General features: G+C 72.3%; 100 protein-coding genes, 4 tRNA genes, 1 pseudogene and 1 riboswitch (2 of these 106 running past the window's edge). Of the genes and pseudogenes, 40 read left to right on the top strand and 65 right to left on the bottom strand.

The genetic code is table 11. The features are described from left to right. The 3 genes from ACFV1W_RS06040 to ACFV1W_RS06050 form a co-directional block, all read left to right on the top strand. Window positions 1-2,566, top strand: the 3' portion of a protein-coding gene (locus ACFV1W_RS06040; protein ID WP_380413538.1) for an RHS repeat-associated core domain-containing protein. The gene continues 1,295 nt to the left of window position 1, outside the view; the window shows 2,566 of its 3,861 coding nt (coding positions 1,296-3,861); its start codon lies off the left edge, out of view; it ends in the stop codon at window positions 2,564-2,566. A 5-nt stretch (window positions 2,567-2,571) separates the two neighbouring features. Next, window positions 2,572-3,012, top strand: coding sequence for an SUKH-3 domain-containing protein (locus tag ACFV1W_RS06045; protein ID WP_270145488.1), 441 nt, complete (start codon window positions 2,572-2,574; stop codon window positions 3,010-3,012). 92 nt (window positions 3,013-3,104) lie between these two features. Beyond that, window positions 3,105-3,992, top strand: a complete 888-nt coding sequence (locus ACFV1W_RS06050; RefSeq protein WP_380413540.1) for an LLM class flavin-dependent oxidoreductase — start codon at window positions 3,105-3,107, stop codon at window positions 3,990-3,992. 20 nt (window positions 3,993-4,012) lie between these two features. On the opposite strand, the gene ACFV1W_RS06055 is transcribed toward ACFV1W_RS06050, so the two are convergent. Further along, window positions 4,013-4,249, bottom strand: coding sequence for a hypothetical protein (locus ACFV1W_RS06055; protein ID WP_380413542.1), 237 nt, complete (start codon window positions 4,247-4,249; stop codon window positions 4,013-4,015). A 175-nt stretch (window positions 4,250-4,424) separates the two neighbouring features. Between ACFV1W_RS06055 and ACFV1W_RS06060 the strand changes: the two genes are divergently transcribed. Next, window positions 4,425-5,273 (top strand): HAD family hydrolase, encoded by an 849-nt coding sequence (locus tag ACFV1W_RS06060; protein ID WP_380413544.1) that lies wholly within the window; start codon window positions 4,425-4,427, stop codon window positions 5,271-5,273. A gap of 47 nt (window positions 5,274-5,320) precedes the next feature. Here the strand turns inward: ACFV1W_RS06060 and ACFV1W_RS06065 are convergent, their stop codons facing one another. From ACFV1W_RS06065 to sigJ, 10 genes are all read right to left on the bottom strand, one after another. Further along, window positions 5,321-7,129, bottom strand: a complete 1,809-nt coding sequence (locus ACFV1W_RS06065; RefSeq protein WP_380413545.1) for a GAF domain-containing sensor histidine kinase — start codon at window positions 7,127-7,129, stop codon at window positions 5,321-5,323. Window positions 7,130-7,154: 25 nt separating this feature from the next. Further along, on the bottom strand, window positions 7,155-10,661 hold the full coding sequence (gene cydD, locus ACFV1W_RS06070) for a thiol reductant ABC exporter subunit CydD (protein ID WP_380413547.1): 3,507 nt from the start codon (window positions 10,659-10,661) through the stop codon (window positions 7,155-7,157). A gap of 4 nt (window positions 10,662-10,665) precedes the next feature. Further along, window positions 10,666-11,721, bottom strand: coding sequence for a cytochrome d ubiquinol oxidase subunit II (cydB, locus tag ACFV1W_RS06075; protein WP_380413549.1), 1,056 nt, complete (start codon window positions 11,719-11,721; stop codon window positions 10,666-10,668). Window positions 11,722-11,757: 36 nt separating this feature from the next. Beyond that, on the bottom strand, window positions 11,758-13,302 hold the full coding sequence (locus tag ACFV1W_RS06080; RefSeq protein WP_380413551.1) for a cytochrome ubiquinol oxidase subunit I: 1,545 nt from the start codon (window positions 13,300-13,302) through the stop codon (window positions 11,758-11,760). A gap of 330 nt (window positions 13,303-13,632) precedes the next feature. After that, window positions 13,633-15,000, bottom strand: coding sequence for an oxygenase MpaB family protein (locus ACFV1W_RS06085; RefSeq protein WP_380413553.1), 1,368 nt, complete (start codon window positions 14,998-15,000; stop codon window positions 13,633-13,635). Then, window positions 14,993-15,604 carry a Uma2 family endonuclease gene (locus ACFV1W_RS06090; protein WP_380413555.1) on the bottom strand — a complete coding sequence of 204 codons (612 nt, stop codon included), beginning with the start codon at window positions 15,602-15,604 and terminating at the stop codon, window positions 14,993-14,995. The genes ACFV1W_RS06085 and ACFV1W_RS06090 overlap by 8 nt, the downstream gene beginning before the upstream one ends. A gap of 139 nt (window positions 15,605-15,743) precedes the next feature. Then, on the bottom strand, window positions 15,744-17,243 hold the full coding sequence (locus ACFV1W_RS06095) for a sensor histidine kinase (protein ID WP_380413557.1): 1,500 nt from the start codon (window positions 17,241-17,243) through the stop codon (window positions 15,744-15,746). Window positions 17,244-17,255: 12 nt separating this feature from the next. Next, complete coding sequence (locus ACFV1W_RS06100) at window positions 17,256-18,083, bottom strand: response regulator transcription factor (protein ID WP_380413559.1); 828 nt, start codon at window positions 18,081-18,083, stop codon at window positions 17,256-17,258. A gap of 179 nt (window positions 18,084-18,262) precedes the next feature. Beyond that, window positions 18,263-18,739 carry a carboxymuconolactone decarboxylase family protein gene (locus tag ACFV1W_RS06105; RefSeq protein WP_380413561.1) on the bottom strand — a complete coding sequence of 159 codons (477 nt, stop codon included), beginning with the start codon at window positions 18,737-18,739 and terminating at the stop codon, window positions 18,263-18,265. 110 nt (window positions 18,740-18,849) lie between these two features. Then, window positions 18,850-19,761, bottom strand: a complete 912-nt coding sequence (gene sigJ, locus ACFV1W_RS06110) for an RNA polymerase sigma factor SigJ (protein ID WP_380413563.1) — start codon at window positions 19,759-19,761, stop codon at window positions 18,850-18,852. A gap of 136 nt (window positions 19,762-19,897) precedes the next feature. Between sigJ and ACFV1W_RS06115 the strand changes: the two genes are divergently transcribed. Continuing rightward, entirely contained in the window at window positions 19,898-20,956 is a 1,059-nt protein-coding gene (locus ACFV1W_RS06115; RefSeq protein WP_380413565.1) for a nuclear transport factor 2 family protein, read from the top strand. Window positions 20,957-21,022: 66 nt separating this feature from the next. Here the strand turns inward: ACFV1W_RS06115 and ACFV1W_RS06120 are convergent, their stop codons facing one another. Beyond that, entirely contained in the window at window positions 21,023-21,808 is a 786-nt protein-coding gene (locus ACFV1W_RS06120; RefSeq protein WP_380413567.1) for a helix-turn-helix domain-containing protein, read from the bottom strand. Window positions 21,809-22,062: 254 nt separating this feature from the next. Here ACFV1W_RS06120 and ACFV1W_RS06125 point away from each other — a divergent pair, with 254 nt between their 5' ends. The 3 genes from ACFV1W_RS06125 to ACFV1W_RS06135 all read left to right on the top strand — a co-directional run bounded on the left by ACFV1W_RS06125 (window position 22,063) and on the right by ACFV1W_RS06135 (window position 24,598). Beyond that, window positions 22,063-22,572, top strand: coding sequence for an alpha/beta fold hydrolase (locus ACFV1W_RS06125; RefSeq protein ID WP_380413569.1), 510 nt, complete (start codon window positions 22,063-22,065; stop codon window positions 22,570-22,572). Between the two features lie 411 nt (window positions 22,573-22,983). Beyond that, the gene (locus ACFV1W_RS06130; protein WP_380413571.1) at window positions 22,984-23,823 is read left to right on the top strand and encodes an alpha/beta fold hydrolase; all 840 of its coding nucleotides are present in this window, start codon (window positions 22,984-22,986) and stop codon (window positions 23,821-23,823) included. Window positions 23,824-23,827: 4 nt separating this feature from the next. Beyond that, window positions 23,828-24,598 (top strand): MerR family DNA-binding transcriptional regulator, encoded by a 771-nt coding sequence (locus ACFV1W_RS06135; RefSeq protein ID WP_380413573.1) that lies wholly within the window; start codon window positions 23,828-23,830, stop codon window positions 24,596-24,598. Between the two features lie 161 nt (window positions 24,599-24,759). On the opposite strand, the gene ACFV1W_RS06140 is transcribed toward ACFV1W_RS06135, so the two are convergent. Both ACFV1W_RS06140 and ACFV1W_RS06145 read right to left on the bottom strand, forming a co-directional pair. Then, window positions 24,760-25,077, bottom strand: coding sequence for a hypothetical protein (locus ACFV1W_RS06140; RefSeq protein WP_380413575.1), 318 nt, complete (start codon window positions 25,075-25,077; stop codon window positions 24,760-24,762). Window positions 25,078-25,232: 155 nt separating this feature from the next. After that, complete coding sequence (locus tag ACFV1W_RS06145) at window positions 25,233-25,811, bottom strand: TetR/AcrR family transcriptional regulator (RefSeq protein WP_380413577.1); 579 nt, start codon at window positions 25,809-25,811, stop codon at window positions 25,233-25,235. Between the two features lie 91 nt (window positions 25,812-25,902). Here ACFV1W_RS06145 and ACFV1W_RS06150 point away from each other — a divergent pair, with 91 nt between their 5' ends. After that, window positions 25,903-26,349: an anthrone oxygenase family protein gene (locus ACFV1W_RS06150; protein WP_380413579.1), complete on the top strand. Its 447-nt coding sequence runs from the start codon at window positions 25,903-25,905 to the stop codon at window positions 26,347-26,349. Between the two features lie 16 nt (window positions 26,350-26,365). Here ACFV1W_RS06150 and ACFV1W_RS06155 read toward each other — a convergent pair whose 3' ends face one another. The 10 genes and pseudogenes from ACFV1W_RS06155 to hisC all read right to left on the bottom strand — a co-directional run bounded on the left by ACFV1W_RS06155 (window position 26,366) and on the right by hisC (window position 33,774). Continuing rightward, the gene (locus ACFV1W_RS06155) at window positions 26,366-26,788 is read right to left on the bottom strand and encodes a hypothetical protein (RefSeq protein ID WP_380413581.1); all 423 of its coding nucleotides are present in this window, start codon (window positions 26,786-26,788) and stop codon (window positions 26,366-26,368) included. A gap of 151 nt (window positions 26,789-26,939) precedes the next feature. Further along, window positions 26,940-27,167 carry a hypothetical protein gene (locus ACFV1W_RS06160; protein WP_380413715.1) on the bottom strand — a complete coding sequence of 76 codons (228 nt, stop codon included), beginning with the start codon at window positions 27,165-27,167 and terminating at the stop codon, window positions 26,940-26,942. A gap of 208 nt (window positions 27,168-27,375) precedes the next feature. Continuing rightward, a pseudogene (locus ACFV1W_RS06165) lies at window positions 27,376-27,651 on the bottom strand (methyltransferase domain-containing protein); the annotation flags it as partial. Further along, window positions 27,651-27,983: a hypothetical protein gene (locus tag ACFV1W_RS06170; RefSeq protein ID WP_380413582.1), complete on the bottom strand. Its 333-nt coding sequence runs from the start codon at window positions 27,981-27,983 to the stop codon at window positions 27,651-27,653. The pseudogene ACFV1W_RS06165 and the gene ACFV1W_RS06170, both read right to left, overlap by 1 nt. After that, complete coding sequence (locus tag ACFV1W_RS06175; RefSeq protein WP_380413584.1) at window positions 27,980-28,123, bottom strand: hypothetical protein; 144 nt, start codon at window positions 28,121-28,123, stop codon at window positions 27,980-27,982. The genes ACFV1W_RS06170 and ACFV1W_RS06175 overlap by 4 nt, the downstream gene beginning before the upstream one ends. A gap of 294 nt (window positions 28,124-28,417) precedes the next feature. Beyond that, window positions 28,418-29,014: a hypothetical protein gene (locus tag ACFV1W_RS06180; RefSeq protein WP_380413586.1), complete on the bottom strand. Its 597-nt coding sequence runs from the start codon at window positions 29,012-29,014 to the stop codon at window positions 28,418-28,420. 13 nt (window positions 29,015-29,027) lie between these two features. Beyond that, window positions 29,028-30,239 carry an ABC transporter permease gene (locus ACFV1W_RS06185; RefSeq protein ID WP_380413588.1) on the bottom strand — a complete coding sequence of 404 codons (1,212 nt, stop codon included), beginning with the start codon at window positions 30,237-30,239 and terminating at the stop codon, window positions 29,028-29,030. Further along, complete coding sequence (locus tag ACFV1W_RS06190) at window positions 30,236-31,039, bottom strand: ABC transporter ATP-binding protein (RefSeq protein ID WP_380413590.1); 804 nt, start codon at window positions 31,037-31,039, stop codon at window positions 30,236-30,238. The genes ACFV1W_RS06185 and ACFV1W_RS06190 overlap by 4 nt, the downstream gene beginning before the upstream one ends. 2 nt (window positions 31,040-31,041) lie before the next feature. Beyond that, complete coding sequence (locus tag ACFV1W_RS06195; protein WP_380413592.1) at window positions 31,042-32,403, bottom strand: efflux RND transporter periplasmic adaptor subunit; 1,362 nt, start codon at window positions 32,401-32,403, stop codon at window positions 31,042-31,044. A 285-nt stretch (window positions 32,404-32,688) separates the two neighbouring features. After that, on the bottom strand, window positions 32,689-33,774 hold the full coding sequence (gene hisC / locus ACFV1W_RS06200; protein WP_380413594.1) for a histidinol-phosphate transaminase: 1,086 nt from the start codon (window positions 33,772-33,774) through the stop codon (window positions 32,689-32,691). A gap of 359 nt (window positions 33,775-34,133) precedes the next feature. On the opposite strand from hisC, the gene ACFV1W_RS06205 reads away from it, so the two are divergent. The 3 genes from ACFV1W_RS06205 (at window position 34,134) to ACFV1W_RS06215 (ending at window position 37,983) form a co-directional block, all read left to right on the top strand. After that, window positions 34,134-35,291 (top strand): LacI family DNA-binding transcriptional regulator, encoded by a 1,158-nt coding sequence (locus ACFV1W_RS06205; protein ID WP_350523668.1) that lies wholly within the window; start codon window positions 34,134-34,136, stop codon window positions 35,289-35,291. A gap of 222 nt (window positions 35,292-35,513) precedes the next feature. Beyond that, a complete protein-coding gene (locus ACFV1W_RS06210) occupies window positions 35,514-36,845 on the top strand; it encodes a metallophosphoesterase (RefSeq protein WP_380413596.1) in 1,332 nt (443 codons plus the stop codon). A gap of 310 nt (window positions 36,846-37,155) precedes the next feature. Next, entirely contained in the window at window positions 37,156-37,983 is an 828-nt protein-coding gene (locus tag ACFV1W_RS06215; protein WP_380413598.1) for a hypothetical protein, read from the top strand. Window positions 37,984-38,158: 175 nt separating this feature from the next. On the opposite strand, the gene ACFV1W_RS06220 is transcribed toward ACFV1W_RS06215, so the two are convergent. Continuing rightward, window positions 38,159-39,055 carry a LysR family transcriptional regulator gene (locus tag ACFV1W_RS06220; RefSeq protein WP_380413600.1) on the bottom strand — a complete coding sequence of 299 codons (897 nt, stop codon included), beginning with the start codon at window positions 39,053-39,055 and terminating at the stop codon, window positions 38,159-38,161. Between the two features lie 144 nt (window positions 39,056-39,199). On the opposite strand from ACFV1W_RS06220, the gene ACFV1W_RS06225 reads away from it, so the two are divergent. Further along, entirely contained in the window at window positions 39,200-39,595 is a 396-nt protein-coding gene (locus tag ACFV1W_RS06225) for a VOC family protein (protein WP_380413602.1), read from the top strand. Window positions 39,596-39,647: 52 nt separating this feature from the next. Here ACFV1W_RS06225 and ACFV1W_RS06230 read toward each other — a convergent pair whose 3' ends face one another. Then, window positions 39,648-40,421, bottom strand: a complete 774-nt coding sequence (locus ACFV1W_RS06230; protein ID WP_380413604.1) for a hypothetical protein — start codon at window positions 40,419-40,421, stop codon at window positions 39,648-39,650. Window positions 40,422-40,509: 88 nt separating this feature from the next. Continuing rightward, window positions 40,510-40,767, bottom strand: a complete 258-nt coding sequence (locus ACFV1W_RS06235) for a hypothetical protein (RefSeq protein WP_380413606.1) — start codon at window positions 40,765-40,767, stop codon at window positions 40,510-40,512. A 255-nt stretch (window positions 40,768-41,022) separates the two neighbouring features. On the opposite strand from ACFV1W_RS06235, the gene ACFV1W_RS06240 reads away from it, so the two are divergent. After that, a complete protein-coding gene (locus ACFV1W_RS06240) occupies window positions 41,023-42,432 on the top strand; it encodes an IS21 family transposase (RefSeq protein ID WP_380413607.1) in 1,410 nt (469 codons plus the stop codon). Window positions 42,433-42,700: 268 nt separating this feature from the next. Here the strand turns inward: ACFV1W_RS06240 and thiC are convergent, their stop codons facing one another. From thiC to ACFV1W_RS06260, 4 genes are all read right to left on the bottom strand, one after another. Continuing rightward, the gene (thiC, locus tag ACFV1W_RS06245) at window positions 42,701-44,515 is read right to left on the bottom strand and encodes a phosphomethylpyrimidine synthase ThiC (RefSeq protein WP_380413609.1); all 1,815 of its coding nucleotides are present in this window, start codon (window positions 44,513-44,515) and stop codon (window positions 42,701-42,703) included. Continuing rightward, a riboswitch (TPP riboswitch) is annotated at window positions 44,510-44,644 on the bottom strand. It overlaps the preceding gene by 6 nt. A gap of 225 nt (window positions 44,645-44,869) precedes the next feature. Continuing rightward, complete coding sequence (locus ACFV1W_RS06250; RefSeq protein WP_030278197.1) at window positions 44,870-45,070, bottom strand: DUF5326 family protein; 201 nt, start codon at window positions 45,068-45,070, stop codon at window positions 44,870-44,872. Window positions 45,071-45,249: 179 nt separating this feature from the next. Beyond that, on the bottom strand, window positions 45,250-45,918 hold the full coding sequence (gene tenA, locus ACFV1W_RS06255) for a thiaminase II (protein WP_380413611.1): 669 nt from the start codon (window positions 45,916-45,918) through the stop codon (window positions 45,250-45,252). Between the two features lie 18 nt (window positions 45,919-45,936). Further along, window positions 45,937-46,254 carry a cupin domain-containing protein gene (locus tag ACFV1W_RS06260; protein ID WP_380413613.1) on the bottom strand — a complete coding sequence of 106 codons (318 nt, stop codon included), beginning with the start codon at window positions 46,252-46,254 and terminating at the stop codon, window positions 45,937-45,939. A 125-nt stretch (window positions 46,255-46,379) separates the two neighbouring features. Here ACFV1W_RS06260 and ACFV1W_RS06265 point away from each other — a divergent pair, with 125 nt between their 5' ends. After that, window positions 46,380-46,760 (top strand): phage holin family protein, encoded by a 381-nt coding sequence (locus tag ACFV1W_RS06265; protein ID WP_380413615.1) that lies wholly within the window; start codon window positions 46,380-46,382, stop codon window positions 46,758-46,760. Window positions 46,761-46,853: 93 nt separating this feature from the next. Here the strand turns inward: ACFV1W_RS06265 and ACFV1W_RS06270 are convergent, their stop codons facing one another. Further along, window positions 46,854-47,276 (bottom strand): SsgA family sporulation/cell division regulator, encoded by a 423-nt coding sequence (locus tag ACFV1W_RS06270; protein WP_380413616.1) that lies wholly within the window; start codon window positions 47,274-47,276, stop codon window positions 46,854-46,856. 199 nt (window positions 47,277-47,475) lie between these two features. On the opposite strand from ACFV1W_RS06270, the gene ACFV1W_RS06275 reads away from it, so the two are divergent. Beyond that, a complete protein-coding gene (locus ACFV1W_RS06275) occupies window positions 47,476-48,045 on the top strand; it encodes an NUDIX domain-containing protein (protein ID WP_380413618.1) in 570 nt (189 codons plus the stop codon). On the opposite strand, the gene ACFV1W_RS06280 is transcribed toward ACFV1W_RS06275, so the two are convergent. The 4 genes from ACFV1W_RS06280 to pdhA all read right to left on the bottom strand — a co-directional run bounded on the left by ACFV1W_RS06280 (window position 48,046) and on the right by pdhA (window position 53,340). Then, window positions 48,046-49,620 carry an FAD-binding oxidoreductase gene (locus ACFV1W_RS06280; RefSeq protein ID WP_380413620.1) on the bottom strand — a complete coding sequence of 525 codons (1,575 nt, stop codon included), beginning with the start codon at window positions 49,618-49,620 and terminating at the stop codon, window positions 48,046-48,048. Between the two features lie 233 nt (window positions 49,621-49,853). Beyond that, a complete protein-coding gene (locus ACFV1W_RS06285; protein WP_380413705.1) occupies window positions 49,854-51,200 on the bottom strand; it encodes a dihydrolipoamide acetyltransferase family protein in 1,347 nt (448 codons plus the stop codon). Between the two features lie 5 nt (window positions 51,201-51,205). Further along, entirely contained in the window at window positions 51,206-52,201 is a 996-nt protein-coding gene (locus tag ACFV1W_RS06290) for an alpha-ketoacid dehydrogenase subunit beta (RefSeq protein WP_380413622.1), read from the bottom strand. Continuing rightward, the gene (gene pdhA, locus ACFV1W_RS06295; RefSeq protein WP_380413623.1) at window positions 52,201-53,340 is read right to left on the bottom strand and encodes a pyruvate dehydrogenase (acetyl-transferring) E1 component subunit alpha; all 1,140 of its coding nucleotides are present in this window, start codon (window positions 53,338-53,340) and stop codon (window positions 52,201-52,203) included. The genes ACFV1W_RS06290 and pdhA overlap by 1 nt, the downstream gene beginning before the upstream one ends. Window positions 53,341-53,489: 149 nt before the next feature. Here pdhA and ACFV1W_RS06300 point away from each other — a divergent pair, with 149 nt between their 5' ends. Further along, a complete protein-coding gene (locus tag ACFV1W_RS06300) occupies window positions 53,490-53,951 on the top strand; it encodes an Lrp/AsnC family transcriptional regulator (protein ID WP_030278207.1) in 462 nt (153 codons plus the stop codon). 12 nt (window positions 53,952-53,963) lie between these two features. On the opposite strand, the gene ACFV1W_RS06305 is transcribed toward ACFV1W_RS06300, so the two are convergent. Beyond that, a complete protein-coding gene (locus ACFV1W_RS06305) occupies window positions 53,964-54,548 on the bottom strand; it encodes a TetR/AcrR family transcriptional regulator (RefSeq protein WP_380413625.1) in 585 nt (194 codons plus the stop codon). Window positions 54,549-54,675: 127 nt separating this feature from the next. Here ACFV1W_RS06305 and ACFV1W_RS06310 point away from each other — a divergent pair, with 127 nt between their 5' ends. The 3 genes from ACFV1W_RS06310 (at window position 54,676) to ACFV1W_RS06320 (ending at window position 59,484) form a co-directional block, all read left to right on the top strand. After that, window positions 54,676-55,941 (top strand): hypothetical protein, encoded by a 1,266-nt coding sequence (locus ACFV1W_RS06310; protein WP_380413627.1) that lies wholly within the window; start codon window positions 54,676-54,678, stop codon window positions 55,939-55,941. Window positions 55,942-56,110: 169 nt separating this feature from the next. Continuing rightward, a complete protein-coding gene (gene paaN / locus ACFV1W_RS06315; protein ID WP_380413629.1) occupies window positions 56,111-57,811 on the top strand; it encodes a phenylacetic acid degradation protein PaaN in 1,701 nt (566 codons plus the stop codon). A 176-nt stretch (window positions 57,812-57,987) separates the two neighbouring features. Beyond that, window positions 57,988-59,484 carry an FAD-dependent monooxygenase gene (locus tag ACFV1W_RS06320; RefSeq protein ID WP_380413630.1) on the top strand — a complete coding sequence of 499 codons (1,497 nt, stop codon included), beginning with the start codon at window positions 57,988-57,990 and terminating at the stop codon, window positions 59,482-59,484. Between the two features lie 74 nt (window positions 59,485-59,558). Here the strand turns inward: ACFV1W_RS06320 and ACFV1W_RS06325 are convergent, their stop codons facing one another. Then, window positions 59,559-60,125 (bottom strand): CGNR zinc finger domain-containing protein, encoded by a 567-nt coding sequence (locus tag ACFV1W_RS06325; RefSeq protein ID WP_380413632.1) that lies wholly within the window; start codon window positions 60,123-60,125, stop codon window positions 59,559-59,561. A gap of 260 nt (window positions 60,126-60,385) precedes the next feature. Between ACFV1W_RS06325 and ACFV1W_RS06330 the strand changes: the two genes are divergently transcribed. The 4 genes from ACFV1W_RS06330 to ACFV1W_RS06345 all read left to right on the top strand — a co-directional run bounded on the left by ACFV1W_RS06330 (window position 60,386) and on the right by ACFV1W_RS06345 (window position 65,436). Further along, the gene (locus tag ACFV1W_RS06330; RefSeq protein ID WP_380413633.1) at window positions 60,386-62,542 is read left to right on the top strand and encodes a protease pro-enzyme activation domain-containing protein; all 2,157 of its coding nucleotides are present in this window, start codon (window positions 60,386-60,388) and stop codon (window positions 62,540-62,542) included. Between the two features lie 301 nt (window positions 62,543-62,843). Continuing rightward, a complete protein-coding gene (locus tag ACFV1W_RS06335) occupies window positions 62,844-63,866 on the top strand; it encodes an XRE family transcriptional regulator (RefSeq protein ID WP_380413635.1) in 1,023 nt (340 codons plus the stop codon). A 175-nt stretch (window positions 63,867-64,041) separates the two neighbouring features. Further along, window positions 64,042-64,512: a VOC family protein gene (locus ACFV1W_RS06340; RefSeq protein ID WP_380413636.1), complete on the top strand. Its 471-nt coding sequence runs from the start codon at window positions 64,042-64,044 to the stop codon at window positions 64,510-64,512. A gap of 12 nt (window positions 64,513-64,524) precedes the next feature. Continuing rightward, the gene (locus ACFV1W_RS06345; RefSeq protein ID WP_380413638.1) at window positions 64,525-65,436 is read left to right on the top strand and encodes a pyridoxamine 5'-phosphate oxidase family protein; all 912 of its coding nucleotides are present in this window, start codon (window positions 64,525-64,527) and stop codon (window positions 65,434-65,436) included. Between the two features lie 7 nt (window positions 65,437-65,443). Here ACFV1W_RS06345 and ACFV1W_RS06350 read toward each other — a convergent pair whose 3' ends face one another. From ACFV1W_RS06350 to ACFV1W_RS06370, 5 genes are all read right to left on the bottom strand, one after another. Further along, the gene (locus ACFV1W_RS06350; RefSeq protein ID WP_380413639.1) at window positions 65,444-66,193 is read right to left on the bottom strand and encodes a TrmH family RNA methyltransferase; all 750 of its coding nucleotides are present in this window, start codon (window positions 66,191-66,193) and stop codon (window positions 65,444-65,446) included. Window positions 66,194-66,282: 89 nt separating this feature from the next. Further along, window positions 66,283-68,382: an FUSC family protein gene (locus ACFV1W_RS06355; protein ID WP_380413641.1), complete on the bottom strand. Its 2,100-nt coding sequence runs from the start codon at window positions 68,380-68,382 to the stop codon at window positions 66,283-66,285. 9 nt (window positions 68,383-68,391) lie between these two features. Then, a complete protein-coding gene (locus ACFV1W_RS06360; RefSeq protein ID WP_380413643.1) occupies window positions 68,392-69,627 on the bottom strand; it encodes an HTTM domain-containing protein in 1,236 nt (411 codons plus the stop codon). Further along, entirely contained in the window at window positions 69,624-70,283 is a 660-nt protein-coding gene (locus ACFV1W_RS06365) for a DUF5819 family protein (RefSeq protein ID WP_380413644.1), read from the bottom strand. The genes ACFV1W_RS06360 and ACFV1W_RS06365 overlap by 4 nt, the downstream gene beginning before the upstream one ends. Before the next feature lie 93 nt (window positions 70,284-70,376). Continuing rightward, on the bottom strand, window positions 70,377-71,561 hold the full coding sequence (locus tag ACFV1W_RS06370) for a rhodanese-like domain-containing protein (protein WP_380413646.1): 1,185 nt from the start codon (window positions 71,559-71,561) through the stop codon (window positions 70,377-70,379). Between the two features lie 278 nt (window positions 71,562-71,839). On the opposite strand from ACFV1W_RS06370, the gene ACFV1W_RS06375 reads away from it, so the two are divergent. After that, the gene (locus ACFV1W_RS06375) at window positions 71,840-74,632 is read left to right on the top strand and encodes a SpoIIE family protein phosphatase (RefSeq protein ID WP_380413648.1); all 2,793 of its coding nucleotides are present in this window, start codon (window positions 71,840-71,842) and stop codon (window positions 74,630-74,632) included. A gap of 55 nt (window positions 74,633-74,687) precedes the next feature. Here ACFV1W_RS06375 and ACFV1W_RS06380 read toward each other — a convergent pair whose 3' ends face one another. Beyond that, on the bottom strand, window positions 74,688-75,380 hold the full coding sequence (locus tag ACFV1W_RS06380; RefSeq protein WP_380413650.1) for a hypothetical protein: 693 nt from the start codon (window positions 75,378-75,380) through the stop codon (window positions 74,688-74,690). Between the two features lie 326 nt (window positions 75,381-75,706). After that, entirely contained in the window at window positions 75,707-77,536 is a 1,830-nt protein-coding gene (locus tag ACFV1W_RS06385) for a phosphatidylglycerol lysyltransferase domain-containing protein (protein ID WP_380413652.1), read from the bottom strand. A gap of 339 nt (window positions 77,537-77,875) precedes the next feature. Between ACFV1W_RS06385 and ACFV1W_RS06390 the strand changes: the two genes are divergently transcribed. Both ACFV1W_RS06390 and ACFV1W_RS06395 read left to right on the top strand, forming a co-directional pair. Continuing rightward, window positions 77,876-78,526 (top strand): response regulator, encoded by a 651-nt coding sequence (locus ACFV1W_RS06390; protein ID WP_380413707.1) that lies wholly within the window; start codon window positions 77,876-77,878, stop codon window positions 78,524-78,526. Continuing rightward, entirely contained in the window at window positions 78,523-79,674 is a 1,152-nt protein-coding gene (locus ACFV1W_RS06395; RefSeq protein ID WP_380413654.1) for a sensor histidine kinase, read from the top strand. The genes ACFV1W_RS06390 and ACFV1W_RS06395 overlap by 4 nt, the downstream gene beginning before the upstream one ends. A 75-nt stretch (window positions 79,675-79,749) precedes the next feature. On the opposite strand, the gene ACFV1W_RS06400 is transcribed toward ACFV1W_RS06395, so the two are convergent. After that, window positions 79,750-79,833: transfer RNA gene (locus tag ACFV1W_RS06400), tRNA-Leu, on the bottom strand. 449 nt (window positions 79,834-80,282) lie between these two features. On the opposite strand from ACFV1W_RS06400, the gene ACFV1W_RS06405 reads away from it, so the two are divergent. The 6 genes from ACFV1W_RS06405 to pknB all read left to right on the top strand — a co-directional run bounded on the left by ACFV1W_RS06405 (window position 80,283) and on the right by pknB (window position 88,828). Next, a complete protein-coding gene (locus tag ACFV1W_RS06405) occupies window positions 80,283-81,152 on the top strand; it encodes an FhaA domain-containing protein (protein ID WP_380413656.1) in 870 nt (289 codons plus the stop codon). A gap of 46 nt (window positions 81,153-81,198) precedes the next feature. Further along, window positions 81,199-81,747: an FHA domain-containing protein gene (locus ACFV1W_RS06410; protein WP_380413658.1), complete on the top strand. Its 549-nt coding sequence runs from the start codon at window positions 81,199-81,201 to the stop codon at window positions 81,745-81,747. Window positions 81,748-81,800: 53 nt separating this feature from the next. Next, window positions 81,801-83,453, top strand: a complete 1,653-nt coding sequence (locus ACFV1W_RS06415; protein ID WP_380413660.1) for a PP2C family protein-serine/threonine phosphatase — start codon at window positions 81,801-81,803, stop codon at window positions 83,451-83,453. Between the two features lie 139 nt (window positions 83,454-83,592). Beyond that, a complete protein-coding gene (locus tag ACFV1W_RS06420) occupies window positions 83,593-84,996 on the top strand; it encodes an FtsW/RodA/SpoVE family cell cycle protein (protein ID WP_380413709.1) in 1,404 nt (467 codons plus the stop codon). Further along, window positions 84,993-86,444, top strand: a complete 1,452-nt coding sequence (locus ACFV1W_RS06425; RefSeq protein WP_380413662.1) for a peptidoglycan D,D-transpeptidase FtsI family protein — start codon at window positions 84,993-84,995, stop codon at window positions 86,442-86,444. The genes ACFV1W_RS06420 and ACFV1W_RS06425 overlap by 4 nt, the downstream gene beginning before the upstream one ends. 266 nt (window positions 86,445-86,710) lie before the next feature. Next, window positions 86,711-88,828 (top strand): Stk1 family PASTA domain-containing Ser/Thr kinase, encoded by a 2,118-nt coding sequence (pknB, locus tag ACFV1W_RS06430; RefSeq protein WP_380413664.1) that lies wholly within the window; start codon window positions 86,711-86,713, stop codon window positions 88,826-88,828. 114 nt (window positions 88,829-88,942) lie between these two features. Here pknB and ACFV1W_RS06435 read toward each other — a convergent pair whose 3' ends face one another. From ACFV1W_RS06435 to ACFV1W_RS06455, 5 genes are all read right to left on the bottom strand, one after another. Continuing rightward, on the bottom strand, window positions 88,943-89,770 hold the full coding sequence (locus ACFV1W_RS06435; protein ID WP_380413666.1) for a class E sortase: 828 nt from the start codon (window positions 89,768-89,770) through the stop codon (window positions 88,943-88,945). Between the two features lie 37 nt (window positions 89,771-89,807). After that, window positions 89,808-90,920, bottom strand: coding sequence for a class E sortase (locus ACFV1W_RS06440; RefSeq protein WP_380413668.1), 1,113 nt, complete (start codon window positions 90,918-90,920; stop codon window positions 89,808-89,810). A gap of 5 nt (window positions 90,921-90,925) precedes the next feature. Then, on the bottom strand, window positions 90,926-91,588 hold the full coding sequence (locus ACFV1W_RS06445) for an aminodeoxychorismate/anthranilate synthase component II (RefSeq protein ID WP_380413670.1): 663 nt from the start codon (window positions 91,586-91,588) through the stop codon (window positions 90,926-90,928). Between the two features lie 55 nt (window positions 91,589-91,643). After that, on the bottom strand, window positions 91,644-91,823 hold the full coding sequence (locus ACFV1W_RS06450) for a hypothetical protein (RefSeq protein ID WP_030278236.1): 180 nt from the start codon (window positions 91,821-91,823) through the stop codon (window positions 91,644-91,646). Between the two features lie 87 nt (window positions 91,824-91,910). After that, entirely contained in the window at window positions 91,911-92,666 is a 756-nt protein-coding gene (locus ACFV1W_RS06455) for a DUF881 domain-containing protein (protein WP_380413672.1), read from the bottom strand. Between the two features lie 167 nt (window positions 92,667-92,833). Between ACFV1W_RS06455 and crgA the strand changes: the two genes are divergently transcribed. Beyond that, window positions 92,834-93,082 (top strand): cell division protein CrgA, encoded by a 249-nt coding sequence (crgA, locus tag ACFV1W_RS06460; RefSeq protein ID WP_030278238.1) that lies wholly within the window; start codon window positions 92,834-92,836, stop codon window positions 93,080-93,082. Window positions 93,083-93,443: 361 nt separating this feature from the next. On the opposite strand, the gene ACFV1W_RS06465 is transcribed toward crgA, so the two are convergent. After that, on the bottom strand, window positions 93,444-94,337 hold the full coding sequence (locus ACFV1W_RS06465; RefSeq protein ID WP_380413674.1) for a rhomboid family intramembrane serine protease: 894 nt from the start codon (window positions 94,335-94,337) through the stop codon (window positions 93,444-93,446). A 181-nt stretch (window positions 94,338-94,518) separates the two neighbouring features. On the opposite strand from ACFV1W_RS06465, the gene ACFV1W_RS06470 reads away from it, so the two are divergent. Then, complete coding sequence (locus tag ACFV1W_RS06470; protein WP_380413675.1) at window positions 94,519-95,172, top strand: DUF5324 family protein; 654 nt, start codon at window positions 94,519-94,521, stop codon at window positions 95,170-95,172. 60 nt (window positions 95,173-95,232) lie between these two features. On the opposite strand, the gene ACFV1W_RS06475 is transcribed toward ACFV1W_RS06470, so the two are convergent. From ACFV1W_RS06475 to dnaA, 13 genes are all read right to left on the bottom strand, one after another. Next, a tRNA-Ala gene (locus ACFV1W_RS06475) sits at window positions 95,233-95,305 on the bottom strand. Between the two features lie 168 nt (window positions 95,306-95,473). Further along, the gene (locus ACFV1W_RS06480) at window positions 95,474-95,602 is read right to left on the bottom strand and encodes a DLW-39 family protein (RefSeq protein WP_014137031.1); all 129 of its coding nucleotides are present in this window, start codon (window positions 95,600-95,602) and stop codon (window positions 95,474-95,476) included. A 306-nt stretch (window positions 95,603-95,908) separates the two neighbouring features. Further along, window positions 95,909-95,982 (bottom strand) — tRNA-Ile (locus ACFV1W_RS06485). Between the two features lie 89 nt (window positions 95,983-96,071). Continuing rightward, a tRNA-Ile gene (locus ACFV1W_RS06490) sits at window positions 96,072-96,148 on the bottom strand. 16 nt (window positions 96,149-96,164) lie between these two features. After that, entirely contained in the window at window positions 96,165-97,538 is a 1,374-nt protein-coding gene (locus tag ACFV1W_RS06495) for a class I SAM-dependent methyltransferase (protein WP_380413677.1), read from the bottom strand. A gap of 258 nt (window positions 97,539-97,796) precedes the next feature. Continuing rightward, the gene (locus tag ACFV1W_RS06500; RefSeq protein ID WP_380413679.1) at window positions 97,797-98,540 is read right to left on the bottom strand and encodes a DUF3566 domain-containing protein; all 744 of its coding nucleotides are present in this window, start codon (window positions 98,538-98,540) and stop codon (window positions 97,797-97,799) included. A 148-nt stretch (window positions 98,541-98,688) separates the two neighbouring features. Continuing rightward, a complete protein-coding gene (gene gyrA / locus ACFV1W_RS06505; RefSeq protein ID WP_380413711.1) occupies window positions 98,689-101,220 on the bottom strand; it encodes a DNA gyrase subunit A in 2,532 nt (843 codons plus the stop codon). Between the two features lie 131 nt (window positions 101,221-101,351). Continuing rightward, entirely contained in the window at window positions 101,352-103,370 is a 2,019-nt protein-coding gene (gene gyrB, locus ACFV1W_RS06510) for a DNA topoisomerase (ATP-hydrolyzing) subunit B (protein ID WP_380413681.1), read from the bottom strand. A 269-nt stretch (window positions 103,371-103,639) separates the two neighbouring features. Beyond that, window positions 103,640-104,179 carry a DUF721 domain-containing protein gene (locus ACFV1W_RS06515; protein WP_380413683.1) on the bottom strand — a complete coding sequence of 180 codons (540 nt, stop codon included), beginning with the start codon at window positions 104,177-104,179 and terminating at the stop codon, window positions 103,640-103,642. 158 nt (window positions 104,180-104,337) lie between these two features. Continuing rightward, on the bottom strand, window positions 104,338-105,471 hold the full coding sequence (gene recF / locus ACFV1W_RS06520) for a DNA replication/repair protein RecF (RefSeq protein ID WP_380413685.1): 1,134 nt from the start codon (window positions 105,469-105,471) through the stop codon (window positions 104,338-104,340). 53 nt (window positions 105,472-105,524) lie between these two features. Then, window positions 105,525-106,400, bottom strand: coding sequence for a phosphogluconate dehydrogenase (NAD(+)-dependent, decarboxylating) (gene gnd / locus ACFV1W_RS06525; protein WP_380413687.1), 876 nt, complete (start codon window positions 106,398-106,400; stop codon window positions 105,525-105,527). Between the two features lie 190 nt (window positions 106,401-106,590). After that, window positions 106,591-107,721, bottom strand: coding sequence for a DNA polymerase III subunit beta (dnaN, locus tag ACFV1W_RS06530; RefSeq protein WP_360242831.1), 1,131 nt, complete (start codon window positions 107,719-107,721; stop codon window positions 106,591-106,593). Window positions 107,722-108,673: 952 nt separating this feature from the next. Further along, window positions 108,674-110,467, bottom strand: a complete 1,794-nt coding sequence (dnaA, locus tag ACFV1W_RS06535) for a chromosomal replication initiator protein DnaA (RefSeq protein ID WP_380413689.1) — start codon at window positions 110,465-110,467, stop codon at window positions 108,674-108,676. A 352-nt stretch (window positions 110,468-110,819) separates the two neighbouring features. Here dnaA and rpmH point away from each other — a divergent pair, with 352 nt between their 5' ends. The 5 genes from rpmH to ACFV1W_RS06560 form a co-directional block, all read left to right on the top strand. After that, window positions 110,820-110,957, top strand: coding sequence for a 50S ribosomal protein L34 (gene rpmH, locus ACFV1W_RS06540; protein WP_030059672.1), 138 nt, complete (start codon window positions 110,820-110,822; stop codon window positions 110,955-110,957). A gap of 18 nt (window positions 110,958-110,975) precedes the next feature. Next, window positions 110,976-111,404, top strand: coding sequence for a ribonuclease P protein component (gene rnpA, locus ACFV1W_RS06545; protein WP_380413691.1), 429 nt, complete (start codon window positions 110,976-110,978; stop codon window positions 111,402-111,404). Continuing rightward, window positions 111,401-111,715 carry a membrane protein insertion efficiency factor YidD gene (gene yidD / locus ACFV1W_RS06550; RefSeq protein ID WP_188307180.1) on the top strand — a complete coding sequence of 105 codons (315 nt, stop codon included), beginning with the start codon at window positions 111,401-111,403 and terminating at the stop codon, window positions 111,713-111,715. Before rnpA ends, yidD begins: the two co-directional genes overlap by 4 nt. Window positions 111,716-111,718: 3 nt before the next feature. Next, window positions 111,719-112,873, top strand: a complete 1,155-nt coding sequence (gene yidC / locus ACFV1W_RS06555; protein ID WP_380413693.1) for a membrane protein insertase YidC — start codon at window positions 111,719-111,721, stop codon at window positions 112,871-112,873. An 83-nt stretch (window positions 112,874-112,956) separates the two neighbouring features. Then, a protein-coding gene (locus tag ACFV1W_RS06560) for a protein jag (protein ID WP_380413694.1) crosses the window boundary here: on the top strand, window positions 112,957-113,275 show its 5' portion. The gene runs 212 nt beyond the window's last position; the window shows 319 of its 531 coding nt (coding positions 1-319); its start codon is at window positions 112,957-112,959; its stop codon lies beyond the right edge, outside the window.

Raw genomic sequence — 113,275 nt, forward strand, 5'->3', positions numbered from 1 at the left:
CGGGGACCTCATATCCGTCACCCGCCCGGACGGCGAACAGACCACCGCCGTCTACCTCGACCAACTCAGCCTGCCAGTCCAGATCAGCGAGCCGGACGGGTCGGTGTGGCGCCACACCTATGACGAGGCCCGCCTCCGTACGTCCCTCAGGGACCCGACCGGCGCGGTTACTTCCTACGGCTATGACGAGCTCGGCCACCTTGCCTCGGTCACCAACACGCTCGGCAACACGGTGCGGGTGTCCTGCAACCCGGCAGGGCTTCCTGTCGAGGTCACCGATCCGACGGGCGCGACAACCCGCTTCGAGCACGACGCGTTCGGACGCACGGTTGCAGTCACCGATCCCATCGGGGGTGTGACGCGGATGACCTGGACGGTCGAGGGGCGCCTGAATACACGTACCGCCCCGGACGGGTCCACCGAGACGTGGACCTACGACGGCGAGGGCAACGTGCTGACCCACACCGATGCGCTGGGTCGGATCAGCACGTTCGAGTACACGCACTTCGAGACCCTCGCCGCCAGCACCGGGCCCGACGGTGCCCGCTACGCGTTCGACTACGACACGCACATGCAGTTGGTCGCCGTCACCAATGCCCTCGGCCAGGTCTGGAACTACACCTACGATGCGGCGGGGCGGCTGGTCGCGGAGAGCGACTTCAACGGGCGGTCCGTCACATACGAGCTGGACCAAGCCGATCAGATCGCCTCCCGCACCAACCCCATGGGTCAGCGGATCAGCTACACCTATGACCTGCTCGGCCGAATAGCGGCCAAGGACACGCCCGACGGCACCACCAGCTACTGCTATGACGCCGCAGGCCGCCTGATCCGGGCCGTCAGCCCGGATGCGGAAGTTGTGCGCACCTATGACCGACTGGGACATCTGCTCACCGAGTCGGTCAACGGACGCACCCTCACACACACGCGAGACATGCTGGGACGGCGGACGGAGCGCACGACGCCCGACGGGCATGTCAGCGCTTGGACATACGACGCCGCCGGGCGGCCGATGACCCTGGCCACCGCAGGCGGAAGGGTCAGCTTCTCCTATGACCCTGCCGGACGCGAGCAGCAGCGGATGTACGACGAGCATCTTGCCCTCGTCAACACCTGGGACGCGCGGCACCGCCTCACCGGCCAGGTCCTACACAACGGTGATGCGAATCCGGGGACGATCCTCCAGCAGCGGACCTATACCTACCGCGCGGACGGCAACCTCAGAGCGGTCGATGACCGGCTTTCCGGCTCCCGCACCTTCGATCTCGACGCAGCCGGCCGGGTCACCGGAGTCCGGGCCGAAGGCTGGAGCGAGAGCTATGCCTACGACCCGGCGGGGAACGTGACCGAGGCTGACTGGCCAGCCACCGGCAGCACCTGGGCCGCGGTCGGCGCCCGGACTTTCGAGGGCACGCAGCTCGTCACCGCCGGCCGTATCCGCTACGAGTACGACACCGCTGGACGCATCACCCTGCGGCAGAAGACCCGGCTGTCTAAGAAGCCGGACACCTGGCGCTACCGGTGGGACGCCGAGGGCCGTCTCACCCAGGTGACCACACCCGATGGCACGCGGTGGCGATACCTCTACGACCCCTTCGGACGTCGCATCACGAAGCACCGCATGGGCACCGATGGTGCCGCTGTCGAGGAGCGCATCGACTTCACCTGGGACGGTCCGGTACTCGCCGAACAGACCACGCATGCGCCCTACCTCCCGGGCCCGCACACCCTCAGCTGGGATCACGAGGAGCTTCACCCGCTCGCCCAGAGCGAGAAGATCACCACTTTCGCGACAGCCGACAGTCCGCAGGACCGGATCGACCGCCGGTTCTTCGCCATCGTGACCGACCTCGTTGGCACCCCGAAAGAGCTCGTCGACCCGAGCACGGAAGCCGTTGCGTGGCGTGCCACGCACACCCTGTGGGGACACACCACCTGGCCCGCAGACAGCGCCACCTACACCCCGCTGCGCTTTCCGGGCCAGTACTTCGATCCGGAGACCCGTCTCCACTACAACGTCAACCGGTACTACGATCCCGAAACCGCTCGCTACACCAGCCCGGACCCGCTTGGCCTGGCTCCGTCCCCGAATCCCGATGCGTACGTCCACAACCCGCACACCTGGGCCGATCCTCTGGGGCTGTCGACCCACCAACACGATGATCTCCTCCAGGCGGTGAAGCTGGAGGCCGACAAGGGGACGAAGGTGAGCCCCTCGAGGATGCGGCCGGTGGCTGCGGAAGGCCTCAAGCTGCCGAACGGACAGATCAAGACCAGCCCGAGCGTCAGGGGCGCCGCGCCCGTCCTGCATTCTGATGTCCAGGCGGTTCTGAACACGGTCCCCGCGGAAGCGCGCGGCGACGGGCACGGCAAGTGCGGACTTCCCGTACTCCTCTCGGACGCACTGAACAACAAGATCGATCCGACCGGGTCCACGGCAGCTGCGATGATCATCCGTAGCAATACAGAGCACCCGAAGCACGGCCACCCGATCGGGCCGTGCAAGAGCTGCCGAGCTCTCAGTGAGCACTACAAACTCGATTTCATTACGGACGACGGATTGTGAGTGAAATGCAGCGATTCTCGGACGAGACCGAACGCGTGCTGCGTGCTGCTGGCTGGCAGCCCGGACGGCAGGTCGATACCGGCTCGTGGCGTCGCCGGCTGGAGAGCGCCGGTCTCCCGATGCATGACGCGGCCGAGCAGTTCCTGTCGGAGTTCGGCGGGCTGCTGGTCGAGGTCGACGGTCCTGGGATCTCGCGTGCCCGCACGCCGTTCGAGCTGGACCCTGCACTCGCCGACGGCGAGGAGGACAGGTTCACCGACTGGAGCCAGGAGATCGGCGAAGCCATCGTGCCGGTCGGGGAACTGGACAACGGGCGGTACTTCCTCGGGATCTCCGATTCCGGAGAGATCCATCTCGTCGCGGACTGGCTCGCCTCCTTCGGCCCGGTCGGGGAGGCGCTGGACGGTCTCATCCTCGGAATCGCCCCGAAGATCGTCCGGGAGTAGCGGATGCGGTGGACCCCAGGCCAACCGCGAAGCGGGACCTGATCGTCTGCCGAACCATCGGCCGCTCCCATCCGCGACGTAGGGTCGGCGGCATGCGACTGAGTACGGTGATCCTCCCCATCCACCGGTGGAGCGAGGGACAGAAGATCTGGCGGCGGGCCGAGGACCTCGGGTTCCACGCCGCGTACACCTATGACCACCTGTCGTGGCGGTCGTTCCGCGACCAGCCCTGGTTCGGAGCCATCCCCACGCTGACTGCCGCAGCGTCAGCTACGGAGAGTATTTGCTTGGGTACACTGGTGACCTCGCCGAACTTCCGGCACCCGGTGACGCTGGCGAAGGAGCTGATCACGCTGGACGACGTGTCCGGCGGGCGGGTCACCCTCGGCATCGGGGCCGGTGGGGTCGGGTACGACGCGACGGCGATGGGCCAGGAGGCGTGGTCGCCGAAGGAGCGGGCGGCGCGGTTCGGGGAGTTCCTGCCGCTGCTGGACGAGCTGCTGCGCAGTGACGCGACGACGCGCGAGGGCACCTACTACTCGGCGGTCGAGGCGCGGAACGTCCCCGGCTGCGTGCAGACCCCGCGGGTGCCGTTCTACGTGGCCGCGACCGGCCCGCGCGGGCTGCGGCTCGCGGCCGAGTACGGGCAGGGCTGGGTCACCTACGGGGACCCGAAGGGGCCCGCGGACGTACCGGTGGAGCAGGCGCCCGCAGTCATCGCCCAGCAGATCGCGAAGCTGACGGCGGCCTGCGAGGCCACCGGCCGGGACGTGGCGACGCTGGAGAAGGTGCTGCTCCAGGGCTCGACGGCGGAGAAGCCGCTGCAGTCGGTGGACGCCTTCGTCGACTGGGCCGGGAGGTACCAGGAGCTGGGCATCACCGAGCTGGTGATCCACTGGCCGGTGCCGGACTCGATCTTCGCGAACGACCTCGCCGTCTTCGAGGAGATCGCCACGGAGGGCCTCGCCCAGCTCGGCTGAATCCCTGCCCGGCGTGGGCGTCACGGGTGCGGGCGGGTGCGCTGGGCCGGGAGGGCGGGGACCGGGTCGGGAGTGCGGCGGGCGAGCTCGGCGAGGGTGTGGAAGAGGACCTCGCCGAGCACGACCGGCTCCCGGGAGGCGGTGCGCACGGCTCGGGGCTCCGCGGCCGGGAGATCCGCGGCTCGGCGGTCCGCGGCCGGGGCGTCCGGGGAGGGGAGGGTCGGGGGCGGCTCGTCACGGAGCTGGCGAGTGGGCATGGCTCTTCCTGCCGACGGGGTGACCGGGAGGAGTCCTGCCCGCCGGGCCCGCAACGACACCCCGGACGGGAATGGATCGGCCGGAAACGGCGCGCGAAGGGCCGGAACCCGTCCGTACGGTCATCGCCCCGGCCCCGTCCGCGGCGGCACCCGGGTGTTCGGCCCGGCGGCGGCGATGGGCGAAGATGGACCGGTGACCGAAGCCCGTACCGCTCCCCGCCTGATCGCCACCGACCTGGACGGCACCCTGCTGTGCTCCGGCGGCACCGTCAGCGACCGCACCGCCGCGGCCCTGGCGGCGGCCGAGGCGGCCGGGGTGCAGGTGGTGTTCGTGACCGGGCGGCCGCCGCGCTGGATGCAGCAGCTGAGCCCGCACATCGGCGGTCACGGGGTGGCGATCTGCTCCAACGGCGGCGCGATCGTGGACGTGCGGCGCGGCGGCGAGCTGATCGAGTACTTCCCGATGCCGGCCGAGACCTCGCTGGCCGTGGTGGAAGCGCTGCGGACCGAGCTGCCCGGCACGGCGTTCGCCTTCGAGTACGCGGACGGCTGGGCCCGCGAGCCCGAGTACGAGGTGCTGATGTGGGGCGACGCCGAGGTCCGGGAGATCGCCCCGGCCGAGCGGCTGCTGGCGGACGGCGGCCCGGTGCGCGGCCTGTTCAAGCTGCTGGCCAAGCACCCGGACCTCGACCCCGACACCTTCCTGTCCGAGGCCCGGACGGCGGCCGGGCACCTGGCCGAGATCACCCGCTCCGCGCCGATCCCGCTGCTGGAGATCAGCGCGCCCGGCGTCACCAAGGCCAGCACGCTGGCCCGTTGGTGCGCCGAGCACGGGATCGACCGCAGCGAGGTGGTGGCCTTCGGCGACATGCCCAACGACCTGGAGATGCTGGCCTGGGCGGGCACCGCGTACGCCGTCGCCAACGCCCACCCGCAGGTGCTGGCGGCGGTGGCGCAGCACACGGTGAGCAACGAGGACGACGGCGTCGCGGCGGTGGTGGAGGAGCTCCTCCGGCTGCTCTGACCGGCGGGATCCGCCGGGCGCGCCCTGGCGAACGCGTCCGGGCCCGCTCACAGCCTCGCGGTCCACCGCACCACGGTCCCCTTCCGGTACGGACCGCTCTCGTGCCAGGCGGCCCCGCCGAGCGCCTCCGCCCGCCGGGTCAGGTTGAGCAGTCCGCTGCGCCGCCCGCCCTGCGGGATGCCGACGCCGTCGTCGGTGACGCTGAGCAGCACCCCGGGCCGGCCGCCCCGGTCCAGCGACTCGGGGTCGCCGCCGACGGGCCGGCCCTCGTCGCCCAGGTGGACGGTGGCGTCGATCTCCACGCCGACCCGGGAGGCCCGGGCGTGCCGGGCCGTGTTGGAGAGCATCTCCCGCAGTGCCGCGAGGAGTTGGCGACCGGTGTTCTCGCCGACCAGGCTCTCCACCGGCCCGACGAAGCTCACCGAGGGCTTGAAGCCGAGCGCCGCCGCGGCCTGGCTGGCCTCGCGCAGGACGCGGGTGCGCAGGGTGTCGGGCGCGTCGCCGTGGCTGTCGTGCTGGAGGGCGTAGATGGTGGTGCGCACCTCCTGGATGGTGGCGTCCAGTTCGTCCACCGCGTTGCCGATGCCGGCCTTCACCTCGGGGACGACGGCCCGGCGGGCCGCGCTCTCCAGCATCATCCCGGTGGCGAACAGCCGTTGGATCACCAGGTCGTGGAGGTCGCGGGCGATCCGGTCGCGGTCCTGGAAGACGGCCAGGCGCTGCTGGTCCCGCTGGCCCTCCGCGAGCCGCAGGGCGAGGGCGGCCTGCGAGGCGAAGGTCCCGGCGAGCTGTTTCTCGGAGTCGGTGAACGGCAGCGCGCCGCGCGCTCGCCAGACGCAGAGCCCGCCGAGCACCCGCCCGCGGGCGACCATCGGCACGGCCATGGACGGCCCGAAGCTGCGGGCGAGCCTCATCACCACGGTGGGGTCGCCGGACATGTCGTCCAGGTAGACGCTGTCCCCCTCCAGCAGCCGGGCGGCGAAGCTGTCCTTGGGCAGCAGCTCGCCGCGGACGAACTCGGCTGCCTCGCCGGAGGCGTGGGCGACCCGCATCTGGCAGTCCCCCTCGCCGACCGGCGCGGTGGGCAGCAGGATCATCCCGAGCGCCGCGTCCGCCAACTCCCTTACCTGCTCGGCTGCGACGGTCAGCGCGCCCTCGGCCTGCTCGGCGGCGAGCAGGGCGGTGGTGACGGCGGCGGCGCCGGCGATCCAGCGTTCGCGGCGGCGCCCCTCCTCGTACAACCGGGAGTTCTCGATGGCGACGCCGGCGGCCGCGGCGAGCGCGTGCACCACCTGCTCGTCCTCGGGGGTGAAGGCGCCGCCGCCCTTCTTCTCGGTGAGGTAGAGGTTGCCGAAGACCTCCTCGCGGATCCGGATCGGCACGCCCAGGAAGGTCCTCATCTGCGGGTGGTGCGAAGGGAATCCGGAGGAACGGGGGTCGGCGCCGAGCTCGGTCAGCCGCAGCGGTTCGGGTCGGTCGATCAGCGCGCCGAGGATGCCGCGGCCGGCGGGCAGTTCGCCGATCTCGGCGGCGGTCACGTCGTCGATGCCGACGTGGATGAAGTCGGCCAGGCCGTTCCCGCCGGGGGCGATCACGCCGAGGGCCGCGTACCGTGCGTCGACGAGCTCGGCGGCGCCGGTGGCGATCCGGTGCAGGGTGGCGTGCAGGTCGAGCCCGGCCCCGATGGAGACCACCGCCTCCAGCAGCCGCTGCATCCGGTCGGTGACCGCGGCGGCGGACTGCAGTCGCTCCGCGACCTCGGTGACCAGGGTGTCCAGGCCGAGCGAGGCGATCTCGGGCACCCGATGGGGTGTCGGCTCGGGAGCGGCCTCGGGAAGGTCCGGCGTGGGGTCCATGGAGAAAGCCTAGTTTGTACGGTTTTCAGCCGAAGGTCGGCGCAGCGGTCACGCCCACCGGTTCCAGCAGGCCGTCCGCCTCCCGTTCCCGCCGCCGCATCGCGGCCAGCCGTCCGTCCGGGTCGGCCACCAGCTCCGACCAGCGGCCGCGCTCGACGACCCGCCCGCCGTCCAGCACCAGCACCTCGTCCACGGTGCTGTCGTCCAGCCCGGCCAGCCGGTGGGTGATCAGCACGGTGGTGCGGCCCGCGGTGGCGGCCAGCAGGTCGGCGGTGAGCGCGTCGGCGGTGGGCAGGTCGAGGTGCTCGGCGGGCTCGTCCAGGACCAGGACGGGGAAGTCGGCGAGCAGCGCCCGGGCGAGCGCGAGGCGCTGGCGCTGCCCGCCGGAGAGACGGGCGCCGTGCTCCCCGACCATGGTGTCCAGGCCCTCGGGCAGGGTGTCCGTCCAGTCCAGCAGCCTGGCGGCGGCGAGCGCGGCGCGCAGCTCGTCGTCGGCGGCGCCCGGGCGGGCGAGCCGCAGGTTCTCCCGCAGCGAGCTGTCGAAGACGTGGGCGTCCTGGGCGCAGAGGCCGATCACCCGGCGGACGTCCTCGCCCGCGAGCATCCGACTGTCCACAGCCTGTGGACAGCCGGCGGCGAAGGCGACCGCCCCGGCGACCGGCTCCACGAAGCGCAGCAGCGCCTGGGCGAGCGTGGTCTTGCCGGAGCCGGAGGGGCCGACCACGGCGATCCGGCGGCCGGGCGCGAGGTCGAGGTCGACCCCGGACAGCGCGTCCACGCCCTGCCCGGGGTGCCGTACGGTCAGCCCGCGCACCGCGACGGGCAGCGGCTGCTCGGGCAGGGGCAGCGGGTCGGTGGGCTCCGCGACCGGTTCCGGGGCCTGGAGCACCTCGTCCAGCCGGGCCCGGGCGGCGCGGCCGCGCTGGCGGGCCTGGACGGCGAGCGGCATCCCGGTGACGGCCTCGAAGGCGGCCAGCGGGGTCAGCACCACGACGGCCAGGCAGACCGGCGCGAGCGAGCCGCTGCGCACCCCCTGGATGCCGACGGCCGCCGCGCCCGCCACGGTCAGCCCGGTGAGCAGTGCGATCAGCCCGGTGCCGAGCGCGGTGGTGGCGGCCGAACGGGCGGCGAGCCCGGTCAGCGTGGCGTCGGCGGTGCGGACGGCGGCCAGTCGGCGGGGCAGCGCGCCGGCCACGGTGAGCTCGGCGGTGCCGGTGAAGGCGTCCACCACGGAGGTGGCCAGCTGCCCGCGGGCGGGGGCCTGGCGCCGCTCGGCGCCGGCCGACCAGCGGGCGGCGAGTGCGGGTACCAGCACCCCGGCCAGCAGCAGTCCGAGGCCGAGCACCAGTCCGGCGGCGGGCAGGAAGGCGGCCATCGCGACCGCCGAGGCCAGCGCGACGATCGCGGCGACGGTGGCGGGAAGCCGCCAGCGCAGGTAGCGGTCCTGGATCGCGTCGACGTCGGCGACCAGCCGGGAGAGCAGGTCGCCGCGCCGGAAGGCGGGCAGTCCGGCCGGGGCGAGCACGGTCAGCCGGCGGTAGACGGCGGCCCGCAGGGTGCCGAGGGTGCGCAGCACGGCGTCGTGGGAGGCCAGCCGTTCGGCGTAGCGGAAGACGCTGCGGCCGATGCCGAAGGCCCGTACGGAGGTGACGGCCATCATCAGGTAGAGCACCGGGGGCATCTGGGAGGCCCGGGAGACGAGGTAGCCGGAGGTGGCCATCAGGGCGACGGCGCTGCCGAGGGCGAGCGCGCCGAGCAGGACGGACAGGGCCAGCCGGGGGGCGGCGGGTTCGGCCTCGGGCTCCTCGGGCGCGGCCGGGGCGGGGGTCGGCTTTCCGCCGTGGACCAGGGGGGCGACAGCTTCGGACGCCTCGGTGGCGGCGGGCCCGGCGAGGTGGACCCGCTGGTCCGCGACCGCCAGCAGGGCAGGCCGGTGGGCGACCACCAGCACGGTGCGCGCCGGGTCCTCGGCGAGGGTGCGGACGGCGTCCACGACGGCGGCCTCGGAGGCGCCGTCCAGGTTGGCGGTGGGTTCGTCCAGCAGCACCAGCGGCCGGTCGTCGGCGAGCAGCACCCGGGCGAGCGCGAGGCGCTGGCGCTGCCCGGCGGAGAGCCCGGCGCCGTCCTCCCCCAGTCCGGCGTCCAGGTCGGTGACGAAGTCGAGCGCGTGGGCGGCCCGCAGCGCCGTCCACAGCTGCTCGTCGGTGGCCGCGGGCCGGTAGAGCCGCAGGTTGTCGGCGACCGTCCCGGCGAACAGGTGCGGGTGCTGGGGCACCCAGGCGATCTGGCGCCGCCAGCTGCCGGGTTCCAGCTCGGCGAGGTCGTGGGTGCGGCCGCCGGCGGCGGTGATCCGGACGGTGCCGGCCCCGGGGGCCGCGAGGCCGAGCAGGACGGCCAGCAGGGTGGACTTGCCGGCCCCGCTGGGGCCGGTGAGGGCGGTGCTGGAGCCCGGGCGCAGGGTCAGTCCGGCGCCGTCCAGTGCGGGCAGGGCGCGACCGGGGTGCCGTACGGTCAGGCCCTCGGCGGTGATCACGGCGCCGGCGAGGTCGGGGGCCGGCACCGTACCCGCGGTCGGCAGCGGGGTCTCCAGCACCCGGAAGACCTCGTCGGCGGCGGTGAGCCCCTCGACGCTGGAGTGGTAGAGCGCGCCGACCTGGCGGATCGGGAAGTACACCTCCGGGGCGAGGATCAGTATCAGCAGCCCGGTCTCCAGGTCGAGCGAGCCGTCGACCAGCCGGAAGCCGATGGTGACCGCGACCAGCGCGACGGACAGGGTGGAGAGCAGTTCCAGCGCGAAGGAGGAGATGAAGGCGATCCGCAGGGTGCGCAGGGTGGCCCGGCGGTAGTCGGCGGTGATCCGGGCGATGGTGGCCGCCTGGCTGCGGGCCCTGTTGAAGACCTTGAGGGTGGGCAGGCCGGCCACCACGTCGAGGAAGTGGTGGGAGAGCCGGGCCAGGGTGCTCCACTGCCGGTCCATCCGGGACTGGGTGGCCATCCCGATCAGCACCATGAACAGCGGGATCAGCGGCAGCGTCCCGGCGATGATCGCGGCCGAGGCGGGGTCGGCGCCGACGATCCGCAGCAGCACGATCACCGGGACGACCACGGCCAGGGCGAGCTGCGGCAGGTAGCGGGCGAAGTAGTCGTCGAGGGCGTCGATGCCCCGGGTGGCGAGGGCGGTGAGTTCGCCGGTGCGCCGGCCCGCCAGGTAGGACGGGCCGAGCGCGGTGGCGTGGTCCAGCAGCCGGCGCCGCAGGGTGGACTTCACCCGGGCGACGGACCGGTGCGCGGTGAGTTCGGTGAGCCAGCCGACCAGCCCGCGGCCGACGGCGGTGAGGGCCAGCAGCACCAGCGGGGTGGTCAGTTCGCCGAGGCCCGCACCGCGCTGGAAGGCGCGGACCACGATCTCGGCGATCAGGCTCGCCTGGGCGACGACCAGGGCCGCGCCCGCCCCGCCGAGGAGCACGGATCCGGCGAGGAAGGCCCGGGTGGTGCGCGCGTACCCGAGGAGTCGGGGGTCGACCGGCTTCACGGCGTCAGTCCCGGTCGGCCGGAGCGGCGGGAACGGCCGGGGCGGCCGGGGCGGCGGGCTGGTGGCCGACGGGGATGTGCTGCACGCCGATCCGCTTGCGGAACACCCAGTACGTCCAGCCCTGGTAGAGCAGCACCAACGGGGTGAACACGGCGGCCACGACGGTCATCAGCTTGAGCGTGTACGGCGAGGAGGCCGCGTTGCCGACGGTCAGGCTCCAGGCCGGGTTGAGCGTGGACGGCATGACGTTCGGGAACAGCGCCAGGAAGAGCATCGCGACCGCGGCCACGACGGTCGCCCCGGAGAGGACGAACGCCCAGCCCTCACGGCCGAGTTGGTTGGCCGCCAGCGCCCCGGCCAGGGCCAGCGCCGCCACCACCAGGGCGACCAGGCTGCGGCCGTTGCCGCTGTCCGCCTGGGTCCAGACCAGGAAGGCGAGGGCGAGGACGGCGGCCGCCAGGCCGGCCCGGAGGGCGGCCCTACGGGCCCGCTCGCGGATCTCGCCGACGGTCTTGAGGGCGGCGAACACCGCGCCGTGGAAGGTGAACAGGGTGAGCGTCACCAGCCCGCCGAGCAGTGCGTACGGGTTGAGCAGGTCGGCGAGCCCGCCGACGTAGTTCTTGTGCGCGTCGATGTCCACGCCGCGGACGATGTCGGCGAAGGCCACGCCCCACAGGAAGGCCGGGACGAGGGAGGTCCAGAAGATGGCCTCCTCCCAGTTGCGCTGCCAGCGGGCGCCGTCCCGCTTGGCCCGGTACTCGAAGGCCACGCCGCGGACGATCAGGCAGACCAGGATGGCCAGCAGCGGGACGTAGAAGCCGCTGAAGAGGGTCGCGTACCAGTCCGGGAAGGCGGCGAAGGTGGCGCCGCCGGCGGTCAGCAGCCAGACCTCGTTGCCGTCCCAGACCGGGCCGATGGTGTTGATCAGCACCCGGCGCTCGGCGGTGTTCCGGGCGAGCGGCTTGGTGAGGATGCCGATCCCGAAGTCGAAGCCCTCCAGGAAGAAGTAGCCGATCCACAGGACCGCGATCAGCACGAACCAGACGTCGTGGAGTTGCATGACCCTGGGTCTCCTATCTTGGGTCGGTTCCGCGGATCAGTACGCGAAGGCGAGCGGCTTGTCGGCGTCCTCGTCCGCGGACGGGCCGCGCAGCGACGGGTCCACGGCCGGGGGTTGCTCGGTCACCACCGGGCCCGCCTTGGCGTACTTGACCAGCAGCCGGACCTCGACGACGGCGAGGACCGCGTACAGCGTGGTGAAGGTGGCCAGGGCACCGATCTGGGTGCCGACGCCGACGTTGGGGGACACCGCACTGGCGGTGGTCATCAGCCCGAAGACGGCCCAGGGCTGGCGGCCCATCTCGGTGAAGATCCAGCCGAAGCTGTTGGCGATCAGCGGGAAGCCCATGGTCAGGATGCCGATCCGCCAGCTCCACTTGGTGAGCAGCGGGCTCAGCTCCCGCTTCGGGGTGAGCATCAGCCGGGGCACCTCGGTGTCGCCGGTGCGGAACTCGGGGCGCAGCAGGAACTTCCTGCGGGTGGTCCAGAGGCCGATCAGACCGGCCACGAAGGAGGTCATCCCGAAACCGATCATGAACCGGAAGCCCCAGTACGTCACGAAGACGCTCGGGATGTAGTCCTTGGGGTTGCCGCCGTGGGCGGCGGCCTCGGCGGCGGCGGTGTCGTTGATGCCGGGGACGGACGAGCTGAAGTCGCTGTGGGCGAGGAAGGAGAGCACCCCGGGGACCTCCAGCGCGACCGAGTTGTGGCCCTTGCCGACGTCGCCGACCGCGAAGACCGAGAACGGCGCGGGCGCCTGGGTGTCCCACAGTGCTTCGGCCGCGGCCATCTTCATCGGCTGCTGCTCGAACATGACCTTGCCGAGGGTGTCGCCGCTGAGCGCGGTGCCGGCGCCGAAGACCACGGCGAGCACCAGGCCCAGCCGCAGCGAGGTGCGCATCACGGCGGTCTTCCTGGGGTCGACGCCCTCCGGCTTGCGCTTGGCCTTCCAGAGGTGGAAGGAGGCGATGCCGACCATGAAGGCGGCGCCGGTCAGGAAGGCGGCGGTCAGGGTGTGGAAGACCACGGTGAGCGTGGTGTCCTGGAACAGCACCTTGGTGATGTCGGTGAGCCGCGCCTTGCCCGTGGCCTTGTCGATCGCGTAGCCGGCCGGGTGCTGCATCCAGGAGTTGGCGGCCAGGATGAAGTAGGACGAGAGCACGGTGCCCAGCGAGACCATCCAGATGCAGGCGCAGTGGATCCTCTTCGGCAGCTTGTCCCAGCCGAAGATCCACAGGCCGATGAAGGTGGACTCGAAGAAGAAGGCGATCAGCGCCTCCATCGCGAGCGGGGCGCCGAAGACGTCACCGACGAAGCGGGAGTAGTCGGACCAGTTCATGCCGAACTGGAACTCCTGCACGATGCCGGTGACGACGCCCATCGCGATGTTGATGAGGAAGAGCTTTCCCCAGAACTTGGTCGCGTGGAAGTACTTCTCCTTGTTCGTACGCACCCAGGCGGTTTCCAGCCCGGCCACGATCGCGGCCAGGCTGATGGTGAGCGGTACGAAGAGGAAGTGGTAGACGGTGGTGATCCCGAATTGCCATCGCGCGATCGTTTCGTGAGCGATTGCCAGTTCCACGTCGCCCTCTCTCCGCCGGCCCTGCTTCCAGGGCTGTTTCGGACAAACTCCATCTCCGGTCGAGCACCGTTGCCGGACCACGTGGGCTTGTCCGCTTGTGAACGTGAACACGTTCACAAGCACAGTATCCACCATCCTTACGGGGGAACCGCAGGTGGGGTGGGGTTGACAGCGGGTGGCAGGGCGTGACGGTGCGCACAGTCTGCTTACCGATCGCCGGGCGTGGCAACGAACGACCCCGACGGGCGGCGCCCCGCTCTTGTCCGAACCGGCGCTTGACAGCCGCGCGCCCCGCTCGCGTCGGCGAGCGGGGCGTGGTAGCGCCCGTGGTTACGGGCGCCCGAGCAGCTGTGCCCCCGGGGCGGAGTCGGCGCGGGCGGTGAAGAACTCGGTGAAGCCGTGCAGGAACTCCTCCACCGTGATCCGGCCGTCCCCGTCCGTGTCCAACTGGCGGAAGCCGTGCGACAGCTCGGCCGGATGGACGCGCGGACCGCCGAACACCGCGCGGTACTCGTCGAACTCCAGGAAGCCGCTGCCGTCGGTGTCGGCCGCGGTGAACACCGCCCGCAGCGCGGGCAGCAGCCCCTGCTCCAGGTAGGCCTCGTCCCGGTCCAGACCCGCCAGGGTGGCCGCCGTGAACTCCTCCCGGCTGACCTTGACGTCCCGGTTGGCGTCCATCGCCGCGCGCAGCTGCTCCCACCAGCCGTCGAAGGCCCGGTACACCCTCGCCTCGGCCTCCTCGTCCAACTCCAGCTGCCAGCACACGTTGTGGGCCATCGCCCGCAGGTCGTGCACGGTGATGAAGCCGTCCCCGGTCTGGTCCAGCACCTCCCGGAAGAACCGGTCCACCCGGGAGCCGCGCCCGTCCTGCCGCTGCGGACGCAGCCGGCGCGGCGGCCGCTGCTGCTCGTCCGGGGAGCGGTGGCGCACCCGCTCCGGGAGGAGCGGGACGACGGCCCCGGCACCCCGGTGCAGCACCACCGACAGCAGCGCCCCGCGCCGGCTCCGGACCAGCCCGAGCCGCTCCCGCACCACCGGCGGCAGGTCCGCCACCGTCAGCTCCCGGATCACCCGGGCCACGGCCACCCGGACGACCCGCCAGCCGGCGTCCCCGAGGAACCGGAGCCGCCGGGGGCGGGGCGCCTCCCGCAGGATGTCGTCGAGCAGGTAGCGGGCCGACTCGGTGAACTCCAGCTTCTCCCGGGCGTACCGGGCGAAGTAGCCGGGCAAGTCGGCGGCCGTCTTCGGGAGTTCCTCCTCCGGCAGCTCGAAGGCGGTGATCGCCTCCCTGAACTCCTGGTAGGCGAGCTCCAGTTGAGCGCCGTCGTACGGATCACCGCCGAGCCGCCGCATCGCCTCCACGCACTCGAACAGCGTCAGCAGCACCCACACCCTGGTCGCCGCGTCCCGCGCGTCGTACGGACGGCCGTCCGGCATCGTCCCGCGGATCCGCTTGTGCGCCCGGTTCAGCCGCTCGACCTCCCGGCGCAGCGCGTCCGCGTCCTGGTAGAACAGCCGTCGCCCGCTCCCCAGGGTGTGCTCGATCCGCCGCCAGGGGTGCGCCCGGTAGGTGGAGTGCTCCTGCATCCCGGCCGCCACCACCGGGTCCGCGGCCTGCAGCACCAGGAGCCGCCAGGCGACCAGGGCGATCCGCCACTCGGACAGGTCGCGCCTGAAGGAGACGGTCCGGTCAGCCACGGAGCTCCCCGGTGATCTCGGGGCCGATCACGAAGCCCTTGGCCGGGCCCTCGGGGATCACGGCCTCCTTGCCGTACGGGATCCGCGTCGAGGAGGCGTAGACCCCGCGCTCGGGGTCAGGGCTGGTGAGGACGGTCACGGTGCCGCCGTCGTCGTAGTCGTCGATGATCACGTACACCGGGATGCCGGCGCGGGCGTACGCCCGGCGCTTGAGAACGCGGTCTCGTTTGCGCGCTTCGGCGCCCGGCGAGACGGTCTCGACCACCATCGGGACACCTGAGGCGAGCACCCCGACGCCCTCGGGGTGCTCGATCTCTTCGACGTCGTCCGGCGCCACGAAGACGTCCGGGATGAACACCTTGAGGTCGGCGATCACGTTGCCGTCCTGCGCAGGCCCGTAGCCGGAGCCCCTCAGATGGTCGTACAAGGCCCGACCCAGCCGCCTGTTCACGCTGAAATGGCGGGTGCCGCCAGTGGGTGACAACGTGATCGTCCCCTCGATGATCTCCGCCCGGAAGCCCTCGGGTACATCCATGGACTTCCATGCCTGCCATAGTTGCTGGTCCAGGTTCACGACGGTCTCCTCGACAACGAGCGCGCTCACGAGACACCTCTTTCCCGTCCAGTGTGATCAGCCCGTGCAAGGCCGCACAAGCAACGGCAGCACGGTCACACGCGACCGGAGGGCCGAGCGGGTGAACGGCTTCCGGTTCACCCGATCGAGGAGTTTCGGGCGGTATCCGTCAGCGCTGGCGCGGTAGTTCGACGCGGAAGGTGGCGCCGGCGCCCGGGGCGGTGTCGAGGGTGAGGGCGCCGCCGTGGGCGCGGGTGAGGGCGGTGGCGATGGCGAGGCCGAGTCCGCCGCCGCCGCCGTTGTCGCGGCTGCGGGAGGCGTCGACCCGGTAGAAGCGGTCGAAGACGCGTTGGGCCTGCTCCTCGGTGAGGCCGGGCCCGGAGTCGGCGACCTCCAGCAGGCAGACCCCGTCGGCGCCGCCGCCGACGCCGATCCGGACGGGGGTGCCGGGCGGGGTGTGCTTGACGGCGTTGCCGACCAGGTTGGTGACCACCTGCCGCAGCCGGGCCTCGTCGCCGAGGACGGGCGCCGCACCGGGCGCCCCGGTGCCCGCGGGGCCGGTGAGCGCGACCGGGCGGCTCGGGTCGAGGGCGGTGAGGTCGTGCAGGGCGTCGGCGGCGAGGGTGCGCAGGTCCATCGGGGCGAGGTCGAGCGGGCGCTCCTCGTCGAGCCGGGCGAGTACCAACAGGTCCTCGACCAGGGTGCCCATCCGGACCGCCTCGCTCTCGATCCGACTCATGGTCCGGGTGACGTCCGCCTCGGTGGGCAGCGCGCCCATCCGGTACAGCTCGGCGAAGCCGCGGATGCCGGCCAGCGGGGTGCGCAGCTCGTGCGAGGCGTCGGCGACGAAGCGCCGCATCCGGGCCTCGGACTCGGCACGGGCGGCGAAGGCCGCTTCGATCTGGGTGAGCATGCCGTTGAGCGCGATCGACAGCCGGCCGACCTCGGTGCCCGGGGAGAGCTCCGGCATGCGGTGGGACAGTTCGCCGGCGGCGATCCGCTCGGCCCCGGCCTCGATCCGCCGCAGCGGCCGCAGCCCGGCCCGGACGGCGAAGAAGCCCAGCGCGGTGATCAGCACCAGGACGCCGCCGCCGATGGCCAGGAAGGAGGTGCTCAGCCGGCCGGTGGTGGCGTCGACGTCCTCGCGGGAGACGGCGACCATGACGTAGGTCGGGATGCTGGCCGGCGAGGCGTACGCGCCGGCCCCGGCGGCCGGGGTGCGCGGGGCCTGGAGCGGCAGCACCAGGACCCGCCAGCTGTGGTGGCCGCGCTGGTCGGGCAGGTCGAAGGGGTTGTCCGGGGCGGTCTGGGTCGGGTCCAGTCCGGCCAGTTGCGGCGCCGGGTCGGTGTCCGAGAGGGGCTGGCGGAGGGAGCCCTGGACCTTGCCGTCCGAGGACAGCCACTGCACCAGGTACTGGCTGGGCAGGCTGATCCGCCGCCCGTTGACGACCGGTTTCCCGGCGCCCGGCGCCGCCGGCTGGACCGGGGACTTGCGGGACAGCGGCTGCCCGTAGCGCTGGAGCTGCTCGTCCAGCTGCTCCACCAGCTGGGCCCGTACGGTGCCGAGCACGAAGGTGTCGCTGACCGCGAGCCCGGTGGTGACCAGCGCGAGGGCGAGGACCAGCAGCCGGGCGCGCAGCGACAGCCGGGAGGTGAAGCGGTTGAGCACGAGCGGGTCCGGTCAGCCCTGCGGCGGGCGGCGCAGCGCGTAGCCGATGCCGCGCACGGTGTGGATCAGCTTGGGGCCGTGCGCCGGGCCGGAGTCGAGCTTGCGGCGCAGGTAGGAGATGTAGGACTCGACGATGGAGAGGTCGCCGCCGAAGTCGTAGGCCCAGACGTGGTCGAGGATCTGCGCCTTGGACACCACCCGGCCGACGTTGGCCATCAGGTAGTGCAGCAGCTTGAACTCGGTCGGGGAGAGCGCGACGGGGGTGCCGGCCCGGGTGACCTCGTGGGCGGCCGGGTCGAGGCTGAGGTCGGCGACGACCAGGCGGCCGTCCTCGGCCGGGCCGCCGGCCCGGCGCAGGATGGCCCGGATCCGGGCGATCAGCTCCTCCAGGCTGAACGGCTTGGTGACGTAGTCGTCCGCGCCCGCGGCCAGGCCCTGGACCTTGTCGCCGACGCCGTCCTTGGCGGTGAGGAACAGCACCGGCAGGTGGTCGCCGGGGTGTCCGTGCGCGGGCCCGGCGATCTGGCCCCGGCTGGTGCGCTCGCGCAGCTTCTCGACGACGGTGAAGCCGTCGAGGTCGGGCAGCATCACGTCGAGGACCACGAGGTCCGGCCGTTCGGCGGCGATCAGTTCCAGCGCCTCGGTCCCGCTCGCGGCGGAGGCCACCCGGAACCCGGAGAACCGCAGCGAGGCGGCGAGCAGCTCGCGGATGTTCGGCTCGTCGTCCACGACGAGGAGGAAGGCCTCGCCCTGGCCCCCGGCCACGGTGGAGCCGCCCGGTGTGGTGACAGTGCCTTGCACGGGGGTTTCGCCTCCCGGTCGGACGATGACGTTCAGCATGAGGCTAGCCCCCGGAGGCTATGCGGCATGGATGAATGTTGGATTAACACCTTATCGGTCGGTTTTCGGGCGACAAGCGCCCAGGGGTGCGGCTCGGTGGTGTGCGCACGGGTGCGCGGGAACGTCGAACGGCCGGGGAGCACGCTCCCCGGCCGCACCGCGTCGCAGCGCTCCGACGGTCAGTGCTGGGCGAACTGGCCCGGCCGGTAGTCGCCGGCGGGCTGGCGGATCATGACGTTGGCGCGGTTGAAGGCGTTGATCAGCGCGATGACGCAGACCAGCGCCGCGAGCTGCTCCTCGTCGTAGTACTTCGCCGCGTTCTCCCACGCCTCGTCCGTCACCCCGCCGCCGTCGGCCAGCCGGCTGCCCTGCTCGGCCAGCTCCAGGGCGGCCCGTTCGGCGTCGGTGAAGACGGTGGCCTCGCGCCAGGCCGCGACCAGGTTCAGCCGGGTCGCCTCCTCGCCCGCGTGCACGGCGTCCTTGAAGTGCATGTCGACGCAGAACCCGCAGCCGTTGATCTGACTGGCCCGCAGCCGCACCAGCTCCTGGGTCGCGTACGGCAGCGACGAGTCGGCGATCGGCTGGTTCGCGGCGATGACGTGCTTGAAGACCTTGCCCATGACCGGGCTGGCGAAGGCGTTCAGACGGGCTTCCATGGTGTGCTCCTCGGATCTCTGTGCTTCGTGGGTGTTCGTCGGTGTTCTCGGTTGCGTTCTCTTGGACAAGATGGCCGGGCGCCCTGTGACAGCCCCGGGTGTGGCCCCGGTCACCCCTGCCAGGGGCGGAGCTTCTCCGGGTTGCGCACCGCCCAGATGTGGGTGATCCGTTCCCCGGCGATCCGGAAGGCGATCACCGTGTCGGTGACACCGCCCTGCTGGACCACCAGGCCGGGCAGGCCGCTGACCGTGCACTCCCGCAGCGTCCGTCCGCCGACGAGCCGGGCGGACTCGGCGTACGCGCGGGCGATCCACTCGCTGCCCGTGAGCGGCTCCAGCAGGGCGCCGACCAGGCCGCCGCCGTCGGCGATCACGGTGGCCTCCGGGTCGAGGAGGTCCATCAGCGACCTGACGTCCTTCGCCTCCCAGGCCCGCTTGAACTCCCGGACGATCCCGGCCTGCACGCCCGTCGGCGGCACCGGGGCCTGCGCCGCCCGGATCCGGCGGCGGGCCGAGGAGGCCAGCTGGCGACAGGCCGCCGCCGACCGGCCGACCACCGCGGCCACCTCGGCGAACGGGTACTGGAAGACGTCGTGGAGGATGAACGCCACGCGCTCGGCCGGGGTCATCGACTCCAGGACGACGAGGAAGGCCATGTTGACCGACTCGTCGAGGGTGATCCGGTCCGCCGGGTCCGCGGCCGCGCTGTCGGGCCCCTCCCGGTGCTCGGGCAGCGGCTCGGGGAGCCACTCGCCCACGTAGCGCTCCCGCCGGGCCCGGGCGGAGCCGAGCTGGTTGAGGCAGATCCGGCTGGCTACCGTGGTCAGCCAGCCGCCGGGCGAGACGACGGCGTCCCGTTCCTCCGCGGGCATCGCGTACCAGCGGGCGTAGGTCTCCTGCACGACGTCCTCGGCGTCGGCGAGCGAGCCGAGCAGCCGGTACGCCACATTGGTCAGCCGGCGCCGCTCGCCGATGACCACGCTCAGATCCTGGTCCTGCTCCGGGTCCTGCTCCTGGTTCATGCTCCGCCTCCGGTCGGTCTCCTCCTCCTACGACAGGACAGCGCGCCGGAATGTGACGTCCGCCGGGCGCCTCACATTCCGGCGCACCGTCCTGTCGTAAGGAGCAGACGGAACCGAACGACAGGGAGGAACCACCGTGAACGACTTCCAGGCGATCGCCGATCTCGTCGAGATCCAGGCGCTGCAGGCCGAGTTCACCGACGCGGTGATGATGCGCGACGGCGACCGGCTCGCGGACCTGTTCACGCCGGACGGCGTGCTGCGGATGCCCAACGTCCCGATCGAGCTGGTCGGCAGGGAGCAGATCAACGCCGGGCGCAAGGAGCTCCAGGCCCGATGGGACTTCTTCGTGCAGAACACCCACCCGGGCTCGATCCGGATCGACGGCGACACCGCGACCGGACGCGCCCTCATGCACGAGATCGTCCGGTTGAAGGACGGTCTGGAGGGCCTCAACTACGCCGTCTACCACGATCGTTACCGGCGCACGGCGGACGGCTGGCGGTTCACCGAGCGGGTCTACGACGTCCGGTACGTCGACACCAGCCCGCTGGGCGGCTCGGCGCCGCGCCACGGGCAGGACCGCACCGCCTTCACCGCCCCGGCGGACGCGGAGCGCCTGGAGCGGACGGCCGCGGCACTGGCGGCGCGGGGCTTCACCGTCGAACTCCTCGACGGCGCCGCCGCCGCGCGCGCCCGCATCCGGGAGCTGGTCCCGGCGGACGCCGCCGTGTTCACCGCGGCCAGCGAGACGCTCCGGCTGTCCGGCATCGACGAGGACCTCAACACCGGTGGACGCTACCGGTCCGTCAAGTCCCGGGTGATGGCGATGGACCGGACCACCGAGGCGGACGACATCCGGCGCCTGCTGGCCGGCCCCGACGTCGCCGTGGGCAGCGTCGCCGCGGTCACCGAGACCGGCTCGCTGGTGATCGCCTCGGCCAGCGGCAGCCAGCTGCCCGGCAACGCCGGCGGGGCCGGCCAGGCGATCTGGGTCGTCGGCGCCCAGAAGGTGGTGCCCGATCTGCCCACCGCGATGCGGCGGTTGGAGGAGCACGTCCTCCCCCTGGAGGACACCCGCTCCCTGGCCGCCTACGGGCAGCCCAGCGCCGTCAACCAGCTCCTGGTGCTCAACGCGCCGACCCGCTTCTCCCGGGGCACCGTGCTGCTGCTGCGCGAGGCCATCGGGTACTGAACCGGCGCACGGGGACGCGGATGCGCGGGGAGTCGGCCGGGCCGGCTCCCCGCGCATCGCCGTACGTCAGCCCGATTCCGTGCCGGGCCCGGCGACCTGCGGCCCGGCGGGCTCCGGCTCCGCGCCCTCGGGCTCCGCACCCTCGGGCTTCGTGTGGAGCACCCGGCGCCCCTGCTCGGCGGCACGCGCGATGGCCTCGGAGATGAAGTCGAGGAAGCGGGCGATGTTCTCCAGCCGGACACCGGCGGGGGTCCCGGCACCGAGGACGCCGACGCCCTGGCGGGTGGTGTCGCCGAGCTGGGCGGTCGCCCGGGCACTGACCACCATCGACCGGTACCACATGTCGTCGTCCATGAAGTAGCGCTCGCGGCGGCGTTCGTCGCGCTCCCGGCGCACCATGCCCTGGCTCTCCAGGAACGCGATCGATTTGGAGATGGTCGCCGGGCTGACCTGGAGGCGCTCGACGAGTTCGGCGGCGGTGAGGCTGCCGTCGTCGGTGATGTAGAGGCAGGCCAGCACCCGCGCCATCATCTTGGGCATGCCGGACTGCATCATGACGGTGGTGAGCACCTCCTCGAAGGCGCGCACCGCCTCGGCGTCACGGCCGTGCGGCTGCGGTGAGGCGTTCGGGCCCTGGGCCGCGGGCTGCCGGCGGCGCTGGGCCCGGTGGCCGGTGGCGCGGTGGGCGAGGTCGGCGCGGTAGGCGGTGGGGCCGCCGTTGCGCATCACCTCGCGGGTGACGGTCGAGGTCGGCCGGTCGAGGCGCCGGGCGATCTCCGCGTAGGCGAGGCCGTCGGCCAGTCCCAGCGCGATCTGCTGGCGTTCCTGCTGGGTGAGTCTGCCGCCCGGCATCGCGGCCTCCTTCGTGCTCCGTGTTCGGTCCCTCGGCACAAGATAGCGTTCACTTCCAGTCCATTGCAATGGATGGAACCGTGGCCGTTGCATTCTCTGCATGGGCCGTTGCAATGATTTCCCATCATCTACCTGCAGTTAGGCGATTCTTGCGCAACAAGTTAGTTGCCAGACCTATAAACGCAACGTAGCTTTTCCGGCATGGGAAAGCGGCCGGCCGCAGGGGCCGGTCGCCGGAGAAGGGAGAGACGACGATGCAGGAGCGCACCGACACCGCCGCCGGGGTCCCCGCCTGGTCGGGCACGGTCCAGGTCGACGACACCGCGCTGGCCGTCACCGACACCGGCGGCAGCGGCACCGCCGTGGTCTACCTGAACGGCTCCTACGCCGACCGGTCGCACTGGCGCCGCGTGATCGCCGACCTCGGGGACGGCTGCCGCCACATCTCGTACGACGAGCGCGCCCGCGGCAAGTCCGCCCTCGCCTCCGACTACTCCTTCGAGGCCTGCCTGCGCGACCTGGACGCCGTGCTGAACGCCCGAGGGGTGCGGCGCGCGGTCCTGGTCGGCTGGTCGTACGGCGCGATGGTCGCCGTGCACTACGCCGACCGCCACCCCGAGCGGGTGCTGGGCGCGGTCTCCGTGGACGGCGCGATGCCCGTCGAGCCGCTCGACGAGGCCGCCCAGGCCAGGATCCGCGGCCTCTTCCGTCGCCTCAGCCCGCTGTTCCGGTGTGCCGGCGCCTCGGCCTGGCCGCCCGGATGAGCGCCGCCCGGCACGCCGAGATCAACCTCGAACTGATCGGCCTGTCCGCCCCCGCCCTCCTCCGCCCGGTCTTCGACCGGCTCACTGTCCCCGTTCACTACGTCCTCGGCACCGCGGCAACCTGGGCGCCGACGAGAGGACGATCGAGGGCCTGCGCACCGTCATCACCGGGATCGCCGCCGACAGCCCGAACATCCGGATCGCCGCCAAGGTCCCCAGCAACCACTCCAAGATCCTGCGCAAGGACCACCGGACCGTCGCCGCGACCATCCACGCGATCGCCACCACCCCTCCCCAGCAGGGCAGTTGATCACCACCGCGCGGTGTCACGGCACCGCCCGCCGATCCGGCGGAACCGATGCCGGAACCGGGGGTTGACCTTGACCCGAGGTCAACCCCGACGCTAGAGGCATGACCACGAACGCGAACGCGCGAAGGAACACCGCCCGCCCCGCCCGGACCACCATGCTGCCGGTCGAGGACACCGCCCTGGCCGTCACCGACACCGGAGGCAGCGGCCGCCCGGTGCTCTACCTCAACGGCTCCTACTGCACCCAGAAGGACTGGCGCCACGTCATCGCCGAACTCGGCGACGGCTACCGGCACATCACCTTCGACGAACGGGCCCGCGGCAAGTCCCGGAAGTCCGCCGACTACACCTTCGAGGCCTGCCTGCGCGACATCGACGCCGTCCTCGCCGCCACCGGCGCCCGCAACCCGGTCGTCGTCGGCTGGTCCTACGGCGCCGCCCTCGCCCTGCACTGGTCCACCCGCAACCCCGACCGCCTGGCCGGCGCCGTCATGGTCGACGGCGGATACCCCTGGGACTACCTCGCCACCGTCGAAGGCGGCCGCGAGGCCGGCAAGGAGCAGATCCGCAAGCTGTTCAAGCGGTTCGCCCCGCTGATGCCGCTTGTCCGCCCGTTCGGCATGGCCGCCCGGATGTCCGCCGCCGAGCACGCCGAGATCAACATCGAGCTCAACGAGATCGTCGCGGACAGCGCTCCCGTCTTCGACCTCGTCAGCTTCCCGATGCGCTACCTCGTCGCCACCGGCGCCAGCCTCGGCGGCACCGCCGAAGGCCTCGCCGCGATGCGCGCCACCCTCGATCCGGTCCTCGCCCGCAACCCCAACGTCCGGGTCAGCGCCACCGTCCCGAGCAAGCACACCACCATCGTCCGCAAGGACTTCCGCGCCATCGCCGCAGCCGTCCGGGAGGTTGCCTCCCTCCCGCACGGGCTGGTCAACTGACGCCATGACAGACGGAGTGACGATCAGCCAGGCCGCGGCCTTCGCCGGGGTCACGGTGAAGACCATCCGGCACTACCACAAGAACGGCCTGGTCGAGGAACCCGCGCGCGACCGCTCCGGCTACCGCCGCTACGGCAGCCCCGAACTCCTGAGGCTGGTCCAGGTGCGGACCTTGGCCGCGGCGGGCGTGCCGCTCGCCGAAATCGTCCCCATCCTCGACGCCGACCCCGAGGACTTCGCCACCGCCCTCGTCGACGTCGAGGAGAGCCTCACCGCCAGGATCGACGAACTGATCACCCGGCGTGAGACGCTGCGCCAACTCGCCACCGGAGACCGGGTTCTGCTGCCCGCCCGGGCCTGCGCCCTGCTCGACCGGATGCCCGGACTCGGCTTCGACGCGGACGACGTCAGGACGGCCCACGAGGGCCTGGTGCTGGTCCGGGCCCTGATGCCGGAGGGCTTCGACGACTACCTCACCCAGATCGAGCACGGCCTGGAGGACCCGCGGCACGTCGCCGTCGTGAAACTCACCTGGGGCGCCGGGAAGTGGGACCCGGACGACCCCAGGATCGAGGAACTCGCCGAGGAGGTCGCCGCCCACTTCGTCGCCGACCCCTCCCTGCTGCCCACCCTGGGCGGCCTCCGGACCCGCCAGGACGGCGACACCCGCCACGAACTCCTCACCCACCACGGCGAGGAGGAGCGGCCCGGCTGGACCCGGCTGACCGCACTGATCGAGGAGAAGCTGCGCGCCGCGGGCGTCGACGTCCCGTAGGGCCCCGCGGCTGCGCTACCCGTGGGCGGTGAGCGGCTTGCGGACGTGCTCCGCCGCTTCGGCCAGCGGGACGGATTCGGTCAGTCGGCCCGGCCGGCTTCCCGTGCTCCAGGATCCCCGGGAAAGGCGGCGCTCAACGTTCGTGCTGGGGGCCTCGGGCCTCAGGAGCAGTCGGAGCGGTAGGCGAAGGGCCAATCCGGGCAGTCAGGGCACTCGAACAGGTAGATGCCGCCCATGTCGCCGAGCATCAGACCGGGCGGGCACTGGACCCGCGTCCGCTCCTCGTACGGAAGGTCCCAGATCCCACCCTCCGCCGGGGTGTCCTCGACGGGCAGCCAGGTGCGCCAGCTCGCGCCGTCGAACTCGGCGCTGTTGACGGTCAGCAGGTGCGACATGGTGCGGTCGCAGGTCGGGCAGGCGGGCCAGTCCGGGTCCTGCGTCCAGGTCGGGTAGCCGCCGACCTTGATCCCGTCGGACATCTCTCCACATCGAGCGGACGCGGCGGAGTCGTACGAGTCATCGGGCGTCCTGCCTGCGGAGGGAACGAAGATCCACCCGTGTCTACCGGGGCCCCCTGCGAGACGCAAGGGGCCCGGTGGCGAAGCGGGTCGGCCCCGGCAGTGCCGGACGGGCGTCAGACGACGGCGAGCCGGTCCACCAGCAGTTCCACCCTCTGCTCGGCGTACTCCGGGGGGAGCCGTCCGGCCCGGGTGAGGGTGGCCAGCCCGTGCAGGGCGGCCCAGAAGGTCTCGGTGAAGACTCCCGGGTGGACGTCGTCGCCGGCGACCTCGGCGAGGCTCTCCAGCAGGGCGGCGAAGGCGTCCTTCAGGGGTTCCGGCGTGTCCTCCTGCGCGAAGGCGAGGCCGCCGTCGAGCCGGAACAGGGCGTCGTAGACCGCCGGGTTGCGCGCGGCGAAGTCGAGGTAGGTGCGGGCGAGTGCGGTGACCCGGGCGCGGGAGCCGTCCACGGCGGCGGTGGCGGCCCGGATCGCCGCCGCCATCTCGGTGGCGCCTTCGAGGGCGACCGCACCGATGATCTCGCGCTTGCCGCGGAAGTGGCTGTAGAGGACGGGTTGGCTGTACTCGATGCGCTCGGCGAGCCGCCGGGTGGTGACCGCGTCCCAGCCCTGCTGCTCGGCGAGTTCGCGGGCCGTCGCCACGATGAGGCGTTCGCGTTCCGCCCGTTCGCGCTGCTTGCGTTCTTGTACCGACATGATCCGACCCTAGCATCGCTAGACAAAAGAGCGACAGCAAGCCTAGTGTTGCCTCATCCGCTAGCAATGCTAGATGCCAGGGAGGGTCATCATGCTCAACGCACTTGAGGTCATCACCACCGTGGTCGTCGGGGTGATGGTGGGGGTGGAGTTCTCCGTCGCCTTCGTCATGAACCGGATCTTCAACGCGCTCCCCGAGGACAGCGACCAGCTCGCCCGCGCCCACGGCGGCCGGATGCTCGGCGCCGTGATGCCGTTCTGGTACATCGGCTCGCTCGTCCTCGCGGCGATCTGGGCCGTCGCCGGATGGCACCACCACGGAGCCGGTCTCGTCGTCACCGCCGGCGGGCTGCTGATCGTCAGCGTGGTCATGTCGGTGCTGCTGCTCGTCCCGATCAACAACCGGGGCAAGACGTGGACCCCGGAGAACCGGCCCACCGACTGGAAGGAGCAGATGAACCGCTGGGACCGCTACCACTACGTCCGCGTCGCCGTCATCATCGCCGCCTTCACCCTGCTGGTCGCGGCCCTCGCCTGAGCCCGGGAACAGCGGGTCACTGCTTCGGGAAAGCGGCGGTGACGGCCTTGGTGCGGGTGAGGACGGCGACCGGGAGGAGCGCGAGGGCGGAGAGGCCCTGGAGCACTGCGTACCAGGCCGGGCAGATGCCGGGGACGAGGTCGACGGCGATGACGGCGATCGGCATCACGGTGGAGAGGGTCCGGATGCGGTCGAAGGCCCTGTAGTCGCCCTCGGCGGCGCGGGTGGCCAGACGCAGGAGCACGGGAGCCAGGGCCGGGAAGACGACCCCGCGAATCCACATGAACGGGGTGGTCCCGTGGCCGGTGGAGGCCATGACCGCGACGGTCGCGAGGGTGATCAGCCCGATGGCGCCGAAGAGAGTGATGCACTTCTTCGCCGTGGAAAACGCCTGCCGGGCAGGGGAGTTGCCGAGGTTCGCCGTCGCAGTGATCGCCATGGTTCCGCCCTCCGTGTCGTGGTGGGAACGAATCTACGGAGGCCGCGAGCGACCCGACACCGGTCCAGCCCCACACCTGGGGTGGGGCTGGACCCACCCTGCTGTTCCTCAGCGTCGGCGGCCTCTTGCGGGTAGCAGGAGGCCGCCGGAATCAGAGCTCCCAGCGGAGCGACGTGCCGTCCGGAGCCGTGCAGCCCACGACCTGCCGACCGTCCGGGTCGGCTGCGAGCGTGAACCACTCCCGGCGGGGGCGGTTCTGGTCGAGCCAACTGCGGTGGGCGGCCTCGATGGCCTCCCAGAGGTCGCCCGGGCCGCTCCGGACGGCGGTGGTACCAAGGTGGAGGCCCGCCCAGAAGGAGAACCCGGGATCGTCCAGCACGCGCGGGCTGACCTCCGTCGTCCTGCCGGCCTGCGGCTCCGGTCTTTCCGGGACCGGTCCGTCTCCGGGACGCAGCGGCATGAAGGCGGCCGGGCGATGAAGGCCCGGCCGCCCGCCCGTCCGGCAGCTTCGTCAGCCGGGCCACCGCGCCGCCGATCGGGGCGACGATCAGGCCACCCGGCGCGCACTGGTCAAGCCAAGCCTGGGGGAGGCGACGGCTACCGCAGGTGGCGATGATCCGGTCGTACGGCGCTCCGCCCAAGTGCCCTTCCGCGCCATCGCCCCCGAGGACGGTCGGCTCGAAGCCCACCTCGGTCAGCCGGGCGCGGGCTACGGCCACCAGCTGCTCGCTACGGTCGAGGGTAGTGACGTGGGCCGCACCCGCGAGGTGGCAGAGCAGAGCGGCGTTGCAGCCCGTGCCCGTGCCGGTCTCCGACACCTGGTCCCCGCCTCTGACGTCCAGCGCGTCGAGCATGTCGGCCATCAGGCTCGGGAGGGTCGAGGAGGACGTCGGCACTCCGCGCTGTCCGTCCGGCGATGCGGCTTCCGCGCTACGTCGTCGACCTCGGTCACCAGCACCTGGTCCGCGTACACTTCGCGCAGCCACGCGTCGTCCGCCATGTCCTCGGAACGCCACGGCCGGTGGAGACCAGAGCCGTCCTCCCGGTAGAACACCGGAACGAAAGGATGCCGGGGCACATTGAGGAACGCCTCGACCACCCGCGAGGACAGCGCCGTGCTCCGTCTGTCGATCTCCGACGCCAGGACGATGCGGGCCTGCAGCAGTCGCCCGTGGCCGTGGAGGGCAGTCGTCATGCCCGGTCGGTCCCTTCAAGATGCTGCAGGTCGTGCTCGATCAGGTATTCGCCCTGGACGGCGAGGGTGCCCCGGTCCGTCAGGTAGAGGGTCGGGCACTCGCCCTCGTCGCAGGAACCCGCAAGCCGTGTCAGCTTCACGATGTCTCCTCGCTCGCCCGGTCTCCGGACGATGCTCCCGAGTCCCACCTGGCAGAGGCAAGGGGCTCACGTTTCCGGTACTGGAAACCGTCCAACTTCGAACAGACAGCCGATAGTTCGGCGGTGAATTGCTCATCGGCGCGGTCTTCGTCGCCCTCCTCGCCCTCGCGACGCCACCGTCGCCCTCGGCGTCATCGCGACCCTCAAGACGCAGCGCCCCGACGACGGCGACCGAACGCGTGCGGGCCCTCGCCTGGGAAGGCGAGGGCCCGCAGAGCGTCGAACGGTTCCGGGTCAGCCGCCGGACGGCTTCCGGGGTGAACCGCCGCCGAACCCGCTGCCACCGCCGCCGAAGCCACCGCCTGCGGAGCCTTCGACGAGCTGGCTGGCGTTGTACCCGCCGTTCGCGTCGGGCGTGCCGACGACGGTCACGCTCTGGCCGGGCTGGAGGTCGGCGACCTTGCCCTCCTTGTTGAGCTGGACCTTGGTCGAATCCCCCGTCGTCACCTTGACGGTGTTGCCGTTGGCGTCCGTGAGGTACACGGTCGAGCCGTCGACGGCCTTGACCGTGCCACGGGTGAAGCCACCCTGCCCCTGCCCCTGCCCTTGGCCCTGACCACCTCGGCGCCCACCGGCGCCCTGCCCGTAGCCGCCACCCGTCGCCGGTGCGCCGGCCGAAGCGGCCCGGGGCGAGGAGGACTTGCCGCTCGGAGTCCCCTGCCCCTGCTGGTACCAGACCCCGCCCGCGAACGCGCCCGTGGCGATCACGCCGCCCGCGAGCACCAGCGACAGCCAGGGCAGCTTCCGCCTCGGCGGCGCGGCCAGTTCCGCGCTCACGTCCCGCGAGTCCGGCGGGGTGGCCAGCAGGGCGACCTGTTCGTCGTGTTCCATCGAAGAAGTGCTCCTACTCGTGCCGGAGGGCGTCGATCGGCCGCAGGGAGGCGGCCCGGTTGGCGGGGTAGCTGCCGAAGAACAGTCCGATCGCGACGGCGATGCCGAACGCGCCGAGCACCGACTCGGGGATCACCACCGGCTTGATGCCGACGATGCTGAAGCGGGAGCCGACGATCCCGGCCGCCACGCCCAACCCCGCGCCGATCACCGACAGCAGCGTGGACTCGGTCAGGAACTGCCCCAGGATCACTGCCCGGGGGGCACCGAGCGCCTTGCGGATGCCGATCTCCCGCGTCCGCTCCGTGACCGTCACCAGCATGATGTTGGTGATCCCGATCCCGCCGACCAGCAGCGAGATGGCCGCGACCGCGCCGAGCAGCACGGTGAAGGTCTTCGTCGTGCTCTCCCTCGCCGTGAGCAGGGAAGCCTGGTTGGTGATCCGGAAGTCGGCCTTCGTCGGGTCTGCGATCGCGTGGGTGCCGAGCAGCACCCGGGTGATCTCCGACTGCGCCGCCGTCGTCGTGTCCGCGGAGGACGCCTGCACCAGGATCTGGTTGACCGCCCCGAAGCCCGTGAAGGCGTTCTGCACGGTCGGCAGCGGTGCGATCACCACGTCGTCGGGATCGGTGAACCCGCTGCCGCCCTTGGCCTGCAGCACGCCCACCACGGTGAACGGCGTCCCGCCGAGCACGATCTTCTTCCCGACCGGGTCCTCGGTGTCGAACAGCTGCTTGGCCGTCGTGGCGCCGAGCACTGCGACCTTGCGCGAACCGAGCACGTCGTCGTTGGTGAAGTACTCGCCGTGCGCGACCTTCTGGTTGGAGGTCTCGAAGTACGCGGGGTACGTCCCCACCACCGAGCCCGGGGTGTACGAGACGTTCCCGTACAGCGCCGTCGCGCTGGTGGTCACCACCGGCGCCACGGACTTGACCGCCGAGGAGTCGGCGTCGGTCGCCAGCGCCTTGGCGTCGGCGACGGTCAGCTTCTTCACCGAGGACACCGACCGCGAGCCCCCGGCCGCCGAACCGGCGCTGACCGTGAGCGAGTTGGTGCCGAGCGAGGTGATCGAGTCCTTCACCGCCTGCGAGGAGCCGTTGCCCACCGCCAGCAGCAGGATCACCGAGGCCACACCGATCAGCACCCCCAGCATGGTGAGCGCCGACCGCACCTTGTTGGCCGCGAGCCCACCCACCGCGAAGCGGAGCGTCTGCCAGAGGATCATGCCGGGACCCCCAGCCCGGCGAGCACGGGCGGAGGCCCGTCCACCGGCGCCTGCCGGACATCACTCACGATCTGCCCGTCGACGAGCCGCAGCACCCGCTTGGCGTGCCGGGCGACCTCGTCCTCGTGGGTGATCAGCACGACCGTGCGGCCGGTGGCGTTGAGCCCGTCGATCAGGCCCAGCACCTCCTCGGTGGAGCGGCTGTCCAGGTTGCCGGTGGGTTCGTCGGCGAGCAGCATGGCGGGTGCCGTGACCAGCGCCCGGGCCACCGCGACGCGCTGCTGCTGGCCGCCGGAGAGCTGGTTGGGCTTGTGCCCGGCGCGTTCGCCGAGGCCTACCAGCGACAGCGCGGCCATCGCCCGCCGCCGGCGCTCGGCGGCCCGTACGCCCGCGTAGGCGAGCGGCAGCTCGACCTGGGCGAGGGCGGTGGTGCGGGGGACCAGGTTGAAGGACTGGAAGACGAAGCCGATCTTGCGGTTGCGGACGAGGGCGAGCTGCTGCTCGTCCAGGTGGCCGACGTCGGTGCCGTCCAGCAGGTAACGGCCGGAGGTGGGGACGTCGAGGCAGCCGAGGATGTTCATCAGGGTGGACTTGCCGGAACCCGAACTGCCCATCACGGCAACGTAGTCGCCCTGCTCGATGTCCAGGTCGACGCCGGCCGGTTCGCCCGTCCCGGGCAGGGACGGGCCGCGCAGGGCGTGCACGGTGGCGTCGCCGTGCCCGTACGACTTGGTGAGCCGGCGGATCCGGATCACCGGTACGGGGTGCGCGGGGACGCGGTTGTCGATGACGTGCTGCATGCTCAGCCCTTACCGCCCCGGCCGCCGCCACCGCCGCCGCCACCGCCCGGGATGCCGACCGCGCCGCCGTTGCCGCCCCGGCCGCCGGCCCCGCCGCCGAAGCCCGGGAAGGAGCCGTTCGGGAAGCCGTTGTTGCCGCTGGTGGTGGGGAGTTCGACCTTGTCGCCCTCCTTGAGCCCGGAGACCACCTGCACGGTGCTGTCGCCCTCGACGCCCACGCCGACGTCCACCCGCTCGGTGGCGCCGCCCTCGTGCACCACCGTCGCGGTCCGCGAGGAGCCGGTGCCGGAGAGCGCCGAGGTCGGCAGCGAGAGCGCGTTGTCCGCCTCGCCGGTGATCACCTGGACGGTCGCACTGAGGCCGGTGCGCAGGGTGCTGGTGTCCCCGCTGAGCTGGAGGGTGGCCGCGTACTGGACGGCGGAGGAGCCGGCCGCGCCGCTCCCGCTGCTGGACGGCAGCGAACTGACCGACAGGACGGTCGCGTTGAGCTTGGTGTCGGACTGGGCGTTCAGGGTGACGGTCGCCGCCTCGCCCTTCTTCAGCTTGAGCGAGTCCAGCTCGGAGAAGTTGGCGGTGACCTGCATCCCGGTCGGGTTGGTCAGCACGATGAAGCCGCTCGGCGAGCCCGAACCGGCGCCCGTCCCGGTGGACTTGGCCGTGGAGGAGGAGCCCGAACCCGAGGACGGCGCCCCCACCGTGTCCCCGACCTTCGCCGAGACCGAGGCGACCGTCCCGTCCACCGAGGCGGTGAGCGTCGTACCGGCCAGCGCGGCCTGGGCGTTGGAGAGGTTGGTCTGCGCGATGGCGACCTGCTGCTGGGCCTGGGCGACGGCCGCGTCGTCGACCTTGGTGGTGGTGATGGTGGTGGTCTGCGGGGCGGGCGTACTGCTCCCGCCCGCCCCGCGACCGCCGCCGCTGCCGCCCTGCGGGGCCGTGGTGGCCCCGGGCAGCGGCTCGGTGGTGGTCGTGGTGACGCCGGCCTGCGCCTTGGCGAGGTTGGCGTTCGCCGTGGTGAGGGCCGACCGGGCGGCGTCCACCTGCTGCTGGGCCGCCGTGGTGTCGACGGTCGCCAGCACCTGCCCCTTCCTGACGGCGTCCCCGACCGCGACCTTGACGGAGGTGAGCCGCCCGCCGGTGGTGAAGTCCTGGGCGGCGTCGGTCGGCGAGACCAGGGTGCCGGTTCCGGACACGGTGGCCAGGACCGTCCCCTTGGCGACGGTCGCGGTACGCGTGGCCGGCTTGGCGGCCGCCGTGCCGCCGCTGCCGTTGACGGTGGCGTACACCAGGGCGGCACCGCCCAGGAGGGCCACGCCGAGCGCGGAGTTGACGAGGACGGCACCTCGCCGCCGTGGAAGCACCTTCATGGCGGACAGCTTCGCGGGGCGCTCTTGCGCTGCCCTGGGCGGCGGCTGGGAGAAGACTGACCGGCCGGATCCGGGCATTCCGCTCCAACCGCCCGCTCCGGAGGGGCGCCTTGGCCGGGCCGTGGGCGGTCGTTGGCCGAACTCCCAGCGGCCTCCCAGCGATCCCCAGCCATCCGGCAGGCCATCCTCAGACAGCTCACACCCACGGACGCGGCAGGGGCGCACCCCCGAGGAGTGCGCCCCTGTGGAAACAAGGACCGGCGAGGCGCCGGCACCGGCGGCCGATCAGCCGTCGATCTCCTTGCGGAAGGCCTCCGCCACCGACAGGAAGATCGTGTTGCCCTCGGCCTCGCCGATCGACACCCGCACGCCCTCCGGGAACGGCCGGACGATCACCCCGGCCGCGGCGCAGGCCGCGGCGAAGTCCGCCGAGCGCTCGCCGAGCCCGAGCCAGACGAAGTTGGCCTGCGAGTCGGGGACGTCCCAGCCCTGGGCGCGCAGCCCGGCGACGACCCGGTTGCGCTCCTCGACCAGCGCCTCGACCCGGACCAGCAGCGCCTCCTCCGCGCGCAGCGAGGCGACGGCGGCGTCCTGGGCGAGCTGGCTGACGCCGAACGGCACGGCGGTCTTGCGCAGGGCGGCCGCCACCGGCTCGTGGGCGATCGCGAAGCCGACCCGCAGGCCGGCCAGGCCGTACGCCTTGGAGAAGGTCCGCAGCACGCAGACGTTCGGGCGGTCGCGGTAGAGGTCGATGCCGTTGGGCACCTCGGGGTCGCGGATGAACTCGATGTAGGCCTCGTCGACGACCACCAGGACGTCGCCGGGGACGGCGTCGAGGAAGCGCTCCAGCTCGGCGCGGTGGACCACGTTGCCGGTGGGGTTGTTGGGGTTGCAGACGAAGATCAGCCGGGTGTTCGGGGTGACGGCGGCGAGCATCGCGTCCAGGTCGTGGTCGCCGTCGGCCTTGAGCGGGACCGGGACGGGCGTGGCACCGGCGATCTGGGTGATGATCGGGTAGGCCTCGAAGGAGCGCCAGGCGAAGATCACCTCATCGCCGGGGCCGGCCGTGGCGAGCACCAGCGACTGGGCGACGCCGACGGAGCCGGTGCCGAGGGCGATGTGCTCGGTGGGGACGCCGAAGCGCTCGGCCAGGACGGCGGTCAGCTCGCTGACGCCCATGTCGGGGTAGCGGTTGAACGAGCCGGCCGCCGCGACCGCCGCCTCCAGGACGCCGGGCAGCGGGTTGTTCGGGTTCTCGTTCGAGGACAGCTTGTAGGCGTCGGCGCCGGCCGGCTTGCCGGGCTTGTAGGTGGGGATGCCGTCCAGGCTCGGGCGCAGGCGCGGGCCCTGCGCTGAGGTACCACTGCTCACGGTCGTACTCCTTCGTGTTCTCTGCCGGTCCGCCCGCCCCGGCACGGTCGGGATCGCCGCCGCACCCCGGGCCCCGGCTCCGCCCCCGGGATCTCGGGACGCGCCTGCCGGACCACCCCGGTCGGGTGCCTTGCACGATACCGACCGCCCTCACCCGTAGGAGTGAGATGCCCGGACGGGTTACAGGCGCAGATCAGCCATTCTGCCCGGTTCCTTTGGCACATGTCAGAGGTAAGACGCCTGGTTTCAGAAGGGGATCGAAGGGGCGCACCCCGGCTCACTCTTGGAGAAACGTATCTCCGAAGGCTCCCGATGCGCCGGTCACAGACCCTTGTCAGGAGCCATACGATCGGTCCGCCATGACAGCAGCAGCCAACCAGAGCGGTCGGCGACCCACCACCTCACGGCGTCTGGAGCGGGCCGGCATCCGGGATGTGGCAGCAGCCGCCGGAGTGTCGATCACCACCGTCTCCGATGCGCTGAACGGGAAGGGCCGCCTGCCCGACGAGACCCGCAGCCGGGTGCGAGAGGTCGCCGAGCGCCTCGGCTACCGCCCCTCCGCGGCGGCCCGCACCCTGCGCACCGGACGGTCCGGCCTGATCGGGCTGACCGTCACGACCTACGGCGAAGAGCCCTTCACCTTCACCGAGTTCGCGTACTTCGCCGAGATGGCCCGGGCCGCCACCAGCGCCGCCCTGGGCCGTGGCTACGCGCTGGTGGTGCTGCCCGCCTCCTCCCGCCACGACGTCTGGGGCAACATCGCCCTGGACGGCACCGTGGTGATCGACCCGCCCGACCAGGACCCGCTGGTCAGCGAGCTGTACCGGTCCGGGGTGCCGGTGGTCAGCGACGGCAAGCCCGGCAACTGCCCGGTCACCGCCTGGGTCGACAACGACCACGAGGCGGCCGTGCTCGGCATCCTCGACCACCTCTCCGAGGCCGGCGCCCGCCGGATCGGCCTGCTCACCGGCACCAGCACCGACACCTACACCCGGCTCTCCACCGAGGCCTACCTCGGCTGGTGCACCAAGGTCGGCCAGGAGCCGGTGTACGAGGCCTACCCGGCGCACGACCCGGCGGCCGGCGCGGTCGCCGCCGACCGGCTGCTCGCCCGCCCCGACCGGCCGGACGCCGTGTACGGCCTGTTCGACCCCAACGGCACCGACCTGCTGGCCGCCGCCCGCCGCTACGGCCTGCGCGTGCCTGACGACCTGCTGCTGGTCTGCTGCAGCGAGAGCGACGTCTACGCGGCCACCGAGCCGCCCATCACCACTCTGTCGCTCAAGCCGCGCAAGATCGGCACCACCGTGGTCAACCTGCTCATCGACGCCATCGAGGGCGTCGACTCCGGGACGGGCGTGGACATCGCCCGGCTCTTTCCGCCGCGCTTCCGCACCGCCGGCAACGGCCCGCCGCCGGGCACCCTGATGCCGACCGAGCTGATCGTCCGCGCCTCCTCCCAGCGGCGGAGCCCGCGCACCACCGTCAGTCCGCCCCGTCCGCCGGGCGAGGTGTAGACCTCACGCGCACCGGCCGACGAGCGCCGGGAGGCCGGGAGGAGGCCGGGAGGCCGACGACCGGCGGGACCTTGACGACCGACGGGACGCCGGCCAGAGGCCGACGAGACCCTACCGAGCCGGGACAAAACGGACCTTGCGGCGCCGCCCGGCTGACGCTCCGGAGGATTGGATACCCACCAGGTGACGACGCCGGGAGAGTGGTCTTCCTATGATGGGCGAATGACACCCGAGGACCGCTTCCCCGGACCTGAGCACCCCCACTCAGGCCCCCGCCACCAGCCGGACCTCGACGTGCTGCCGTACGGCACCTACTACGAACCCGAGCCCGCCACCGGCTACCAGGGCGCGCCGTACGAAGCGGAGACCTACAGCGGCTACGGCGGCGCGCGCTACCTGGAGCAGCACTGGCCCGCCGACGGCCAGGGCCACACCGTGCACGCCCAGGGGCTCGGCACCGACCACGGGCCGGACCGGTCCCCGGTCTTCTCGCACCAGGGCCAGGGCGATTACGAGGGCGGTTACGAGGCCGCCGGGTACGAGGGCGGCTACGAGGCCCAGGAGCACGACGTCCACACCGGCCACGACGTCCAGGACCACCCCGGCTACGAGCCCACCCTCCCCGACCAGCCCTCCCCGGCCCTCCGGCTCCCCGACCGCGACGACCCGCCGACCATCGAGCTCGGCCCGCCGCTGCCCGACCCCGCCGCCCCGACCTATCCCTACCCGGCCCCCGGCCCCGGCGAGCCGCCCGGCCCGGTGTACGTGGTCGGCGACGTGCACGGCTACCTCGACGAGCTGCGCACCGAACTGCACCACCAGGGCCTGATCGACGCCGACGGCCACTGGTCGGCCGGCCGCGCCCGGATCTGGTTCCTCGGCGACTTCACCGACCGCGGCCCGGACGGCATCGGCGTCATCGACCTGGTCATGCAGCTCGCCGCCGAGGCGGCCGCGGCCGGCGGCTACTGCCGCGCCCTGATGGGCAATCACGAACTGCTCTTCCTCGGCGCCCACAAGTACGGCGACGAGCCCGTCCAGTCCACCGCCGGCACCGCCTCCTTCCTCGCCGCCTGGCGGCTCAACGGCGGCCAGCAGAACGACCTGGACCGGCTGGAGGCCCACCACATCAGCTGGCTGTCCCGGCTGCCCGCCATCGGGCTGGAGGACGGACACCTGCTGCTGCACTCCGACACCACCGCGTACCTGGAATACGGCGAGTCCATCCCCGACGTCAACGACGCGGTGCACAGCCTGCTCGCCGACGGCGGCGTGGACGAGTGGTGGGACTGCTTCCGCCGCTTCACCAAGCGCTTCGCCTTCCGCGGCGACGCCGGCCCGACGGCCGTCCACGAGCTGCTCGACACCTACGGCGGCTCCCGGATCGTGCACGGCCACAGCCCGATCCCGTACCTCACCGGCGCGGTGCACGCGGACGACGGGCAGCCGCCGCACATCCCGGGGCCGTACGTGTACGCGGACGACCTGGCGGTGGCGATGGACGGCGGGGTCACCATGGAGGGCCGGCTGCTGGTCGCCCGGCTGCCGATCTGACGCACCGTTCCGACGCACCGACCCGACGCACCGACCCGCCGTGATGATCTGACCGTCAATCAACGTCAGGGTTCAACGGAACATTTGTTCCCGGCGCCCGGACCCCCGCACGCGCGCCGTCCGGGGCGCGAAATTCCGGAAACCGACTGTCAGCGCGGCCACACCCGCCCCTACCATGAGGCACACCACACCCGGCCGCCCGTCCGGCGGCCCGCCTCCGCGCCCGTCCCGGCGTTCCGAGGGTGTCCCGCGTCCCCGATGCGGCCCCGCGCCCTCGATGCCGGCCGGCGTCCGCATGAACGGGGTCCCCATGTCCAACCCCCCGCCGCTGCACGCCGAGGACCGCCCGGAGTACGAGCGCCTCCTCGGCGAAGCCCTGCGCGACCGCACCGTCCTCACCGCCCTGCGCGCCCCGGGCGCGCTCACCGCCGACCAGCTGCGCGTCCTCGCCCTGCGCGACGCCGACGCCGTCAACGACGCGGCCGCCACCGAGTACGCCCACTACACCGCGCTGCGCGAGAGCCTGCGCGCCACACCCGCACCACCGGCCGACGTCGAACCGTACGCCCCCGGGCTCCTCAGCCAGCTGCGCTCCACCGACGGGGGCGCCGGGCTGTTCCCCGTCCTCATCGTGCTCACCCCGATCCTCGCCTGGTCCGCCGGGCTGGTCCTGCTGCTGGTCGGCTACGTGCTGCGCGCCGTCGACTCCGGCCTCCTGCTCGGCCACTCCATGGTCACCGCCGGCTGGGTCGCACTCGCCGCCGGGGTCGCCGCGATGGCCGTCGGCGTCGTCGGACTGCTGCTCACCGCCATACGCGACGGCGCCGCGGCCGTCCCGCCCGGCACCGACCCGGAGCTCGCCGCCGAACTCGCCGCCGCCCGGGCCGAATGGCGCACCGCCCTGCGCGAGCGCGGCCTGCTGCCGTACCTCCGCACCCACCTGCCGGGCGCGCCCGGCCGTTCGGCCCCCGGCTTCGCCGGCCCCGGGTACAGCCCGCCCGCCTTCACCAGCCCCGGCACCGGCGGCCTCACCGACGCCGACGGCCGCACCCCCCGGCCCGCGGCCTTCACCACACCGGACTTCACCGGGCCCGGCTACACCCCGCCCGACTTCACCGGACCGGACGACGTCCGCTGACGCCGTGGGCACTGTCCCGGGGGGCTGCCGCCGAGGCCCAACAGCTCCTCGTCCTCCTCCCCGCCGACCCCGAAACCGCCACCCACCGCACCCGACTGACCCGCCCGGCCGCCCCCGCCTCCGCGCCATCTCCTGACGGACCCGCCGCCCCCGGCCCCCGGCTCCGGACGCAGCGCTACGAACCCCCACCCCCAGCGGCCACGTCCGCCGCAGCCCGGATGAACTCCCGAACCCGCTCGGTACTGTTGGCCGGCAGCCAGATCGGACCCCGCTCGATCAGCGGGGCGTCGTGGATGGGGACGTAGGCGAGGTCCGGTCGGGGGTAGTACCGGCGGCAGAGTTCGCCGACGGGGAGGACGCCGCGCCCCATGGCGACCAGGCTGAGCATCTCGGAGAAGGTGGCACCGGCGGGGCCCTTGGTGACGGGCCGGCCGGAAGGGGTGCGGTCGGGGGTGCGGTCCCGCTTGAAGCCGATCGAGGTGACCGCCGGGTACTGCACCACCGGGTGGTCCGCGAGCACCTCCAGCGACACCGAGGCCTCGGCGGCCAGCGGGTGCCCGGCCGGGACGGCCAGGGCGCGCCGCTCGGTGAGCAGGACCGGGCCGAGCGCCATGCCGTCGAAGGGGTAGGAGGCGACCAGGACGTCGATCGAGCCGTCCTCCAGGCTGAAGCGGGAGTTGGAAAGGTGCGCCTCCCGCACGTCCACCCGGCAGTCCGGGTGCCGCTCGCCGAACAGCGCGACCGCCCTGAGCAGCACCGGGGCCGTCCACTCCCCGAGGAACGCGACCCGGAGCTCGCCGGTCACCCCCCGGCCGGCGTCCACCGCCCGGCGCAGCGCCTGCTCCATCGCGGCCACCACCGGGGCGAGGTCCTCGGCCAGCTGGCGCCCGACCGGGGTGAGCCGTACGAACCGGCTGGTGCGGTCGAACAGCGGTGCGCCGACCCGGCGCTCCAGCTTCCTGACGACCTGGCTCACCCGGCCGGTGGTGAGGCCCAGCCGCTCGGCGGTCCGGCCGAAGTGCAGCTCCTCGGCGAGCGCGAGGAAGACCTCTGTCTCCAGCCGCTCCAGCATGCCGCCCCCGTCCCTGCCGCCGCGCACCCGGCATCGTTTAATCCAGCTCAACGATCGTACGGGGATCCGGCATTGATGATCGCTTCCGTCCGGAGGATCGTGGAACCCGTCCAAGCGGAACCCACATCCCCGGAGCCGATCACCATGCGCGTCGTCGCCCTCGACCACCTGGTCCTCAACGTGGCCGACATCGAGCGGTCCCTGGCCTTCTACACCGGCCTCCTCGGCCTGGAACCGGTCCGGGTCGACGAGTGGCGGGCCGGCAAGGTCTCCTTCCCCTCCGTCCGGGTCAACTCCGCGACGATCATCGACCTGTTCGACCGCCCCCGGCACGAGTCCAACGTCGACCACATCTGCCTCACCGTGGAGCCCCTCGACTGGCAGGAGGTCGTCGACTCGGGCGTCTTCACCGTCCTCGACGGCCCCGGCCCCCGCTACGGCGCCCGCGGCACCGGCACCTCCCTCTACGTCCAGGATCCGGACGGCAACACCGTCGAACTCCGCTGGTACTCCCAGGACGCCGGCGAGCGCACGGATTGATCACCGGCCGGGCACAGGGTGACCGCCACGAGCCGAACGGCTCGACGAAGGTTCACCGGCGCGCCCGGCGTCCGGCCTGCCGGTCCAGCCGTTGGCGCGCCCCCCTGGCCGCGGTGAGTTGGCGCACCAGCTGGTGGAGCGAGATGACGCCGGTGAGCGGTGGCAGCCCGGAGACGACGACGGCGGGCAGCGTCCAGGGGACGTCGGCGACGCACAATCCGGCCGCGAGAGCGGAGAAGAGCACGACCACCACCCAGGAGTGGAACGGCTGGCGCCCGTGCTGGACCGAACGCAGGACCGACAGGCAACCCGCGAGCCACGGTCCGTAGACGACCACCGGCCACACCCGCGACAGTCCGCGCGGCACGCACGGGAAGGCCAGTTCCTGGAGGGGCCCGTAGGAGAACACCAGGCTCAGCACGCAGGCCGTGGTCACCGTCAGCGCCGTCAGCGCGCCGAAGGCGGAGCTGACCAGGTGGGGCCAGGACGGGCGGGGAAAGGGAGGGCGCCGGCGGTGCCGGGAAGTCGACGGGCCGACCGGTCCGCCCGTCGCACGGGGGCCGGACGGTTCCACCGGCGCTCGCTGAGGCGGCACGAACGGCGTCTCGTTCTCCCAGCCGACGGCTGACGCGACGACGGGCCTGAACGCCTGGGCGTCACCGGGCGCGGCGCCGAGGCCGTAGGCGAAACCGTCGTCGTACCACTCGCCCGCAGGGCGGGCCTCCTCGCGGCCCCGGTCCACGGACGCGGCCCACCCCTCGTGGTTCGCCTCGTCGTAGCCGCGGGCCCCGTACGCGCCGAGGCGTTCGGTCATCCGGTCGTACACGGCAGCCTCCCCATGCGATCGGCCGGCTTCGGATCGCTCCCGCGGCCGGCCCGGTCCGGCGCGGAGCAGCTCGGTGGTACCGACGGCGTCACGATTCCTCCGGGAAGAGCAGGGCGCCGATCCGCGCCGCGAAGTCGCTCTCCAGCTGGCCGATCTTCCGCACGAGGTCGGCCAGCGGGCGCGAGGTGTGCGACAGGACGACCCGCTCGCCGTTGCGCGACAGGTAGCCGGTGGACACGTCGCCCACGGCGTTCCGGCGGTCGGGGACGAAGAGCCACGTCCCGAGCGGGGCGATCGGCTCCCGCACCGGAGGCGACGGGGCGTAGGGCAGGCATGGTGAAGTCACGGGTTCATCAACGAGAAGCGGCGGGCGCGGTTTTACGGCGTACGGGCGTCCTTCCATATTCGATATCGGCGATGCTCTGCAAAATTACCCAGAGCGAAGAGCCGGGGGGTGAATATTTTCCCGCTCCGGGGCGCGCACACGAAGAGACGACACGAAGCGCCGGAGCACGGGTAATCCTATACTCAACACCGGCGCCGCTCGCCAAAATTCCCCAAGTAAAACAATTACAAGAGAAACGTTTCTGCTTTTCGCGCGATGCTATGTTTCCGACTTGCTCTTGGCATATTCATCGGCTTGCGCCGGGTCGAACGGACCCTGGGAGGCTTCTTGCTGTCCTGGAAGGAATACCTGGAAGCGGTAAGGTTGCATCGCCAAGGATGGTCGATAATCAGGATCTCCCGGCACCTCGGGCGTGATCGAAAAACCGTGAGGTCCTACCTCCGGGGAGAGCGGCTCCCCGGCACCAGAATTCCGCCTCGGGACGGATTCCTCCAGTTCCTGCCGTACTGCCGCCAGCGTCTCGCGGAGGACCCGCACCTGGCCGCCACCGTCCTCTTCGAGGAGATCGTCGACCTCGGCTACGAGGGTGGTTATTCGACCTTCACCGGGGCCCTGCGCAGACACCAGGCCCGGCCGCGCTGCCGCCAATGCCAGGACCTGGCCGCGGCCGCGAGCGGGCGGCCCGCTCCCGGACCGGGCGAAGGAGCCGTCGATTTCGACTGGCTGCGACTCCCCGAGCCGCCGCCGTCCTGGGGCTACGGCCACCGGGCGGGACTGCTGGTGGGCTCGCTCACCGGCCCCGGCGCGGGCGCAGGCCGCGGCCTCGGCCGCTGGGCGGTGGCGCTGGCGGAGGACCAGGAGCTGCCCCACCTCGTCGAAGCCGTCGACATCGTGCTGAGACGACTCGGTGGCACCGCCGGATGCTGGCGGTTCGGCCGGACGCCGACCGTGTGGTGCCCGCGGACCGACCGGATGACACCGGAGTTCCGGCAGGTGGCCGAGCACTACGGCGTGCGCGTCGAGTGCCGGCTGCCGGCCGACCAGCGCTCATACACCCGCCGGACCCTGGACGAGGCCGTCCGCTCGTGGTGGCGCGAGCTGCCGGAGGACACCGGCCTCCGGGACGCCTGGGACGGTCTGAGCCGGTGCGCCGCACGCCTGGACGCCCGGCGGGGGAGCACCGGCACCGCAGCTCTTCGGGAGCTGCCCGCCCCCTACCCGGTTCGGGTCCGCGCCCGCCGTACCGTCACCGCCCAGGGGCTGGTGCCCTTCCGAGGCAACTTCTACGCCCTGCCGGAGCACCTGGTCGACGCACCGGTGGAAGTCCGCCGACGCCTCGACCAGTCCCACCTGTCCATCGCCACCCCCGCCGGCGCCGTGATCGCCCGCTGCCCGCTCGCTCCGGCGGAGGCCGGGCTGACGGTCGTCGAGCACAGCAGTGCGATCACCGTGCTGGAGCGCCACCCGGCACCGGTGCCCGCCGACGCCCCGCTCTGCCAGCGGAACACGCCGCGTCCGCCGTCCCCGCAGGCCCTGGCCGAAGCCGACGCGCTACGCGCCCGGTTCGCCCTCCAGCGCACCCGTCGGACCGACGGGGAGGGCAAGGCCGCGGCACCCCGGGTGCCCGCCCCGCGGGAGCGTCCGACCGGCGGCGCCGGGAGCTGAGCAGTCCCCGCACGAGTCCGACCGGCCGCCGCACAGCGGGCGACCGGCCGCCGGCGGCCGGTCCGGTGAGCGGCCCTCCGACGAGGGCGCCACCGGAACAGACGAGGGCGCCACCGGAACACGCGGGCGGCCGTGCCGGGAACCACCCACCCGGCAACGGCCGCTCGCCGCGGAGCTTCCGGGAGCCCTCCGTCGAGCAGAGGATCGAGGGAGGCACGGCTGCGGCCGGGGAGCCGGGACCGGCTCCCCGGCCACGGCGTCCACGGGGTCAGTCGGCCAGCGGGAGGTAGACCCGGCTGCCCTGGGCCTTGAACTCCTCGGACATGGCCTGCATGCCGGCCTCGGCGTCGGCGTCGAACTCGCTGGTGACGGCCGTGGAGCCGTCGCCGTGCTCGTCCCGGATCTTCTGGGAGATCTTCATCGAGCAGAACTTCGGGCCGCACATCGAGCAGAAGTGGGCCGTCTTGGCGGGTTCGGCGGGGAGGGTCTCGTCGTGGAAGTCGCGGGCGGTCTCCGGGTCGAGGGCCAGGTTGAACTGGTCCTCCCAGCGGAACTCGAAGCGGGCGTCGGAGAGGGCGTCGTCCCAGGCCTGGGCGCCGGGGTGGCCCTTGGCGAGGTCGGCGGCGTGGGCGGCGATCTTGTAGGTGATCACGCCGGTCTTGACGTCGTCCCGGTTGGGCAGGCCCAGGTGCTCCTTGGGCGTGACGTAGCAGAGCATCGCGGTGCCCCACCAGGCGATCATCGCGGCGCCGATGCCCGAGGTGATGTGGTCGTAGCCGGGGGCGACGTCGGTGGTGAGGGGGCCGAGGGTGTAGAACGGCGCCTCGTCGCAGATCTCCTTCTGGAGATCCATGTTCTCCTTGATCTTGTGCATCGGGACGTGGCCCGGGCCCTCGATCATCACCTGGACGTCGCGCTCGCGGGCGATCCGGCCCAGCTCGCCGAGGGTCTGCAGTTCGGCGAACTGCGCCTCGTCGTTGGCGTCGGCGATGGAGCCGGGGCGCAGGCCGTCACCGAGCGAGAAGGTGACGTCGTAGGAGGCCAGGATGTCGCAGAGTTCCTCGAAGTTGGTGTAGAGGAAGTTCTCCTGGTGGTGCGCCAGGCACCACGCGGCCATGATGGAGCCGCCGCGCGAGACGATGCCGGTCTTGCGCCGCGCGGTGAGCGGGACGTACCGCAGCAGCACGCCCGCGTGGACGGTCATGTAGTCGACGCCCTGCTCGCACTGCTCGATGATGGTGTCCCGGTAGACCTCCCAGCTCAGCTCCTCGGCCTTGCCGTCGACCTTCTCCAGGGCCTGGTAGAGCGGCACGGTGCCGATCGGCACGGGGGAGTTGCGCAGGATCCACTCGCGGGTGGTGTGGATGTTGCGGCCGGTGGAGAGGTCCATGACGGTGTCGGCGCCCCAGCGGGTGGCCCAGGTCATCTTCTCCACCTCCTCCTCGATCGAGGAGGTGACGGCGGAGTTGCCGATGTTGGCGTTGATCTTCACCAGGAAGTTGGTGCCGATGATGGCCGGTTCCACCTCGGGGTGGTTCACGTTGACCGGGATGACGGCCCGGCCGCGGGCCACCTCCGCGCGCACGAACTCCGGCTCCAGGCCCTCGCGCAGCGCCACGAACTCCATCTCCGGCGTCACCACGCCCCGCTTGGCGTAGGCGAGTTGGGTGACGGCGGCGCCACCGCGGCCGCGCAGCGGGCGGCGCGGCCGGCCGGGGAAGACGGCGTCCAGGTTGCGCAGGTTGCCCCCGCGCGGCGAGGTGTGCTTGATCCCGTCGTCCTCGGGGCGCGCCTCGCGGCCGTCGTACTCCTCGACGTCGCCGCGCTGGCGGATCCAGGCGTCGCGCAGGGCGGGCAGGCCGCGCCGCACGTCGGGCTCGTAGGCGGGGTCGGTGTACGGGCCGGAGGTGTCGTACAGCGGGACGGTCCGGCCGTTGGTGAGCTGCACCTCGCGGTAGGGCACCCGCAGGTCCGGGCGGGACCCGTCGCGGTAGGCCTTGCGCCAGGCCGGGGTGGGGTAGCCGGTGCGCTCGCTGCTGGGGGCGCTCTGGGCAGACTGCGGCTGTGCTTCGAACGTGGTCATCTGACCTCTACTCCCTACGCCGGCATTACCCGGTCAGGTTCCTGCGGTCGACGCAGCCGTCGGTCCGTCCGTCGACGTCCCGGTCAGCGCCCTCTCAGCCCGGTGCTCCGAGCTCCCGCGTCGCAGGCGGTGTTGCCTGCACATGACGCCCAACACCGTAGCGAGCCGATCGCCGCAGGTCCAGACGGTCCCCGAACGGAACCGGCCAAGGAACCGGCCGAGGAACCGGCAGGGCACCGGCCGAGGAGCCGTCCGCGCGAAGCCGTCGGAGAGGCGGCGCAAAGGCCGAGGCCCGGCCCCCGCGGACGGGGTACCGGGCCTCCGGAGGTGCTCCGCGCGGCGCGCGGAGCGGGGTCAGCTCTTGGCGGCCTTCTTCACCAGGATCACCACGGCGGCCGCGATGCCGACGACCACCAGCAGCTTGATCACGATGCTCAGCAGGGCGCCGACCACGCCGAACACGAAGGCGATGACGTTCCAGGCCAGCACCAGGACCAGCACCGGGATGACGATGTTGCGCACCCAGGAGGGCAGCGACTTCCAGAGCTCAGCCATGTCGGTTCCTCTTCTCCCCTCGGGCCGGCTGCCGTCCGGTGCCGTATCCCGCTTGCTTTCGATGCTTCGATCGTACGGGGGCGCGAGCGGCGGAACGAGGGCCAACGGCCCGGAGAGAACCCCGAGATCACCCTTATCCGACCCCCCGGGACGACCCCCGAGAATCGGCGGGGCGCACGTCAGACCGGCCAGCGCTCCCCGCGCCAGGCGGCGTCCCAGAACATCCACTCGTAGCGCGAGGTGGTCCTGAAGTGTTCGACCACCCGGCGCCGTTCGGCCGCCGACAGCTCCTCGCCGAGCCGGTCGGTGAGCGCCAGCACCCGGCGCACCACGGACTGGAAGGCCTCGTCGCCGTAGGTGGCGATCCACCTGGCGTACAGCGGGTCGGGGGAGCCCTGCGCGAGCAGCGCCTCGCCGACCCGGGCGTAGATCCAGTAGCAGGGCAGCACCGCTCCGAGCGCCTCGGCGAAGGAGCCGCCGTAGACGGTGGCCAGCAGGTAGCTGGTGTAGGCCCGGGTGGTCGGCAGTACCGGTTCGGCGGCGGCCTCCTCGGCGGTGCCGCCGAAGGCGGTGAGGAACTCGGCGTGCATGCCCTGCTCGGCGGCCAGCGCGCCGACCGCGTCGTCGGCGAAGGCCCGGACGTCCTCCTCGCCAGGTGCCTTGGCGGCGCAGACGGCGAGCGCCCGGGCGTAGTCGCGCAGGTAGTGGGAGTCCTGGACGACGAAGTGGCGGAAGGCCTCGCGCGGCAGGGTGCCGTCGGTGAGGCCGCCGATGAAGGGGTGGGCGAGGATCTCGGCGTAGATCGGCTCGATCGACGCCCAGAGCTCGTCGGTGAGACTACGGGTCATACGGGCGACCCTAAGCGCTCAGTCCTCCGGCGGGGAGAACACGACCAGCACCCGCAGCTCCTCGGTGACGTGGTGGAACCGGTGCGGGGTGCCGGCCGGGACGTACACCACGCTGCCGCGACCGACGGTCGTCGTCTCGGCGCCGACGGTCAGCTCGGCGCGGCCGCTGATGACCTGGTAGATCTCGTCCTGGTCGTGCGCGGTCTGGGTGTCGGCGTCGCCGGGGGAGAGCGCGTACAGCCCGGCGGACATCCGCGGTTCGCGCAGGAACCGCAGGTAGGCACCGTCGTTGGCCGCCCGCTCCGCGTCCAGTTCGTCCAGCCGGAACACCTTCACCGCTGCCGTCCTCCTCCGTCCGTCCGTCGCTCCGTCGCGTCCACCACGCGGACCAGGGGCATTCAACACCAACTCGCCCGATGGGAGCTTCCCCCGGGGCGGGGTGCCTGTCAGGCTTGGGCGGCATGAAGGGTTTCGTCATCAAGACACTGATCAACGCGGCGGCCATCTGGGTCGCCGCCTGGATCGTCAGCGGCATCCAACTCGCCCAGGGCAACGCCGACTGGCAGCACAAGGCGCTCACGGTGCTCGGCGTGGCCGTGGTCTTCGGCCTCATCAACTGGCTGATCAAGCCGGTGGTGAAGCTGTTCTCGTTCCCGCTGTTCATCCTCACGCTGGGCCTGATCACCTTCGTGATCAACGCCCTGATGCTGCTGCTCACATCGTGGGCATCCAGCAGGCTGGAGCTGGACTTCCACGTGCTCAACTTCAGCGCGGCGCTTGTGGGTTCGCTGATCATAAGCGTCGTTGCCTGGGGCCTGCACCTGGCTCTGGACGACGACTGACCCGGTCGTGCGTCCCGTCGCGCACGACGACGCGGAAGGGGCCCGTGCCCGGGTGGTCCACCGGGTACCGGCCCCTTCGCCGTTCCCGGCCGATCAACCCGCGTCGCACCCCCTGAGGATGGCCGCGAGCTGGGCGTCGAGCTCCCGCCCGGCGAGCTCCTGCCCCATCGGCACCAGCCGGTCGGTGCGCGCCAGGAAGGCGATCAGCGGCGCCGCCGGGGCGTGCAGCACGGCGTCCCCGTTGGGGGTGTGCAACGCGATGCTGACCTCCGGGGGCTCCCCGCCGAGCGGTCGGATGTGCACGTCGCCCTCGCCGGACGGGCCGCCGAGGCCGTCCAGCAGCAGCTCGCGCGCGAACACCCAGACGACGGGGGCGTCGCCGGGCAGGTGGAAGGCGAAACGGACCGCGTACGGATCGCCGGCCTCGTACGCCAGGTCCGCCACGATGCCGAAGGACAGCTCGGGCGAGACCACGAGGTTCATCGCCAGGTGCCCCTGGACTGTGCTGTGCTGCATGGCGCCAGTACCTCTCTCCTGCCCGGCACCGGTGTGTGGACGAGGGTTCCACCACCGGCCGGGCATGCTGTCGACGGTTTCGTGCTGACGGGTCCGGAAGCCGAACGGTGGACTTCGGAGCGCCCCCGACCGGACGGGCGTTTCGACCTCCGCGCGGTGCGGGAGACTCCCGCACAACGCTCCAGCCCCGGAGGTCGCCATGGGCCCCGACAACCGAACCCCGCCACCGCGCCCGGTGGTCAAACGGACCGCGCGGGCGATCCTGCTGGAGCTGGACCCGGCCGACCCGTACGGCCCGGCCTCGATCGTGCTGATCCGGCGGGTCAGGCCCGGGGCGCCGCACCCGTACTGGATCACCCCCGGCGGCGGGGTCGAGCGGGACGACCGCACGGTGGTCGAGGCGCTGCACCGCGAGGTGGACGAGGAGCTCGGCGCCAAGATCGTGGACGTGGTGCCCGCCTTCGTCGACACGATCAGCCACACCCTCCCCCAGCCTCCGGCCGGGGGGACCCCCACCGACGACAGCACCCTGCTGCACCCGCACGGGGTCAAGGTGCAGCACTTCTTCGTCTGCCGACTGGCCTCCATGGACCTCAGCCGGCGGCACGGGCCCGAGGTGACGGACCCGAACGGCGAGTACGAGGTGGTCCGGCTGCCGTTCACCCGCGAGGGCGTGACGTCGGTGAACGTCGTCCCGCCCCGGCTGCGGGCGTACCTGGCGACCAACATCGAGGGCATCCGCGCGCTCCTCGCTCCCGATCTCGGCTGATCACCCGGCGGCCCGCTCGCCCACCAGGTCGTGCCGGATCCGCTCGGCCGGCAGGCCCATCCGCAGCAGCACCCCGACCCCGCGCCGGACCATCGCGGGCGGGCCGCTGAGCACCGCCTCCCGACCCTCCCACGGGCCGAACCGGCCCACCACCTCGGGCAGTTCGCCGGTCAGGGCGCCCTCGGCCGGGCCGGTGCCGGACAGCACGGGCCGTACCGTCAGCCAGGGCAGGCGGTCCGCCAGACCGCGCAGCGCGTCCAGCTCGTACAGCTCCGCGGCGCGGCGGGCCCCGTAGAACACCTCGACGCTGCGGCCGGGGCCGCCGTGCTCGGCCGCCTCCTCGACCAGGGCCCGGATCGGTGCGATGCCGGTGCCGCCGCCGAGACAGAGCAGGTCGGTGCCGGCGGCGTGGTCGACGGTCATCGCACCCGCCGCCGGGCCGAGCCGCAGCACGTCCCCGGGGGCGGCCCGGTGCACCAGCGCGTTGCTCACCCAGCCCGCCTGAACGGCCTTGACGTGGAAGGTCAGCAGTCCGTCCGGACGCGGCGCGGAGGCGAAGGAGTAGTGCCGCCAGACCCGCGGCCACCAGGGCGTCTCCAGGCTGCAGTACTGGCCGGCCCGGAACGGGTAGGCCTGGTCCGGGCGGACGGTGAGCACCGCGACGTCCCGGGTGCGGCGCTCGTGCCGCACCACCTCGCCCTGCCACCAGGGCGGCGAGGTGCGGGCGTCCTCCTCGGCGGCCTCGATCATGATGCCGGAGATCAGCCGGTAGGCGCGGCGCCAGGCCAGTTCGGTGTCGGCGCCCCAGCGGCTGCCCGCGTACCGGGCCAGCGCCTGCACCAGGCACTCCCCCACCGGGGCGTAGTGGCCGGTCAGGGTGCCGTAGCGGCGGTGGCCGCGGCCGAGCGCGCTCATCCGGGTGCGCAGCGCCGCCGGGTCCTCGGCGCCGCGGCCGGCGGCGAGCAGGGTGCGGAACAGCCGGTCGCGCTGGACGTCCATGGCTACGGGGAAGAGCGAGCGGACCTCGGGGTGCCGGAGGAAGAGCAGGGCGTAGAAGTGCGCGGTGGCCCGGTCGGCGACCGGCTCGACGATGGCGAGGCTGGCCCGGATCAGCTCGACGTCCCTTGCGGTGAGCGGGAGTTCGACCCCTTCGGCGCTCGAAAGGGCGACGGCGACGGGCGGGGCGACGGGCAGCGCGGCCGGAAGCTGCGGCGCGGAGGCCTGCGGCGCCCACGCGTCGCTCCGACCGTCCCCGGCGCCAGCCCAGTTGAGGCTAGGCGCGTCGGCGAAGAGGAGCTGGAAGGCGGACGCGGTACCGGTGGTCGAGGGCGGCTCCGGATGGCGGGGCACCGGGACGGCCGGTGGCTCGACGGGCCGCGGCGGAACCACCGGCGCCGGGGGCACCGGTGAGACCGCCGGCGCACCGGCCAAAGGCGCACCGGCCACCGACGCACCGGCCACCGCGGGTTCGGCCGCCGCCGGTCCGGGCTCGTGCGCCCTCGGCAGGCCCGGGACGGAGGCGGCCCCCGCCGAGCCGAGCCCGGTACGGATGAGGAGTGTTCTGCGGGTCTTCACCGCTGCGTTTCGAGTACCCAAGAGAATCGTTTCGCCTCCGGCCGGCCTGCGCCACCACCTGGCTTGTCTCTGCTGACGCCTAGGCAGCGTGGCACGCCCGAAAAGCTCATCCGACAAATCACGCGAAGCCCGGACACCCGGCCCGGAAACGCGCTACTCTCACTCGACCGGTGGTCGCCCTGAGTGCCGAGCAGCACACCCAGGGCGACCCAGCCCCGTTCGGTGCGGTGGGGTCACAGCTGCCGCAGCAGCATCCCCGGCTGCTCGACGCAGTCCGCCACGAACCGCAGGAACCCGCCGGCCGTCCCGCCGTCGCAGACCCGGTGGTCGAAGGTGAACGACAGCTGCGTCACCTCGCGAACCGCCAACTCGCCTCGGTGCACCCATGGTTTGGCCACGATCCGGCCGACCCCTAGCATCGCCGCCTCGGGGTGGTTGAGGATCGGGGTGGAGCCGTCCACACCGAACACCCCGTAGTTGTTCAACGTGAAGGTTCCGCCGGTCAGTTCGGTCGGCGTGAGCGAACCGCTGCGTGCCGCCTCGGTCAACCGGCCGAGCTCCTTGCCGAGTTGCTCGGTGCTGCGGGCGTGCGCATCCCGGACCACCGGGACGACCAGCCCGCGTTCGCCCTGTGCGGCGAAGCCCAGGTGCACCGCCGAGTGCCGGACGATGCCCGAACCGTCCTCGGTGACACTGGAGTTGAGTTCGGGGAAGCGCGCCAGTGCGACCGTGCAGATCCGGGCCAGCAGCGCCAGCACGCTCACCTTCGGGCCCGGTGTGGCGTTCAACTGGCGTCGCAGCGCCATCAGTTCGGTGGCGTCCACATCGACCCAGCAGGTCGCCGCGGGAATCTCCCGGTGGCTGCGGCCGAGCTTCTCGGCCACTGCCTTGCGCAGCCCCCGCAGCGGGACGACCTCGTCCTGCGCGACCGCCGCCGCCCCGGCGGACGCCGGAGCCACGGACGCCGGAGCGGCGACCTTGGCCGCGACCGCCCGCTCGACGTCCGCGCGCATGATCAGCCCGTCCGGCCCGCTGCCGGAGAGCGCGGTCAGGTCGACCCCCTGCTCCCGGGCCAGCCGCCGCACCAACGGTGAGATCACCGGCACCACGACCGGAGCAACCGGCGCGAACGGCTCAGCGGGAGCAGCAGGGGCAGCGGGAGCAACCGGAGCCGCCACCGCAACGGGAACAGGAGCGGGAGCGGGAGCAGCCGCTCCCACCCGACGCCGCCGCGCCCCCCTGCTCTCGGCGACCCCGTACCCGACCAACGGCCGCTCGACCTCGGCAGAAGCGGTAGCGGAAGAAGCAGCAGGGCCAACCCCCGTGTCCCCCGCCGAAGCCACCGCGACCGTCACCAACGGCGCGCCGACGGCGATCTCCTCGCCCTCCGCGCCGTACCGGGCGGTGACCACCCCGCCGTACGGGCAGGGCACCTCCACCACGGCCTTGGCCGTCTCCACCTCCACCACCGGCTGGTCGACCGCGACCACCTCGCCGACCTCGACCATCCAGCGCACCACCTCCGCCCCGGTGAGCCCCTCACCGAGGTCGGGCAGCCGGAACTCCCGTACGACGGGCATCATCCTCAGTCCTCCCACTGCAGCCGGGCGACCGCGTCCAGGATCCGGTCCACCCCGGGCAGGTGGTGGTGTTCGAGCATCGGCGGCGGGTAGGGGATGTCGAAGCCGGTGACCCGCAGCACGGGTGCCGCCAGGTGGTGGAAGCAGCGCTCGGTGACCCGGGCGGCGATCTCCGCGCCGGTGCCGCCGAATCCGCTGGCCTCGTGCACCACGACGGCCCGGCCGATCGAGCGGACCACCCGGGTGACCGTCTCGTCGTCGAAGGGCACCAGGGTGCGCAGGTCCAGCACGGCGAGGTCCCAGCCCTCGGCCCGCGCCGCCTCGGCCGCCTCCAGGCAGACCGGCAGCGAGGGGCCGTAGGTGATCAGCACCGCCGACGTGCCGGTGCGCCGCAGCACGGCCCGGCCGATCGGCTCGACCGGCGCCGCCGGATCGAACTCGGCCTTGCCCCAGTAGAGCCGCTTGGGCTCCAGGAAGACCACCGGGTCGTCGGAGGCGATCGAGGCGCGCAGCAGCCCGTACGCGTCGGCGACCGTGCCCGGGGTGACCACGTGCAGGCCGGGGGTGCTGGTGTAGTACGCCTCGGAGGCGTCGCTGTGGTGCTCGACGCCGCCGATGCCGCCGCCGTACGGGATGCGCACGGTGATCGGCAGCGGGAGCCTGCCCGCCGTGCGGTTGCGCATCTTGGCGACGTGGGAGAACAACTGCTCCAGCGCCGGGTAGGCGAAGGCGTCGAACTGCATCTCGACCACCGGGCGCAGCCCGTACATCGCCATGCCGATCGCGGTGCCGAGGATGCCGGCCTCGGCGAGCGGGGTGTCCAGGCAGCGGTCCGGGCCGAACTCGGCGGTGAGCCCGTCGGTGATCCGGAAGACGCCGCCGAGCGCGCCGACGTCCTCGCCGAGCACGTGGACCGTCGGGTCCTCCCGCAGGGAGTCCCGAAGGGCGGAGTTGAGCGCCTGCGCCATCGAGGCGGTACGGGAGGAGACTGCCGTCGACATCAGTGCTGCACCTCGGCCTCGGCGGCCAGCTCGGCGGACAACTGGGCTGCCTGCTCGCGCAGTTGGGGGGTGGGCTCGGCGTAGACATGGGCGAACAGCGCCATCGGGTCGAGCTCCGGGTCGGCGTGGAACTCGGCCCGCATCCGGGCCGCCAGCGCCTCCGCCTCGTCCGCCGCGTCCTGCACCAGGCCGTCGTCCAGCAGGTCCAGTTCGCGCAGCGCGCGGTCCATCAGCAGGATCGGGTCGTGCTCCCGCCAGGCGTCCACCTCGGGCTCGGTGCGGTAGCGGGTGGCGTCGTCGGCATTGGTGTGAGCCTCGATCCGGTAGGTCAGCGCCTCGACCAGGGTCGGGCCCCCGCCGGCCCGGGCCCGCTCGACGGCCTCGGTGAGCACGGAGTGCAGGGCGGGCGCGTCGTTGCCGTCCACCAGCCGGCCCGGCATGCCGTAGCCGACGGCCTTGTGGGCCAGGCTGGGCGCCGCGGACTGGGCGCTGAGCGGGACGGAGATCGCGTAGCCGTTGTTCTGCACCAGGAAGACCACCGGGGCCCGGAGCACGGCGGCGAAGTTCAGCGCCTCGTGGAAGTCGCCCTCGCTGGTGCCGCCGTCGCCGAGCATGGCCAGCGCGACCACCGGCTCGCCGCGCAGCCGGGCGGCGTGCGCCAGTCCGACGGCGTGCGGGGCCTGGGTGCCGAGCGGGGTGCAGAGCGGGGCGGTGCGGCTGGCACGCGGGTCGTAGCCGGTGTGGGCGTTGCCGCGAAGCAGGGTCAGCGCCTCCAGCGGGTCGACGCCCCGGGAGACCACGGCGAGGGTGTCGCGGTAGCTGGGGAACAGCCAGTCGCGCTCGCCGAGCACCAGCGCGGCGGCGACCTGGCAGGCCTCCTGCCCGGTGGAGGCCGGGTAAACGGCGAGGCGGCCCTGCTTGGTCAGGGTGGTCGCCTGCTGGTTGTAGCGCCGGCCGACGACGAGTCGCCGGTAGAGCTCGCGCAGCAGCGCCGGGTCGTGCTTCTCCAGCGCGGGGGTACCGAGCACCCGGACGGGGGAGACGTCCGGGAGGAGGGGGGCCGGATCGGTGCGCGGGGCGGTCGCTCCGGGCATCCAGCCGGGCACGCCCGTGTGGTGTCTGTGGTCGAGAACGGTCATCTCGGGGCACCTCCATGGGTGGCGGGGGCTCCCTACCGATTGTTCGGTCGTCTGTTCATCTTGACCAGAAGCGTGACAAGGTGGTGGACATTCGGCCTGAGCGGCGGTCGACTGGTGGCAGTGCGTCCAATCGGTGAGGGTGGGGGGTCATGTCGGCTGAACAGATGTCCAGACTCGACCGGGTCGACCGTTCGATCCTGCGGCTGCTGCAGCAGGACGGTCGCGCCTCCATCCGCTCGGTGGCCGAGCGGGTGCACGTGTCCCGGGCCAACGCGTACGCCCGGATATCCAGGATGGTCGAGGACGGCATCATCCGCGGCTTCACTGCCCGGGTGGACCACGAACGGGCAGGTCAGGGCGCTTCCGCGTACATCACCCTGAAGATCGTCCAGAATTCCTGGCGCACCGTGCGCGAGCAGCTGCTGGAGCTGCCCGGGGTGGCCCACATCGCCCTGGTCGGCGGGGACTTCGACGTCCTGCTGCTGGTGCACACCGCCGACAACCACGCCCTGCGGGAGCTGGTGCTCAACCGCATCCAGTCCATCCCGCAGGTACTCGGCACACGAACCATGCTGGTGTTCGAGGAGACCGACCAGGTCCCCCCGGACTGAGACGCCAGGGCGTCAGCGCGCCCGCAGCCCGTCGAAGGCCAGGTGCACCACCGCGTCCGCGACCCCGTCCGCCGCCTTCAGCCCCGGCCGGTACCACTCCACGATCGAGTTGATCATCCCGAACAGCAGCCGGGTGGCCAGCCGCGGCTCCACGTCCCCGCGCAGTGCGCCGTCCGCGACCGCCGCCCGCACCAGTTCCGCCACCTGGTGGTCGAAGTCCCGCCGCCGCTCCAGCGCCCACAGCTCGGTGGCCGTGTTGCCGCGCACCCGCAGCAGCAGCGTCACGTACGGCAGCTCGGCCAGCAGCACCTCCGCGGTGCGCCGCACCACGTGCTCCAGCCGCTCCACCGCCGGGCCCTCCACCGCGGCCGGCTCGGCCAGGATCGCGAACAGACCGTCCAGCGCCCGCCCCACGGCCAGCCGCAGCAGCTCCTCCTTGCCGCGGACGTGGTGGTAGATCGAGGACTTGGAGATCCCGGCCGCCCGGGAGAGGTCCTCCATGGAGGTGCCGTCGTAACCCCGCTCGTTGAACACGTCGACGGTCACCGCGAGCAGTGACTCGACGGTGTAGGCGGTGCGCGTGGTGTGATCGGCCATCCTCCGAGTATCCCCGGACGCCCCACGGGCCACTCGATCGGGTCCGTTGGTCCACACCTGCCGAAGGGGGCAGGCCCTAGAATCTGCGGACGATCGTCCACGTCCAGCAGGCTGGGGTCCACAGCTGATGAACGCAATACCGGCAGTCTCCTCCGACGTGCCCGAGCAGCGCAGCGAGGAGCCGGCGGACGTCCCGCACCCCTGGCAGGAGCGCGCTCGGACCCTGGCCGTCCGCTTCGGCCCGGCCGTCTGGTGCTACGCCGTGCTCAAGCTGATCGGCTTCACGGTCTTCATGAAGCTGCTCTCCTTCGCCGGCGACTACGCCAAGAAGCCGGCCCGGTTCGGCGGTGGCGCCCACCCCTGGGACGTCCTGGCCAGCTGGGACGGCTGGTGGTACCAGCAGGTCGCCCAGTTCGGCTACCACCCGGCCCTGGTCCCGATCCCGGGCGGCCAGCCCGGCTTCACCATCGAGCAGAACTCGGCCGCCTTCTTCCCGCTCTACCCGGGCCTGATGCGGCTGACCTCGGACGTCACCGGCCTCGGCCTGTACGGCGCCGGGATGCTGGTCTCGGTGCTGGCCTCGCTGTTCGCCGCCGCCGGGATCTACGCCGTGGTGGACAAGCTGTCCGGCCCCCGGGCGGGCGTGATCGCCGCCGGGATCTGGGCGATCGCCCCGGGCTCGGGCGCCGAGTGGGCGGTCTACTCGGACTCGCTGTTCGTCGCGCTGGCCGCCTGGGCGTGCTACCTCACCATGACCAGGCAGTGGGTCGCGGCCGGCGCGGTCGCCCTGGTCGCCGGGCTGAACCGGCCGACCGCGGCGGCGCTGATCGGCGCCGTCGGCCTGGCCGCTCTGGTCGAGCTGTACCGGCGGGACAGCGGGGTGCTGCGCCCGCTGGCCGCGATGCTGCTGGCCCCGCTGGGCCTGCTCGGCTACGTCGCCTGGGTGGGCTGGCGGACCGGCGAGTGGGGCGGCTACTTCCGCATCCAGCACGACGCCTGGCTGCACTACTTCGACTGGGGCCAGGGCACCTGGCAGGCGATCCGCGGGGTCCTGCTGGGCCGCAACGACTACCCCTTCGCCTTCCCGGTGCCGGACCTGCTGGCCACCCTGATCGTGTTCAGCCTGCCGGTGCTGATCGTGCTGCTGGTCCGGCTGCGCCCGCCGCTGGTGCTGACCGCCTACACGCTGGCCACGATCGTCTCGGTGCTCGGCAGCCTGGGCATCTTCGGCAACGTCTCGCGCTACCTGCTCCCGGCGTTCCCGCTGTTCGTCGCGCTCGCGGTGGGCATGCGCAAGCTCAGCTGGCCGGTGCTGGCGGCCGTGCTGGGCACCGGCGCGGTCGCCTCGGGCTGGTACGCCGGGTACGTGATCTTCGAGCTCGGCGTGCCGTAGACCGGCCCACCACCGTGGGAGCGGGGCGCGTCCGGACCGGGCGCGCCCCTTCGCGTTCCCGGGGAGTCCGCGGGAGCCCGTCGGAATCCGACCCCTGCACCCTCTTGAGCCGACCGATCGTTCGGTTACTCTGTGACGTGTCCCGTCCTCCCCCCTGAGGAGCGCACAGATGTCCGCAGCGGTCACCCACCCCCTCGTCAGCGAGCTGGTCGAGCGCCACCAGGCCACCCTGGACGCCGCGCTCTCCGCCGCCGCGAAGCGCGACTACTGGTCCGCGTACCCCGAGTTCCCGAAGGCCTACGGCGAGAGCGGCCCGGCCGACGGCAAGGCCGCCTTCGACGCCCTGCTCGGCAAGCCCTTCGCCCTCGACGGCCACCCCACCGACGGCGACCAGGTCGGCGGCGAGGCCTCCCCGTACGGCATCGAGCTGGGCATCACCTACCCGCACGCCGAGCCGGACGCGCTGATCGCCGCGCTGCGCGCCGCCCAGCCGGGATGGGCCGCCGCCTCGCCGCTGGAGCGCGCCGCCGTCTGCCTGGAGATTCTGCACCGGATCAACGCCCGCTCCCACGAGTTCGCCCAGGCGGTGATGCACACCACCGGCCAGGCCTACGGCATGGCCTTCCAGGCCGGCGGCCCGCATGCCCAGGACCGCGGGCTGGAGGCCGTCGCCTACGCGTACGCCGAGCAGACCCGGCTGCCCCGGCAGGCCGGCTGGACCAAGCCCCAGGGCAAGCGCGAGCCGCTGGTGATGACCAAGGAGTTCACCGTCGTCCCGCGCGGCCTCGCGCTGCTGATCGGCTGCAACACCTTCCCCACCTGGAACGGCTACCCCGGCCTGTTCGCCTCGCTGGCCACCGGCAACCCGGTGCTGGTCAAGCCGCACCCGCGGGCCGTGCTGCCGCTCGCGCTGACCGTCGCCGTCGCCCGCGAGGTGCTCGCCGAGGCGGGCTTCGACGCCAACCTGGTCTGCCTGGCCGCCGAGCACGAGGGCGGCACCGTCGCCGCGACCCTCGCGGTCCGCCCCGAGATCAAGATGATCGACTACACCGGCTCGACCACCTTCGGCGACTGGCTGGAGGAGCACGCCAAGCAGGCCCAGGTCTACACCGAGAAGGCCGGCGTCAACGCGGTCGTCATCGACTCCACCGACGACTACAAGGGCATGCTGGGCAACCTCGCCTTCGCGCTCTCGCTCTACAGCGGCCAGATGTGCACCACCCCGCAGAACGTGCTGATCCCGCGCGGCGGCATCAGCACCGACCAGGGCGACAAGTCCTACGACCAGGTCGTCACCGACCTCGCCGCCGCCATCGAGGGCCTGCTCTCCGACGACGCCCGCGCCGCCGCCATCCTCGGCGCCGTGGTCAACCCGGGCGTGCTGCAGCGCTCGGCCGCCGCGGCCGGCGGGGAGTACGGCGAACTCGCCCTCGCCCCGCGCGCGGTGGTCTCGCCCGACTTCCCCGGCGCGACCGTCCGCACCCCGGCGCTGGTCAAGCTCGACGCCGACAAGCCGGACGACCGCACGGTCTTCCGCAGCGAGTGCTTCGGCCCGGTGTCCTTCGCCGTCGCCGTCGAATCCACCCCCGCCGCCGTGGAGTTGCTGCGCACCACGGTCCGCGAGAAGGGCGCCATGACGGCCTCCGGCTACACCACCTCGCCCGAGGTGGAGGCCCTGCTGGTCGAGGCCGCGCTGGACTCCGGCGTCTCGCTCTCGCTCAACCTCACCGGCGGCGTCTACCCCAACCAGACCGCGGCCTTCTCCGACCTGCACGGCACCGGCGCCAACCCGGCCGCCAACTCGGCCTACTGCGACGGCGCATTCGTCGCCAACCGGTTCCGCACGGTGGAGATCCGCCGGCACAGCTGATCCGCCCCGCCCGGGGCGGCACCGCAGAGCCGCCCCGCCCGCACACCCGGTCCCCCGGTGGTCGCCGACCACCGGGGGACCGGCGGTTCACAGCTCCGCGGGCGCCAGCGATGATGGAGGCTGGGAGAACGCCGGGAACGGCGTCCAACCGCCCTCCGAACAACGGGAGCTGATACATGACCGTGAAGCCGACCACCGAAACCGACGTGATCGTCGTCGGCGCCGGACCGACCGGACTGCTGCTGGCCGGCGACCTCGCCGCCGCCGGGGTCGGCGTCACCGTCCTGGAGAAGCGCGCCACCGAGTCCAACCTCACCCGGGCCTTCGCCGTGCACGCCCGCAGCCTGGAACTGCTCGACGCCCGCGGCCTCGCCGACGAGCTCATCGCCACCGGCCGTCCGCTCGGGGGCCTGAAGATGATGAACCGGCTCGGGATCGACCTCAGCTCGCTGCCCAGCCGCTTCCCGTTCGTCCTGATCACCCCGCAGTACAACGTCGAACGGCTGCTCCAGGAACGCGCCGAGCGGGCCGGCGCGGTGATCCTGCACGGCGCCGAGGTCACCGGACTGCGCCAGGACGCCGAGGGCGTCACCCTGGAGACCGGCGACGGGCAGAGCCACCGCGCCCGCTACGCGGTCGGCACCGACGGCGTCCGCTCCGCCGTCCGCGAGCTGCTCGGCATCCCCTTCCCCGGCGAGTCCGTGGTCGACTCCGTGATGCTCGCCGACGTCCGGCTGGAGCGCGAGCCCGCCGACGCGATCGCCGTCGGCGCCAACAAGGCCGGCTTCTCCTTCGTCGTCCCGTTCGGCGACGGCTGGTACCGGGTCATCGCCTGGGACCGCAACGAGCAGCACGCAGACGGCGCCACCCCCACCCCCGAGCAGCTCACCGCGGTCGTCCGGGCCACCCAGGGCGAGGACTACGGCCTGCACGACGTGCGCTGGAGCTCCACCTTCCACAGTGACGAGCGCCAGGTGCCCAACTACCGCTCCGGCCGGGTCTTCCTGGCCGGCGACGCCGCCCACTGCCACTCCCCGGCCGGCGGCCAGGGCATGAACACCGGCCTCCAGGACGCCGCCAACCTCTCCTGGAAGCTCGCCGCAGCCCTCCGGGGCCGGGCCACCGACGCCCTGCTCGACACCTACCAGACCGAGCGGCACCCGGTCGCCAGGACGGTGCTGCGCACCTCCGGCGCGCTGATCCGGATCGCCCTCGCCGAGTCCGCCCCCACCCGCGCCCTGCGCGGGGCGCTCACCGCGATCGGCGGTCACCTCGACCTGCTCACCGAGCGCGGCGCCCGGATGGTCTCCGGGATCGAGATCTCCTACCCCGCCCCCAAGGGCGCCCACCCCCAGGTCGGCAAACGCGTCCCGGACCTGCGGCTGACCGCCCTCAGCAAGCCCGCCGAGGGCGCCCCGGCCGGCCCCGAGCGGCTCTACGAGGCGCTGCGCGCCGGGCAGTTCGTGCTGGTCAGCAACGACGAGCTGACCGCCGTCGACCCCTGGGCGGACCGCCTGGTCACCGCCGCCCCCGCCGACCCGCACGGCAAGCTGGCCGACACCGTCCTGCTGATCCGCCCGGACGGTTACGTCGCCTGGGCCGCCGTCGACCCCGGCCGGGGCGAACTGCGCGAGGCCCTCACCAGCTGGCTGGGCGCTCCCTCGGAGGCCTGACCACCCACCGGGCGCGGCCGGCGGATCCACTCCCGGCCGCGCCCCGCCGCGCCGACCCTTCGTTCGGTCGTCGGTTAACCCCGGGCCTTCACGTAGTGCCGCGCCGCCTTCGCCCGATTCCCGCAGACCGCCATCCGGCACCACCGCCGGCGCCCGTTCTGCGAGGCGTCGAAGAAATGCAGAATGCACGCCTCGTGTGCGCACTGCTTCACCCGGTGAGCGCCCTGACCGAGCAGTGTGAGGAAGTCGTCCGCCGCCAGCCAGGGCGCCAGCCACTCCGGCCGGTCGGCCTCGACCCGGTCCTCGGAGCCGCCCGGTCCGGCCGTCCGCCGGATCCGCCCGTGCGCCAGCACCGCGTCCAGGCCGCCCCGTGCCCGTGCGCTCAACCCGCCCTGCTCGCGGGCGTCCTGAGCGGCCAGCTCGATCGCCTCACGGGTCTTCCGGATCGCCGTCAGCCCCGCTTCGTCGGCCGTGCAGCGCTCGCTCAACCCGTTGCTGGAGAGCCAGATCCCGTACTGCTCGACGTCGGTGAGCGCGTCGTTGACGGGCGTCCCGGCCCAGCGCGTGTTGAGCAGGTCGAGCGCCAGCGGCTCGCCGATCAGCGGTCGGTGGTCCCTCGGGTCCGGCATCACGTCAGTCATCGCTCTCCCTCGGCTCGGTCCGATTCTACGACCGCTCCCCGCGCCGTAAATCGGTATGGACCGACGCCGGAATTCCGACCATTCACTGTATGGAATCCCCCGCTTTCCGCACCTCCACAGTTGACTGTTTTTTAGCAACGAATTGCCGGACCATGATCCACGGCACCGATCCGCTCTGACATGTTCTAGCCAGCGTTCCCGAACCCCTCGGAGCGCCTGGCCCCTTGCCGGCTCCCCACAGCCGGCCGGAGGAGGATCCGTTGCGCCACCGTTCCCTCGCCGTCGCCGCCGCGATAGCCGTCCTGCCGCTGACCGCCGTCTCGCTCGGCGTCTCCACCGCGCAGGCCGCCACTCCCCACGCCGCCCCGCGCGTCACCCTGCCGAACACCGTGAATCCCGCCGTCGCCCACTCGGAGAAGAAGGGTGACGTCCCGGCCGAGCAGCAGATCTCGGTGGCCGTCAGCCTGAAGCTGCGCAACTCCGCCGAGCTGGACCGCTTCCTCACCGCGGTCACCACCCCCGGCGCGCCGGAGTTCGGCAGGTACCTGACGCCGCAGCAGTTCGCCGACCGGTTCGCGCCCACCCAGCAGTCCGTCGACCAGGTCAAGGCCTACCTGACCGCCCAGGGCCTGGCCGTCGGCGACGTCAGCGCCAACCGCCAGGTGGTCAACGCCCACGGCACCGCCGCGCAGATCTCGCAGGCCTTCGGCACCCACGAGAGCTCCTACCTGGACCCGCGGTCGAGCCGCGCGTTCTTCGCCAACGACGACGCCGCCTCGATCCCCGCCGAGCTGGCCTCCGTGGTCCAGGGCGTGAGCGGCCTGGACGACCACGCGGTGCGCAAGGGCCGGATCGCCCGGCCGAACGCCGCCGCCTCCACCCCGAGCGGCATGACCCCGGCCCAGTACCAGGGCGCCTACAACCTGAACAGGACCGGCGCCGACGGCACCGGCACCACGGTCGCCCTCTGGGAGTTCGACGGCTACAAGACCTCGGACCTGACCACCTACGACTCTCAGTACGGCCTGACCGGCCCGGCCGTCTCCACGGTCTCGGTGGACGGCGCGAACTACGACTCCTCGCCCGGCCAGGGCGAGGGCGAGGTCGAGCTGGACAGCGAGATCGTCCGCGGCACGGCTCCCAAGGCCACCCAGCTGCTCTACGAGGCGCCCAACAGCGACCAGGGCGAGATCGACATGGCCAACAAGATCGTGGCCGACAACAAGGCCTCGGTCATCTCGATCTCCTGGGGCACCTGCGAGCCGGACACCACCGCCTCCTCGATGACCGCCGTCGACAACGCCTTCAAGCAGGCGGCCGCCCAGGGCATCTCGGTCTTCTCCGCCTCCGGCGACGACGGCTCGCGCGACTGCACCCGCTCCGCCAGCGGCTCGGGCGTCACCTCGGTCGACTTCCCGGCCTCCAGCCCGCACCAGACCGGTGTCGGCGGCACCAACCTGAAGGTCAGCGGCTCCGGCACGTACTCCTCGGAGAGCGCCTGGAGCACCGCCGGCGGCGGCGTCTCCACCGTGTTCGCCAAGCCGAGCTGGCAGACCGGCACCGGCATCAACGGCACCATGCGCACCGTTCCGGACGTCGCCTCCAACGCCGACCCGCAGAGCGGCTTCGCGATCTACAGCGGCGGCGCCTGGGCCGTCTACGGCGGCACCAGCGCGGCCGCGCCGCTGTGGGCCGGCTACGCCGCCCAGTTCAACCAGAAGGCCAAGGCCGCCGGGCAGCCCGTCCTCGGCGAGGCGAGCCCGCGGCTGTACGCGGTCGCGAACAGCAGCAGCTACGGCAGCGTCTTCCACGACGTGACCACCGGCGCCAACCAGGACTTCTCCACCAAGACCGGCTACGACCAGGTCACCGGCTGGGGCAGCCCGGTCGCCGACGCCCTGACCACCGCCCTGCTCGGCGGCAGCAGCGGTGGCGGCACCACCCCGCCGCCCACCGGCGGCTGCACCGCCGCCCAGCTGATCGGCAACGGCGGCTTCGAGACCGGCACCGCCGCCCCGTGGACCACCTCCTCGGGCGTCGTCGACAACAGCTCCTCGGAGCCGGCCCACTCGGGCGGCTGGAAGGCCTGGCTGGACGGCTACGGCTCCGCCCACACCGACACCCTGTCGCAGACCGTCTCGGTCCCGGCCGGCTGCGCCTCCGCCACCCTCGGCTTCGCGCTGCACATCGACACCGCGGAGACCGGCAGCACCGCGTACGACAAGCTGACCCTCAAGGCCGGCAGCACCACGCTGAAGACCTGGTCCAACGCGGACGCGGCCGCCGGCTACGTGCAGCAGACCCTGGACCTGACCTCCTTCGCCGGCCAGACCGTGACCCTCACGTTCACCGGCGCCGAGGACGGCTCCAACCAGACCAGCTTCGTGATCGACGACGTCGCCCTGAACGTCAAGTGATCACCGGCCGGTAGCACCATCCAGGCCCCCGCCGGGGCGGCGCCGACAGGGCCCGCCCCGGCGGTGTCCGATTCCGCCCCCGGCTCCCCACCTCCCGGGGTCCGCGTTCCGGCCGTGTTTCCGGACTGTTTCAAGATCGCTAACCCTCCGGTCCACCTGCCGTGACCACTGTCATACGCACGACTGATGACGTAGCCTCTCGACCGTGCATAGGGTTCCCCAAAGCTCGGTGAAGCCGCTGACGGCGCACCCCGGCGTCGGCCCGGTGCCACCGAACTCACCTGGTGGGGAGGGTCACCGCATGGCCGCACAGCAGCCTCAGGACGCCGCGCGGCTGCGGCTGGTCGGATCGCGTACGGAGCGACCCGATCCGCCCGCGCCCGCGCCGCCCCCCAACCCGGCCCCCGCGCCGTCCGCCGGTCGCCCCGCACCGGCCGGCGGCTTCGCGGAGGCCCTGCACCTGGCCATCGAGGCCAGCGGCCTCAGCCTGGACCGGATCCGCGCCGCGCTCGCCAAGCGGGGCGTCAGGGTCAGTGTCACGACACTGAGTTACTGGCGCCGCGGCCGCAGCCAGCCCGAGCGGGCCAGCTCGCTGCGCGCCGTCCACCTGCTGGAGGAACTGCTCGGCCTGCCGCACAGCGCGCTCTCCTCGCTGCTCGGCCCGCCGCGCCCGCGCGGCCGCTGGGCCGCCGCCGCCAACACCCTCCACCTCGGGCTGGAGGACGTCTGGCCGGGCGAGCAGGAGATCGCCGCGATCTTCGCCGAGCTGGACGCCCCGCCGGCCGGCGAGCTGGAGCGCCTCAGCATCCACGACTCGTACTACGTGGACGCCGAGCGGCGCGGCAACCTGCTGCGGATGCGCCAGGTGGTGCGTGCCACGGTCGGCGGCGTCGGCCGCTGCATGGTCGTCCACAAGGCCGACGAGGAGGCCACCGGCTGCCCCGAGATCACCTCGGTCCGGCACGGCCGGCTGGGCAGGGTCCGCCGCCGCCCGGACGCGGGGCTGACCGTCGCCGAGCTGATGCTGGACCGTCCGCTCGGGCTCGGCGACAGCACGGTCTTCGAGTACGAGGTGGAGATCCCGCCCGGCGGCCCGACCATGGAGTACAGCCGCCGCTTCGCCACCCCGGTGCGCGAGTACGTGCTCCAGGTCCACTTCGACCCGGCGGCCGTCCCGGCGCACTGCGAGCGCTACGACCGCGAGCCGGGCGCCGACGTCGACCACCGCCGGGAACAGCTGTGGATCGGCGCCTCGGCGAGCGCCCACGTCCTGGCCCCGGACCAGCAGCCGGGCCACATCGGCATCCGCTGGGAGTGGGCCTAACCGCACACCGCCCCGAGCCCCGCCGGACCATCGGTCCGGCGGGGCTCTCGCGCTCCCGAACCTAACCCCTTCAAGGCCTCATACCGGTTGACGCTCCATCACCTAACCTCTAATCTCATCACTATCGGTTAGGCAGCAGCCTCGCCGGAAGCCCCAGCCCCGGGAGTGACCAGGCATGTCCAGCACCACCCTGCTCCGCACCCTGCAGACCGGCCACGTGGGCCTGAACGTCACCGACCTGAACCGCTCGATCGACTTCTACCGCGCCGTCCTCGGCCTCCAGCTCGCCCACGAGGGCACCGACCCCGAGCGCCGCTACGCCATGCTCGGCCGGGACGGCCGCCTGGTGATCACGCTCTGGCAGCAGAGCACCGGCGCCTTCTCCACCGGGACCCCGGGCCTGCACCACCTCTCCTTCGAGGTGGAGAGCCTCGACGAGGTCCGCGCCACCGAGAACCTGCTGCGCGAGCTGGGCGCCGAGTTCGCCTACGACGGCGTCGTCCCGCACGGCGAGGGCTCCGCCTCCGGCGGCATCTTCTTCAGCGACCCGGACGGCATCCGGCTTGAGGTCTACACCCGCACCGGCATCGACGAGACCCGCGCCGAAGCCCCCACCACCGGCGCCCCGACCTGCGGCTTCTTCTAAACGGAGGACACCGTGACGACCATCGGCACGCCCTACCACTCCGGCGAGCGGACCGCCCAGGCCCGCGCCGGGGTGACCGACCGGGCCGACCACGCCGGCCGGTCGATCCGCAGCACCGTCCCGGCGGTGGCCGCCCGCTTCCTGACCGAGCGGCGGATGCTGGTGGTCGGTGCCGCCGACCGGGACGGCCGGGTATGGGCCACCCAGCTGTCCGGCCCGGCCGGCTTCCTCCAGGCCGCGGACGAGCACACCATGACGGTCGCCGCCCGCCCGGCCGGGGCCGACCCGCTGGCCGAGGCCCTGGCCCGTCCGGCGCAGATCGGCACCATCGCCCTGGACCCGGCCGGCCGCCGCCGGATGCGGCTCAACGGCCGCTCGGCACCGGACGGCCGGGGCGGTCTGACCGTCCACGCCGAGGAGGTGGTCTCCAACTGCCCGAAGTACATCCAGCGCCGCACCCCGCTGGACCGCCCGGGCGCCGGCTCGCCCCGCACCGTCGCCGAGGGCCCGGTCCTTTCCACGGCGCAGCGGCTCGCCGTGAACACCTCGGACACCTTCTTCATCGCGACGGCCGGCCCGGACGGCCGGGTCGACGCCTCGCACCGCGGTGGCTTCCCCGGCTTCCTGGAGGCCGTCGCGCCCGACACGGTGCGCTGGCCCGAGTACCGCGGCAACGCGATGTTCATGACCCTCGGGAACCTCGAACTGGACCCCAGGGCCGGCCTGCTGCTGCCCGGCTGGGAGACCGGCGGCGCCCTGCTGATCACCGGCGAGGCCCGCACCGACTGGTCCGAGGAGGGCCGCCGGGCCGCCCCGGGCGCCGAGCGGATGGTCGAACTGACCGTCACCGGCGTCCGCGAACTCGCCGACGCCACGCCACTGACCTGGACCGACCCCGAGTACTCGCCGGCCAACCCGCACTGACCGCGCCTCAGCGCCTACCCGACATCCAGTGGAAGAGCCCCATCGCCACACTCGTCGCCAGGTTGAAACTGGACACGCCCGGCTGCATCGGCACCGCGACCAAGTGGTCCGCCCGCGCCTTCAGCTCCGCCGACACCCCGTGCCGCTCCGTCCCGAAGGCCAGCAGCGCGTCGTCCGGGAACGGCAGGTCCCGGATGTCCGTCCCCTCCGGATCCAGCACGTACAGCGGCCCGGCCGGCAGCTCCGCCAACCCCACCCGCTCCACGGCCGTGGCGAAGTGCAGTCCCGCGCTCCCCCTCAGCACCGTCGGATGCCACGGATCCAGATCCCCCGTGGTCACCACCCCGGTGGCCCCGAACCCGGCCGCCAACCGGATCACCGCCCCGACGTTCCCCAGGTTCCGCGGATTCTCCAGCACCACCACCGGGGCCCGCCGGGGCCGCCGCCCCAACACCTCCCGATTCGTCTCCACCGACGGCCGCACCGCCAACGCGATCACTCCCGTCGGATGCAGCCGGGGCGCCAACCCCCGCAACCGCTCCTCCGACACCTCCACCGCCAGACCCTCCAGCACCGGAACCACATCCGGCGCCAACTCCCCCGCCAACGCCAGCAGCGCCCCCCGATCCCCCGTCAGGACCCGCCGGACCCGACCCCCGAACCGCAGCGCGTGCTTCAGCGGATGAAACCCGTCCAGCAGCACCACCCCGGGCTCCTGCTCGACAACCCGCCACTCCCGCACCACCTCGTCATCCATCCCCCCACTCTCCCACCCGAGCCCCCACCCCCCTCACGGCCCGCCACCCCCCTCCCCCCACGCACCCACCACCCGCCTCCCCCTCCCCCCTACCGCTCAGCACTCCCCCGCAACGCCCGCTCCAGATCCCGCAGGGCCACCCCGATCAACCGACTCCCCGCCCGCACCACATCCCCCTGCACCCCCACCAGCGCCCCCGCCTCCAACCGCTCCTGAGCGGCCCGCACCGCCCCGAACTCCACCGTCCCCCCCGTCAACAGGGCCCCCGCCGCCAACGCCGTGGCCAGCCGCAGCTCCTCCGCGTACTCCGCCGCCCCCGGCACGGGCTCCGCGTCCGCACCCGGCAGGTGCGCCTCCAGCAGCAGCGCCGCCCGCCCGAGGTGCCCGACCGCCGCCCGGGCCCGGTCGAGCTGGCGCCGGCTGACCCCGGTCAGCCCCGACTCGTGCCGCCCCGGCTCGGCATCGGCCCGTTCCATGGCCTGGATGAGCTCGGACCGCGCCTCCCGCGAGTCCAGCAGCGCCGACCGTACGGCCCTCCCCCGCGGGGTCGCCGGCTGCTCGTAGCAGGCGACGACCGCCGCCGCGTACCGCCCGGCCGCCGCCAGCCACTCGGCGAGCCGCTCCCCGAGCCGGGCCGTCTGCCAGGTGGGGAACAGCGCGTACGTGAGCAGCGCCAGCGACCCGCCGAGCAGCGTCATCCCCACCCGCTCGAAGGCCGTCTCCAGCGGGTTCCCCTCCTGCAGCCCGAGCAGGAACACCACGTACGTCGAGATCCCGACGGTCGTCAGCGCGTACCCGGTCCGGAACGCGAGGTATGCCCCGCCGATGCACAGCACCGCCAGCGCGGCCAGCACCCACTCCCCGGGGTGGGCCAACTGCACCACGAGCGTCGAGACGGCGACCCCGACGACCGTCCCGACGAGCCGGGCGACGCCCCTGCTGTAGGTCTGGGCGAAGTCCGGCCGCATCACCATCGCGGCGGTCATCGGCGCCCAGTACCCGTGGTGGAACCCGAACGGCCGGGCCAGCAGGTAGGCGACCGTGACCACCCCGGCGAGCCGGACGGCGTGCTGGAAGATCGCCGAGCGCGGCCGCAGCTGCCGCCGTACGGTCCGCAGCGCGACCGGCAGCATCCGGAGGATCGACGGCTTGTGCAGCGCCCCGCCGGCCCCGACCACGGGCGTGGTGATGGTGTCCGCGTCCCCGCGTTCCAGTGCGTCCGCCGCCTTGCGCAGCAGCCCGCCGAGCCGCCGGGCGGAGCGCCGGGCGGCTCCCTGCAGCTGCGGCCCCTCGTCCGTACCGGCGACGGTGAGCAGGGGAGCGGAGCGGGGGAGCCGGACGGGGTCGCCGGCGCGGATCGCCCGGGCGAGGGCGTCCATCACCTCGGCGGCTGCCGCCAGCACCTCGCGGGCCCGGTCGCGTCCCGGTCCCTCCTCGGGGGCGCCCACCTTGGGGTCGGCGAGCGCGGCGAGGGTGGGGCGGATGCGCTCGGCGATGCCGCGCAGACCGCGCAGTTCGGGCGGCCGGTGACGGTCCTGCCAGGGGGTGACGGCTGAGGCGTGCCGGGCGGTCATGAACGGTTCCGGGTCCACGTGCGCGGTCGGGTCCTGCCGCAACCGGCGTGCGTAGTCGGCGAGTTCGGCGTAGGTGTCGGCGAGCGCGGCCCGCTGGGCGGTCCAACTCCCGATCGGCCAGAGAGTGATGACGGCGGCCTGGACGATCCCGCCGAACGCGGCGACCAGCCCGTGGCCGAGCGCGGTGGCCACACTGACCGGCAGCTGCACGACGATCAGCATCACCGAGACGGTGTTGGTGGCGACGACCCCGGCGGTCGGTCCGATCGCCCAGGCGAGTCCGGCGCCGAAGGCCCACACCGCGAGCAGCACCGGGAAGAGCCCGTACACCCCGACCGCCAGGTAACCGAGGAAGGAGCTGATGCCGAGCCCGATCCCGGCCGCGACGGCGAGACTGGCGCGGGGCCGGAAGCTGCGCTGGAAGGTGGCCGCACCGGCGATGAACGCCCCCATCGCGGCGGAGGTGGCCAGCCGGACCCCGCTGACCGCCAGGATCGGGAAGAGCACCAGCGCCACGGCGACCGCCCCGCGCAGCGCCCGCTTGGGGTCGGTGAGCGCCCGGTCCAGGGTGAGTCCGGTCCGCGTGGTGTCACGAAGGGCAGCGAACCAGGACATACCGACATCCTAGGGTGCGCGCACCAGCCGCCGCCCGAGCCGCCCGAGCCGCCCGAGCCGCTCCGCCGCCCAGAGCAGCGCGCCGGTCGGCAGGAACACCGCGTCCGCTGCGACCATCGCGAGCGAGAACACCGGCAGCCCGAGCACCACCGCGATCCCCAGGTGCTCGGCCATCATCACCGCCAGCAGTACGTTCTTGACCCGCCGGTTCATCAGCGTGAACGGGAAGGCGACCTGCAGGGCCACCGTGGCGTACGAGATCAGGAAGACCGGGAACAGCGCCGAACCGACCAGCCCGGACAGCCCCGGCCAGGGGGTGAAGTAGTCCAGGTGCAACGGGTAGTACAACGCCGTGCCGTCCTGCCAGCGCGAGCCCTGCACCTTGTACCAGCCGGCCGTGGCGTAGATCAGCACCACCTCGGCGGCGATCACCAGCATCGCACAGTTGTGCACCATGTCGGCCAGCGCGTCGAGCACCGCCCGCGGCTCACCGGCCGGCCGCAGCCGTCCGAGCAGCCACCAGAGCCCGGCCACCGCCCAGAGCCCCCAGAACAGCGGCGCCCAGCCGAAGTACGGGAACGTCGGGGCGGTCCAGGTCAGGCTGTCGCCGGAGAAGCCACCGGCCTGACAGACCGCCAGGGCCGCGCCGAGCAGCGCCCAGAGCACCACCCCGCTCCGCCCCGGGCCCGCCCTGCGGGCGTCCAGCGACCACACCTCGGCGCAGCGGGTGAAGACCAGGTAGACCGCCATCAGGTGGACGATGTTGTCCCCGCCGTCGCCGAGCAGGACGTCGCGGTTCTGCAGCGACAGCACGGTGATCAGGAACAGCACCGTGCTCGCCCTGGTCCGCCAGCCGAGCAGCACGGCCAGGGCGGCCAGCACGGCCAGGTGGTAGACCAGCTCGAACCAGAGCCGCCCGCCGAACCAGGGCAGCACGGTGAACGCCCCGTCGTCGGCCAGCAGCCGCTGGGCCAGCTCCATCGACCAGGGCGAGCGGTCGCCGTACAGCACCCGCCGGTTGGGCCACTCGCGCAGCAGGTAGGCGAGCCAGACCAGCCCGAAGCCGATCCGCACCACCGCGGCCTGGTGCCGTCCGATCGCCCGCCCGGTGAACGCCTCCATCGCCCGTCCGAAAACCGCCACCGGCCCGCGCGGCGGCACCGGAGCGGGCGGGCCTGCCGGGCCGGACGGCTGCCGCGGGAACTCCAGGAGCCCGGCCGGCTCCACCGCCGACGCCTCGTTCACCCCAGCCCCCGGTAGTCCTCGTCCCCGACCGGCCACCACGGCAGCTCCCGCACCTTGGGCGCGGGCGGCCCGGTCTCACCGCTCCAGGACGGCGGCGGCACGGTGGCCGTGGTCACCCGGAACTCGATCTCCAGGACGCGCTCGCCGCCCGTCGCCCGGCCGATCCGCTGCAGCGCGATCCGCTTGAGGTACTGCTCGGCGAGCTTGCCGCGCGAGTCGGTCGGCTTCTCGTCCCGCGGGTCGTGCGAGCCGTCGTAGAAGTCCCAGGCCCGGCGCAGCAGGTTCTGGTCGACGTGGCTGGGCGCCGGGTTGCCCCGGATCGCGGCGATGTCCTGGGCGGTCAGGCCGACCCAGTCCCCGGTCCGGGTGGCGCCGCCGTCCGCGACGGTGCGCACCCGGGCGTCCAGACTGGCGTTCTGCTGCAGCGGGTTGGGCGCGAACAGCTTCCAGTTCTGCTCGAACTCCGGGTACACCACGCCGTCGACCTCGTCCCGGTACCGCCGGGAGAGCACGTTGTCGGGCGCGACGTGCAGGAACACCGCGGCGAGGAACAGCCCGGTGCCGCTGACCAGCGCCGCGGCGGCCAGGCCGAGGACGAGCTGCGCGGGCCCGGACCACACGCGTCCGGGGGCGGCCCGGTCCGTGGTACCCGTCATGGCCTCCCCGCCCGATCGGCGCGCCGCCGGCCCGCACCGGCGCGTCGCGCGCCCATCCTGCCCTACCCGCCACCTGGCGGGCACGGTGAGGCGTCAGAGCACGAAGGCGGCCTGGCCGCTGCTGCTGACCATCGGACGGCCAGCGCCCTCCCAGGCGTACATCCCGCCGTCCACGTTCACCGCGTCGCGGCCCTGCTGCACCAGGTACTGGACGACCTGCGCGGAGCGGCCGCCGACCCGGCAGAGCACGTACAGCTTCTCGTCCGGCAGCTCGCCGATCCGGGCGATCACCTCGCCGATCGGGATGTGCAGCGCGCCGTCCACGTGGCCGGCGTCCCACTCGTCCTTCTCGCGCACGTCCAGCAGGGCGGCGTCGGCCGGCACGGAGGCGGCGTCGATGGTGGGGATCTGCGCGAACATCGTGGGGTTCTCCTGGGGTCGGTTCGGGTCGGTGCCATTGTGGCCCACCGGGCGGTCCGGAGCCCCGAGCAGCCGCTCCAGCTCGGCCTGCTGGGCGGCGGCCCTGGCGAGCAGCTCCTCGGCGAGCTGCTCCAGCAGCCGGTCCGGGTCCTGCGGGGCGAGGGCGAGCAGCTGCCCCATCGGGGTCTGTTCCAGCCGGACCTGCTCGGTGGCGGTCTCGGTGATCTTGGCGGTCAGCCAGTCCAGCCGGCGGCGCAGCCAGCCCAGCCGGTCGGGGGAGTCGACGGCGGGCGCGGCCTCCGGCGCGGTGGACCACTCGGCGGCCAGGCCCTCCAGCGCGGCGGTGTCCCCGTACGCGTAGGCCTCGTTGACCCGCACCAGGAACTCCGCCCGACGCTGCTGCTCGGCCCCGTCGGTGGTCAGGTCGGGGTGGGCGCGGCGGACCAGCTCGCGGTAGATGCGCTGGGCCTCCTTGCCCGGGCGCACCCGGGCCGGTGCGGCGGGCGGCGGCGGAGCCTCGTCCGCGCCCTCGCCGGACTTCTCCCGCACCGAGTCGAACAACGCGTCCAGGTCGGGCAGCTCCTCGACCTGCTGCCGGGCCTCGGCGGCCCGCCGCAGGTCCTCGGGGTCGCCGGTCCGGGCCGCGACGGCCTCGGCGACCAGTGCGTCCAGCTCGTCCAGCCGGGCGTAGAGCGGACCGAGCAGCTGGTGGTGGATCAGCGCGAAGTTGTCGATCTCGACCCGCAGCGTCTGCACGTCCACGTCCATGCTGAGCCAGGCGAGCTCGGCCGCGGCGACCCGCTCCTCCAGCTCCTGCTGCTCCGGGTCCGTCCAGCGGACGGGGCTCTGCGCGCTCACGGTCTCGCCTCTGTCTCGTCCGGCCGGCTGGGTCCTGCGGAGCCGCCGCGGGGGCGGCCCGGCCTGCCACCCTACCGTCGCGTTCCAAGGCCCCGTCCGGGTGACGCGGGAGTACGAACCGGCGCGCGGCCCGCGACACGCAACCGATCCTGATGAATCTCCCCGTTTCGGTGTCGAGCCCGGCCCGGTCCGTGCTTCGCTGGTATCCGCACAGCGTCCCTTCCTCCGGATAGACGGCCGCCTCCAGACGCGGCGGCAGGCGGGAGCAGACCGAATCCATGGTGGCCGAGTCCAACTCCACACCGCTTCCGGCGGGCGCCCAGACTGCGCCGGGCGACCATCCGGCCGGAGTGGCCGCCCTGGTCCGGCTCGCCCTCGTGCTGGTCGACCGGACCGGTCGGATCGCCCAGTGGAGCCGGGCCGCCGAGGAGCTCTTCGGCCACCGCGCCGAGGCCGCCACCGACCGCCCCGCCTCGGGCCTGCTGCCCGCGCTGGAGTCGCGGGTGCTCGGGCGCTGCGCCGTGCGCCGCCGCTGTGACGCCTTCGACACCCTGGCCGAGCTGACTGCCGCCGGTCGGCCCTGGGCCGGCCGGCTGACCGTGACCGACCGCGAGGAGCACCAGCGCGACGTGCTCTGGTGGGCCTACCCCCTGCCCGGCCCGTCCGGCGGACTGCTCGCCCTCGCCACCGACGCCCGGCCGCTGCGCACCGTCGGGCCGCGGCTCGCGCTCGGTGAGCGCCTGCTGCCGTTCGCCGCCGCACCCGCGGCCCGGAGCGGCTTCCACGGGTTGACCGCCGCGCTCACCCCGCCCGTCGCCGGCTTGCCCGAGCCGCTGGCCAGGATGCTGCCCGCCGCCCACCGGGCCCCGCTGCGGGAGGCGGCGGCCCTGGGCGGGCTGCCCGCGCTGCGGCTGGACGCGGCCACCGTGCTGCCGGTGCTGCCCACGGACCCGCAGGCCGGCGCCGCCCACGCGGCCGCCGGCCTGGGCCGCCGCTACCCGACGCCCCAGCAGCGCGCCGCCCGACTCGGTCCGCCCCCGCAGCCCGATCAGCCCGCGCCCGGCCGCCGTCCCTCCGGCCCACTACCCTCTCCACGCGAACCCGTCCAACGGGAACCCGTCCAACGGGAACAACGCGAACACCGCGAACACCGGGACCAACGCGAGGCCGCGCAGGCCACGCCCTCCGTCCGCCCCGCCGCCGTCCTCGGCGGACCGGTCGGCACCCCGCCCGTCCCGTCCCCCCACGGAGGAGGAGCCACCATCGAGCAGCAGGCCGACGCCGTCGAGTCGTCCGTCCCCGGCGTCCCGCCGCGCCGCGCCGACCCGGTCCCGTCCGGCACCGTCCCCGCCCCCGCCGGCGCCGAGGGGCCGCCGAGCGGCCGGCTGAGCCCGTTCCTCACCAACGGGCAGGCCGGCGAGCAGCTGGCCCTGCTGAACGAGGTCGGCGGCAAGGTCGGCACCACCCTGGACCTCGGCTTCACCGCCCACGAGCTGTGCCAGGTGCTGGTCCCCCGGGTCGCGGACTTCGCCTGTGTGGACCTCGTGGACGGCCTGATCTCGGACTCCGAACTGCCGGTCTCCCGCCCCGACGACGACACGATGCTGCGCCGGGTCGCCCTGGTCTTCAACCGGACCGACGGCGCCTGGGACCACGTGCTCGCCGAGGGCTCGCTGGTCAGCATGCCGCGCCGGACCCCGCCCGGGATGGCCCTGCAGCTCAACCAGCCGGTGCTGGTCCCGGTGGTCAGCGCGGACGTCGCGGTCGACTACGCGATCGCGCTCGGCGGTGCCCGGCTGGCCCCGGTGGTCTCCGGCCGCTCGATGCTGGTGGTCCCGCTGTCCGCCCGGGGCACCGTGCTGGGCATCCTCAAGCTGCTCCGGCTGCCGGACCGCGCCCCCTTCGACGAGAGTGACGCCGCGACCCTCAAGGAGCTGGCGGTACGGGCCGCGCTGTCGCTGGACAACGCCCGGCTGCACCGCGCCGAGGCACGCGTCGCCACCACCCTGCAGCGCTCGATGATCCCGACCCGCCCGCCGCAGATCCCCGGCGTGCAGATCGCCCACCGCTACCTGCCCGGCGATCCGAAGGCCGAGGTCGGCGGCGACTGGTTCGACGCGATCCAGCTGCCCGGCAGCCGGGTCGCGCTGGTGGTCGGCGACGTCATGGGCCACGGCATTCACTCGGCCGCCGCGATGGGCCGCTTCCGCACCGCGATGCAGACCCTCGCCGCACTCGACCTGCCGCCCGGCCAGCTGCTGCGCCACCTGGACAACCTGGCCCAGAAGCTCGGCGACGACCACCTGGCCACCTGCCTGTACGCCGTCTACGACCCGATCAACCGGACCTGCGAGCTGGCCAGCGCCGGCCACGTCCCGCCCGTCCTGGTGCACCCGGACGGCACCGGCGAGCTGCTGGAGATCCCGGCCGGCGCGCCGATCGGCGTCGGCGGGGTGCCGTTCGTCGCCAAGACCATCGACGTCTCGGACGGTTCGATGCTGGTGCTGTGCACCGACGGACTGGTCGAGGTCCGGGGCGGGGACATAGGAGCCGGCCTGGCAGCGCTGTGCGGCAACCTGATCGACCCGCAGCAGAGCCCCGAGCAGGCCTGCGACGAGGTGCTGCGTCGGCTTCACTCGGACGACCGCAAGGACGACGTCGCCCTGCTGGTGGCCCGCTTCGACGGGGTCGCCCCCTCCGAGGTGGCCACCTGGGACCTCACCGTCGACCACCGCGAGGTCCGCCGGGCCCGCTCGCTGGTCCGCGAGCAGCTGGCGGCCTGGCACCTGGAGGCGCTCAGCGACACCACCGAACTGCTGGTCAGCGAGCTGGTCACGAACGCCGTACGGGTCGCCCGGGACCGGGTGCAGCTCCAGCTGATCCGGGTGGACAAGCTGCTGGTCGAGGTCAGCGACGACAACCACAACCTGCCCTCGCTGGAACCGGCCGAGCAGCTCGGCGAGACCGGCCGCGGCCTCACCCTGGTCACCAAGCTCGCCGAACACTGGGGCACCGCCCGCAAGGCCGTGGGCAAGGTCGTCTGGTTCGAGCTGCCCCTCCCGCACGCATGACGGCCGCGTACGGGCAACGCCCCGTACGCGGCCGACAGGCCAGATGGAGCGTCCCTCAGGGGATCACGGCCCCCGCCGAACGGCGCCGGGCCTCCTTCGCGACCTCCAGGGAGGCAACCGTGGCCACCGAGGTGGCGGCGCCGACCCCGGCCAGCACCCGCGGCCAGAAGTCCCCGAAGACCTCGACCGAGACGGCGATCAGCAGCGCGGTGATCACCGCGACCACGTGCTCCAGGCCGGCCAGGTTCGGCAGCACGACGGCCTCCCCGACCATCAGCACCACCACCAGGCTGGCGGTGAACCAGGCCCTGGTCCGGAAGGCGATACAGATCGCCAGTGCCACCACCGCGGCCGACGGCCCGGTGTCCCGCACGTAGGCGACCCACTTCGGGAAGCCGAACAGGTGGCCCGGCCCGATCGCCACCCCGACCCGGGCGAACAGCGTGCCCGCCAGGGTGCACGCGTAGGCGACCACCAGGGTCATCCGCCGGCCGAGCACGACCTCGGCGATCGCGAAGACCACGAACACCTGGGCCAGCGCCCCCCAGACCGGCAGGTCCAGGGCCGGCACGTACAGCGACAGCGGGGTCCGCAGCAACGAGAGGTCGAGCGGCAGCGCGGCCCGCACCACCCCGATGTGGTTGACGAAGCGTTCGCCGCCCGGCAGGTGCTGGACGACGCTGAACAGCAGGATCAGAAACGTCGCAGCCGTGGCCAGCGGAAACGCGGCGAACTTCTTTCGCACCACCGCGCCCCGGACCGTCAGGTACAACGCTCCCCACTCGGCGACAGCGGCCTTTCCGGCTAGCGCCAGCGGCCCCTTTCGCACGCCCCCCGCGTGGGTCCTGTGAATCACAACCGTTTCTCCCGAATCCCCGAAACCTGTCAGCTGCTCCAACATTAGAAGCCACTTAACAAATCCACATCGGCATGGATGGGGATCGAGGTCATCCTCAGGAGGGAGACGAATCCCCCCTCCGGACCCCCCTTACGACCGATGGCCCTAGGTCCCCCATGGCACTGGTCCTAGGTACACCCCCGGCCGTCGGCCCCCCTCCGCCCCCCGACGGAGGGCTACCCCTTCCCGTCCCGTGCCGCCACCGGTACCCGGGGCGCCACCACGGTGGTTCCCGTGTGCCGGCGGCGGAACAGGGCGGGCAGGCTCGGCGCGACGATGAAACCCTCGGCACGCGCACTGGCGATGCCGATCCGCGGAATCTCGCTGCTCTTCTCGAACAGCAGGTAGCGCGGTTCCCAGATCGGCCGGTACTTGGCGTTCGCGCGGTACAGCGATTCGATCTGCCACCAGCGCGAGAAGAACCCCAGGACGGAACGCCAAAGCCGCAGCACCGGGCCGGCGCCGAGCCGCGAACCGCGCTCGAAGACCGAGCGGAACATCGCGAAGTTCAGCGAGACCCGCTTCAGCCCCACCTCGTCGGCGCGCTGCAGCAGCTCGATCACCATGAACTCCATCAGGCCGTTCTCGGTGTCCCGGGCCCGGCGCATCAGGTCCAGCGAGAGCCCGTCCGGGCCCCACGGCACGAAGCTCAGCAGCGCCTTGAGCTCGCCCTCGCCGTCGCTGCACTCCAGCATCACGCAGCGGCCGTCGCCCGGGTCGCCGAGCCGGCCCAGCGCCATCGAGAAGCCGCGCTCGGTCGCCCCGTCGCGCCACTCGTCGGCCTTGGCCACCAGCTCGGCCATCTCCGCCTCGGAGATGTCCTCGTGACGGCGGATCCGCACCGTGTACCCGGCCCGCTTGACCCGGTTGTAGGCCTGCCGGACCACCCGCATCGCGCGGCCGTCCAGCGAGAACTCGTCCAGCTCGACGATCGCCTCGTCGCCCAGCTCCAGCGCGTCCAGCCCGTGCCGGGCGTAGATCACCCCGGCCTCCTCGGAGGCGCCCATCACGGCCGGCGCCCAGGCGTGCTCCCGGGCCTCGGACAGCCAGGCCTCGATCGCGCCCGGCCAGGCCTCCGGGTCGCCGATCGGGTCGCCCGAGGCCAGCGAGACCCCGCCGATCACCCGGTAGGTCACCGCCGCCTTGCCGCTGGGGGAGAAGATCACCGCCTTGTCCCGGCGCAGCGCGAAGTAGCCCAGCGAGTCCCGCTCGCCCTGCTTGTCCAGCAGGCCGCGCAGCTTCGCCTCGTCCTCGGGGTTGAGCAGCTCCTTGCCGCGCGGGCTGCGGAAGGCCACGTACAGGACCAGCAGGAAGAGCACCGCGCCCATCGCGTTGATCGCGGCGTTCACCCAGGTCGGGGCGGCGATCACCGAGCGCAGGTGCTCGGACGGGGTGACGGTGATCATCCGGCCGACCGAGTAGCGGAAGAGGTCCCACCAGCCGGCGCCGCTCAGCTCGTTGGTCAGCCAGACCAGCAGCGCGCCGACCGCGCCGCCGAAGAACAGCCCGCCGACGAAGGTGGCCGCCGCGGTCTTCGGGTTGGAGCGGTCGCCCTTGGAGGTGAACTCCTTGCGCCCGATCAGCAGTGCCAGTACGAACAGGCAGGTCAGGACGGTGGAGAAGTAGTTGAGCGGGTGCCTGTTGAAGTGCTCGCCGGGCAGCACCATGACCGCCAGGTACAGCAGGGCGAACACGCTGCCGAGGGCCGTGTTGAAGATCCACGCGGCCCGCTTGCGCCGCCGCATCGCGACGGCGAGGAAGACCGACAGCACCGCGGCCGCCAGGCCGGAGGTCATCAGGTACGGGGTGAAGTACTCACCCTCGTTGTGCTCGGAGACCTGGTTGCGCCACGGCACCAGCAGCACCGTGGTGACGTTCAGCAGCGCGAGCAGCCTGAGGTACCAGACGGAGGCGACGGCGGCCCTCGGGCGCCAGCGGTCGAGCAGGCCGACGGGCCGGGGCCCGGCGGACGTGGCGGACGGCTCCGACTTCACAGTGGACGACACAGCTCAATTCCAAACGATCAGATGGTGGGGCGCATCCGCAACGGCCCGGCGCCGGGCGCCCGCACGGGCCCGACGGACTGACCGACCACCCCCGTCCACCGACCGCCCGCATCGAGCGGCGGGCCGGAAAGGGCAGCCAACTCCATGGTTCCGCACCATTCCTGAGAATTACGTGAACCGGGTAGCGGATTCCCACCCCCGCCGAACGGCGGGGGTCCGCACCCGCCATGCGTTCGGCGACCCGCCCCGCCTACCCCTACCCTCAAAAGCGACCCCCGCGGACCGACCGAACCCGGCCGCCCGAACCGAGGAGGCACCATCACCACCACCCGCGTGCTGATCGTCGACGACGAGATCCTGGTCCGCTCGGGCCTCGGCCTGATCGTCGGCTCCGCGCCCGACCTGGAGGTGGTCGGCGACTGCTCCGGCGGGCAGGCCGAGGAGCACGTCCGGCGGCTGCGCCCGCACGTGGTGCTGCTCGACATCCGGATGCCCGACCTCGACGGCATCTCGGTGCTGCGCCGCCTGCGCGCCCTGCCCGACCCGCCCGCCGTGGCGATGCTCACCACGTTCGACACCGACGAGTACATCGGCACCGCGCTGCGGGCCGGCGCGGCCGGCTTCCTGCTCAAGGACACCGCCCCCGAGCAGCTGGTCCACGCGGTCCGGGTGCTCGCCGCGGGCGGCAACATCCTCTCCCCGACCGTCACCCGCACCGTGATCGGCGGCTACGTGGACGGCGGCGGTCCGGACGCCGATGCCACCGCCCTGGCCCGCACCCTGACCGGCCGGGAGCTCGACGTGCTCGCCCTGCTCGGCGAGGGCCTGTCCAACGCCGAGATCGCCGACCGGCTCTTCCTCGGCACCGGCACGGTCAAGGACCACATCAGCGCGATCCTCGGCAAGCTCGGCGCCGCCAACCGGGTGCAGGCCGCCGTGCTCGCCCACCGGGCCGGCCTCGTGCGGCCCAAGCCCGGCGACGGGGCATGACGCCCGCCGACCAGCTGCTGTCCCGACGGCTGCCGGCCTGGTGCACCGCTCCCTGGCTGACGCTGCTGGTGCCCGTCCTGTACTCCCTCCTGGACGCCGCGCTGGTGGCCCGGGACGCCACCTGGTGGCAGATGGCGCTCTCCACGCTGGCCGCCGTCGCGCTGTTCTGGCGCCGCCGCTTCCCGGTGACGGTGCTGCTGCTCACCATGCCCGGCACCTGGGTGGAGGCGATCTGGCTGGCCCCGATCACCGCCGTCTACACGGTGGCCACCGAGCGCCCCGGCGCCAGGGTGCTGTTCCCGTGCGCCGCCCTGTTCACCCTGGTCTCCTTCTTCCACTGGCCGCTGCCGAGCCCGGTCATCGACCTCAGCCGGAACACCGCCCTGGACGCCATCCAGGCCGTCATGCTGGCCGCCGGCCCGGCCGCCACCGGTCTGCTCGCCCGCACCCGGCGGGAGCTGGCCGCCCGCCTGGACGAGCTGACCCGGGGCCAGGAGCGGGAGAGCCGGCTGCTCGCCGAGCGGGTGCTGATCAGCGAGCGCGGCCGGCTGGCCCGGGAGATGCACGACGTGGTCTCGCACCAGGTCAGCCTGATCAGCATCCAGGCCGGCGCGCTCCAGGTGAGCACCGCCGACCCGGCCGCCGCGGGCGTCGCCCGCACCATCCGCGAGCTGTCCGTACGGACGCTGGACGAGCTGCGCCAGATGGTCGGGGTGCTGCGCGGCACCGCCAACGGCCCGTTCCCGGACGCCCCGCTCGCCCCCCAGCCCCGGCTTGCCGACCTGCCCCGGCTGATCGAGCAGAGCGGCCTGACCGCCGACACCGAGCTGAACCCCGGCGACCGCCCGTGGCCGGAGGCGGTCGAGCGGGCCGCCTACCGCACCGTCCAGGAGGCGCTGACCAACATCACCAAGTACGCGCCGGAGGCGGTGGTGCACGTGACGGTCCGGGCGAAGGGCCGCCGGCTGCGGGTCGGGGTCCGCAACGAGGCGCCGCCGGTCCGCCCGGCCGAGACCCTGCCGGGCGGCGGCCACGGCCTGGTCGGCCTGCGCGAACGGGCCCAGCTGCTCGGCGGCACCCTCACCGCCGGCCCGACCCCGGACGGCGGCTTCGAGGTCCGCGCCGAACTCCCCGCGACCCACTCCTGAGCCGACGCTCCCGGCGCCCCGGGAGCGGGACGACGAAAAAGCCCCGCAGATCCGAAGATCTGCGGGGCTTCACTGTGCGCGAGGGGGGAGTTGAACCCCCACGCCCTTTCGGGCACTGGAACCTGAATCCAGCGCGTCTGCCTATTCCGCCACCCGCGCATGGGTGTTGTCTTCTCTGCCGTCCGATCCTCGGAACCGCCGGTACCATGTGGCCCTTCGCGCTTCCTCGGTCCGGCTTCCCTTCCGGGCGGCCCTTCCGACGTGGAAAACAGTAGCACGACCTGGGGGGCAGCTCCGAATCCGTTCCCCGGGGAGACCAACCGCATCCCGAACGGGTGCGCGACGAACGGATGAGCGAACGGCGTGGGCGGCTCCGGCGGGCACACCTGGCGTGCGGTACCCGAAATGCGTCACCCTGTGTGTCCGAGCCCACCCCCCGGCACCACGCGGTCCGGGAACCGTACGGAAGGGCCCGGCGTGGATACGATCAGTACGGAAGTACCGCAAGTAGGCACGACCGGCTCCGCGGAGGGACGTCCCCCAGAGGACCGCTCCCCGAGGAGTCCCGGACGGCAGGCAGGCGAACGAACCCTGGAAGGGGGTGCCCCATGGGGATGCTGAAGAAGTTCGAGCAGCGGCTGGAGGGTCTCGTCAACGGCACCTTCGCCAAGGTGTTCAAGTCCGAGGTCCAACCCGTGGAGATCGCCGGCGCTCTGCAGCGCGAGTGCGACAACAACGCGAGCATCTGGAACCGCGACCGCACCGTCGTGCCGAACGACTTCATCGTCGAGCTCAGCCCGCACGACCACGAGCGGCTCAGCCCGTACTCGGGGCAGCTCGGCGCCGAGCTCGCCGGCATGGTCCGCGAGTACGCCGAGGCCCAGCGGTACAGCTTCATGGGCCCGCTCCAGGTGAACCTGGAGAAGGCCGACGACCTGGACACCGGCCTGTACCGGGTGCGCAGCCGCACCCTGGCCTCCGAGGAGCCCCAGCAGTACGCCCCGCCGCAGGCCCCGCAGCCGCAGCAGTCCGGCTACGACCGCCAGCCGGCCGCACCGGCCCCGGGCGCACCGTGGCAGCAGGGCGGCGCCGGGCAGTACAACGCGCCCCCGCCGCCGTCCGCACCTCCCGCGATGCCCCCGGGCCCGACGGCCGCCGGCAACGTCCGCAACTTCCCCGGTGCCGGCCACGGCGCCTCGGTCCGCCGCTGGATCGAGGTGAACGGCGCCCGCCACCAGATCACCGGCGCGGCCTGCGTGCTCGGCCGCTCGACCGAGGCGGACGTGCGGATCGACGACCCGGGGGTGTCCCGCAAGCACGCCGAGATCCGCCCCGGCACGCCTTCGATGGTCCTCGACCTGGGCTCCACCAACGGCATCGTGGTGGACGGACAGCACACCCAGCGCGCTACGCTCCGCGACGGCTCCCGAATCGTCGTGGGCTCCACCACCATCGTCTACCGGCAGGTCGAAGGGTAGTGTCCGAGTTGTTCGCGCGCCTCGCTCACCGACTGGCGGGACGGTCATGTCAGAACTGACCCTCACGGTCATGCGGCTGGGCTTCCTGGCCGTGCTGTGGCTGTTCGTCATCGTCGCGATCCAGGTGATCCGCAGCGACCTGTTCGGTACCAAGGTGAACCCCCGCACCTCCCGCCGCGGCGCCGCCACCGCGTCCGGCGGCGGCGCGGCCACCACCACGGCACCCGGACGTCCCGCGGCACCCGCCGCCCCCGCCGGCAACGGCGCGGGCCAGACCCAGGGCGGCGGCCGCCGCCGCGGCGCCCCGACCCAGCTCGTCGTGGTCCAGGGCTCGCTGGCCGGGACCACCGTCGCGCTGCAGGGGCAGACCATCACCCTGGGCCGCGCGCACGACTCCACCATCGTGCTGGACGACGACTACGCGTCCTCCCGGCATGCCAGGATCTATCCGGATCAGACTGGGCAGTGGACGGTCGAGGATCTAGGCTCCACCAACGGCACCTATCTGGACCGGCAGCGCCTGACCGCGCCCACCCCGCTCCAGCCGGGCATGCCGATCCGTATCGGCAGGACCGTCATCGAACTGCGGAAGTAGTAGCGCATGAGGGACAGCATCCCGTCCATGACCCAGAGGGGGGCACAGGTCGCATGACCCTGGTGCTGCGCTTCGCCGCCGGCTCCCACAAGGGACTGATCCGGGAGGGGAACGAGGACTCCGGCTACGCCGGGCCGCGGCTGCTGGCCGTGGCCGACGGCATGGGCGGCGCCGCGGCCGGCGAGGTCGCGTCCTCCGAGGTGCTCGGCTCGATCGTCCGCCTGGACGAGGACGTGCCGGGCGCCGACCTGCTGACCCTGCTGGGCGACGCCGTCCAGGGCGCCAACGACCGGCTCCGGCAGATGGTCGAGGAGGACCCGCAGCTGGAGGGCATGGGCTGCACCCTGACCGCCATGCTGTGGACCGGACAGCGGATGGGCCTGGTGCACGTCGGCGACTCCCGTGCCTACCTGCTGCGCGACGGCTCGCTGGTGCAGATCACCCAGGACCACACCTGGGTGCAGCGCCTGGTCGACGAGGGCCGGATCACGCCCGAGGAGGCCGAGACCCACCCCCAGCGCTCGCTGCTGATGCGGGCCCTGGACGGCCGCGGCCAGGTCGAGCCCGACCTGTCGATCCGCGAGGTCCGGGCCGGCGACCGCTACCTGATCTGCTCCGACGGCCTCTCCGGCCCGGTCAGCCACCAGACCCTCCAGGACACCCTCGGCAGCTACTACTCGCCCGAGCAGACCGTGCAGGAGCTGATCCAGCTCGCCCTGCGCGGCGGCGGTCCGGACAACATCACCTGCATCGTGGCGGACGTCATCGACGTCGGTGCCACGGACACCATGAGCGGCCAGTTCAACGACGTCCCGGTGGTGGTCGGCGCGGTCGCCGACACCCCGCCGTCCTCGACCGCCGCCGACCACTCGATCGCCGACACCCCGGCAGGCCGCGCCGCCGGCCTGGGCCGCGGCCCGCAGGGCGCCTTCGGCCCGGCCGAGGGCTACGAGGGCGGCTACGGCGCCGCCCAGGGCGGCTTCGGCCCCGCCGAGGGCTACGAGGGCGAGGACGGCTACGGCTACCCCGCCGAGCCGTCGGTGTACGGCACCGAGGAGTTCGACGAGGAGCAGCCCCCCAAGCGCAAGCGCCGGGGCCTGACCGTCCCGCTGGTCGTCCTGGTCACGCTCGGCCTGCTCGGCGGCGCCGGGTACTTCGGCTACCAGTGGACCCAGGACCAGTACTACATCGGCGAGGACGGCGACCACGTCGCCATCTATCAGGGCATCAACCAGAACCTGGCCGGGCTCAGCCTCTCGTCGGTGCACGAGTCGCACAGCGACGCGCCGCTGAAGTGGCTGCCGCAGGACCAGCGCTCCCAGGTGAGCAGGACCATCTCGGTCGGCAGCCTGCAGGACGCCCAGAAGACGGTGGGCGACCTCGTGGGCTGGGCCAAGCTGTGCCAGCGGGCCGCCGGTGCGGCCCCGCAGGGCACCCAGGCCGCCCAGCCGAGCCAGCCGACCCAGGCCACCAAGACCGACTTCGTGGCCGCCACGCCGGTCACCCCGGGCGAGCGGGAGAAGCGCAACCCGCCCGCGGCCGCGCCCAGCACCTCGCCGACCGCGAGCACCCCGGCCACGCCCGCTCCGACGCCGAGCGCCACCCCTCCGGCGGCCGGCGCGCCGAGCGACCAGGCCCAGCAGCCGCAACAGCCCCAGCTGAGCGACGACGAACGCACCCGGGCCGAAGCCTGCCCGAAGCCGTGACGTCCGCGATCCGACACAGGTCCGCCCGGAGCGGGGCCGCCGGCCGGCAGGGAGCGGTCACCACGTGAGCAGCTACAACCTGAGCGGCGACACCGGCCGCGCCGCCGGCGGCCGACGCCGGGCGGCGGCCGGGCGCGTCGTGCCGCGACGCCGGGGCAACACCACCATCTCGCCCCAGGGTGCCCCGAACCGGCGCAACACCGAGCTGGCCCTGCTGCTCTTCGCGGTCCTGCTGCCGATCCTGGCCTACGCCAACGTGGGCCTGGCGATGGATTCCCGGCTGCCGGCCGGCATGCTCGGCTACGGCCTCGGCATGGGGGCGCTGGCGCTGGTCGCGCACCTGCTGGTGCGCCGCTTCGCGCCGTACGCGGACCCGCTGATGCTGCCGATCGCCACCCTGCTGAACGGGCTGGGCGTGGTGATGATCTGGCGGCTGGACAAGGCCGGCCACCTGCTCAGCGGCAACTTCCCGGCGGCCCGCAACCAGCTGATGTGGTCGGCGCTCGGGATCACGCTGTTCATCGGCGTCATGGTCCTCCTGAAGGACCACCGGGTGCTCCAGCGCTACACCTACATCTCGATGGTGGTGGCGCTGGTGCTGCTCGCCGCACCGGCCTTCTTCCCGGCCCGGGCGGAGGACTTCGGCGCGAAGATCTGGATCCGGATGGGCAGCTTCTCCATCCAGCCCGGCGAGTTCGCCAAGATCATCCTGACCGTGTTCTTCGCCGGTTACCTGATGGTCAAGCGGGATGCTCTCGCGCTGGCCAGCCGCCGTTTCATGGGCCTGTACCTGCCGCGCGGCCGTGACCTCGGCCCGATCATCGTGATCTGGCTGCTCAGCCTGCTGATCCTGATCTTCGAGAACGACCTCGGCACGTCCTTCCTGTTCTTCGGCCTGTTCGTGGTGATGCTCTACGTCGCCACCGAGCGGACCAGCTGGATCCTGTTCGGCCTGCTGATGTCGGTCGGCGGGGCGGTCGCGGTGGCCACCGCCACCAGCCACGTCAAGGTCCGCATCGACGCCTGGCTCGACCCGATGGCCGCCTTCTCCCCGAACCCGCCGAAGGGCTCCACCGAGCAGATCGGCCAGTCGCTGATGGCCCTCGGCTCCGGCGGGGTGACCGGCTCCGGCCTCGGCCAGGGCCGTTCCTGGCTGATCAACTTCGCCGCCAAGAGCGACTTCATCCTGGGCTCCTTCGGCGAGGAGCTCGGGCTCACCGGCCTGATGGCGATCTTCCTGCTGTACGCCCTGCTGGTGCAGCGCGGCCTGCGCACCGCCCTGGCCGCCCGCGACCCCTTCGGCAAGCTGTTCGCCGTCGGGCTAGCCTCGGCGATGGCCCTGCAGGTGTTCGTCGTGGCCGGCGGGGTCACCGGGCTGATCCCGCTGACCGGTATGACCATGCCGTTCCTCGCGCAGGGCGGTTCGTCCGTGGTCGCCAACTGGGCGCTGGTCGCGATCCTGCTGAAGATCAGCGACAGCGCCCGCCGTCCCGGGGCCGAACCGGCCCCGGCCACCGAGGGCCAGGGAGGACCCGCCCGATGAACAAGCCGATCCGACGGGTCTCGATCTTCTGCCTCGTGCTGATCCTGGCCCTGATGGTGCGCACCAACTGGGTGCAGGGCGTCCAGGCCGACGCCTGGGCCTCCAACAAGAACAACAAGCGCCAGCTGTACGACCGCTACGCCCACCCGCGGGGCAACATCATCGTCAGCGGCCAGCCGGTGACGAACTCCGACTTCGTGAACGGGCTGCGCTACAAGTACAAGCGCTCCTGGATCAACGGTCCGATGTACGCCCCGGTCACCGGCTACTCCTCGCAGGCCTACGGCTCCAACGGGCTGGAGAACCTGGAGGACGGCGTCCTCTCCGGCACCGACGACCGGCTGTTCTTCCGCAACACCCTGGACATGCTGACCGGCGAGCAGCAGCGCGGCGGCGACGTCGTCACCACCATCAACGCCAAGGTCCAGAAGGCCGCCTTCGACGCCATGGGCGACAAGAAGGGCGCGGTGGTCGCCCTCGACCCGAAGACCGGCGCGATCCTGGCCCTGGTCTCCACCCCGTCCTACGACCCGGGCACCATCGCGGGCAACGACGACGGCGACGCCTGGAAGGCCCTCAACGCCGACCCGAACAAGCCGATGGACAACCGGGCGCTGAAGTACACCTATCCGCCCGGCTCGACGTTCAAGCTGGTCACCGCGACCGCCGCGTTCGAGAACGGCATGTTCCAGAGCATCGACGACACCACCTCGACGCCGGAGCCGTACGTCCTGCCCGGCACCCAGACCGCGCTGAAGAACGAGAGCCCGAACGAGCGCTGCGAGAACGCCACCGTGAAGTCCGGGATGGACCAGTCCTGCAACACGGTCTTCGCCAAGATCGGTGCGGACCTGGGCAAGGACAAGATGCGGGCGCAGGCCGAGAAGTTCGGCTTCAACAGCACCGTCGACACGCCGGTCCGGGCCGAGAAGAGCGTCTTCCCCAACAGCGCCAGCCTGGACGGCACCGCCCAGGACTCGATCGGCCAGCACGACACCCGCGCCACCCCGCTGCAGGTCGCCATGGTCTCCGCCGCGATCGCCAACAACGGCAGCCTGATGCAGCCCTACCTGGTCGACCAGGAGCGCTCGGCCTCGCTGACCACCATCTCCAAGCACACCGAGAAGCAGTTCTCCCAGGCGATGAGCCCGGCCACCGCGCAGAAGATGCAGGACCTGATGGTCTCGGTGGTCCAGGACGGCACCGGCAAGAACGCCCAGATCCCGGGCGTGCAGGTCGGCGGCAAGACCGGCACCGCGCAGCACGGCGAGAACAACTCCGCGCTGCCGTACGCCTGGTTCACCTCCTGGGCCAAGACCCCGGACGGCCAGTCGGTCGCGGTCGCGGTCGTGGTCGAGGACGGCTCGGACAACCGCGACGGGATCAGCGGCGGCCGGCTGGCCGCCCCGATCGCCAAGGCGGTGATGCAGGCCGCGCTCGGCAAGTAGGGGCACGCCCCTGGTTCGAGGGTGAGGTGAATGTCACGATCGGCACCCCCGTCCGGATACCGGTCTGATATCGGCCGACAGCTGACTCCGGTCCGGTGCGGTGCGACCGGTAGCGTATCCGCCAGCAGCGGGTGTGCCCGTTGCCGCCCGCGAGGCGGCGCACGGCCCGGCCGGAGAACCGGTCGCGGCGCGCGCGGCGTCACCCAGAGCGTGCGGGGACACCTACGTCACAACCTCACCGGCGGGTGAGGGAGAGGGTCGGAACTATGGAAGAGCCTCGTCGCCTCGGCGGCAGGTACGAGCTCGGCGGCGTCCTAGGACGCGGCGGCATGGCCGAGGTGTACCTCGGCCATGACACCCGGCTCGGCCGTTCCGTCGCAGTGAAGACGCTCCGGGCCGACATGGCCCGGGATCCGTCGTTCCAGGCCCGCTTCCGCCGCGAGGCACAGTCCGCGGCGTCCCTCAACCACCCCGCGATCGTCGCCGTGTACGACACGGGCGAGGACTACATCGACGGGATCTCCATCCCGTACATCGTGATGGAGTACGTCGAGGGCTCCACGCTGCGCGAGCTGCTGCACTCCGGCCGCCGGCTGCTGCCCGAGCGGGCGCTGGAGATGACCATCGGCATCCTCCAGGCCCTGGAGTACTCGCACCGGGCCGGCATCGTGCACCGCGACATCAAGCCCGCCAACGTGATGCTGACCCGGCAGGGCAACGTCAAGGTGATGGACTTCGGCATCGCCCGTGCGATGGGCGACGCCGGGATGACCATGACCCAGACCTCGGCCGTGATCGGCACCGCCCAGTACCTCTCCCCCGAGCAGGCCAAGGGCGAGCAGGTCGACGCCCGCTCCGACCTCTACTCCACCGGCTGCCTGCTCTACGAGCTGCTGACCGTCCGGCCGCCCTTCGTCGGGGACTCCCCGGTCGCGGTGGCCTACCAGCACGTCCGGGAGGAGCCGCAGCCGCCGTCGGTCTTCGACCCCGAGGTGCGCCCCGAGATCGACGCGATCGTGCTGAAGGCGCTCGCCAAGGAGCGCGACTACCGCTACCAGAGCGCCGACGAGATGCGCGACGACATCGAGCGCTTCCTCGACGGCCTCCCGGTCGCCGCCGCCCAGCAGGCCGCCGCCTACGGCATGGGCGCGGCCGGGTACGGCTACGACCAGAACGGCTACCCGCAGCAGCACGACCCGTACGGCCAGACCAACGTGCTGCCGCAGCAGCCCGGCGGCGGCCCGACCACCCTCCTGCCGCAGGCCGGTGCCCAGGGCCACGACGGCTACCAGGACGACGGCTACGGCCAGACCTACGCCGGCGCCCAGGGCGGCGGGCGCGACGGCTACGACGACGGCTACGGCCAGGGCGGCGGCCGGCGCGGCGACGACCGGCCGAAGAAGAGCAGCACCTCCTGGATCGTGCTGGCGGTCGCCGCCGTGCTGGTCCTGGTCGGCACCTTCTTCGTGGCCCAGGCGATGTTCAGCGACAAGGACGGCGGGAACACCCCGAAGGTGGCGGCGCCCAACCTGGTCGGCAAGAGCCTGGCGGAGGCCAGGACCGCGGCCACCGCGGCCGGTCCCAAGCTCACGGTCGCCGAGGGCGACAAGATCTCCTGCCCGGACAGTAACGTCAAGAAGGACCAGGTCTGCACCCAGACCCCGACGGCCGGCACCCAGGTCGCCGAGGACGCCCGCATCACCGTGCAGCTGTCCTCCGGTCCGGCCAAGCAGCAGGTGCCGCCCCTGACGGGCAAGACCAAGGACCAGGCGATGCAGGCGCTGTCCGCGGCCGGGTTCACCAACGTCGCCACCCCCGACTACAAGGACGACGACACCGCCCCGCAGGACACCGTCATCGCCCAGGACCCGGCGGCCGGCGCGACCGTCGACCCCAGCGCCCCGGTCAAGCTGACGGTCTCCCAGGGCAAGACCAAGGTGAACGTCCCGAACGTGGTGGGCTTGCAGAAGGAGGACGCGCAGAACCAGCTGCAGGGCCTCGGCTTCCAGGTCGACGCCTCGAAGAGCACGCCGACCAACGACCCGACCAAGGTCAACACCGTCGCCACCCAGTCGATCCAGCCCAACACCAAGGCCGCGACCGGCGCGAAGATCACGCTGACGATCTACAAGGCACCGGACAAGGCCACCGTCCCGCCGCTGCAGAACCAGAAGGTGTCGGACGCCATCGCCGCGCTCTCCAAGGCCGGCCTGGGCTACACCATCGTCGGCCCGCAGGACCTGAACGCGGTCGTCATCCAGAGCAACCCGGGCGCCGGCACCCAGCTGGACCCGAACACCCAGGTGCAGCTGTTCACCAGGGCGGCCGATCCGGCCAAAGGGGGCGACTCCAACCCCCCACCCCCCGGCAAAGGGAACCCCTAAGCCCTTCTTCCCCTGGTTCTGAGACCGGGGGTCCGGCACGGTGAACGCCCGAGGGCCCGCCGCGGTGATCGCGGCGGGCCCTCGGCGTACCCGCGGGACGGCCCTGAGGGGGCCTCAGGAGTGCCGCAGCTCCGGTGGCGGGGTGCGCTTGGCGTCCACGGCGTCCACCCGCACCAGGCTCCCCCAGACGGCCATCCGGTACCGCGAGGTGTACACCGGCGTGCAGGTCGTCAGGGTGATGTACCGGCCGGGCGCGGTGTACCCGGAGCTCGCCGGGACGGGCGCGACGATGCCGGTGTCGTACTTGGACGTCTCCGGCAGGGTGTTGTCGACCTTGTAGACGTACCACTTGTCCTTGGTCTCGACCACGATCGCGTCGCCCCTGTGGACGGCGTCCAGGTCGTGGAACTTGGCGCCGTGGCCGTCCCGGTGGGCGGCGAGCGCGAAGTTGCCGGTCTGGTCCCAGGGCATCGCGGCCCTGTAGGGCTGCTCGTACACGCCCGCCACGCCCTCGTCCAGGACGGCGGTGGAGGTGCCCATCCGGATCAGCACCTGGTAGTCCCGGCCCATCGCCGGGACGTGCAGGAAGCCCACGCCGTCCCCGATCGCGGGCGGCGCCGCGGCCGCCCCGCCCGGCCCGGGAGCACCGCCGGAACCCCCCGGGGTGCCCGGGGCGCCCGGGGTCGGACCGGCCGCCCAGGAGCTGCGCAGCCTGTCCGAGGCAGCCGCCGCGGAGCGGTCCGCCTGCACGTTGGTCCACCACAGCGAGTAGGCCACGAACAGGCCGAGCACCAGGCCCAGCGTGATCAGCAGCTCGCCGAACACGCCCAGCGCGGCCAGGGCCCGGCTCCGCCCGCCGCGGCCCTTCCCGGCGGCCCGCTCGGGCGGGGAGAAGGCCTCCTCGGCCGGCTCGGCCGACCGCGCGGTCCCGTCGTCCTGCATCTGTGCTGCTCCCCCTCCGAAACCCGGCCCCGGGCGGCTATCCGCCCGTGATCGCGGCCGGCTTGCCCTGGCTGCGCGGCCGCTCCTCGATCAGTTTGCCAAACAGGATGAGGCGGAACTTCGAGGTGAACTCCGGGGTGCAGGTGGTCAGTGTGATGTACCGGCCCGGGCCGGTGTACCCGGAGCCGTTCGGCACCGGCTTGATCACGCTCACGTTGTTGGGCGAGGTCTGCGGGATGCCGCCGGTGATCTCGTAGGTGTAGTAGCCGAAGGCGGTCTCCACCACGACCTTGTCGCCCTTGCCGAGCTCGTTGATGTACCGGAACGGCTCGCCGTGGGTGTTGCGGTGGGCGGCCAGCGCGAAGTTGCCCGACTGGTCACCCGGCATCGCGGTGCCGGTGTAGTGGCCGACCAGGCCCTTGTCGAGCACGGCCGACTTGGAGGTGCCCTCGGCGATCGGGAACTTCAGCCCCAGCTTGGGCAGGTAGATGATGGCGAAGCCCTTGCCGGGCTCGAACACCTCGGGCTTGTTCGGGTCCGGAGCCTGCTGCCCGGCCCCCGGCGGCTGGGCGTCCCACTGCTGCTCCAGCTGGTCACGGGCCCCGCTGGCGGCCTCGTCGGCCTGCACGTTGGTCCACCAGAGCTGGTAGGCGACGAACAGCAGCATCACCACGCCGAGGGTGATGCACATCTCGCCGACGAAACGCGCGGCCACCACGACCGCGGATTCCTTGGGCCGCGGCCCACCGGCGCCCCGGCCCTTCGCCCGGCGCCGGCCGCCGCCCGTTCGGACCGAGGTCCGGCCCTGGGCGGCCCGGCGGCGCTCGGCCCGGCCGCCGGTCGGCGGGGCGGGCTCGGCGGCCGGCTCGGCGCCGTCGGCGGGCAGCCGCAGCTGGAGGGTCTGGTCGGGCAGCCACGGGTACTCGGGGCCGCCCTCGCCGGGCTGCTCGGCCTGCTCGTACACGCCCCAGCCGTCCTCGGACGCGCCCTGGACCGGGTGCTCCTGGGGGTACGGGCCGCCCCGGTCCCCGGCGCCGTACTGCGGGTCGCCGTAGTGCGGGTCGTCGTACGGAGCGCCGTCGTACTGCTGCGCGCCCCCGTACGGGCCGGCCTCCGACTGGTAACGCCCCTCCGGACGCACCGCGGTCATGCCGCTCAGCCCCGGCCGATCACCGGGGCGAGCCCGGCCGACCGGTCCACGGCCTGCGGGAAGCCGCACTCCGCCAGCCAGTTGGCGAGCATCCGGTGCCCGCCCTCGGTCAGCACCGACTCGGGGTGGAACTGCACGCCCTCGACGGGCAGTTCACGGTGCCGCAGGCCCATGATCACACCGCTGCCGGTCCGGGCGGTGACCACCAGCTCGTCCGGCACGGTGGCCGGGTCGACGGCCAGCGAGTGGTAGCGGGTCGCGGTCAGCGGTGAGGGCAGGCCCTCGAACACCCCGCCGTCCTCGTGCTCGACCGGCGAGGTCTTGCCGTGCAGCAGCTCCGGCGCCCGGCCGACCACCGCGCCGTAGGCGACCGCGATCGACTGCAGGCCCAGGCAGACGCCGAACACCGGCAGCCCGATGCCCGCGCAGTGGTGCACCATCTCGACGCAGACCCCGGCCTCCTCGGGCGACCCGGGCCCGGGGGAGAGCAGCACCCCGTCGAAGCCCTCCTCCCCCGCCCGGCGGACGGCGTGCTCGACGGTCACCTCGTCGTTGCGCACCACCTCGCAGGTGGCACCGAGCTGGTACAGGTACTGGACCAGGTTGAAGACGAAGCTGTCGTAGTTGTCCACGACCAGGATGCGGGGCGGGTTCGACTGGGTGGTCATGCGCGCGTGGTCTCCGTGGGATGCGGTGCTGGGGGGAGTTCCGGGCCCGCCGGGGTCAGCCGGCCGAGGCGCCGTCGCCGCCGTCCACTGTGACGTCACCGAAGGGGAGCAGCGGTTCCGCCCACGGGAAGACGTAGGTGAAGAGGAGGTAGACGATCCCCAGGATCAGGAGCAGCGAGATGACGGCCCGGACCAGGGTGTTCCCCGGCAGATGACGCCAGATCCAGCCGTACATGGTGCTCCCTCTAGGTAGCGGACTGGGGTCAAGAGTAGACCCGGGATCAACGGCCGCGAGGCCGGTCCGCCACCGGCGCGGCCGCGGTCAGTCCGCCGAGCGGAGTTCGGTGGTGCCGGAGTAGCCGGGCAGCGTCAGGTCGCCGCTCTCCTGGACCTTCCAGCCCAGGCCGTACGCCTGGACGTACTGCAGGTAGTTGCGGATCGTCGGGTCCGCCTCGACGGCCGAGCGCAGGGCGTCCGTCCTCCCCACCGCCTTGATGACGTACGGCGGGGAGTAGACCCGGCCCTGGAGCAGCAGGGTGTTGCCCACGCACCGGACGGCGCTGGTGGAGACCAGCCGCTGGTCCATCACCTGCACGCCGGCGGCGCCTCCCCGCCACAGCGCGTTGACCACCGCCTGGATGTCCTGCTGGTGGATGACCAGGTCGTTGACGCCCGGCTCGGGGACCCCGGGGATGCGCGCGGTGGCGTTCGGCGGCGCGTCGTTGAGGGTGACGGTCAGTCCGCCGCCCTGCACCGGCTCCAGGGCCGCGCCGAGCCGCAGGCCGTCCAGCTGCGCCGCGTCGGCTGGGTCGTGGCCCTGCTGCTCGGTGAGCTCCTGGGCCCGGGCCTGGAGATCGGCCAGCTGGGCCTGCGCCTGCTGGTTCTGCGAGCTGCGCTGGCGGATCACGTCGCCGAGGCTCAGCAGCGAGTTGTCGGTCCGCAGGTCGGTGCCGCGGGCGGTCTGCGCGCTGATGTAGAAGAGCAGACCGGCGAGCGCGAACACGGCACAGGTCAGGGCACGGCCGACAATTCGGATGCCGGAACGACGGGTGACGGCCTTCCCGGGGGGAATCGACAAATTAGTCACCGTACCCTTATCTCCTTGAGACCCGCCGAGCCACTACGCTAACGGACGCCGGTGGCAGGTGGGGGAGCGGTCCCAGAGCGCTCTCCGCGACCGACCGTCGGCGTCTCACCCGCTGCACCTCTGCGCGGTCTCACAGCGCATCGACAGGAGAGCTCCTCGTGCCGAAGTCTCGACTCCGCAAGAAGTCCGACTACACCCCGCCGACCACGGCCGCGGTGAAGATCAGTTCGGGCCGCGGTTGGGTCGCACCGCTGATGCTGGCACTGTTCCTGATCGGCCTGGTGTGGATCGTCACCTACTACGTGACCAGCGGCAGCTTCCCGGTCGAGAGCTGGCGGAACTGGAACATCCTGGTCGGCTTCGGCTTCATCGCGGCCGGGTTCGGCGTCTCCACCCAGTGGAAGTGACGCCCCGCGCGTCCTGAGGCCCGGCTTCGGGCCCGTCCCGCCGCTTCGGAGCCGCAGGCCCCCGAGCGGCGGTTCGGCGTGCCCGGAACTGCCCGCAAGGCGGCCGGATCGCTTACGGCCAGCCGCCGTCGGACAGTCACACGATCACACGGTCACGCTTATCCACATGGTTATCCACACTGGGGAAAAGTCCCCCCAGCCTGTGGATAACCTTCCCGGCCCGCACCGTCCACAGCTGTGCACAACTCCTCGAAAACGCGGAATTCGCACAGTAGGACGCGCGTAGAACAACAGTCCACAGCCGGACCGGCCCACGGGCTGTGCACAAGCCCGCACCCGCTGTGGACAAACGCCCGGTGCGTCACACCCCGTAGAGGGCCGTCCCGATCAGCAGCATCGCCGTCTCCACCGCCACCGCACCGGCCACCGCCAGCCCCTGGACCAGCCCGCGCCGCTCGCGCGGGGCGTACATCAGACCGAGGGCGACCAGTCCGCCGATCACCAGGCCGCCGATGTGCGCCCGCCAGTCGATGTTCGGCCGGGAGAAGGTGACCACCAGGTTGAAGACCAGGAAGGCCAGCGCCGGAGCCACCGGCCCCCGGTTCCGCAGCTGCATCACGATCGTGGCGCCGATCAGGCCGAAGACCGCTCCGGAGGCCCCCACCGAGTTCATCCAGTCACCGGCCACCAGGAAGGCGAAGGTGCTGCCGCCCAGGCCGGCGAGCAGGTAGAGGGCCAGGTAGCGCAGCCGGCCGAGCGCCTCCTCCAGCGGCGGGCCGAGCCAGAGCAGCACCAGCATGTTCAGCCCGACGTGCCACCACTGGAGGTGCAGGAAGGTGGCGGTCAGCAGCCGGTACCACTGGGCCGGGCCGTCGGCGACACCGTACGGACCGCCGCGGTGCGCCCGACCGGCACTGGCCAGCGACCAGACTTCGCCCAGCCGCGGGTTGAGGACGTAGGCGGCCAGCGCCCAGACCACGATGTTGATCCCGACCAGCACCCGGGTCACCAGCCCGCCGTCCACGGTCAGCGCCCCGCCGAACCGGGTGGTCGCCCCCCGCGCCCCGGCGTGCCCCTTGCCGACACACTCGGGGCACTGGAAGCCCACCGCGGCGGCCACCATGCACTGCGGGCAGATCGGCCGCTCACAGCGGGTGCAGGAGATCCCGGTGGCCGTCTGCGGGTGCCGGTAGCAGCCGGGCTGCCCGCCCTCGGAGGAGCGGTCCGTGGACTGTCGCGGCTCGTCCGGGAGCATCAGCGGTTTCCCCTTCCCGTACCCGACACCGGCGCCGCCAGCCTACTGCGGCGCCCCGCCCCGACACTCCGGGAACGCCCCTCCCCCGGCCCACTCCGGGGTGCCGGAGAACAAATCAGGATGCATGATCGGCATTTAGGTGGATATGTGCATAAAGGACGCCACCCAGGAGGAGAGACTCGTGAGCTTTTCGGACTCGGCCCGTGAGACCGCCACCCGGACCCGGGACACCGCCGCACAGTTCGCGGACGGCGCCAAGCATCGCCTCGGCCCCGCCCTGGACGCCCTCGGGCCCAAGGCCACCCAGGCCGCCCACAACCTCCGCGTCCAGTACGACCGACACCTCGCCCCGCAGTTCGGCCATGCCTTCGCCAGCCTGCCGCCCGAGGCCCAGCAGAACGCGCTGAAGGCCCTCCACCGGGCCCAGGAGGCCGCCCTGGCGGCCCGCCTGTCCGCGAGCCGCGCCGCCGACCAGGCCCGCACCACGGTCGGCCCGAGGGTCGCCCAGGCCGTCGAGGCGGTCACCCCGGTCGCCCACGAGGCCCAGGCTCGCGGCGCCGCCGCCCTGACCGCCCTCCACGGCCACGTCAGCGCGGCCGAGATCAGCGAACTCGCCGCCCGGAACGTGAAGCGGGAGCAGCGCTGCGGCAACCGGGCCAAAGGCCTCGCACTGGCCGGGGTGCTGGCGATCGGCGGCGGCATCGTCGCCTGGCAGTGGTGGCGCCGGCACGGCAACCCGGAGTGGCTGGTCGAGCCGGCCGGCGCGCACACCGCCGCGCCGGTGCACGGCGGCATCCCCGAGGAGCCCACCGAGGACGACCGTCCGCAGGCCTAGGGGAGGGAAAGCCGAAGGGCGGCCGACCTGGCTTCCAGGTCGGCCGCCCTTCGGGCGCTGTGGAGCATAGGAGACTCGAACTCCTGACATCTGCCTTGCAAAGGCAGCGCTCTACCAACTGAGCTAATGCCCCTCGACGGCACGGCCCGTGCCAACGGGCACTAGCGTACCGGGTTCCGGCGCCGTTGCGAGAGCCGTCCCCCTGGGGGAACCGGTCGGCCCGGCCGGATGAACGGGCCGACCGGTCCGGGAGGCGCGGATCAGCGCCCCCGAAGATCGTCGATCGTCGGATCGCCCGGGCTCAGCGACCGGCCGGAACCGGGTCGGTGGCCTCGGTCCACAGGTCCTGCTCGGCGCGGTCCGCCTGGACCTGACGGTAGACAAAGAAGCCGCCGAGGGCGACCAGGGCGACCAGGAGGAGCTTCTTCACCGCGGGACCTCGTCCTTCTTGCGTTGGTGGACTCAGGAGCCGGTGCTCCGGTCGGAACGGCCGGGCCGACGAGTCCAGATGTGTTTCGAGCGCGAACGGGCGGCCGGTGCCAGACTGCCCTTGCGGCCGATGATACACACCGGTGTCCCAATCGTGACCAGCCACCGGGGCCGTCAACGCGGCGGTCCGGTCCGAGGATTGACGCCGCACCTCGTTCCGCGCGGATCGTCCGCACGCGGCGGACCCGGAATTCGCCCGGGAACGCCGAAGGGCCCGGAGTTGATCACTCCGGGCCCTTCGGGGAGGTGGGCCTAACAGGACTTGAACCTGTGGCCTCTTCCTTATCAGGGAAGCGCTCTAACCGTCTGAGCTATAGGCCCTCGCTGCACATCAGAGCGTACCGGAAGCCGCCCGATCTGCGAAAACGACGCCGAAGGGCCCGGAGTCGATCACTCCGGGCCCTTCGCGGTGGTGGGCCTAACAGGACTTGAACCTGTGGCCTCTTCCTTATCAGGGAAGCGCTCTAACCGTCTGAGCTATAGGCCCTTGCCGCACTGAAAGATTAGCGGACCGACCGCCGATCTCCCAAATCCGTTCCGGCCGGGGTCGCGGCAGTGGCCCCGGCGGCCGGGCGGACCAGCCACTCCTCGCGGGTCGGCGGCAGGCCCGCCGCGCCGTCCTCGGTGCTGCGCACGGCGAGGACCTGGTTGACGCCGATCCGGTTCTGCTCGAAGGCGAGCGCGGAGGCGGCCATGTACAGCCGCCAGACCCGGGCGCGGCCGATGCCGACCAGCCGGACCGCCTCCGTCCAGTGCGCCTCCAGGTTGGCCACCCACTCGCGCAGGGTCAGCCCGTAGTGCTCGCGGAGCGACTCGACGTCCCGGACCTCGAATCCCGCCTCCTCCAGCCGGGCCACGGTGGAACCGACCGGGGAGAGCTCGCCGTCCGGGAAGACGTAGCGGTCGATGAAGGGGCTGGTGCGGTGCGGTTCACCCGGGTGGTCGGGGCGGCGGGCGATCTGGTGGTTGAGCAGCCGGCCGCCGGGCGCCAGCAGCCGGTACAGGCCGTCGGCGTAGACCCGGTACTGCTCCGAGCCGACGTGCTCGGCCATGCCGACGCTGGAGATCGCGTCGAAGGGCCCGTCGACGATCTCCCGGTAGTCCTGGAGCCGGACCTCGACCCGGCCGGCCAGGCCGGCTTCCTCGACCCGCGCCCGGGCCAGCGCGACCTGTTCCCTGGAGATCGAGACCCCGACCGCGGTGACGCCGTAGTGCTCCGCCGCGTGCAGCAGCAGCGAGCCCCAGCCACAGCCGACGTCCAGCAGCCGCATCCCGGGCCGCAGGCCCAGCTTGCGGCAGATCAGGTCGAGCTTGGCCTCCTGGGCGGCCTCCAGGCTCTTCGCCTCGGGGGTCCAGTAGGCGCACGAGTAGACCATGGACGAGCCCAGCACGAGGCCGTAGAAGTCGTTCCCGACGTCGTAGTGGTGGCTGATGGCCGCGCGGTCCCGGCCGCGGCTGTGCAGCCGTCCACGGGCCCTGCGGACCTCCTCCGGGGGCGGGGTGGGCTCCGGGCCGAGGGCCCCGGCCCGCAGGGCGGCGGCGAGCACCCGGCGGCCCCTGGCGCCGAGGACGTCGCGCGGCCCGAGGGTCATGGTGCGGATCTCCGGGAGCTCGGCGAAGCGGGCGACCGCGGAGAGCGTCTCGTACAGGTCGCCGCCGGGGGCGAGTTCCAGGTCCCCCGCGACGTAGGCCCGGGCGAGGCCCAGTTCGTCCGGCTGCCAGAGCAGGCGCCGCAGCCCCCGGCGGTTGCGCAGGACCACCGTGGGCGCGCCGGGCGGCCCGGCGACGCTGCCGTCCCACGCCTGCACCCGCAACGGGATCGGGATGCCCAACAGCCCGTCCAGGGCCTCCACCAGTTGACCTGCGAGCTTCGCCACCGCGCGCCTCCGTCCAGCCGTCCTGCGGAACCTCGTCTGACCCGGTCGACCGACCGGGGCGGCCTGCGGCACTCCCAGGCGCGGGAACGGGCGGCGTCCAGCTAAACCCACGGCGGGTCGCCCGTTTCCGGGCGGCACGCCGCGGGGGCCGGCTGTCACCCGAAATGCCGACGGGCCCCGCAGGCTGCAACAGCCTGCGGGGCCCGTGGATTCCTTCCGCGGACGGGGAACTGACCTGCGGTCAGGATCCGGCCGGGATCAGTCCTCCTCGGCCAGGGTCAGCTCGACGCCGCCGGTGAAGCCGGCCGCCGCGTTGTAGATGAACGCGGAGAGCGTGGACAGCGCGGTCAGCAGGACGACGTCGACCACGGCGATCAGCGTGGTGAACATCATGACCTTGCCGAAGCCGATGTAGTCCATCAGGTTGAGCTGGCTGCTGGCGTTGTCCGCGCCGCCACCGGTGACGTCCTTGAGCGTCTTGGTCAGCGAGTCGAAGACGCCGAGCGAGTCCAGGGTCATCCACAGCACGGCCGAGGCCACGATGATGATGATGCCGACGGCCAGCGACAGCAGGAAGCTGACCTTCATCACCGACCACGGGTCGACCTTGGTGACCCGCAGCCGGGCCTTGCGGGTGCGGCCGAGGCCGCCCCCGACGGTCGCGGGCCCGCCGGAGGGGCGGCGCGCCGCACCGGGGACGGGGGTGCCGCCGGGCGGGGTGTTGCCGCCGGTCCGGGTGCCCCGGGCCGGTGTCGGCTGCCCCTTGGCGTACGTGGTCGGCTGCGAGAAGCCGCTCTGGCCGGCGCCCTGGCCGCCGGACGGGGTCTGGCCCCCGTAGGTCGCGCCGCTCTGGCCGGCTCCGCCGACCGGCGGCATCAGCGAGGTGGACGCGGCCGAGTGCTCGGTCGGGGGCTGTCCCGGCACGCCGCCGTACGAACCCCCGCCCTGCGCGCCCGGACGGCCGCCGGAGGGTCCTCCCGCAGCACCCGTGGCTCCACTCACCTGGTCCTCCCGCACTTCCCACCAGGGCGGCGCCGCCCTGGTCCGTCACTCGTCATCCAGCGCCCGGCGGGTTTGCCCGGTGCTGGTCGGCGTCCGGTGCCGCTGCGCCCACTCCTGTGGACGCGGCGGCACCGGTCTGCGGTTCGGTTCAGACCTCGGCGTCGCCGCCGACCGCCGTCCCCGCACCCTCGGCCGTCTCGGTGGACTCGGTGACCTCGTCCTCCGCCGTCTCGTCGTCCTCGGCCTCCGCGTTGCGGGCCATGCCCACGACCGCGTCGCGCTTTCCGAGGTTGATCAGTTGGACGCCCATGGTGTCACGTCCGGTTTCACGAACCTCGGAAACCCTTGTGCGGATCACCCCGCCCGAGAGGGTGATCGCCATGATCTCGTCGGTGTCGTCGACCACGAGCGCGCCGACCAGGGAGCCCCGGCCCTCGACGATCTTCGCCGCCTTGGTGCCGTAGCCGCCGCGTCCCTGGACACGGTACTCGTCGACGGCGGTCCGCTTGGCGTACCCGCCGTCCGTGGCCGTGAAGACGTAGGTGCCCGGACGGACGACGTTCATCGAGAGCAGCTCGTCGTCCTCGCGGAAGGCCATCCCCTTGACGCCGGAGGTGGCACGGCCGGTGGACCGCAGCGCGTCGTCGGTCGCGGTGAAGCGGATCGACTGGGCCTTCTTGGAGACCAGCAGCAGGTCGTCCTCGGCGGAGACCAGCTCGGCGCCGATCAGCTCGTCGTCCCGGCCCTCCTCGTCCTGGCGCAGGTTGATCGCGATCAGGCCGCCGGAGCGCGGGGAGTCGTAGTCCTTCAGCGGGGACTTCTTCACCAGGCCGGCCCGGGTGGCGAGGACCAGGTACGGCTTGTCCTCGTAGGTGCGCACGGCCATCACCTGCGCGATGTGCTCCTCCGGCTGGAAGGCCAGCAGGTTGGCCACGTGCTGGCCGCGGGCGTCGCGGCCGGCGTCCGGCAGCTCGTAGCCCTTGGCGCGGTAGACCCGGCCCTTGTTGGTGAAGAACAGGATCCAGTTGTGGGTCGTCGTCACGAAGAAGTGGTCGACGATGTCGTCCTGCTTGAGCTGGGCGCCGCGCACACCCTTGCCGCCGCGCTTCTGCGAGCGGTAGAGGTCGGAGCGGGTCCGCTTGACGTAGCCGCCACGGGTGATCGTGACGACGATGTCCTCCTCGGCGATGAGGTCCTCGATGGAGAGGTCGCCGTCCGAGGGGATGAGGGTCGAGCGCCGGTCGTCGCCGTACTTCTCGACGATCGCGGCGAGCTCCTCGGAGATGATCTCGCGCTGGCGGATCGGCGAGGCGAGGATCGCGTTGTACTCGTCGATCTTGCGCTGCAGCTCGTCGTGCTCGTCGGTGATCCGCTGGCGCTCCAGGGCGGCCAGGCGGCGCAGCTGCATCTCCAGGATCGCGTTGGCCTGGAGCTCGTCGATCTCCAGCAGGCCCATCAGGCCGGTGCGGGCGGCGTCGGCGCTCGCCGAGGCCCGGATCAGCGCGATGACCTCGTCGATCACGTCCAGGGCCTTGAGCAGCGCGCGCAGGATGTGGGCGCGCTCCTCGGCCTTGCGCAGCCGGAAGGTGGTGCGCCGGACGATGACCTCGACCTGGTGGTTGACCCAGTGCCGGATGAAGGCGTCCAGCGACAGGGTGCGCGGCACGCCGTCGACCAGGGCCAGCATGTTGGCACCGAAGTTGGTCTGCAGCTCGGTGTGCTTGTACAGGTTGTTGAGCACGACCTTGGCGACCGCGTCGCGCTTGAGCACGACCACCAGGCGGGTGCCGGTGCGGGACGAGGACTCGTCGCGGACGTCGGCGATGCCGGCGATCTTGCCGTCCTTGACCAGGTCGGCGATCTTCAGCGCGAGGTTGTCCGGGTTGACCTGGTACGGCAGCTCGGTGATCACCAGGCACTGGCGGCCCTGGATCTCCTCGACCTCGACCACCGCCCGCATGGTGACCGAGCCGCGGCCGGTCCGGTAGTAGTCGTCGATCCCGCGGCGGCCGACGATCAGCGCGCCGGTGGGGAAGTCGGGGCCCTTGATCCGCTCGATCAGGGCCTCCAGCAGCTCCTCGGCGGAGGCCTCCGGGTTCTCCAGGTACCAGAGCGCGCCGGAGGCCACCTCGCGGAGGTTGTGCGGCGGGATGTTGGTGGCCATGCCGACCGCGATGCCGGTGGCACCGTTGACCAGCAGGTTGGGGAAGCGCGCGGGCAGGACGGTCGGCTCCTGCGAGCGGCCGTCGTAGTTGGGCGCGAAGTCGACGGTCTCCTCGTCGATGTCGCGCATCATCTCCATGGCCAGCGGCATCATCTTGCACTCGGTGTAGCGCATGGCCGCGGCCGGGTCGTTGCCCGGGGAGCCGAAGTTGCCGTTGCCGTCCACCAGCGGCATCCGCATCGACCACGGCTGGGCCAGGCGGACCACGGTGTCGTAGATCGAGGTGTCACCGTGGGGGTGGTAGTTGCCCATCACGTCGCCGACGACGCGGGCGCACTTGTAGTAGCCCTTCTCGGGCCGGTACCCGCCGTCGTACATCGCGTAGAGCACGCGGCGGTGCACCGGCTTGAGGCCGTCGCGGACCTCGGGGAGCGCCCGGCTGACGATCACGCTCATGGCGTAGTCGAGGTACGAGCGCTGCATCTCGGTCTCGAGCTCGACCGGCTCGATCCGCATCGTCGCCTGGGCGGTGGCCTCGGCGGCCTCGGGGGTCTCGGGCTGGTCGCCTTCGGGACGGTTGTCGTCGACCACTGGTGGTCAGTTTCCTTTCACGCGGACTGGTACGTGCGGGGCCTGGGGTGCAGGCGTCACACGTCCAGGAAGCGGACGTCCTTGGCGTTGCGCTGGATGAAGGAGCGGCGGGCCTCGACGTCCTCGCCCATCAGCACGGAGAACAGCTCGTCGGCGCGGGCGGCGTCCTCCAGGGTGACCTGGAGCAGCAGCCGGTGCTCGGCGTCCATGGTGGTGACCCGGAGCTCCTCGGCGTTCATCTCGCCGAGGCCCTTGAAGCGCTGGATCGCGTCGTCCTTGGGGAGCCGGCGCCCGGCCTCGACCCCGGCGGCGATCAGCGCGTCGCGCTCGCGGTCGGAGTAGGCGTACTCGAAGTCGTCCTTGCCCCACTTGATCTTGTACAGCGGCGGCATGGCGAGGTAGACGTACCCGGACTCGACCAGCGGCCGCATGAAGCGGAAGAGCAGGGTCAGCAGCAGGGTGCGGATGTGCTGACCGTCGACGTCGGCGTCGGCCATCAGCACGATCTTGTGGTAGCGCAGCTTGGAGTCGTCGTAGTCCTCCTGGATGCCGCAGCCGAAGGCCGAGATCAGCGCCTGGACCTCGGTGTTCTGCAGCACCTTGTCGATCCGGGCCTTCTCGACGTTCAGGATCTTGCCGCGGATCGGCAGGATGGCCTGGGTGCGCGGGTCGCGGCCCTGCTTGGCCGAGCCGCCGGCGGAGTCACCCTCGACGATGAAGATCTCGCACTCGGACGGGTCCTTGGACTGGCAGTCCGAGAGCTTGCCCGGCAGCGAGGCGGACTCCAGCAGGCCCTTGCGGCGGGTGAGGTCGCGGGCCTTGCGGGCGGCGACGCGCGCCGTGGCGGCCTGGATGGACTTGCGGATGATGTCCGCGGCCTCGTTGGGGTTGCGGTCCAGCCAGTCGTTCAGGTGCTCGTTGACGACCTTCTGGACGAAGGTCTTCGCCTCGGTGTTGCCGAGCTTGTCCTTGGTCTGGCCCTCGAACTGCGGCTCGCCGAGCTTGACCGAGATGATCGCGGTCAGACCCTCGCGGATGTCCTCGCCGGAGAGGTTGTCGTCCTTCTCGCGGAGCAGCTTCTTGTCGCGCGCGTAGCGGTTGACCAGGCCGGTCAGCGCCGCGCGGAAGCCCTCCTCGTGGGTGCCGCCGCCGTGGGTGTGGATGGTGTTGGCGAAGCTGTAGACACCCTCGGTGTAGGAGGAGTTCCACTGCATCGCGATCTCCACCGAGATCGCCTTGTCCTTGTCCTCCGCCTCGAAGTCGATCACCGAGGGGTGGATGACCTCGCCCTTGCGGGAGTTGAGGTGGGCGACGAAGTCGGCGATGCCGCCGTCGTACTTGTACGTGACGGTGAGCGGCTTGCCCTCCTCGTCCACGTGCTCGGGGCGCTCGTCGGTCAGCGAGATCGACAGGCCCTTGTTGAGGAAGGCCATCTCCTGGAAGCGCCGGGAGAGCGTCTCGAAGGAGTAGACCGTCGTCTCGAAGATGTCCGGGTCGGCCCAGAAGGTCACCGTCGTGCCGGTGCGGTCGGTCTCCGCACCCTTGACCAGGGCGGCGGTCGGCGCGCCCATCTTGTAGTCCTGGGTCCAGATGTTGCCGTCCTTGTGGATCTCCACCGAGAGCCGGGTGGACAGCGCGTTCACGACCGAGACGCCGACGCCGTGCAGACCGCCGGAGACGGCGTAGCCGCCGCCGCCGAACTTGCCGCCCGCGTGCAGGACGGTGAGCACGACCTCGACGGCGGGCTTGTCCTGGCCGGGGACGATGTCCACCGGGATGCCACGGCCGTTGTCGACGACGCGGATCGCGCCGTCGGCCATGATCGTGACGTCGATGGTGTCGGCGTACCCGGCCATCGCCTCGTCGACGGAGTTGTCCACGACCTCCTGCACCAGGTGGTGCAGGCCGCGCTCACCGGTGGAGCCGATGTACATGCCGGGGCGCTTGCGGACGGCGTCGAGGCCTTCCAGCACCTGGATGTTGCTACCGGTGTAGGAAGCCTGGTCGGTGGTCTGGTCTGGGGTCTGGCTGGGGTTGCCGGAATCGGCCACGAAGCGCCCTCTCTGGCACAGCACGGGCCGCAATCCCGCCCCGGGCGGGCGAGCGTGCGACCACGGCGTTTCGACTCGGTTGCCACTAGCAACAGTGTTTGGCTTTCAGTCTACCGGTACGACTGACAGAGATGGGCGTTTGGCAGCCCTTGAAGGCAGATACGCCGCCCTGAATCCCCTCTGCACGTGTCCCGATACTCGACCCGGGGGCCTGAGGCGCCTGGAAGGGCCGTCAGGGGTTCCGGAAGATCGTGGTCCGATCCCGGCCCGGGACCGAACGGCGCCGGCGGGGGTCAGCCCCAGGTGTCGCCCGGGCCCTTGCTCCCGGGCGCGCGCAGCCGGCCGTACCCGCGGACCGGCGCGGCCGGGCCGAGCACCTTGATGGTCCGGACCGTTCCGTGGCCCAGCTCGTGGTTCAGGCGGGCAACCAACTGGCGCACCAGCCAGCGCAGTTGGGTGGCCCACGCGGTGGAGTCGCACTGCACGGTGAGCACCGCGTCCGCCTCGTCGTAGGAGGAGGGATGGCAGTGCGCGGAGATGTCCGGGCCGACGATCTGCGGCCAGCGCCCCATCACCCCGCCGACCGCGGCCGAGGACTCCCAGCCGCGCTCCGTCAGCAGCCGGTTCAGCGCCGCGCCCAGCGGCACCGGGTCGCGACCGTCGGAGCGGGCGCCGCTGCGCAGCCCGTGCCGCTTCGCCTCGCGCTTCTGCTGGACCTGCTCACCGCGCTGACGGGCCTGGGCGCGGGCCGCCCGCAGGGCGGACCGGGCGAGGTCGGCCCCGGTGGGCGCGGCGGCGCCGGGGCCGGGGGAGGTCTCCGCCGACTCGCTCACGGCGATCTCCTTTCCCCAGCCTGTGGACAACCCGATGAGCCGTCCAGCCTACGGGAGCGCACGGACGCCGGGCGTCGGCGCGTGCCGTGCCGCAGGTCACGGGTGACGGGTCGCGGGTGCGTACGCGCTGCCGGTGCGGTGCGGGCCGGCGGACGGGATCAGGCGTCGATCCGGCGGACGGCCCCGTCGGAGACCGCGAACCGGGCGCCCGCCAGCGCCTTCGGCACGTCCTCGGCCACCGCCGCGGTCACCAGCACCTGCTCGCCGCCGGCCACCAGCTCGGCCAGCCGGTCCCGCCGGGCGGCGTCCAGCTCGGCGAACACGTCGTCCAGGATCAGCACCGGCTCACCGCCGTCCGCGCGCAGCAGCTCGTACGAGGCCAGCCGCAGCGCGAGCGCGAACGACCAGGACTCGCCGTGGCTGGCGTAGCCCTTGGCGGGCATCGGGCCGAGCTTGAGCACCAGCTCGTCGCGGTGCGGGCCGACCAGGGTGATCCCGCGCTCCACCTCCTGCTTGCGGACCGCCTGCAGCGCCTGCAGCAGCTGCTCCTCGGCCTGCTCGCGGCTGGTCGGCAGCTCGCCCTCGAAGGAGCTGCGGTACTCCAGCGCGGTCTCGCCGCCGTTCGGGGCCAGTTGGCCGTAAGCAGCCGTCACCAGCGGCTGCAGGGCGGCCACCAGCTGGATCCGGAAGGCCGTCAACTCGGCTCCGGCACGTGCCAGATGGCCGTCCCAGACCTCCAGGGTGGACAGGTCGGCACCCTTGCCGCCGCCGGCCCGGCGGGCCATCGCGGCGGTCTTCAGCAGGGCGTTGCGCTGCTTGAGTACCCGCTCGTAGTCCTGGCGGACCCCGGCCAGCCGGGGCGCGCGGGCGGTCAGCAGCTCGTCCAGGAAGCGCCTGCGCTCGCCCGGATCGCCCTTGACCAGGCTGAGGTCCTCGGGGGCGAACAGCACGGTGCGCAGCAGGCCCAGCACGTCGCGCGGGCGGACGTTGTCGGAGCGGTTGATCCGGGCCCGGTTGGCCTTGCCCGGGGTGAGTTCCAGCTCGATCAGGGTGGAGCGGCCGCGGTCCACCACCGAGGTGCGGATCACCGCGCGTTCGGCGCCCAGCCGGATCAGCGGGGCGTCGGTGGCGACCCGGTGGCTGCCCAGGGTGGCGACGTAGCCGATCGCCTCGACCAGGTTGGTCTTGCCCTGGCCGTTGGGCCCGACGAAGGCCGTCACGCCCGGGTCGAGGGGAACCTCGGCCCGGGCGTACGACCGGAAGTCGGCGAGCGACAGGTGCGCGACGTGCATGGCTGTGGACTGCGCTCGCCTTCTGTGAACAGACCTGTGGAGAACCGCGTGGACTACTTCGACTCGACCGCGTGGCCGCCGAACTGGTTGCGCAGCGCGGCGATCATCTTCATCTGCGGCGAGTCGTCCTGGCGGGAGGCGAAGCGGGCGAACAGCGAGGCGGTGATCGCCGGCAGCGGCACGGCGTGGTCGATCGCGGCCTCGACGGTCCAACGGCCCTCGCCGGAGTCGGCGGCCCAGCCGCGCAGCTTGTCCAGGTGCTCGTCCTCGTCCAGGGCGCGGACGGCCAGGTCCAGCAGCCAGGAGCGGATGACGGTGCCCTCCTGCCAGCTGCGGAAGACCTCGCGCACGTCGGTGACCTCGGGGGCGGCCTCCAGCAGCTCCCAGCCCTCGGCGAAGGCCTGCATCATCGCGTACTCGATGCCGTTGTGGACCATCTTGGCGAAGTGGCCGGCGCCCACAGCACCCGCGTGCACCGAGCCGAAGTCGCCCTCGGGCTTGAGCGCGTCGAAGACCGGCTGCACCCGGGCGACGTGCTCGGCGTCGCCGCCGTACATCAGCGCGTAGCCGTTCTCCAGGCCCCAGACGCCGCCCGAGACGCCGCAGTCGACGAAACCGATGCCCTTGGCCGCCAGCGCCTCGGCGTGCTTGATGTCGTCGGTCCAGCGGGAGTTGCCGCCGTCGACCACCACGTCGCCGGGGGAGAGCAACTCGGCCAGCTCGTCGACGGTCGCCTGGGTCGCGGCACCCGCCGGGACCATCACCCAGACCACGCGCGGGCCCTGGAGCTTGGTGACGAGCTCCTGCAGGCTCTCGACGTCGGAGATCTCCGGGTTGCGGTCGTATCCGACGACGGTGTGGCCGGCGCGGCGGATCCGCTCGCGCATGTTGCCGCCCATCTTGCCGAGACCGATGAGGCCGAGCTCCATGACCAAATCCTTACTGTGGGGACGTGCCTGGCGGCGGCGCCGTTGCCGCACTCCCCGAGCCTACGCTTCCGACCGCTACGGGCTCCGCGCGGTCGGGCCGACCGGGGGAGACGTCCACAGGCTGTGCACAGCGGGTGTGCACAGCCTGTGGGTGACCGCGGCGGGTCGGCACCCGGCCCGAGCGGAGGGATCAGCCGGAGAGGCGGACCGGCATGATCAGGTACTGGTAGGCCTTGTCCTCCTCGGCGTCCACCGAGACCTTGCCGCTGAGCAGGGCCGGCTTGGTCGGGGTGGTGAAGCTCAGCTGGGCGAACGGGGAGTCGATGGCCTTGAGGCCCTCCTCCAGGTAACCCGGGTTGAAGGCGATCGAGATGTCGTCGCCCTCCAGGTCGGCCTCGATCCGCTCGGTGGCCTGGGCGTCGTCGCCCGAACCGGCCTCCAGGGTCAGCACGCCCTGCTCGAAGTTGAGCCGGACCGGGGTGTTGCGCTCGGCGACCAGCGAGACGCGCTTGAGCGCCTCCAGGAAGGGCTGCGTCTGGATCGCGGCGACCGCGCTGAACTCGGTCGGGAAGAGGCTGCGGAACTTGGGGAACTCGCCCTCCAGCAGCCGGGTGGTGGTCCGGCGGCCGGCGCCCTCGAAGCCGATCAGGCCCTCGCCCGCGCCGCCCGAGGAGAGCGCGATCGAGACGGTGTCGCCGCTGCCCAGGGACTTGGCGATGTCCTGCAGGGTCTTGGCGGGCACCAGGGCGACCGCGGAGATGTCCGACTGCTCGGGCTTCCACAGCAGGTCGCGGACGGCGAAGCGGTAGCGGTCGGTGGCGGCCAGGGTGATCCGGTCGCCCTCGATCTCGACCCGGACGCCGGTGAGGACCGGCAGGGTGTCGTCCCGGCCGGCGGCGACCGCGGCCTGGCTGACGGCCGAGGCGAAGACGTCGCCGGAGACGGTGCCGGTGGCGGTCGGCATCTGGGGCAGCGCCGGGTACTCGTCCACGGGCAGGGTCGGCAGGGTGAAGCGGGAGCTGCCGCAGACCACGCTGACCCGCTGGCCGTCGGTGGAGATCTCCACAGGCCTGTTGGGAAGGTTGCGCGAGATGTCGTTGAGCAGGCGACCGGAGACCAGGACGGTGCCGGCCTCCTCGACGTCCGCCTCCAGCTCGACCCGGGCCGAGACCTCGTAGTCGAAGCCGGACAGCGCCAGGCTGCCCTCCTGCGCGGTCAGCAGCAGGCCGGCCAGCACCGGCACCGGCGGCCGTGCCGGGAGGCTGCGAGCAGCCCAGGCCACCGCCTCCGCGAGGACGTCACGCTCCACCCGGAACTTCACCGGTAACCGCCTCCTGGATCGAGCGCTCCCGCTCGCACTCTGGTTCGTCTGATCTTGATCGTCGGTCCGCCTGTCCGCCGAGCTCTGCCACTCCGCTTCCAGTCGCCAAGGACAGTCTGACGTACTCCGCCGACAGACGGGGCAGACGGGCGGAAGCGAACCCGAACAGGTGTCGGGGAGCGGCTGTCCACAGATTTCGGGCCCACCCACTTTGAAAGCAGGTTCACGGTCTATCTGTGTAGCGGTAGTAGTAGGGCCTGTGGAAACCGTGGATAACCCCGTTTCCGCAGGTCAACGCCCGGATTTTGTCCACAGTGCGTGTGGACGGCGGCTGTGGACGGGCAGGCCGCGCTGTGGACAGCCGAGCGTTACCCACAGGGCACGCTGGGTATCCACAGGTTATCCCCAGGACTGTCCCCAGATCCGGGCCCGGTTATCCACGGGCGCCGGTCAACTTTTCGTGACGCCTTTCACACCAGGGTATGAACGGCAGCTCACGGTTGTCGAACTGTGGACCCCGCTGTGGACAACCTGGGGATAACCGCCCCGGCCCTGGGGACAACCGGTGGATAACCCGAACGGCCCACTGGCGGCCCGTCAATTGTCCACACCCTGTGGATAACCGTTGTGCACAAGTCCACAGGCACCTGACCTGCGCGGAAGAGCGTAGCGGCGACGAGCCTGTGGACGAATTCTGGATAACTCCGGACTCCCCAGCCTGTGGACCGTGCAGAAGGCGCCCGTCCTGTGGACAACTGCCCTGCGCGCCCTCGGTTTTCGAGTCACCGGTCAGTTGTTCGGCGCGGGCTGTGGACTGGTGGGCCGTCCGTTGCCCGATCCCTGCCCGGCCGGGGTCCGGCGCACACCTTCGGGGATGCGAAAAGGGCGTCAGGATGGCTCCTGACGCCCTTTTCCGGCCGGCGGGCCGACGGGCCCGACTCGGTGGTGCCGACTAGCTCTTGATGCGGTTGGTGAGTTCGGTGACCTGGTTGTAGATGGAGCGCCGCTCGGCCATCAACGAGCGGATCTTGCGGTCCGCGTGCATCACCGTGGTGTGGTCTCGGCCGCCGAACTGCGCGCCGATCTTCGGCAGCGACAGGTCGGTGAGCTCCCGGCACAGGTACATGGCGATCTGGCGGGCGGTCACCAGCACCCGGCTGCGCGAGGAACCGCAGAGGTCGTCCACGCCCAGGCCGAAGTACGCGGCGGTCTGCTGCATGATGACCTGCGCGGTGATCTCCGGGCCGGCGTCCTCGTCCCCGCCCGGGATCAGGTCCTTGAGGACGATCCCGGCCAACTCCAGGTCCACCGGAGCCCGGTTGAGGTTGGCGAAGGCGGTGACCCGGATCAGCGCGCCCTCCAACTCCCGGATGTTGCGGGTGATCCGGGACGCGATGAACTCCAACACGTCGGCGGGAGCGTTCAGTTGCTCCTGGATCGCCTTCTTGCGCAGGATCGCGATCCGGGTCTCCAGCTCCGGCGGGGTGACGTCGGTGATCAGGCCCCACTCGAAGCGGTTGCGCAGCCGGTCCTCCAGCGTGGTCAGCAGCTTGGGCGGCCGGTCCGACGAGAGGACGATCTGCTTGTTCGCGTTGTGGAGGGTGTTGAAGGTGTGGAAGAACTCCTCCTGGGTGGACTCCTTGCTCGCCAGGAACTGGACGTCGTCCACGAGCAGGATGTCCATGTCCCGGTAGCGGCGGCGGAAGGTGTCCGCCTTGCCGTCCCGGATCGAGTTGATGAACTCGTTGGTGAACTCCTCCGAGGACACGTAGCGCACCCGGGTGCCCGGGAAGAGGCTGCGCGAGTAGTGCCCGATGGCGTGCAGCAGGTGGGTCTTGCCCAGCCCGGACTCGCCGTAGATGAAGAGCGGGTTGTACGCCTTGGCCGGGGCCTCGGCGACCGCCACCGCCGCCGCGTGCGCGAAGCGGTTGCTGGCGCCGATGACGAAGGTGTCGAACAGGTACTTGGGGTTCAGCCGGGCGGCCGGCTCGTCCTTGCGCGAGCCGCCGGCCGGGGGAGCGCCGGGCGGGGCGGGCACCCCGGGGACGGCGGGGCGCTCGGCGGACCGCTCCGGGGCGGCCTTCTCGGCCGGGCGGCCGCCGGCGAGCCGGGAGCCGTGTCCGCGTCGGCCCGCGCCGGTGCGCGGCTGCTCGCCGGGACCGGGGCCGTACGCGCCGCCGAAGAGGTCGCCCTGGGTGGTGGAGGGCGGGCTGGGCAGGGGCCGCGGCGCCGGGCGGGGCGCGGGCTCCTCGGGCTCGTGGTACGGCGCCTGGGGCTCCTGGTAGCCGGGCCAGGGCTGGGCCGGCTGGGCGCCGTAGGGCGCGGGGCGGTGCTCGTAGCCGCCGGTGTCGTAGCGGGGGCGCTCGTAGTCCTGTTCGTACGGCTGCTGCTGGTAGCCCTGGTCGCCGTAGCCCTGGTCCTCCTCGGCCGGGCCCGGGTACGGCTCGGTGGGGGCCTGGGCGACGGGTGCGGTGGGCACGGCGTTGGCGTCGACCATCACGGCGATCCGGACCGGACGACTGAGCTCGCGGCTGAGCGCGTCGGTCAACTGGGGCAGCAGCCGCCCCTCCAGCACCTGCTTGGCCCGCTCGTTCGGGGTCGCCAGCAGGGCGGTGTCGTGCATCATCCACATCGGCTGGGTGCGCTGCACCCACTGTTTGTCCATCTCCCCGACGTCGGGGTCGCTGACCAGCCGCTCGACGACCCTCGCCCAGACCGGGACGAGGTCGCTGTTGACATCAGCCACTGGTGCACGCTTTCCAAGAACAAACCAGACAAGTTCTGCAACGGTAGTCAGCGAACAGGGACGGATCAAGTCGTTGTCCACAGGCTGTGGGTAAGTGGCCTCCCGAGGGCTGGTTTGACCCTCGCGCCCCGTCCCGCGTACCGTAACCAGGTCGAGTTGTCGATGGCCGCTGCCGCATGTCCGCGGGTCCACCCGCTCCATAAGGCGCGCAGCACGGGCGCCGTGGATTGCCTCAGACCCCAGCCGAACTGGGGCGATGGGCCGGATTTCCGAATCAGGGGAGATCACGCGGACGCACGGTGACGGCCAAGCGACCCCCCGTCATCCTACGATTCACCTCAGGAGCCCCCGAGTGAGCAAGCGCACCTTCCAGCCGAACAACCGTCGTCGCGCGAAGACCCACGGCTTCCGGCTGCGTATGCGTACCCGCGCCGGCCGCGCCATCCTGGCTGCCCGCCGTGGCAAGGGCCGCGCCAGCCTGTCCGCCTGATCCACGCCAGAGTCTGTTGTGCTGCCCTCCGAGAATCGGCTGCGGCGGCGCCAGGACTTCGCGACCGCGGTGAAACGCGGTCGCCGGGCCGGCCGGCCCCTTCTGGTCGTCCATCTCAGCAGAGACGGTGACCCGCAGGGGCAGACCGACCGGACCAGCGACTCCCGCCCGCACGTCGCCGAGGGGACTCCTTCGGCGCGTGCGGGTTTCGTCGTGAGCAAGGCCGTTGGCCCGGCGGTCGTTCGCAATCTGGTCAAGCGCCGGTTGCGCCATCTCGTCCGTGATCGTCTGTCCAGGCTGCCCGCCGGTAGCCTGATAGTGGTGCGTGCGCTGCCCCAGGCCGCGACCGCCTCGTACCAGGACCTCGAACGTGACCTGGACGCGGCGCTGAAGCGGCTGCTGAGGGCCGAGCCCGCCGCAACGGCGCCGACGGGAGCAGGGCGATGAAGTACCTGCTGATGGGTCTGATCAGGGTCTACCAGTGGACCATCAGCCCACTGCTCGGTCCGGTCTGCCGTTACTACCCCTCCTGCTCGCACTACGGCTACGAGGCCGTCAAGGTGCACGGAGCGGTCAAGGGCGGCGGACTGACCGTCTGGCGCATCCTGCGCTGCAACCCCTGGTCGCCCGGCGGGGTGGACCACGTTCCGCCGCGCAAGCACCCGGTGTGGCACCGCCGGCTGCGTGATCTGCTGAGCCCCAAGAGCGGGACCGCCGAGCCGGAGCCGGTGGCGAAGCCCGATGTCCAAGGAGTCTGACCGGTGACCTTCGGTTTTCTGAGTCCCCTCTACACGGCGGTGTCCTGGATCATCGTCCAGTTCCACTCGCTGTACAGCCACGTCTTCGATCCGGACGGCGGCTGGGCCTGGGGTCTGGCCATCGCCTCGATGGTGGTCGTCATCCGGATCTGCCTGATCCCGCTCTTCGTGAAGCAGATCAAGGCGACCCGGGCCATGCAGGCGATCCAGCCGAAGATGAAGGCCATCCAGGAGCGCTACAAGAACGACCGGCAGCGCCAGTCCGAAGAGATGATGAAGCTGTACAAGGATGCGGGTACCAACCCGTTTTCCAGCTGCCTTCCCATCATCGTCCAGGCGCCGTTCTTCACCGCCCTCTACGGTGTGCTGTCCAAGGTCGCCAACCACCACGACATCGGTGTGATCCACGGCTCCCTGCTGGTGAGCGCCGGCAAGGCGCACATCTTCGGCGCCCCGCTCTCCGCGACCTTCGTCAGCAGCCCCGAGACCAGCGTCAAGATCGTCACCGCGGTGATGATCATCATGATGTCGCTGTCGCAGTTCGTCACCCAGCGCCAGCTGATGACCAAGAACGTCGACCTCACGGTCAAGACGCCGTTCATGCAGCAGCAGAAGATGCTGATGTACGTCTTCCCGGTCATGTTCGCCGTCATGGGCATCAACTTCCCGGTGGGTGTCCTGGTCTACTGGCTGACCACCAACGTCTGGTCGATGGGCCAGCAGCTGGTCGTCATCCGCAACAACCCGACCCCGGGCAGCAAGGCCTTCCAGGAGCGCCAGGCGCGTCTGAAGAAGGCCGGCCGCCTGCGCGCGGACGGTACGGAGATCAAGGGCGCGCTCTGGGGCATGCTGCCCCCGTCCAAGGCGGCCATCGCCGAGGCGGCCTCCGCCGCCACCGTGGTCGAGGACTCGGTCCGGGCGAGCCGCCAGCAGCCCCGCCGCCAGACCAAGGCCCAGCGCCAGCACGGCGGTGCCGCCCAGGCGGCCGAGCCGAGCGAGAGCACCCCGGTCGAGCAGCCCTCCGAGGAGCCCGTCGCGACCGACTCCGGCGCCGAGCCGGCAGCCGGCAAGCAGACCGTGGCCAAGCCCGGCGGCACCAAGCAGGGCACCCGGCAGCAGCCCAAGCGCGGCGGCCAGCGGCCGAAGAAGAAGTCCTGACCGGCCCCTGGCCTCGTTGTGGCAGCTGCGAAGAGCTTCGTTCCCCGCCCGCCAGCCGGGCCCATCTCCGAAGGAGTCCATCAGTGACGGAAGGCACCACCTCCGCCGTCGAGACCGAGGCCGCCGCCGGCGCGGACGAGAATCTCGTCACCCGCCTGGAGCAGGAGGGTGACATCGCGGCCGACTACCTGGAGGGTCTGCTCGACATCGCGGACCTCGACGGTGACATCGACATGGACGTCGAGGGCGACCGCGCCCTGGTCTCCATCGTCAGCGACGGCAACGACCGCGCGCTGCAGCGACTGGTCGGCCAGGACGGCGAGGTGCTGGAGGCCCTGCAGGAGCTGACCCGGTTGGCTGTCCACCGGGAGACCGGTGAGCGCAGCCGCCTCATGCTGGACA

Origin of the sequence: Kitasatospora sp. NPDC059648 (assembly GCF_042734825.1) — a bacterium.
In the GTDB taxonomy this organism is placed as follows: Bacteria; Actinomycetota; Actinomycetes; order Streptomycetales; family Streptomycetaceae; genus Kitasatospora.

What these genes read in the sequence shown, in the direction of transcription:
- ACFV1W_RS06045 (WP_270145488.1), top strand. Translation starts at nt 2,572, where the DNA reads ATGCAGCGATTCTCGGACGAGACCGAACGCGTGCTGCGTGCTGCTGGC.
- ACFV1W_RS06050 (WP_380413540.1), top strand. Translation starts at nt 3,105, where the DNA reads ATGCGACTGAGTACGGTGATCCTCCCCATCCACCGGTGGAGCGAGGGA.
- ACFV1W_RS06055 (WP_380413542.1), bottom strand. Translation starts at nt 4,249, where the DNA reads ATGCCCACTCGCCAGCTCCGTGACGAGCCGCCCCCGACCCTCCCCTCC.
- ACFV1W_RS06060 (WP_380413544.1), top strand. Translation starts at nt 4,425, where the DNA reads ATGGGCGAAGATGGACCGGTGACCGAAGCCCGTACCGCTCCCCGCCTG.
- ACFV1W_RS06065 (WP_380413545.1), bottom strand. Translation starts at nt 7,129, where the DNA reads ATGGACCCCACGCCGGACCTTCCCGAGGCCGCTCCCGAGCCGACACCC.
- cydB (WP_380413549.1), bottom strand. Translation starts at nt 11,721, where the DNA reads ATGCAACTCCACGACGTCTGGTTCGTGCTGATCGCGGTCCTGTGGATC.
- ACFV1W_RS06100 (WP_380413559.1), bottom strand. Translation starts at nt 18,083, where the DNA reads ATGCTGAACGTCATCGTCCGACCGGGAGGCGAAACCCCCGTGCAAGGC.
- ACFV1W_RS06105 (WP_380413561.1), bottom strand. Translation starts at nt 18,739, where the DNA reads ATGGAAGCCCGTCTGAACGCCTTCGCCAGCCCGGTCATGGGCAAGGTC.
- sigJ (WP_380413563.1), bottom strand. Translation starts at nt 19,761, where the DNA reads ATGAACCAGGAGCAGGACCCGGAGCAGGACCAGGATCTGAGCGTGGTC.
- ACFV1W_RS06120 (WP_380413567.1), bottom strand. Translation starts at nt 21,808, where the DNA reads ATGCCGGGCGGCAGACTCACCCAGCAGGAACGCCAGCAGATCGCGCTG.
- ACFV1W_RS06125 (WP_380413569.1), top strand. Translation starts at nt 22,063, where the DNA reads ATGCAGGAGCGCACCGACACCGCCGCCGGGGTCCCCGCCTGGTCGGGC.
- ACFV1W_RS06130 (WP_380413571.1), top strand. Translation starts at nt 22,984, where the DNA reads ATGACCACGAACGCGAACGCGCGAAGGAACACCGCCCGCCCCGCCCGG.
- ACFV1W_RS06135 (WP_380413573.1), top strand. Translation starts at nt 23,828, where the DNA reads ATGACAGACGGAGTGACGATCAGCCAGGCCGCGGCCTTCGCCGGGGTC.
- ACFV1W_RS06140 (WP_380413575.1), bottom strand. Translation starts at nt 25,077, where the DNA reads ATGTCCGACGGGATCAAGGTCGGCGGCTACCCGACCTGGACGCAGGAC.
- ACFV1W_RS06145 (WP_380413577.1), bottom strand. Translation starts at nt 25,811, where the DNA reads ATGTCGGTACAAGAACGCAAGCAGCGCGAACGGGCGGAACGCGAACGC.
- ACFV1W_RS06150 (WP_380413579.1), top strand. Translation starts at nt 25,903, where the DNA reads ATGCTCAACGCACTTGAGGTCATCACCACCGTGGTCGTCGGGGTGATG.
- ACFV1W_RS06155 (WP_380413581.1), bottom strand. Translation starts at nt 26,788, where the DNA reads ATGGCGATCACTGCGACGGCGAACCTCGGCAACTCCCCTGCCCGGCAG.
- ACFV1W_RS06170 (WP_380413582.1), bottom strand. Translation starts at nt 27,983, where the DNA reads ATGACGACTGCCCTCCACGGCCACGGGCGACTGCTGCAGGCCCGCATC.
- ACFV1W_RS06180 (WP_380413586.1), bottom strand. Translation starts at nt 29,014, where the DNA reads ATGGAACACGACGAACAGGTCGCCCTGCTGGCCACCCCGCCGGACTCG.
- ACFV1W_RS06185 (WP_380413588.1), bottom strand. Translation starts at nt 30,239, where the DNA reads ATGATCCTCTGGCAGACGCTCCGCTTCGCGGTGGGTGGGCTCGCGGCC.
- ACFV1W_RS06190 (WP_380413590.1), bottom strand. Translation starts at nt 31,039, where the DNA reads ATGCAGCACGTCATCGACAACCGCGTCCCCGCGCACCCCGTACCGGTG.
- ACFV1W_RS06195 (WP_380413592.1), bottom strand. Translation starts at nt 32,403, where the DNA reads ATGAAGGTGCTTCCACGGCGGCGAGGTGCCGTCCTCGTCAACTCCGCG.
- ACFV1W_RS06205 (WP_350523668.1), top strand. Translation starts at nt 34,134, where the DNA reads ATGACAGCAGCAGCCAACCAGAGCGGTCGGCGACCCACCACCTCACGG.
- ACFV1W_RS06210 (WP_380413596.1), top strand. Translation starts at nt 35,514, where the DNA reads ATGACACCCGAGGACCGCTTCCCCGGACCTGAGCACCCCCACTCAGGC.
- ACFV1W_RS06215 (WP_380413598.1), top strand. Translation starts at nt 37,156, where the DNA reads ATGTCCAACCCCCCGCCGCTGCACGCCGAGGACCGCCCGGAGTACGAG.
- ACFV1W_RS06220 (WP_380413600.1), bottom strand. Translation starts at nt 39,055, where the DNA reads ATGCTGGAGCGGCTGGAGACAGAGGTCTTCCTCGCGCTCGCCGAGGAG.
- ACFV1W_RS06225 (WP_380413602.1), top strand. Translation starts at nt 39,200, where the DNA reads ATGCGCGTCGTCGCCCTCGACCACCTGGTCCTCAACGTGGCCGACATC.
- ACFV1W_RS06240 (WP_380413607.1), top strand. Translation starts at nt 41,023, where the DNA reads ATGCTATGTTTCCGACTTGCTCTTGGCATATTCATCGGCTTGCGCCGG.
- thiC (WP_380413609.1), bottom strand. Translation starts at nt 44,515, where the DNA reads ATGACCACGTTCGAAGCACAGCCGCAGTCTGCCCAGAGCGCCCCCAGC.
- ACFV1W_RS06250 (WP_030278197.1), bottom strand. Translation starts at nt 45,070, where the DNA reads ATGGCTGAGCTCTGGAAGTCGCTGCCCTCCTGGGTGCGCAACATCGTC.
- tenA (WP_380413611.1), bottom strand. Translation starts at nt 45,918, where the DNA reads ATGACCCGTAGTCTCACCGACGAGCTCTGGGCGTCGATCGAGCCGATC.
- ACFV1W_RS06265 (WP_380413615.1), top strand. Translation starts at nt 46,380, where the DNA reads ATGAAGGGTTTCGTCATCAAGACACTGATCAACGCGGCGGCCATCTGG.
- ACFV1W_RS06270 (WP_380413616.1), bottom strand. Translation starts at nt 47,276, where the DNA reads ATGCAGCACAGCACAGTCCAGGGGCACCTGGCGATGAACCTCGTGGTC.
- ACFV1W_RS06275 (WP_380413618.1), top strand. Translation starts at nt 47,476, where the DNA reads ATGGGCCCCGACAACCGAACCCCGCCACCGCGCCCGGTGGTCAAACGG.
- ACFV1W_RS06285 (WP_380413705.1), bottom strand. Translation starts at nt 51,200, where the DNA reads ATGCCCGTCGTACGGGAGTTCCGGCTGCCCGACCTCGGTGAGGGGCTC.
- ACFV1W_RS06290 (WP_380413622.1), bottom strand. Translation starts at nt 52,201, where the DNA reads ATGTCGACGGCAGTCTCCTCCCGTACCGCCTCGATGGCGCAGGCGCTC.
- pdhA (WP_380413623.1), bottom strand. Translation starts at nt 53,340, where the DNA reads ATGACCGTTCTCGACCACAGACACCACACGGGCGTGCCCGGCTGGATG.
- ACFV1W_RS06300 (WP_030278207.1), top strand. Translation starts at nt 53,490, where the DNA reads ATGTCGGCTGAACAGATGTCCAGACTCGACCGGGTCGACCGTTCGATC.
- ACFV1W_RS06305 (WP_380413625.1), bottom strand. Translation starts at nt 54,548, where the DNA reads ATGGCCGATCACACCACGCGCACCGCCTACACCGTCGAGTCACTGCTC.
- ACFV1W_RS06310 (WP_380413627.1), top strand. Translation starts at nt 54,676, where the DNA reads ATGAACGCAATACCGGCAGTCTCCTCCGACGTGCCCGAGCAGCGCAGC.
- paaN (WP_380413629.1), top strand. Translation starts at nt 56,111, where the DNA reads ATGTCCGCAGCGGTCACCCACCCCCTCGTCAGCGAGCTGGTCGAGCGC.
- ACFV1W_RS06320 (WP_380413630.1), top strand. Translation starts at nt 57,988, where the DNA reads ATGACCGTGAAGCCGACCACCGAAACCGACGTGATCGTCGTCGGCGCC.
- ACFV1W_RS06325 (WP_380413632.1), bottom strand. Translation starts at nt 60,125, where the DNA reads ATGACTGACGTGATGCCGGACCCGAGGGACCACCGACCGCTGATCGGC.
- ACFV1W_RS06335 (WP_380413635.1), top strand. Translation starts at nt 62,844, where the DNA reads ATGGCCGCACAGCAGCCTCAGGACGCCGCGCGGCTGCGGCTGGTCGGA.
- ACFV1W_RS06340 (WP_380413636.1), top strand. Translation starts at nt 64,042, where the DNA reads ATGTCCAGCACCACCCTGCTCCGCACCCTGCAGACCGGCCACGTGGGC.
- ACFV1W_RS06350 (WP_380413639.1), bottom strand. Translation starts at nt 66,193, where the DNA reads ATGGATGACGAGGTGGTGCGGGAGTGGCGGGTTGTCGAGCAGGAGCCC.
- ACFV1W_RS06355 (WP_380413641.1), bottom strand. Translation starts at nt 68,382, where the DNA reads ATGTCCTGGTTCGCTGCCCTTCGTGACACCACGCGGACCGGACTCACC.
- ACFV1W_RS06365 (WP_380413644.1), bottom strand. Translation starts at nt 70,283, where the DNA reads ATGACGGGTACCACGGACCGGGCCGCCCCCGGACGCGTGTGGTCCGGG.
- ACFV1W_RS06375 (WP_380413648.1), top strand. Translation starts at nt 71,840, where the DNA reads ATGGTGGCCGAGTCCAACTCCACACCGCTTCCGGCGGGCGCCCAGACT.
- ACFV1W_RS06395 (WP_380413654.1), top strand. Translation starts at nt 78,523, where the DNA reads ATGACGCCCGCCGACCAGCTGCTGTCCCGACGGCTGCCGGCCTGGTGC.
- ACFV1W_RS06405 (WP_380413656.1), top strand. Translation starts at nt 80,283, where the DNA reads ATGGGGATGCTGAAGAAGTTCGAGCAGCGGCTGGAGGGTCTCGTCAAC.
- ACFV1W_RS06410 (WP_380413658.1), top strand. Translation starts at nt 81,199, where the DNA reads ATGTCAGAACTGACCCTCACGGTCATGCGGCTGGGCTTCCTGGCCGTG.
- ACFV1W_RS06415 (WP_380413660.1), top strand. Translation starts at nt 81,801, where the DNA reads ATGACCCTGGTGCTGCGCTTCGCCGCCGGCTCCCACAAGGGACTGATC.
- ACFV1W_RS06425 (WP_380413662.1), top strand. Translation starts at nt 84,993, where the DNA reads ATGAACAAGCCGATCCGACGGGTCTCGATCTTCTGCCTCGTGCTGATC.
- pknB (WP_380413664.1), top strand. Translation starts at nt 86,711, where the DNA reads ATGGAAGAGCCTCGTCGCCTCGGCGGCAGGTACGAGCTCGGCGGCGTC.
- ACFV1W_RS06435 (WP_380413666.1), bottom strand. Translation starts at nt 89,770, where the DNA reads ATGCAGGACGACGGGACCGCGCGGTCGGCCGAGCCGGCCGAGGAGGCC.
- ACFV1W_RS06440 (WP_380413668.1), bottom strand. Translation starts at nt 90,920, where the DNA reads ATGACCGCGGTGCGTCCGGAGGGGCGTTACCAGTCGGAGGCCGGCCCG.
- ACFV1W_RS06445 (WP_380413670.1), bottom strand. Translation starts at nt 91,588, where the DNA reads ATGACCACCCAGTCGAACCCGCCCCGCATCCTGGTCGTGGACAACTAC.
- ACFV1W_RS06450 (WP_030278236.1), bottom strand. Translation starts at nt 91,823, where the DNA reads ATGTACGGCTGGATCTGGCGTCATCTGCCGGGGAACACCCTGGTCCGG.
- ACFV1W_RS06465 (WP_380413674.1), bottom strand. Translation starts at nt 94,337, where the DNA reads ATGCTCCCGGACGAGCCGCGACAGTCCACGGACCGCTCCTCCGAGGGC.
- gyrA (WP_380413711.1), bottom strand. Translation starts at nt 101,220, where the DNA reads ATGCGGATCGAGCCGGTCGAGCTCGAGACCGAGATGCAGCGCTCGTAC.
- recF (WP_380413685.1), bottom strand. Translation starts at nt 105,471, where the DNA reads ATGCACGTCGCGCACCTGTCGCTCGCCGACTTCCGGTCGTACGCCCGG.
- gnd (WP_380413687.1), bottom strand. Translation starts at nt 106,400, where the DNA reads ATGGAGCTCGGCCTCATCGGTCTCGGCAAGATGGGCGGCAACATGCGC.
- yidD (WP_188307180.1), top strand. Translation starts at nt 111,401, where the DNA reads ATGAAGTACCTGCTGATGGGTCTGATCAGGGTCTACCAGTGGACCATC.